The organism is Zafaria cholistanensis, assembly GCF_008580665.1.
In the GTDB taxonomy this organism is placed as follows: Bacteria; Actinomycetota; Actinomycetes; order Actinomycetales; family Micrococcaceae; genus Zafaria; species Zafaria cholistanensis.
In genome coordinates this window covers 111,740-227,082 of sequence record NZ_BKDJ01000001.1, presented here as the reverse complement: position 1 = coordinate 227,082, position 115,343 = coordinate 111,740, and the positions used below count along the sequence as shown (strand labels likewise).

Here is a 115,343-nt window from a genome sequence, read left to right as displayed (position 1 = left end):
CCAGGAACTCCTGGCCGCCCACCTTCACCTCGGTTCCCCCGTACTTGGAGTAGAGCACAATGTCACCCTCGGCCACGTCGACCGGGACGCGGTTGCCGTTGTCGTCGACACGGCCCGGGCCCACGGCGACAACCTTCGCCTCCTGCGGCTTTTCCTTGGCGGTGTCGGGGATGACCAGGCCGGAGGCCGTGGTCTGTTCAGCCTCGAGCGGCTGGACAACGATGCGATCCTCGAGGGGCTTGATGGAGACCGGCATGCGGCACTCTCCTTTGCGTGAGTTACCTAATGGTTTACGGGGCCGTTGGGCGTACCAACCGTCGTCGCGGTGCCAGCTGGCAAGTACCTCAGGCTTTGGCACCCGGACCGGCCGAGTGCCAAGAACGACTCTAGGCAAGGGTTAGCACTCGGTCAAGGCGAGTGCCAATTTGCGTCACATCGCGGCGCGCCTGCGCTCCCGCAGGACCCCGAAGGCGCCCACGCAGATCGCCGCCAGGGAAACGACGACGGCGGCCACGAATCCGCCCAGCGGCACGCCCAGCAACTCCCGCACGGCCTCGCCCTCGGGGCCGGCGGCAAAGTAGGCGTAGCCGGCACGGACGGAGGTCCCCACCAGGACCAGGTGCAGGACGAACGAGGCGGCGAGGGCCAGGGCGGATACCGCCCCGACGGCCATCCCCCCGTACAGCAGCACCCGGAAGGCCCTGCCGGCCGCACCGACCGGCACGGGCCCGGCGGCCTCGGCCGCCGCATGCGCGTCCACGGCCTCCGGGAACCGGGCCAGGAGCCCCTCTCCCCCGCCGTCTCCCGTGCCGTCTGCTGCACTGGCTGCTGCACTGCCTGCTGCACTGCCTGTTGTACTGGCTGCTGCGCTGTCTCCCGCGCCGTCTTCCGGCACCCCGTCCTGCGGACCCATGCGCACGGTCCTGTCCTGTTCATCCACCACCCCACCACCGTACCCCCCTGCCCCGACGCATTGGCCCGCGGTGCCCTTGGGGACCCCCCGGCCCATAGCGTCCAGGCAGCTCCCGCACCCGGCCGCCTACACTGGAGCGCATGGTTTCACCCTCCACCGGCCCCGCCGACCAGCTTGCCCCCGTCCTGACTCCCGAGGGCTGGGCGCTGCTCAACACCGTGGACCCGGCCGCCGCCCGCACCGAACAGGGCGCCTTCGACCTCAACCTGGCCCTGCGCAAGGCCGGACACACCCCGGAAGTGGCCACCGCCGTCGTGCACCAGGCCCGCCTGCGTGCCAGGGGCGAGGCCAAGTTCGGCCCGTTCGCCGCGAGCATGGTCTTCACCCAGGCCGGACTGGAGCAGGCGACCCGGCTGAACGTGGCCGCCCTGCACGCACAGCGTTTCTCCAACGCGGGCCTCACCCGCGTCGCGGACCTGGGCTGCGGGATCGGGGCCGACGCGATGGCCATGGCGACCCTGGACCTGGACGTGACCGCCGTCGAACTGGACGAGGCCACCGCCGCGGCCGCGACCCTGAACCTCATGCCGTGGCCGAACGCGCGCGTGGTGAACGCGGACGCCACCGGCTTTGACCTGGCCGGCTTCGACGGGGTCTGGCTGGACCCGGCACGGCGCACCACCTCCACGTCCGGCACCTCGCGCATCTTTGACCCGGAGGCGTTCAGTCCCCCGCTGTCCTTCGTGGAGAAGCTGGCCGACGCCGGGTTGCCGGTGGGCGTGAAGCTGGGCCCGGGCATCCCGCACGCCTCGGTTCCGGCCGGCTGCGAGGCCCAGTGGGTGTCGGTGGACGGGGCGGTCACCGAGGTGGCCCTGTGGTTCGGCCCGCTGGCCCGGCCGGGCGTGCGGCGCGCGGCGCTGGTGATCGGGGCGCACGGCGGCGCGGAACTGACCAGCGGCGAGGAGTACGACGCCGGCGCCCCCGCCCGCGCCGAGCTGGGCGGGATCGGGGGGTACCTGTATGAGCCGGACGGCGCGGTCATCCGTGCCGGGCTGGTCGCCGAGGCGGTGGAACTGGCCGACGGGTACCTGTTGGACCCGCACATCGCCTATTTCTGCGCCCCCGGGCTGGTGCGCACGCCCTTTGCCCGCGCCTACCGGGTGCTGGAGGTGATGCCGTACCACGTGAAGAAGCTGCGCGCGTGGGTCAAGCAGCGCGGCATCGGGGTCCTGGAGATCAAGAAGCGCGGGGTGGACGTGACCCCGGACGAGCTGCGCAAGGTCCTGCTGGCCGGGGCGGGCAAGTCCGCGAAGGCGAAGGCCACGCTGGTGCTCACCCGCATCGGGGAGCACCGGGTCGCGGTGGAGGTGGAACCGGTCGCCTAGCACCGGGGGCGGGACGGCCCTCAGGCACCGGGTGTGCCTGCCCGGCGGCTATTCGCCCGTCGCCTCCGACGCGCTGGCGTTGCGCCGCCACCGCTCCCTGGCCTCCTCGGTCAGGGAGTCCCATGGAGGTGCCTCCGGCATCCAAAGGCCCGGAAGCAGTTTGGCCCGCTCCTCGTAGAGTTCCCGGCCCGGGTCCGGCCCGTCGATCGTCACTGTTGCACCTGTTGCCTGCACCTTGGCCCTAAATCCGTGATGTCCCGCCTCGCCGCGGTCGGTTCGGAGCCAGTTTAGGACAGGCTGGCCGGCTGCAGGCCGGAAATGCCCCGGCGGACAGCAAACTCTGGGCCCGCGGACAGCCTGTTCACAGCCCCGCCGGCGGGCTCGGCGGAGGCGTGGCCGGGTTGGTGGCGGCGGTCGCCGGGGCGGCAAAGACGTCCGGCTCCACCCCCATGATGATCCGGTCTCCGGGCACGGCAGTGCGCAGCAGGGTGGTGACAGTGTCCAGGTCGGTGGAGATGCAGCCCACCGTCACCGAGTTGCCGGTGTGCAGGAAGATGGCGTAGGAGGCGCCCTGCACCGTGGGCATGTCCGGTTCGCGGTTCCAGTTGATGACGGCCGCCTGCTCGTAGTGGCCCTGGCGCATGTAGTGCCACAGGTTCTCGTCCGCCCGGCCCCCGCGGCCCTCGAAGTACTGGTTGTAGGTGGGCCCGTGTTCCCCGCCCCACCGGGACCGCCGGTTGATGGTGTGGTATTCCAGGGCCGTGCCGGGGTCGGCCCGGCCCAGGGCCTCCGTGAAGGTGAATGATCCCACCGGGGAGTAGCCGGTGTCCTCCCACATCTGCCCCGGCGGGGCGAACCCGGAGACGCCGGCAAACCCGGTGGCCTGCCATTCCTGGATGTACCCCCGGGCAGTCCTGGCGCACCCGGTGATCAGCACCCGGGATTCGCCATAGGCGGCCGCCGTGGCAAAGGTGACCCGGCGCGCGCCGTGGGCGGGGTAGGCCACCTGGCCGGCGTTCAGCCGGGCGCAGGGGCCGGCTTCCGGCAGGGCAGCCTGGACCGTGCCCTTTTCCGCCGGGACGCCGTTCCCCCCTCCCGGCCGAAGCACGTCCACCAACAGCAGCATGGCCAACAGCGCCAGCACCGCCACCCCGGCGCTGGCGCTCCACCACCGCGGGCGGGACCGGTGTCCCATCAGCCCGGGCCCGTCCGGGCTGCGGTCCTCCGGCCGCGGGTGGCGGCCGGACCGATCCAGGCTCCCGTGCGCTTGGCGGCAAGGGAGACCAGTCCCTCCAGGGGCCCGGGCCTGCCTTCGGTGACATTGCGCCAAATCAAGGCGAACAGCAACGCGCCGGCCACGTGCACGGCCAGGGCCGCCCAGGGGTGGCGCAGCAGCAGGCCCGTGGACAGGAGCACCAGGTGGCCGGTGTAGAGCGTGAGCGTCATTCCCCCCATCACGGCCAGCGGTGCCAGCACCGCGCCCCCGGCGCGGGACAGCAGCAGCAGTCCCCCCAACGCCGCCAGGGCCGTTCCGGTGGTGGCGATGATTTCCGGCGGGGTGGTCGAGTAGGGGGCCAGCACGGCCAGCCACCAGTGGGTGGTGGTGGGCAGGCCGAAGTCCGGGCCGTAGACCAGCAGTTCCTCCAGTTCTGCCGCTTTCAGCCCCGGCGTCGCGGCCAGGATCCGTTCCCGCCCGCCCAGCGGACCCATCATCAGCAGCGAGGCCAGCCAGCCGGCCGCCGCCAGCAGCACGCCGCCGGCCACCAGCCGCACCTGGATGGCCCTGGACCTCAGGTCCAGGCGCCCCACGGCCAGCCCGGCGCAGATGTAGGCCATCCACGGGACGGCGGGATAGCTGCCGGTGAACAGCAGGACGGCGGCCACGGTCCCGGGGCGGGCGACCAGGTCCGTCAGTGTCGGGTCGTAGCCGTCCAGGTCGGGGAGCCAGTCGCGCACCTCCTGCATCAGGAGCGGCCCCAGGACCGCAAAGCCCAGGGCGGCGAGGGCCAGCGTACGCGGGCCCAGGCCCAGGAGCGGCACCGCCAGCAGGAACATGGCCCCGTAGTATCCCAGGATGATTGCTGCCGGCGGGTCCAGGTAGGCCACCCCCAGCCCGATGGCGCCGACGGCAAGCGCCCTCACGGCCAGCGCGGCCCGGGCCCCGGCCAGGGCCTGCCCGGAGAGCAGCCCGGCGCCACCGGAGGTGAAGGTGAGCGACACCCCGGCCAGCAGGGCGAACAGCGCGGCCGCACGGCCCGCGAGCAGCGTCCACACCGGGCTGGTCCCGGACTCCTCCGTCCAGGCCGGCACGAGGTGGATGGCCATCATGCCCAGCAGCGCCACGCCCCGCGCCACATCCACCCCCTTCAGGCGTTTCCCCGCGGGCTTGGTCATCGGAGGTTCCACTCCGTCTCCCCTGGGCAGGGACTGACCGGGTGAGGGTGCTCCCTGGCCCATCTCAGGCCCTGTCCGCTGCGGGGGCTTCGCGTACCCAGTTCCGGATCGGGTTGCCTGTCCAGCTGCCCCCGGGCGGTACGGCCTCGGCGCGCATGACCAGCGAGCAGGCACCGACCGTGGCCCGCTCCCCCAGCGTGCTGCCCGGCAGGACGATGCTGTTGGGGCCGAGGGTGGAGCCGGCCTCCAGCACCACCCGGTCCATGCGCATGATGCGGTCGTGGAAGAGGTGGGTCTGCAGCACCGTGCCCCGGTTGATGCTGGCCCCGTCCCCCAGCCGGATCAGGTCGAATTCGGGCAGCCACCACGTTTCGCACCACACGCCGCGGCCCACCCTGGTTCCCATCAGCCGCAGCCAGAAGTTCAGCAGCGGGGTGCCCAGGCTCATCCGGACCAGCCCGGCCACCGCGAGCGATTCGGAGAACACGTCGGCCAGCTCATTGCGCCAAATGAAGGAGCTCCAGAGGGGATGTTCGGAGGGCTTGAACCTGCCCATCAGCGCCCATTTGGCCGCCAGCGCCGCCAGGCAGCCGGCAATGCCGCTGGCCAGCAGGACCGGCCCGGACCAGGCCACCATGGCCGGCAGGCCGGCCTCGGCCTGGATGGTGAAGAGCACCAGGACGGTGGCCAGCGCCAGCCACGCGGTGATGACGGCCGGCAGGATCCGGCAGATTTCGACGGCAGCCCGCGCCACCAGCAGGCGCCGGGGCGGGTCGTAGGTCCGTGACGTGTCGGCGTCGTCCACCGGCCGGGGCAGTTCCACGGCGGGACGGCCGAACCAGGACGAGTCCGGCGGCATGTGGCGGGGCGCGGAGGAGAGGACGGCGATCAGGGAGTTCTCCGGGACCTCGCGGTCCGGCCCCACGATGGCCGAGTTTCCGACGAAGGACCGGCTTCCCACCCTCGCGTGCCCCAGGTGCAGCCAGTCCTCGCGGGCCCGCGGGGCGGAAACCATTGAATGGTCGGCCAGGAAGGAGCGGTCCTCCACCGTGGTCAGGTGCGGCAGCGTCTCCACCGTGGAAATCTCCACGTTGCGGCCCACCGTGGCCCCCAGGAGGCGCATCCAGGCCGGGGTGGCCAGGCTGGCGTAGAGCGGGTAGGTGGAGATCAGGGACTTGGCGAGCAGGGCGTTGGTCAGCCACGCCGCCCAGGCCGCGGTTCCGTGCAGCGGATGGAAACCGGGCGCCAGCAGTGGCCGGAGGGCGCGCACCAGAGCCACCGTCAGGCACAGGTAGGTGCCCAGGGTCGCCACGACGAACACCGGGCTCCACAGCGCCAGGGTCCACAGCGCCGTCTCCAGGCGGCTGATGCCGGCAATGACGTGCACCATCAGCAGGCCACCCGGAAGCACGCTCAGCAGGGGCAGCAGGGCCAGCAGCATCAGGGACAGCGGGTAGAGGAGGTCGACCCTGACCTGGCGCCGCTGCCTGAGGGGTTTCTGCGGCCAGCCCCCGCCGGCGGTTCCCACGCGCACCATCGCCGACCCCTCCCACAGTTCGCCCGCCGGGACGGTGCCGTCCACGCAGGTTCCCGGCGCCACCTCGGCGCCGGCCTCGACGCGGCCGCCGCCCATCAGGGTGGAGCGGGTGCCCACGCGGGCCCCGGCTCCGATCCACACCGGCCCGATGCGCAACTGGTCGCCGTCGAGCCAGTGCCCGGCCAGGTCCACCTCGTACTCGATGGCCGCCCCGTCGCCGATGGAGGCCAGCCCGGTGACCGGCGGCATGGTATCCAGGTGGACGTCCCGGCCCACCGAGCAGCCCAGGGCCCTGGCGTACCAGGGGGCCAGCGGGGTGCCCATGACCGGTTCCAGCTTGCAGAAGGTGACGATCCGTTCCACCGCCCACAGGCGCAGGTGCACCCACCCGCCCCGGGGATAGGTGCCCGGGCGGACTCCGGCGAGCAGGATGCGGGCGGATCCGACGGCGAACAGGAACCGGAACGGCAGGCTGTACAGCACCACCCATGCCGCCAGCGTCGGCAGCAGCGGGGGGTTGGGCATCCACGGGGCGTCGGTCACCCGGAAAAGCACCGCGCACACCACCGCCATGCCCGCCACGTAGCGCAGTCCAGCCACCCCGTAGAGGCCCAGCACCACCGGGATCTGCACCAGGCCCGTCCACCACGGGGTGGGACGGATGGTCCGCCCGGACCCGGTGGCGGCACCGAGCCGGCCCAGCATCCCGGCCATGCCTCCCAGGGTGGGGTGGGCGTAGATGTCCGCGATGGAGACATCCGGATAGCGGGTCCGCAATGCGGACACCAGTTGGGCGGCGGCCGTGCTGGCGCCGCCGACGGTGAAGAAGTCGGTGTCCTCGGTCAGCGGGACCGGTCCCAACAGGTCCGTCCAGTGCCCGGCCAGCCAGGCGGCCTCCCCGCTGAGGTGCCCGCCGCCCTCCGCGCCGCCCGGGCTCGCCGGGAGCGGCCAGGGAAGGGCCTTGCGGTCCACCTTCCCGGAGGTCTTGGTTGGAAGGCTGTCGATGATCCCCAGCGCCGGGACCAGCTGGGCCGGCAGTTGCCCGGCCAGCCGGGCGCGGGCCGCGGCCAGGTCCAGGCTCACTCCGGCCTCCGGCACCAGGTAGCCGGCAAGGACCTTGTTGCCGCTGGGGGTCGACTGCACGGCGGCGGCCGCGGTGGCCACCCCCGGCAGCGCGGAAAGGGCTTTGTCGATCTCCCCCAGCTCCACGCGCCGCCCGGCGAGCTTAACCTGTTCGTCGGCCCGGCCCACGAACACCAGGCCGTGCGGATCGGCCAGCACCAGGTCCCCGCTGCGGTAGGCGCGGTCCCACCCGAGGGAGGGCATGGGCGCGTACTTCTCCGCGTCTTTGGCCGGGTCCAGGTACCGGCCCAGCCCGACCCCGCCGATAATCAGTTCGCCCTCTTCGCCCCAAGAGACCGGCCGGCCGCCGGCATCCACCACCGCAAGGTCCCACCCCTGCAGCGGCAGGCCGATCCGGGCCGGCGGGGTCCCGTCCAGCCGCGCTCCGCACGCGATCACGGTGGCCTCGGTGGGGCCGTAGGTGTTCCATACCTCCCGGGTGGGGCCGGCCAGTCGCGCGACGAGTTCGTTCGGGCAGGCCTCTCCGCCGAAGATCAGCAGCCGGACGTCCTCCAGCGCCTCCGCCGGCCACAGGGCCGCCAGCGTCGGAACGGTGGACACCACGGTGATGCGCCGTCCGGCAAGCCACGGCCCCAGGTCCGCCCCCGAGCGCACCACCGCCCGCGGAGCCGGGACCAGGCAGGCGCCGTTACGCCATGCCAGCCACATCTCCTCGCAGGAGGCGTCGAAGGCCACCGACAGGCCCGCCAACACGCGGTCCCCCGGGCCCAGCGGGCGCTCGGTGCAGAACATCCGCGCTTCCGCATCGGCCCAGGCGGCCGCGGACCGGTGGGTGATCGCCACGCCCTTGGGCTTGCCGGTGGAGCCGGAGGTGAAGATGATCCAGGCGTCGTCGTCCAGCGAGGGCTGCGGAACCTGTCCCGTCGGCGCGACGCCGGGGATCACCTCGATCTCAAGCCCGGCCCCAATGACAGCGCAGACGCCGGCTTCCTCCCATACAGTTTGTGCCCGTTCATCGGGCTCGTCCGCGTCCACGGGGACGTAGGCTGCCCCCGAGGCCAGCACGCCGAGGATGGCGATGTAGAGGTCCGCCGAACCGGACGGCACCCGCACCCCGACCCGGTCTCCCGCGCCGACGTCGGAGCTCCACAGGCGGCGGGCCAGGCCCTCCATGCGCTCCTTCAGCTCCCGGTAGGTCACCGGGCCTGTCCCGTCGTCCAGGGCGGCCGCGGTGGGGTGGGTGTCGATGGTGTGGTTGATGATGTCCAGCAGTGTCCGTTCCGGCGGCGCCGGCAGGGTGGGGAACACCGCCGCCTCCGGACCGAACCGTGGCGCGGCGGACTGCCCCTCCCCCGCCGCGGGCCACACGGCCTGCGTTCCTGCTTCCGGTGCCACCGGCGGCGGTGCGGCGGTCAGCTGCACCGCCGTTCCCGGCGCCTCTTCCAATTTCCCCGTTCCGAAACTACGGTCGTACTTCACAGCGAAGCTCCCCCCAGATACCTCAAGCAGATTCAGCTACCTCAAGCAGATTCAGATACTTTCATCAGGTGTTTCGCTTGGCTGACCGGGGGATTCCGGCCGTGCTGCCCGCCAGGCCGCAACCGCCGGCCTACCCCCGCAGGGAGCGGCCGGCCGGCCGCGCCCGCAGGAGAACGCCCAGCGGACCATGCCCCTGGGCGGTGGATTGGATGGTGGTGTGAGTGGTGGCGGAGCGTCAGCGCTGGCCCGCGGAAGCCTTCCCCTGCTTCCCCCGCCAGCGGCCAACACCGGTGCCCGGGCAGGGCCGCAGCCCCTCGGACACCACATTTCAGATTTGTAATCCCCCGAATGCAGCTGTGTTTCCACTGTATAAACCGGAGTCCGGCGCCCACATGAGTAGCCACTACTCAGATCAGGGCTGCATTACGCGGGTCCCATCCGCACACGCCCCGGCGCTACGCAGACCGGGCCCTTAAGTGCACCCCCCCTGCCAGCCTTCCCCCTGCCAGCCTTCCCCCTGGCAACCGGAACCGCACCGGCACCTGGGAGGCACAACACGGGGAGACATAACAAAGGCCGCCGCGGCACGCTTGGGGGAAAGCGCCGCGACGGCCTTGTGTTCTTCCAAAGGGCCATGGTCCCGAACGGGGGGCATGGGCCTTTGGGTGAAGCGCGCCGGGCTTTCGGGGGAAACAGCGGACCATAAGGTCGGCATGCCCGGCATTGTGCGCCGCCGGGGGGGGAATACCGCGGCGCAGCCTCAAGTATGCCCGCCTCCCGGAAGGCAAAAACGCGATTGGTTCCGGAACATTGCGTTAATCACCCGTTCGTTCACCCGTCATCCGGGTGGCCCGGCCACCCGCTTTTCCGGCGCCTATATTCCCCCGCCCCTATTCCCCGGGGCCGTCAATGATCCCGCGCGAGGCGGCACGGAGCAGTGCCTCGGCCCGAGTGGCCGCTCCCAGTTTCCGGTAGATGCGCCTGGCGTGGGTCTTGACCGTGTTCAGTGACAAGTGCAGATCGTCCGCCACGTTCTGGAGCGTCCGGTGGGAGGCGAGCGAGCGGAGGACTTCGACTTCGCGGTCGCTGAGCTCCCCCGCCAGGGAGGCCTCGCCGATCGCCAGGATCGGTTTCAGGGCAGGCGGATGGAGCTCCGCCAGGATCCCCAGCCGCTGAAGGAGGCCGCGTTCGGACTCGCTCAGGATCAGCCACGGACCGCGGAGGCCGTTCTGCCGGCAGAGGGCATCCGCGGCGAGCGCGCTTTCGCGGCCTGTCCGGACATCGCCCTGCAGGGCGGCGGTGACCGCCCCAAGGAATCCGCCGACGGCCCGCCAGCGCGGCTGGTCCTTGTCGATGCGCGCCATTATGCGGCCCAGCTCCGTGGCAGAGGTCCTGCCCACCGCCAGGGCAAGCCGCAGGCCCAGCAGCTTGCCCACCACGGAGGAAGCCGCTCCGGTTCCCACCAGCCGCCGGGCTTCGCCAAAGTCGCCGAGGATCAGCCGCAGGTAGGCCGCCGATGCCTTGCGTTCCGCCTCATCGACGCCAATCCGGGAACTGGCGGGGATGTCTTCCGTTTCCTGTTCCAGCCGCTCCAGGCGGTCGTGGACCAGTGGCCGGCCGGCCGGGACGGACGCGGCGTAGACGGTCAGCCACAGGAATTCGGCCATGCTCCGGGGCCGCTGCAGCATGTGCGCGGTGCGGCCGGCGCCCACGGAGTCCAGCAGCAGGCGGGCGGTGGGGAGGTCGCCTGACTCGGCCAGGAACACGGCCTTCGCCATCCGGTACGCCGCCCCCCGGTCGCCCTCCAGCCAGTCGGCGGGCCACCCGCTCCGTTCCAGGTCCTCAAGTGCTGAACCGCACTGTGTCATGAAACCGGCGAGCGCCAGCGCCAGCGCTTCCAGGCATGCGGCCCGGAAGCGGGTGAGGTCGGTCTGGGCGCTGGCCCTGCGTTCCCGAAGGCTGCGGACGAGCTGGGACACCACCCCGTGCCGGTCCTCGTGGAGCAGTATTTCCGCCGCAACAAGCGCCGCGCGGTCCGCGGCCGCCTGGGCGGCCCCCTCGAAACCTCCGCTGGACTGGACCAGGGAGGCGACGCGGGTGGCGGCCTCAACGCCGGCGCGGCGGTCCCCGGCGAGCGTGGCATAGAAGGCGATCATCGAGTCGAACACGCAGCGCCGCAGGGGCTCCCGCCGCCAGGCCTTGGCGACGCCAGGGTCCTGCAGCTGCCTCTGAAGATCGGCCAGGAGGGAGGGATCCCAAGTGCCAAAGTCGCGGGCGGCCCAGTCCATGGTGAAATCCAGGTGGTCCAGCAGCAGCGTCCGCGGGCCCGGGCCGGGGACGGAACGGCGGATGGCAAACCACTGCTGCGGGGTCAGGGAATCGAGTTCGGCGCTCCGGTCCAGGAGCAGCGCGTCAATGTCCCGTCCCCGCAGGGCGGCCAAGGCCGCCTTGAGGGCCGGGACGAACTCCGCGTGGTCAAAGGCCCACAGGGCCATCCGTTTCTGCGCGGCCATGGTGTCCAGCCCCAACCGGTGCTCTGCCATGGTCCCCGCCCGGCGCCACGGCTCCACCACCCGGGTGCGCAGAAGTCCGCCGGCGTTCCCGTAGTCCAGCAGGCCCAGCGCCTCGATCCGCTCCCTGACCTGTTCGACGGCGGCGGGGCCGGCCGCTTCCTCCGGCAGGCCGGGGACGCCGTCGGCCAGCAGTGCCAGCAGTTCCGGGCCGGTGCCGGCCGCGGTGTCGATGGCCCGCAGCGCCACGGCGGCGAGCCCCTGGAGCGGCTCGGGGAACTCGAAGACCCAATGGCGTTGATACACCATGCGCGCCAGCGCCTCCCCCGGGCAGGTGCGCATGGCGGTGTCCAAATCGCCGGGGTTGCCCGGGTCGAAGGCGCCGAAATACATCCGCACCAGGCCGGGCATTCCCTGCGCGGCCTCGCGGAGCCGTTCGGAGAGCATCGGCGCGTCCGGATAGCCGTGCCGCATGCCCAGCAGATTCACCTCGGCTGCCGTGAAGGCGAGCTCGTCCGGCCCGATGACCCGCGTGGAGAAGGGCAGGGTCGGGGCCGCCAGTTCCAAGGAGGTTGGGTACCTCGCCGTCATGACGATCCGCAGGTCCGGGCACCGGGCTAGCAGTTCGGGGATCGTTGAGGCGGCCAGGGTTTCAGTGGCGGCCGGGTCCTGGACGCGCAGTCCCGCATGGTCCATCACCAGCACGCGCGGTCCCCCGCCAAGCCTTCCCAGCGCCGCCAGGACCGCGTCCGCGGTGGCGGGCGGTTCCCGTCCCGTGTCCCACCAGGCGTAGCCGGCACCATCGGATTCCTCCGCGCGGATCCGGTCCCGGACCCACTGCGCCAGGGCAAACGTCTTGCCGGCAAAGGCAGGGGCGCGCAGGATCGTCAGCCGCTGCCGGCCGTCGAGGGCCGCGGTGATCCGTTCCCGGGACACGGCGATGCCTGCCGGCTCCGGCATGTGTTCCGGCATGTGTTCCGGCATGTGCTCCAGCAGGTGCTGCCTCAGCTTGCACTCCTCCCATGCGCAGGGTGGTGGTGGACGGACGGACCCAAGGGTAGCAATGGTTGCCGAAGCCCGGGCCGCGCACGGGCCTGCGCCCGGGACGGGAACGGCGCGGCTGCGGTTGCGGCTGGCGGCTTGCGGCTGGCGGCTTGCGGCTAGGGACAGCCGGCGCCGCGGGGGTAGCGTCCGGCGCCGGCGGGCAGCTTGCCGGGGGCCTCCGCCTTTCCCGCCAGCACGTCGGCGAGCGCGGCAAAGGATTCGGGGGTGCGTCCGTAGAGGGCAATCCGGGCGGTCCGCGCCGTGGACCCGGCCAGGCCCCACGGGGCGTCCAGGGCCACCACGATGTCCCCGGTCCCGGTGGCGGTCCCGCTGCCCAGCAGCCTCACCAGTGTCTCTTTCCCGGAGGACGCGGCGGAGCCGGCAACGTCGAGCCCAGCCTTCCCGGCCGCGGTGCGCAGCCGGGCCCGGTCCTGGGGGGTGCCGCCCTCGATCCGCAGCTTTCCGGAGACCAGCGCGCCGTCACATTTCCCGGTCACCACCGTGACGGCGGAGCGGGCGGCCTCAAGCCCCACGTCCCGGCCGGCGCCCGGGGCGGCCGGAGGAACCCGGGGCCGGTCCGGCCCTTCCCCGGAGGCCTCCCCGGAAGCCGGTGCGGAGGCGGACGCGGAAGCGGCCAGCCGTTGTTGCCAGAGCATCATCGTGCCCACCTTGGCGGCGGCCTCGTCCAGCCGGGCCGCGGGCACCTCGCCGGAGCGGACGGCCTCCACGATGGCGGCGTGGGCCGGGGCGATCGCCTGCGGCATCAGCAGCAGGTCGGCCCCCGCCCTGAGCGCCTCCACGGCGGCCCTGCCCTGGGGGTAGGACGCGGTGACCGCGCCCATGTTCAGCGCATCGGTGACCGCGACGCCGCTGAACCCCAGCCCTTCCAGGGCCCGGTAGCTGGCGGCGGAGAGGGAGGCCGGCACCCCCTCCTCCAGTTCGGGGACGGAGACGTGCCCCATCATGACCATCGGCGCCCCGGCCTTCACCGCGTCGCGGAACGGCACCCAGTCCCGGGCGGACAGTTCCCGGAGGGAGGATTCCTGCACGGGCAGTCCCACGTGGGAGTCCGTGGCCACCGAGCCGTGGCCCGGAAAATGCTTGACCGCGGGCAGCACCCCGGCGTCCAGCGCGCCGGCCAGCGCGGCCACGGTGTGCCCGGCCACGGCGTCGGGATCGTCGCCGAAGGAGCGGGAGCCGATCGTGGGGTCGGAGGCCCCGGTGGTGACGTCCGCCACCGGGGAAAAGTTCATGGTGAAGCCCAGCCGGGCCAGCTCGGCATCCATCGCCGCCTGCGCCCGCCGGGTCAGGGCGGGGTCCCCGGCCGCACCCAGCGCCATCGGCGCCGGCCACTCCGTCAGCGGCTGCTTCAGCCGCTGCACCATCCCGCCCTCCTGGTCCACAGCCACGATCCCGGGCCAGTCCCGCCCGTCGGAAAGCACCTTCTGGAAGCCGGCCACCACGCGGGCCAGCTTGTCCGTGTCCGCCGCGGAGGTGCCGGTGGTGGGCACGTTGCCGCCCATGATCATCACTCCGCCCAGGTGCAGCTTCCGGGCCAGCGCCAGCTGGGCCTCCGGATCCGTCCCGGAGTAGTGGTCCACCAGGACCTGCCCGGCCTTCTCCTCCAGGTCCATCTGCGCGACGGCGGCGCGGGCGGCGGCGGCGTCGCTGGCCAGCGGCCCCCAACCGGTGGGCGGGTCCTGTGCCGGGTCGGAGGACTGCACCGTGCCGGGGGACTGCGCCGGGCCGGAGGACTGCGCGGGGCCGGAGGACTGCGCGGGGCCGGAGGACTGCGCGGGGCCGGAGGACGACGCCGGCGTGCCGGCCGCCGTCGTTCCGCTTTCGGGCGCGGGGCCGGTGCAGGCTGCCAGGGCCGTGCCCGCAGCCAGCAGCAGGACGGTCGTTGTCCGGAAAAAGCGCGCCACGATCCCAGTCTACGGGCCGATAGGATGAGTGGACCCGCCACCCCCAACCCCCTGGAGCTTGGATTGAAGATCGATTTTGCCCACTCCGGGCAGTCGTCCCTCGGCGTCGAGTGGGAGATCGCCCTGGTCGACCAGCGCACGGGGGACCTGCGCCCGGTGGCGGAGGACGTGCTGCGGGGGGTGCACGAACTCCACGGCGAACTGGACGCGGACGAGGAGCACCCGCACGTCAAGCAGGAGCTGCTGCTGAACACCATCGAGATCGTCACCGGTGTGTGCTCCACAGTGGCCGAGGCCAAGGAACAGCTGCGCTACAACCTCGCGGCCGTGCGCGATGTCACCGATCCGCTGGGGGTGGACCTGTACTGCGCCGGCTCCCACCCGTTCGCGCCGCCGAAGCTGCAGCAGGTCACGGACAAGGAGCGCTACGCCAAGCTGATTGACCGCACCCAGTGGTGGGGCCAGCAGATGGTGATCTACGGGGTGCACGTGCATGTGGGCCTGGACCGCTGCGCCAAGGCGCTGCCGGTGGTGGACGGACTGATCAACTACCAGCCGCACTTCCAGGCGCTCTCCGCCTCCAGCCCGTACTGGGGCGGCGAGGACACCGGCTACGCCAGCCAGCGCGCGCTGATGTTCCAGCAGCTGCCCACCGCCGGCATCCCCTACCACTTCGACACGTGGACGGCGTACGAGGGCTATGTGGCGGACATGCTGCACACCGGGGTCATCGACGACATCTCGGAGATCCGCTGGGACGTGCGCCCGGTGCCCCGCTTCGGAACCGTGGAGATGCGCATTCCGGACGGGATGTCCTCGCTGGCGGACGTCGGGGCGATCGCCGCGCTGACCCAGTGCCTGGTGGATGACATGTCCACCACCCTGGACAACGGCGGGAGCATCCCGGTCATGCCTCCGTGGTACCGCGTGGAGAACAAGTGGCGCGCGGCCCGGTACGGCATGGAGGCCATTATCATCCTCGACGCCGCCGGCAACGAGATGCTGGTGACCGAGCACCTCGAGCGGGAGCTGGACCGGCTGGAGCCGGTGGCCCGCCGGTTGGGCTGCGCGGAGGAACTCGCCGACGTGGAACGGATCATCAGGGGCGGGGCCGGATACCAGTGGCAGCGGGAGATTGCCGCGAAAAACGGCGGGGACCTGCGCGCCGTCGTGGCGGACAACGTGGCCCGCATGCGCTCGGTCTGAGGCGCCCCGCCCGGATGCTGTTCCCTCCCGGAAGGTCCTCCGGGGACCCTGCTGTGCCTCAGAGGGTGATGGCGGTGACCGGCTGGCCCGAGTCCGCGGCGAAGCGGAGGCCGCTGGGCCGGCCGCCGGCCATGACCACCTGAGCGGCCAGGGCCGCGACCATGGCCCCGTTGTCCGTGCACAGCCCCGGCCGGGGCACGCGCAGCGCGATTCCCGCGGAGGCGCAGCGCGCGGCCAGCAGTTCGCGCAGCCGGGAATTGGCGGCCACTCCCCCGCCCAGCAGCAGGGTGGACATTCCGTGCTCGCGGCAGGCCAGCACGGCCTTGGAGGTGACCACGTCCACGACGGCCTCCTGGAAGCTGGCCGCGATGTCCGCGACCGGGATCTCCTCGCCACGGGCCCGGTACTGCTCCACGCAGCGGGCGACGGCGGTTTTCAGCCCGGAGAAGGAGAAGTCGTAGCGGTGCCTGCCGGGGGCCTCCGCGGTGCCGGTGAACTTGGGCATGGTCAGCCCGCGCGGGAAGCGGATCGCCTTGGGGTTGCCGTCTTTGGCGATGCGGTCGATGACCGGTCCGCCCGGGTAGCCCAGCCCCAACAGGCGGGCGACCTTGTCATAGGCCTCCCCGGCCGCGTCGTCGATGGTGGCGCCCAGCAGGGTGACGTCGCTGGCCAGCGCGTCCACCTTGAGGATTTCGGTGTGGCCGCCGGAGACCAGCAGCGCTCCCAGGTTCTCCGGCAGGTCCCCGCCGTCGAGCACCCCGACGCCCACGTGCGCCACCAGGTGGTTGATCGCATAGAGGGGCTTGCCGGTGGCCAGGGCCAGGGCCTTGGCGGCGGCCACGCCGACCATCAGCGCCCCGGACAGGCCCGGGCCGGAGGTGACGGCCAGGGCGTCGACCTCCTCGAGCGTGACCCCGGCGGTGTCCAGCGCGGAGCGCAGGGTCGGCACGAACGCGTCCAGGTGCGCGCGCGAGGCGATCTCCGGGATGACCCCGCCGAAGCGCACGTGCTCCTCCATCGAAGAGGAGACCGCGTTGGCCAGCAGCTCGGTGCCGCGCACGATGCCGACGCCGGTCTCGTCGCAGGAGGATTCGATCCCAAGGACCAGGGGGGCGGTGGGCAGGGGGGCAGACATGTCCCCCAGTTTATCCCTCCCGCCACGCCGGCCTTGAGCCTGTCCCCCCGCCGCGCGGGCCCTGGGGCCCGCCGGGCCCGCGCGGCACGCCGCAGCCAATATGGCGGCCGCCACACGGAGCGCCGCCCGTCACCTGCAATAATTGCCTTCGGCCCTCGTCCGCCCGCCATTGGAAACAAGTAGAAACAGGTAAAAGTGGTGCTCGATACCCTCACCCTGCGGGTCGCCTTCGGCGCCGTGGCACTGACCCTGTTTCTGCTGTTCTACTTCGACACCTACCGCCGCACCCGCTCGGCCTACAGCTTCTGGTGGTCCGCCGCCATCGCCCTGTTCCTGGCCGGTTCCTCGGCCTACCTGCTGAACGGAACCATCCATCAGATATGGGCCAATCCGCTGGGAAACGTCCTGGCGGTGTTGGGGGCCGGAAGCGTCTGGGCCGGGGCGCGGTCGCTGCGAACCGTCGCGTCCGGAGCGACTACGGCCGGAACGTGGCACCTGACCGCCGGGGCGGCGGGCGTGGTGACCGTGGCGTCGGCCCTGGACACTCCCGCTACCAACAACTGGGCCGGGGGCGCCTGGTTCCTGGCCACGATGGCCCTGATGATCGGGCTGTCCTCGCTGGAGCTGTGGCGCCTGCCGTCGGGCTATACCCGGATCCAGCGGCCCATGGCCCTGGCGGCCGGAGCCGTGGCGGTCTACTACCTGGGCCGGTGCGTCGCCTTCATCATCGACGGACCCCGGGGGCAGGTCTTCCTCACCGTCTTCGGCTCTGCCCAGACCACGCTGCTGACCATGATGCTGCTGGTGGTGGTCTCCTTCAGCATGGCGGCCCTGAGCAACGAACAGGTGACCCGGGAACTGCGCACCCGGGCCATCCGGGACGGGCTGACGGGGCTGCTGAACCGCAGCGGCTTCATGGACCTCGCGGCGGAGGAAATGCGCCGGCTGGACGGGACCGGAACTCCCGGCGCGCTGGTGCTGGCCGACCTGGACCATTTCAAGGCCGTCAATGACCGGTACGGGCACGCCGCCGGTGACCAGTCGCTGCGCACCTTCGCCGCCGCCTGTGCCGCAACCATCCGCTCCACCGACCTGGTGGGCCGGTACGGCGGCGAGGAGTTCGTGCTGCTGCTGCCCGGTGCCGGAACCGTCCAGGCCGAGGTCGTCGCCCGGCAGATCAGCCGCAACCTCGAGGACCTGCAGGCCTCGGCGGACTTTCCCCTGCCCACCGTCAGCTACGGCATCGCGCCCCTCGACGGCGGCGACCTGAACGCGGTGATCGCGGCCGCCGACGTCGCGCTGTACCGGGCCAAGGCCCAGGGCCGCAACCGCGCCGTCCTGGCGGACCAGCCCCTGGCAGGCTAGCCCCTGGCAGGCTTGGCGCCGCCGGGCAGCGCCAGCCGGAAGATCTTGCCCCAGGTGGAGCCGACCTGCTTCAGGAGGGGTCCCTCGGTGTAGGGCAGCCCGTAGCGCCGGCAGAGGTCTTTGACTTGGGGGGCCACCTCCGCGTACCGGTTGGACGGCAGGTCCGGGAACAGGTGGTGCTCAATCTGGTGGGACAGGTTTCCGGTCATCAGGTGCATGGCCTTGGAACCGGAGATGTTCGCGGAGCCGATCATCTGGCGCACGTACCAGTCGCCCCGGGTCTCGCCTTCCACCATCTCCTCGCTGAACGTGTCCGTTCCCTCCGGGAAGTGCCCGCAGAAGATCACCGCGTGGGCCCACAGGTTGCGCACCGCGTTGGCCGTCAGCGTGCCCACCAGCGCCTGCTTGCCGGAGCCGGTGAGCATGGCCGCCGCCGGGGTGGCCGCGTAGTCCTTGGTGAACTGCTTGGCCGCCTTCAGCCCCAGCGCCTTGAGGTCGCTCTTCATGGCCTCCTTGGATTTCCGGCCCTTCTTGAAGTCCTCGAGTTCCAGGTCATAGATCGCGATTCCCCACTCGAAGAGCGGGGCCAGGATGGCGTTGTAGAGCGGGTTGCCCAGGTTCCCGGGCTTCCAGGGCTGGTCCGGGTCCATGCGCAGCAGGTTGTAGCCAATGTCGTTGTCCTTGCCCACCACGTTGGTCCAGCGGTGGTGCAGGTCGTTGTGGGTGTGCTGCCAGGCGCGCGCCGGGGTGACGAAGTCCCACTCCCAGGTGCTGGAGTGGATGTCCGGGTCGCGCATCCAGTCCCACTGGCCGTGCAAAACGTTGTGCCCGATCTCCATGTTCTCGAGGATCTTGGCCAGGGACAGCATGGCGGTGCCGGCGACCCAGGCCACCTTGTTCCGGCTGCCCAGCAGGGCCGCGCGCCCGCCGATCTCCAGCACGCGCTGGGCGCGGATCACGCGGCGGATGTACGCGGCATCGGCCGCCCCGCGCTTGGCCAGGACGGCGTCGCGGATGGCGTCGAGCTCGCGTCCGATCTCCGCGACCTGCTCATCGGAGAGGTGCGCGGCGGCCGGCGGGCGCACCAGCGGGCGTCCTTCGGTGGCCAGCATGCCCGGGCGCGTCCTGGCGGAGGAAGTGGCGGCGGGGGGCACGACGGCGGCGGGCGCGGCACCTGCCGCGGCGGCGTCGGGAGCGGCTTCCGTTGCCGGAACCCAGGACGTGGCACCGGGGGCGCCGGTGGTCGCGTGCGGGGTGCCGGTGCTGGGGTGGTTCGCGGTTGCTGTCATGCAGTGCTTCTCCTGGGGTGGCGGGGCGGCGGGTACGGTTCGCCGTTTGGGTCTGAAGTGGGGGTAACAGCCGGGGCCGGCTGGCTGGTGTTCGGCGGCCGGAAATCCGGTGGCCTGGAATCCAGCGTTTGCGGCTCCGGTGGAAGGTCCTGGAAATAGTGTGGGGATATGGGGGCGGAAACGGGAAGGGACCTGCGCGGCGTCCGGACCGCTCAGAGGCCCAGGCTGACGGGTCCGGCCGCGGCCGAGACGCAGGTCTGGATCAGCTCTCCCGGTTCCCCGTGTACCTCGCCGGAGCGCAGGTCGCGGACCTGGCCGGACCGCAGGGGAATCAGGCAGCTGTGGCAGATGCCCATGCGGCAGCCGCTGGGGACCAGGAGCCCGGCGTCCTCGCCGACCTCCATCAACGGCACGTCACCGGGGGCCTCGACCTCGCGGTCGGAGAGTTCGAAGGTGACCACGCCGCCGTCCTGCCCGGCTCCGCCGGCGAACGTGGTGTCGAAGCGCTCGATGCTCAGCCCCGCGCCGTTCGCTTCGGCCTGCCACAGCGCCTCCGCGGCGCCCACGAACCCGTCCGGTCCGCAGGCGTAGGCGGCACGCTGGCGCCAGTCGGGGCAGATGGCCTCCACCGCGGCGGGGGTGGAGAGGTCCAGCCGTCCGTCCGTGGCGGTGAAGCGCTGAATGAGGCGCAGGTTGGGGAACTGGTCGGCCAGTTCGGCCAGCTCCTCGCGGAAGAGGCTGGACTCGGGCGTGCGGGCCGAGTGGATGAGCACCACGTCCGCGTCGCGGCGGCGCGGAACCAGGGTGCGGATCATTGACATGACCGGGGTGATGCCGCTGCCGGCGGTGAGCATCAGCAGCGGGCGGGGGTGCTCGGGCAGGGTGAAATCGCCCTGTGGCGGGGCCAGGAACAGCACGTCGCCGGGCCGGGTGTCGCGGACCAGGGCCTCCGAGACGGCGCCCACGGCGGTGACGGTGATGGCCGGGTCCTCGCCGGCGGCGGCGCTGAGGGAGTAGCTGCGCCAGTGGCGCACGCCGTCCAGCTCGACGCCGATGCGGGCCCACTGGCCGGCTTCGTGGGCCTTCCAGCCGCGCCCGGGGCGGAAGTGGATGGTGGCCGAATCGGCCGTTTCGGCCTCGACCCGGGTCACTACGCCGCGCAGCTGGCGCGTCGAGTGGATGGGGTTGAGCAGTGCGAGGAAATCCTCGGGGGCTAGCGGGGTGGTGAACAGGGATGCGGCTTGTGCCAGCTTACGGAGCCGGATCATGTTTCTACGGTACGCGCAAAAAGCCCGAAATTCTTCCGGGCGGGACATACGATTGTGCTGAGAAAACTATTGCGGGACAACAAAAGGTCGTGGAGGGCCATGGAAACGGCGGGAAACGGCACACCCCAACACGGCGCAACGGAGCACGTCGCGGGGGAAAACGCCGCGGGTCAGGACGCGGTTCAGGACGCGGGCCGGCAGGAGGCGGCAGCCCGGGACACACCGTCCCGCAATAAAACGGAGCACCCGGAACCGGCCGCCTCCGGCGGAGCTCCGGCCGGAGGGGAAGCTGACGACGCGGCCCGGGCACGGGGCGAATTCCCCCTGGACCCGCCCTGGCTGCAGCTTCCCCCGGAGGTTGGGGAGCTGCTGCGGCCCATGCTGCCCGGGGTGGTCCAGGCCCTCATCGATGCCATCCCGCTCATGGTGCCGGCCTATGCCCGGCCCATCGAGGGCCGGTTTGGGCGCGGGGTGCGCAGGGGCACCACGGTGGCCCTGGAGCGCTTCCTGCAGCTTCCGGGCACCCGCCTGCCCGCGCTGAATGAGGAGAGCCGCACGCTGGTGGCCGGGCTCGGCAGCGGGGAGTTCCGGCAGGGCCGTTCCATGGACGCGCTGCTGGGGGCCTACCGCGCCGGGGCCCGGGTGACGTTCCGCGAGTTGTCCAAGGCCTCGGTGGAGCACCAGCTGGGCATGTCGGTGGTGGTGAACCTGGGCGAGTCGATCCTGGCCTACGTCGATGAGCTCTCGGCGGTGAGCGCCGCGGCCTATGCCTTCGCCCAGTCCGAACGGGCCGGGGAGACGGACCGCCGGCGCACCCAACTGCTTGAACTGCTGCTGCTGGGCCAGGGGGACGAGGCCGCGGTGCGCCAGGCCGCGGCCATGGCGGACTGGTCCCTTCCCTCCCGGCTGGCCGTGGTGACCCTGCCGGTGGAGAAAGCGGAGGGGCTGCGGCTGGCGCTGGGCCCGGGCGCCCTGGTGGTGGAGCGCGAGACCGACGTCGTGGCCCTGGTCCCGGCGGAAAAGTCCAAGCGGGCCCGCGCCGCGCTGGCCCAGGCGCTGCGCGGCCGCCGGGCCTCGGTGGGTCCGGGCGGCGGGTGGGAACGGATCCCGGATTCGCTGCGCCTGGCGGTGCTGGCCGCGTCGGTGCTGCCCCCGCGGGACGGCGAGGCCGCTCCCCCGATCTGGGCTGACGAGCACCTGGCCGAGGTGGTGCTGGGCACGGAACCCTCGGCGCTGGCCGAGCTTGCGGCGCGCAGGCTGGCGCCGATGGAGGGGCTGCGCCCGGCCCAGCGGGAGCGGCTGGCCGAGACGCTGCACTCCTGGCTGCGGCATTGGGGCCAGCGCACCCCGATCGCCGGGGAGCTGGGGGTGCACCCGCAGACTATCGGCTACCGCACGGCACAGCTGCGCGACCTGTTCGGGGAGGACCTGGAGGATCCGCAGGTGCGGTTCGAGCTGGAGCTGGTGCTCAACGCCGGGCACCGGTAGGCGCGGGAAGTGCGCCTCCCGGGCAGTGCATCCGCCCAGCAGCGCATCCGCGGCCCCGGGCGGCGGGGCCCGGCACGGCGGGCACACCAGGCCGCCGGCTGTGGGACACTACGCGCCGGGCTGGTCCCGCAGCACCTTGCGCATGATCAGGGCGTCCACCCCGTCGCGGTAGTAGCGCCGGCGGACATGGATCTGTTCGAATCCATGGCGCAGGTACAGATCCCGGGCGCGCGGGTTGTCCGCACGGACCTCCAGCAGCACGTCCTCCGCCCCGCGCCGGCGGGCCTCTTCGATCAGCCCGGCCAGCAGTGCGGAACCGATCCCCCGGCCCTCGCAGGCCGGAACGACGGCGATGGTCTGCACGTCCGCCAGCGGCAGCACGCACATCATCCCGCAGTAGCCGACGATCTCCCCGCCCGATTCGGCCACCCAATACAGGCGAGTGTCCGTCTGGGAGAGCTCGTCGTAAAACATCTGCTCCGGCCACGCGTCGACCGGAAACAGCCGGCGCTCCAGTTCCCAGACCGCCGGAATGTCGGCGGTGGTCATCTGCCGGATGGCCACGCCGGCACCGTTCACCATGCCGGCACCGTTCACGGAGTGTGCCCCTGCATGGCGGCGGGGACCTTCGCGTCGGATTCGCGCAGGTACAGCGGGGTGGTGCCCAGCAGCTGCCCGCCGCGCGCGAGCTGCCGCAGCGCCGCGGCGCCCAGCGAGGCGGCGGTGGGCTGGCGGTCGCGGAAGCGTTCGACGGCGGCGGCGCCGGACTGCGCCAGCCGGTCCGCATAGAGCCCGGCCCCGGCCCCGTACACGGGTCCGGCGGGCAGGCTTCCGGGGACCGAGACGCGCGGCCCCTCGGCCAGCGAGCCGTCCGCGCCGTAGCGGGCCCAGTAGAGTTCCCTGCGCCGGGCGTCGATGGCCACGGTGAACCCCTCCGCCGGAACCTCCCCGGCGGCCAGCACGTCCCAGGCGATCGCGTCCAGGCTCATGGCGCCGTCCACCGGCACGTTCCAGGCGAACCCGAGGGTGCGGGCGGTGGCAATGCCCACCCGCAGGCCGGTGAACGGGCCGGGTCCGACGCCGGCGACGATCCGGTCCAGGCCCGTCCCGGCCACGCCGGCTTCGGTCAGGAGCCCCTGGATCGCCGGGGCCAGGACCTCGGCGTGGGTGTTGGTTTCGGTGGAGGCGAAGGAGGCGAGGACCTCGGCGGCACCGTCCGTGCGCGTGCTGCGCAGGAGCGCCGCGGAGGCGATGGCTGAGGTGTCGATGGCCAGGATAAGCACCCTGACATCCTAGTCCGCCACGGCCGGTGCGCTCACGCCGGCTCCCGCCCCTCGCCGCATAACGTCCAGCCGGCTCCCGCCCCTCGCTTCGCTCGGCGCGGGGCCCTCGCCGCCTAAACTTGGGTTCGGCGGTCCGCGTCCATCCGGGTCCCCGCATCCACCCCTGCTGTCCCAAGGCGGTTCCCCTCCGATGCAGATCCCCCTGCTTCGGGCCCTGATCGGCCCGGTGCCCTTCCATGAGCTGTCAACGGCCCAAAAAGTCAATCTGAGCCAGCTGCCGATGACCTTCGCCGTCCCCGTGGTGGTGGCCCTGGCCTTTTCCATCAATCCGGAGGCGGCGTTGGCGGACCCGCTGTTCCTGGCCGGGGCTGCCGGGGTCCTGCTCATCTCCACCGCTACCGCCCTTGTCCCCTGGGACGACTTCCCGCCGCGCGCGTACCTGGTTGTTCCTCTGTTGGACCTGGTGGCCATCTTTTTCATCTGCCTTGGCGGGTACTCCATCTTCTTTGCGCTGCCGTTCCTTTCGGGACTGCCGATCTTCTGGCTGGCGTGGTCCGGACTGATGCCCCGCACCACCCTGGTGGTGTCCGTCCTGGCCCCGCTGTGCATGTTCTGGGGCCAGGCCCTGCGTGCAGGCGGCCCGGTGGACAGCCGCATCCTGGGCCGCCCGCTGGTGATTCCCTTCATGATGCTCATCCTGGCGCTGGTGGTCATCGCCATGGAAAACAGCACCACCAGCCAAAACAGGAAGCTCCAGGAGGCGTACGCGGCCAGCCGCCGCCAGGAAAAGCTGCTCAATGCCGTGCTCAACGCCGCCAACGTCGGGGTGGTTGTTTTCGACGCGGCGGGGAAGGTGGTCCTGACCAACGAGCTGCAGCAGCGGATCCACCTCAGCAGCCTCAAGCCCGGCTGTGGGCCGGAGCGGGAAATCAACCTGGCGCTTTACGGGGCGGACCCGCAGGGACGCCCCGCGGCCCATGAAATGCCGGAGAAACTCCGCCCCCTCAGCCGGGCCCGCGCCGGCGAGGAGTTCTCCGACGAACTGCTCTGGGCCGGCCCCCCGGAGGGGGCCCGGCAGGCGCTCAGTGCCTCGGCGCGGCGCCTGCTGGATGACCGGAACCAGGCAGCGGGCGGCGTACTGGTCTTCAAGCAGGTCACCGACCTGGTGGAGGCGCTGCACGCCAAGGACGACTTTCTCTCCAACGTCAGCCATGAGCTGCGCACCCCGCTGACCTCCATCATCGGCTACCTGGAACTGCTTGAGGATGAACCGGACCTGCCGGCCTCCGCCCGGTCCAGCCTGAAGGTGGTCAGCCGCAACGCCGAGCGCCTGGACCGGCTGGTGGATGACCTCCTGACGGCCGCTGCGGACCGCCTGGAGGTGCGGGCGCAGCCGCTGGACCTGGGCCGGGTAGTGGCCAGCTGCGTCCGTTCCGCACTGCCGCGCGCAGCAGCCGGACGCCTGGTCCTGAATCAGGACATCGCGCCAGGAGTCCAGGTCATGGGCGATCCGATCCGGCTGGGCCAGGTGATGGACAACCTCATCTCCAACGCCATCAAGTACACCCCGGAGGGAGGCCGGATCGATGTGGCCCTGCGGGTGGACCGGGACGGGGACGGCACCCCTTCCGCGGTCGCCACGGTCGCGGACACCGGCATCGGCATGGACGAACCGGAGCGCGAACGCCTGTTTGACCGGTTCTTCCGGGCGCAGGGGGTGCGCCGAGCGGCCATCGCCGGCGTCGGGCTGGGCCTGCCGATCACTGAAGAACTGGTGAAGGCCCACGGCGGGGAGGTCACGGTGGACAGCGAGCCCGGGGTGGGCAGCACGTTTACGGTGCGGCTGCCGCTGCTGCCGCCAGCCCCTACGGGAATCGCCGGGCAACCAGAGAAGGCAGGGCAGGCAGAGAAGGCCGGACACGCAGATGAGGCCGGACAGGAGGAGTAGCCCGCCCGGGCCCCGCCCGGTTGCATCCCCCAAGACTGCAACCGCGGCGCCCCCAGGGACCTGGCCGGGCAACGCAGGGGCGGCAATCCGCCCCGCGTACCGTGCCGGCGTCGGGCTGCATGCCTCATGGAAGCCCTCTACGCCGGAGTACCCATCATCTCCCTTGGACTTCAGGATCCGCTCCGGATTTGGCGCAAAAAACCCTCAGCTTTCGCGCACCCCGCCGGCGGGGGCACCCCCGGCCGGGCTGTCGAGGGAATATCCGGAGGCCGCCCTGAGCGGACAGTGGCTAGTCGACCGGCAGCTGGTGACCGGCAGAGCCTAGTGGACCGGCGCCGCCCGGTAGCCAACCCCGCGCACGGTCTCGATCCAGCGCGGTTCCCTGGTCCGGTCGCCCAGCTTTCGGCGCAGGTTGCCCACGTGCACCTCCACGGCCCGCTCGTCGGCAGGCATCACCAGCGTTCCGGAGTCGAAGCTCTCGCCCCTCAGGAACCGGGCCAGATCGGCCTTGGAGCGCACCAGGCGCCCCCCGGCGAGCAGCACATGCAGGAGCAGGAATTCGGAAGGGGTCAGCACCACCGCCGCCCCGTCCACCGAGACCGAATACTCGCAGGGGTTCAGCACCAGCCCGTTCAGCTCCAGCATCTGGGGCTGGTCCACCGGGATGGTGTCTGGAAGCGGAACCGGTCCCAGCGGGGACACCGGAACCACCGGCGGGGCCGAACCGGGTGAGGAAAAACCCGGTGCGGGAAAACTCGGTGAGGAACCCGGGCCCAGTGGAGAAACGGAGTTCAGCGGCGACACCGGCTCCAGCGGCGGAACGGGACCCAGCGGCGGAGCCGAACCCCGCTTTTTGCGCCGGCGCATCATGGCCTCGACGTGGGCGCGCAGCTCCCGGGGGCGGAATGGCTTGGTCATGTAAAGGTCGGCGCCGATTTCCAGCGCCTGCACCGCGTCGATCTCGTCGCTGCGGGCGGTGAGCACCACAATGTGGACGTCCATGTTCCGCAGCCGGACGCGGCGGACCACCTCGAAGCCGTCGATGTCCGGCAGGCCCACGTCGAGGGTCACCAGGTCGGGTGCGTGCGCCTGCACCAGTGCGACCCCTTCCCAGCCGGTCTTGGCCACGTGGACCTCGAACCCGGACTGGGCCAGGACCGCCGCCAGGAGCACGCGGATGTCAGCGTCGTCCTCCACCACCACGGCGATGCGACGTTCATCCATGATCCACCTCCGCCCGGGCGCGCGCCCTGCCTGGGGACACTTTATTAAGCGCTTCTTCCCTCCCGCTGAAACTCCGCCTTGAAGCGGTAACACTCTTGTCATCTACACCTATAGGGATTTTCCGCGCGCGGCCCCCTGGCCCGCAAGGCAAAGGGAGCCTGGTTGGGGGAAATTCCGTACCGTGTTCCGTACCGTGTGCCCCGCGCGGGGGCCCGGCCGTGGGAAGAGGCGCCTCTAGGGGACCGGCCCCGGAAAGACGCGCCACTAGGAACCGAACGGCCGCACGGCGGCCCAGCGCGGGCCGTAGGCCTCGATGCGGATGGTGCGCGGGTCCGCCTCGCCGGTTTCGTCGAAGTCGAACACCAGGTCCTCCCCGGCGTGCGCGCCGGTGGCACGCAGCAGGGTGACCTCCAGCCGCGAGTCGCTGAGCTGTTCCACTTTCCCGCGGCCCCATTCGACCACGGTCACGGAGGTGGCCAGCGTCGACTCCAGGTCAATGTCCTCCAGCTCCCCGGCGGAGTCCAGCCGGTAGGCGTCCACGTGCACCAGGTCCGGCCCGCCCACCAGGGACGGATGGATCCGCACCAGCACGAACGTCGGGGAGATGATTCCGGGCCGCACGCCCAGTCCTTCCCCGAGGCCCTGCGTGAAGGTGGTCTTGCCGGCGCCCAGTTCGCCGGAGAGCACCAGAAGGTCCCCGGCCTGCAGCCCGGCACCCAGCCGGGCCGCCAGGGTCCGGGTGGCGTCGGCGTCGTCCGTACGGACCTCGGCCGTCCACACGGCCTGCTCACTCGCCATGTTCGCCCCAGCTGCCTTCCACGTAGTGGCGCGGCACGCGTCCGGAGATGCGCGTGACCATCTCATAGTTGATGGTGCCCGCGGAGGCGGCCCACGCCTCTGCGGCGGGCCCGCCGTCGCCGAACAGCACCGCCTCGGCGCCAATCAGGTCCGCGGGGTCGGCGTCCTCGCCCATGTCCACCACAAACTGGTCCATGGCCACGCGGCCGCTGCTGCGCCGCAGCACTCCGGCGATCAGCACCGGCGCGGCCTGGGCGGTGCGCGGGATGCCGTCGGCGTACCCGAGCGGGACCAGCGCCACGGTGGTGGGGCCCGCGGTGCGGTAGGTCAGCCCGTAGGAGATGCCCTGGCCGGCGGGCACGCGCTTGGCGTTGGCCACCCTGGCCACCAGCCGCATGGCCGGGCGCAGCCCCAGGTCCGCGGAGGTCTGGTCCGCGAACGGGCTCAGCCCGTACATGCCCAGCCCCAGCCGGACCAGGTCAAAGTGCGCGTCCGGGCGGGAGAGGATGGCCGGGGTGTTGGCGGTGTGGCGGACCTCCAGGCCAAAGCCGGCCTCCTCCGCCAGGGCGACGGCGGCGCGGAACGCGGCGAGCTGTTCGTCGGTTTCGGGGCGTTCGGGTTCGTCGGCGACGGCCAGGTGGGAGAACACGCCCACCACGCGCAGCACGCCTTCCTCCTGGTAGGCGGCGGCTGCGGCCAGCAGTTCCCGCCAGCCCTCGGGGGTGCATCCGTTGCGGCCCAAGCCGGTGTCGATCTTCAGGTGCACGCGGGCCGGCTGCGCCGCGGTGCGCGCGGCGGCCGCAATGTGGTCCAAATCCCAGCCGGAGACGCCCAGGTCGATGTTGGCGGCGATCGCCTCCGCGAAGGGGGTGTCGGTGGTGTGCAGCCAGGCCAGCACCGGCGCGGTGATTCCGGCGGCGCGAAGCTCCAGCGCCTCCGTGGCGTGCGCGGTGCCCAGCCAGGTGGCACCGGCCTCCAGGGCTGCCTTGGCGACCGGGAGGGCGCCGTGCCCGTAGCCGTCGGCCTTGACCACGGCCATGATTTGCGCCGGCGCGGCGAGCTCGGCGATGCGGCGCACGTTGTGGCGGATGGCTGAGAGGTCAATCACCGCGCGCCGTTCCCAGCGTTGCTCGGTAGGGAGGACGACGGCGGCGGAATTCGGCTCGGTCTCGATACTCACCCGTCCATTGTCCCAGACCGGGCCAGCCGCTTTGGCGACGCCCCACTGCCCCGGGGGCCCGCGCCGCCTCCGTTCCGGGAGGCGGCGCGCCCGCCTGCTTTGCGCCGGGCCTGCGCCACCCCTGCGTTAGTCTTGCGCTACAGGTGTCCAAGGGCACAAGATGGACAAGATTTCACTACGGCTTGACATCCACTATAGTTTTCTGCGACGCGGACGCAGGATGTGGAAATTGGCCTTCGCGGATAATGCATGAGAGACATTGACCAATTTATTGGGGGGACCAGAAATGCAACAGGACCGCTATCTGCTGGCCGAACGGCGCAAGGCCCGGAACAAGATGCTGGGAACCGTGGGCGTGATTCTCCTGGCCCTGGGCACGGCCGCCTGCGTGGCCTACGCAATGCTGTACGTCTAGAAACGGCGCTGTACGTCTAGAAACGGCGTCTCTGGGACCGGAGGCGGGCAGCCCCGGGTGGGGGGAACACCTGGGGCTGACCCACGCCAAAGCGGAACCAGTGCAGAGCTGACTGAGACCAAAGACGGCGGGACCGGCCCCTCAAGGGGCCGGTCCCGCCGTTTTTGCGTCCGCCGCAGGTGCCTCAGCGGTGCAGGTACCTCGGCCCTGCAGGTACCTCAGCGCTTCAGGTACCTCAGCGCTGCAGATATTCGCGCAGGCGCACCAGTTGGTCCTCGGGTTCGAACCCGGTGGACCGGATCTTGGACAGGTCCAGGACGCTGTTGGCCGGCCGCGGCGCTGCCTGTTTCCCGGCGAAGTACTCGGCGGTGCTGACCCCGGTGACGGCGGCGGGGTCGTGGCCGGTGGCCGCGTAGACCTCCGCGGCAATCCGGGCCCAGCTCATTGGTTCGCCCGCGTTGGTCAGGTTGTAGGTGCCGTAGGGGGCGCCGGTGTCCAGCAGGTGCCGGATGCCCTCGGCCAGGTCCCGGGTGAAGGTCAGCCGGCCCACCTGGTCATCGACCACGGAGGGGGAAATCCCGCGCCCGGCCAGGGAGGCCATGGTGGCCACGAAGTTCGCCCCCTCCCCCACCACCCAGCTGGTGCGCAGGATGTAGTGCTTTGGCAGGACGGAGACGATCGCGTCCGCGGCGGCCTTGGTCTGCCCGTAGACACCCAGGGGCGCCACCGGTTCGGTCTCCGCGCGCCCGGCTCCAAAACCAGCACCGTCGCCTGCACCGGCATCGGGCCCGCCGTCGAACACGTAGTCGGAGGACACATGGACCAGGACCAGCCGGTGTTCCAGGCAGGCGCGGGCCAGCGCGGCCACCCCGGTCACGTTGGCGGCCCATGCGTCGCGCCGGCCCTGCCCGGTTTCGGCGGCGTCCACGGCGGTGTGCGCGGCGGCGTTGATGACCGTTCCGTAGCCGCTCCAGTCGAACGCGGCCACCGCGGCCGGATCGGCCAGGTCCAGCTCGGCGCGCGTGGCGAACACCACTGAACTGTTACCGCTACCGTTGCCGCCGCCGTCGTACGCGGCGCGCAGCGCCCGCCCCAGCTGGCCGTTGGCGCCCAGGACCAGCGTCTTACAGGGGGGCATCGGAACCACCGCGTCCAGCCGCGGGTGGGCCCGGTCCTTGTCTGACAGCTCGGCGCGTTCCAGCGGGATCGGCCAGTCGATGGCCGCGGTCTCGTCGGCCAGGTTCAGGAAGGTGTACTGGGCCTGCGCGTCGGCGGACCAGTGGTCGTTGACCAGGTAGGAGTACGCGGTTCCGTCCTCCAGGGTCTGGAAGGCGTTGCCCACGCCCCGTGGGACGAACACCGCCCTGGACGGATCCAGCTCCGCGGTGAACACGGTCCCAAAGGTGGGCCCTTCGCGCAGGTCCACCCAGGCGCCGAAGATCCGGCCGGTGGCGACGGAGACAAACTTGTCCCACGGTTCGGCATGGATTCCGCGCGTGGTGCCGGCGGAGGCGTTGAAGGACACGTTGTTCTGCACCGGGCCGAAGTCCGGCAGTCCGGCGGCGAGCATCTTTTCCCGCTGCCAGTTCTCCTTGAACCAGCCGCGGTTGTCCCCGTGCACCGGCAGGTCCACCACCAGCAGGCCCGGGATCGGGCCCGGCTCGGTGACGGCGAGCGGCCGGGCGAAGCCGATGCCGGCGGCCGCTTCCGCCGCCGGGATCACCGCCTGCTGCCCGCTCGCCGCCTGCCCGGTCACTGCCCGCTCCGTGCGTACTTGGCTTCGGTGGCGGCCTTGGCCGGGCGCCACCAGTCCTCGTTGTCACGGTACCAGCCGATGGTCGCGGCCAGCCCGGAGTCGAAGTCCCGGTACTGCGGCGCCCACCCCAGTTCGGTGCGCAGCTTGGCCGAATCGATCGCGTAGCGCAGGTCATGCCCGGGCCGGTCGGTGACATGGTCGTACGCCTGGGGATCCTCCCCCATCAGGGACAGGATGGTCTCCACCACGGACTTGTTGTCCTTCTCCCCGTCGGCCCCCACCAGGTACGTCTCCCCGATCCGGCCCCGGGTGAGGATGGTCCACACCGCGGAGGAATGGTCATTGGCGTGGATCCAGTCCCGCACGTTCAGCCCCGCCCCGTACAGGCGCGGGCGGATTCCGTCGATCACGTTGGTGATCTGGCGCGGAATGAACTTCTCCACGTGCTGGTACGGACCGTAGTTGTTGGAGCAGTTGCTGATGGTCGCCTCCAGCCCGAACGAGCGCACCCACGCCCGCACCAGGAGGTCGGATCCGGCCTTCGTCGAGGAGTACGGGCTGGAAGGGTTGTACGGGGTGGACTCGGTGAACCGCTGCGGATCATCGAGCTCCAGGTCCCCATAGACCTCATCCGTGGAAATGTGGTGGTAGCGGACGCCGTGCCGCCGCGCGGCCTCGATCAGCGTGTAGGTGCCCAGGATGTTGGTGTCCACAAACGGGCGCGGACCGGCCAGCGAGTTGTCATTGTGGGACTCCGCCGCATAGTGCACCACCGCGTCCGCGCTGGCTACCAGCGCGTCCACCACCTCGGCGTCGCACACGTCCCCCACCACCAGCGACACCCGGTCCGCCGGCAGCCCCGCCAGCGACGCGGTGTTGCCCGCGTACGTCAGCTTGTCCAGCACCACAACGTCCGAATCGGTATTCCCGATCAGGAAATGAACAAAGTTTGACCCGATGAATCCGGCTCCCCCGGTGACCAGAATTTTCCCCATAAAAAGCGATGCTAATGTCTTCCCTTTTCGAATAACAGGGGTCAGGATGGGCCGCATGCGAGGAATTGTTCTGGCTGGGGGAACCGGATCACGTCTTCACCCCATCACCCTTGGAATCAGCAAGCAGCTTGTGCCCGTCTATGACAAGCCGATGATCTACTACCCGCTGTCCACGTTGATGCTGGCCGGGATCAGGGACATCCTGATCATCACCACGCCGCAGGACCAGGACCAGTTCCAGCGGCTGCTGGGGGACGGCAGCCAGTGGGGCATCAACCTGACCTACCGGACCCAGCCCACCCCGGACGGGCTGGCGCAGGCGTTCGTGATCGGGGCGGACCACATCGGCACGGAGGGCGCCGCCCTGGTGCTGGGAGACAACATCTTCCACGGCCCCGGGCTGGGCCGGCAGCTGCGCAAGCTGACCCGCGGTGAGGGCGCCACCGTGTTCGGCTACCACGTGGCGGACCCGACCGCCTACGGCGTGGTGGAGTTCGACGCCGAGGGGCGCGCGGTCTCTCTGGAGGAGAAGCCGGCCGTCCCGAAGAGCAACTACGCGGTGCCGGGGCTGTATTTCTATGACAACGACGTGGTGGAGATCGCCCGCAACCTCAAGCCCTCCGCCCGCGGGGAGCTGGAGATCACCGATGTGAACCGCACCTACCTGGAGGCCGGCAGGCTGAACGTGCAGGTGCTGCGCCGCGGGACCGCCTGGCTGGACACCGGCACCTTCGAGACCCTGAACGACGCCGGCATCTACATCCGCACCATCGAGGCGCGGCAGGGCCAGAAGATTGGCGTGCCGGAGGAGATTGCCTGGCGGTACGGGTTCATCAATGACGCGCAGCTGTGTGCGCTGGCGGACAAGCTGGGCAAGAGCGGCTACGGCCAGTACCTGCTGGGGCTGCTCGGCTAAACCGCTTAGCTGCCCGGTTGCTCAGCTGAGCAGCTCAGCTGCTCTGTTTTCCGTCAGGCTGCCCGGAAAACCACCCTTCCGCCTCCGGAGTGCCGCTGCCCTCCGCGCGATTGCCGCCGGGATAGGATCGCCGGAAACCGGAACATGCATTGATTCAAACTGCAAAGGGTGGGGACTTCATTGGATCTATTGGGTGGCGTGAGCCTCGATAATCTGCGCACGCTGTCCTGGGTGGTGCCCACCGTCCTTCTGCTGGCGGCAGGCCTCGTATCTTGGCGCACGCTCCATTGGTCTGCGGTGGGTTCCGTTTTGCTCTTCGCAGCCCTCAACGTCGCAGCCGGGATCTACATCCTGAACCATTTGGGCGATCCGCGCTGGTCCGCAGGCGGGGAACCGCCGCTGAGCGCTCCCTCGTTTTCTGAGACGCCCATGGTGGGACAGTTCCTGGAACCCCTGGACGCCGCCCTGAACGCCGTGGTCGGTCAGGTGAACGCCTTCCTGGCCTTCCAGCAGGGACTTTCCGTCGCCATGGAGTTCCTGGCCATCTCCGGCTGGGCCCTGCTGGCGGCCTTCCCGCTGGCCCTTTTGGCAGTGATTATCAGCTACATCAACGCCCAGCGCCGCGCTGCGGACTTCAAGAAATACCGTGCCACCGTGGACCTGCTCCAGGAGGAACTCGCGGAGCTCAAGCGGCAGATCTCGGCAGGGAACTTCGTCCCCGCGGCGCTGCCCGCCGGAAACCAGGTCAGGGATGCGCGGGCAGAACCCCAGGGCGTTACTCCCCCGGGGGCTTGAACAGGACCGCGCTCCAGCGGTCCTCGAAACGCATCCGCGCCTCGGTGAGGTCCACGCCCGTGGGGGCGGAAATCTCCACCCGGGCGCTCCCGCCCTCGCCCACCAGTTGGGCCGGGTAGGTGGTTTTGCCTGCCCCGCCCGCGCCATCCGCCAGGACACTGCGCCTTCCGGAGGCCTTCGCTGCCCATGCGCCCACGCCGGCGCCGCTGGCGACCGGTTCCACCGGCTTCGCCTCGACGCTGCCGTGCAGGCGGGTCTGCCCCACCACATGGACGGCGGGAAGGCGTAGCACCAACGGTTCCCCCGGCACCGGGCTGGGGACCAGGTCCTGGCGGCGGGGCCGGGCGGAGCCGACCACCGTGCGGGCGAAGGAACCCACATCCAGCGCCAGTGCTCCACCCTGGGTCCGGTAGGGGTTCGCCGAGCGGCCGTTCACCAGTGCCGGCCGCCCCGGGTCCCAGCCGGTGCGCACCCGGTGGGTGGCTCCGTACCCCAGCCCGGTGATCCGCACGAAGATGTCCCACACCCCGGCATCGAGCCGGGTCCCGAAGGCGGCCGCCTCCGGATCCAGTTGGAACACCGCCTCGGCGCGCACGGCGAGCGCGGGGCCCAGCCGGCTTGCGTCCACCCTGCTGCGGCCCGGCAGTACCCAGTCGACGTCGGTCTCGCGGCTCCGGATAACCGGCTCCACCGAGGCCGCAGCCGGGTAGTGGGCCAGCACCTCTTCGGGTACGCCGGCGATGATGCTCTCCGGAAGCCGCCGGAAGAGCGCCCCCGCCAGCGGATCCGGATCCGCGGCGTGCCTTCCCACGGGCCCCTCCCCGGCCGCTTCAGTGCCGGCGCCGGCTTCGGTGTTGGTTCCGGTGCCGGTGCTGGTGCTGGTGCCGGTCCGGCGGGTGAACAGCAGCGGCGCGCCGGCGCCTTCGAGCAGGGTGGCGTCCACGGCCACCTGCAGGACTCCCCCGCTCCAGTGCACATCCCGCACCTCGGGAGCTACCCGGATGCCGGCGTCCAGGCGGGAAAGCTCCAGCAGCCGCTCGTACAGTCCGCGGCGTAAAAGGTAGGAGCGCAGCCGCTCGGGGGGCTGCAGGCCGGCGTCGATCCGTTCGGGGAAGTGCTCCAGCAGTTGGGTGAACCGGGCGGTGAAGCGCTCGCGGTCCGCGTCCGAGTAAGCGCAGTACCCTCCGGCGAGGCGTTCCAGGATCCGGCTGCGGTACCAGCGCAGCAGCAGCACGTCCCTGCGCGGGTCCGTATCCGGCAGGGCCAGGACCGGGCGCAGCGACTCTTCGAAGGAGCGCCAGTAGACCTCGAAGTCGTACCCGGCCTTGTGGCTGTTGCCGGCGTGGATACTCCAGCGGTAGCACGGGTAGTCCGCCAGCACCCCCACGGCCTGCGTGGCGCACCAGGCCATCGCGTTGAAGCTGTAGTCCTCCAGCCGGATGCGCCCTTCCGGGAAGCGGATCCCGTGATCGGCCAGGAACGCCCGCCGGTAGAGCTTGTGCGGGGTGATGCACTGGACGGCGGCCTCATCCAACCCGGCCAGCGGGGCTGCGTTGGCCCGCCACGCGTGCCACCCGGGCGAGGACCACCCCTGCACCACTTCTTTGGGGTGGAGCACGTCCAGTCCCGCGCCCTCGGCGAAGCGGACCATCCGTTCCAGGGCCTCCGGGAACAGGTAGTCGTCGTGGTCGCAGTAGAAGACGTAGCGGCCCCGGGCGGCGTCGGTGCCGACGTTGCGCGGCCGGCCGGGCCAGCCGGAGTTCGGGATCTGCAGCACCCGCAGGTAGGGGCGGGTGGCGGCCAGCGCCTCCAGCCGGGCGTGGGTGCCGTCGGTGGAGCCGTCATCCACGAAGACCGCCTCCCACTGCTCCACGGGCAGGGTCTGGGCATCGAGGGAGGCCACCAGGAGACCCAGCTCCGGCGGCGAGTTGTAGGTGGCGACGATGACGCTGACCAGGACCTCCGTGCCGTTCCCCATGGGCTGCTCCCTTCCCCCTCGCGTAGCCCTTCCAGCAACTGGTTCTTGCCGCAGTTAGCCCTCCAGCAGCCTGCCGTCCTCCACCACCGGGTTCCCGGCCACCCCAATGGCCCGGTAGAACTCCTCCATGGCGCGGTCGTTGTAGGCGGCCGGGTCGAACTCGGCCGGCGCCACCTTCCCGTCCAGGAAAGCCAGCAGCCCGGCGGCCAGGGCGTCGTCGTCGCGCTCCACCACCAGTCCCTGCCCGGGCGGCACCGCCGACTCGACGGACCCAAACGCGGTGGTCACCACCGGCAGGCCCAGCACCATGGCCTCGAGGATCACCATCGGCAGGCCCTCGTAGTCGCTGGAGAGGACAAAGCAGTCCGCCGCCTCCATCACCAGGTACGGGTTGGCCAGCTGCCCGGTGAAGCTCACGCACCGGTCCAGGCGCAGGTCGCTGGCCAGCTGGCGCAGGTCCTTCTCCAGCGGGCCGCTACCGATGACCAGCAGCCGGGTCTTGGGCCGGGTGGCGTGGACCTGGGCGAAGGCCCGCAACAACCGGGCCTGGTTCTTCTCCGGGGAGAGCCGGCCCACGGTGACGAAGGTCTGCACCCCGTCCTGGTGCCCCTCCGGGAAGAAGGCGTCCAGGGTGCGCTGGTGCCCCAGCTCGGCATCGATGGTGGCGTCCGTGTAGATCCTGCGCAGCGTGCGCATGATGTAGCTGAGGTCGCGGGAGCCGGAGCCGTAGAGCTCGGCGAAGGCGGCATCCGCGCCGGGCAGCGGGGTGCGTTCGGTGGAGACCATCGCCTGCAGCCGGCGGTAGGCCAGCGAGTTGCGGGCGGAGACAAAGGAGTGCGCCGGTGCGTACTCGGCCAGGTTGGTCGCGTTGACCCGGGCCAGGCCCGGGGAAACGGAGACGATCGCGTCAAAGGAGCGGTAGGTGGCGAACAGGCTCATCAGGTGGGCGCGGTGGGGCTGTTTGCCGTTAATGACCTTGCCGGCCTCGGCGAAAAGGTCATTGTGCGCCCAGATGGAGTGCTTGCGGGCCTTCCCGCGCAGCAGCACCAGGGACCAGAACGGGGAGTAGCCGGAGAAGTCCACGATGTAGTCGAACCGGCTCTGCCCGAAGCACCGGGTCCATTCGGTGTCCCAGATGGGCTGGGCACCGGCCCGGAAATCGGCGCCCGGGGCGGGTCCGTGGTCCAGCGTGCGCCGGTACCGGAACCGGTCGGCCAGGCCCAGGATGGGTCCTCCCGCGCGCGGGAAGAGCCTTACGTTGGGGTTGATCCGCAGCGCGTTGGCGGCCCGGTCCGCATGGCTGGAGTAGCTGTACCAGACGGAGACATCGAACTTCTCGTGGTCGATGTTCTCCATCAGGTTCAGGAAGGAGGTGGTGATGCCGTTGGAGACCAGCCCGCCGGCATAGACCAGCAGCTTCTGCCGCCCGTCCGAGTGATCGCGCAGCAGGTGGCGCTCCTCCAGGCCCGCGCCTTGGGCGCTGGGTCCCTGCGCGCTGGATCCCTGTGCGCTGCGCTTTTCCAGGTCCGGGCGTGCCCCGCTGGGCAACCGGGCTTCCTGCCCGAAGACCGCCTCCACCACGCGTTCGGTGGCCTTGCCGTCGTCGTCCGGGACGTAGTCCCGCACGTCCTGGCCGTACTGCCGGCGCCAGGGCTCCGGCACCTCCAGCCCGCCGTCGGACTGCCGCACGCAGCCGGCCAGGTGCGCGGCCAGGTCCGGCAGGGTTCGGGCCACGGGCCCGGGCAGCGAGTCGGGGTTGCGGTAGAGGCCGCGGCCTTCGGCGTAGTCTTCCCAGTCGGGAGTGTAGAAGAGGATGGGGCGGCCGGTGGCCAGGAAGTCGTAGAAGATGCTGGAGTAGTCGGTGACCAGCACGTCGGTGATCCCTAAGACCCGGTTGGCGGGGACCGCGTTGGGCACCAGATAGCCCTCCAGCCCCGGGGTCTGGCGGGCCGCGGCGTAGACCACCTGGTGGATTTTCAGCAGGACGCGGAAGCGGGTGGTGTCGATCCGCTCCTCCAGGGCGCGCACGGTGTGCAGGAGCCGGGCGGCGTCATTGGCCGGGTTGTAGAAGGAATCCCCCTTCCAGGTGGGGGCGTAGAGGATGATTCTGCGGCCGTCCTCCGCGATGCCGGCCGCGGCCAGGCGGGTCCACAGGTCCGCCCGGGCGGGTGCGTCCGGCCACTGGTGGTCGATGCGCGGGTAGCCGGCCTGAATGATGGTGCCCTCGAAGATGTTCCGCAGCTTGTAGCCGGCGTAGTACATCTGCTCGGTGGTGAACGGGTTTGGGGAGAGCAGGTAGTCCGCCTGGACAAAGTTGCGGATGATGTTGCGGGTGTCCGGCCCGCCGTCCGGGACGTGGTAGCCCATCGCCTTCAGCGGGGTGCCGTGCCAGGTGTTCAGGTAGACCTGGCCGGGGCGCTTGGCAAAGGTCCACGGGAAGGTGGAGTTGTTCACCAGGTACTGCGCCTCCGCCATCGCCTCCAGGTAGGCGGCGCTGCCGGTTTCGACGAAGGACACCCGGGGATCCTCCGCGAACTCGGCCACCGTCCCCGCGTGTTCCTCCAGCGAGGACAGCGCCCAGACGTGGCGCAGGTGCCGGTACTGCGGGTCCCCCAACAGGTGCCGGAAGATCGCCTCCGGGTTGCAGAGCATCCCGTTGCCGGAGAACGATTCGTACAGCACCGTCCCGGTGCGGACGGGTGCGCTGCGGGCCCGGGCGTAGCGCTCGGCCGTAGCCAGCCGGCGGGCGCGCTCCGCCTGTTTGGCCAGGACCTTGTACTGCCCGGACTCTTTCAGGTGCTCGACGCTGAACTTCCCCATGCAGAGCGTTTCCCCTTTGTCCCCCACCGGAGGCCGCGCCCCAGGCGGGGCGCGGACCGCTTCACGTTGGGGTCAGCCTAGAGGGCGGGAGATTCCACGGGAAGGGAAGGGCTAGTTCCGTCGCCTCATTTTTGGCTTGAGGGAACGTTCCGGCCGTGGCAGAGCCGGGAGAACCGGCTTGGACCACATATGCTGTGGTTGATTGGAGATTTTGCGCTCCGGATAAATCAGGAAACTGTTTCGGCGCCATGCCGGCCCACACCTAAGCGTCCCCGGAACGTAATTTTTCCGAGGAGAATGATGTACCGCCTGTCCAACACCATCAGGGCTACGCGTGGGGATCCACTGACGCCATCACGGACCTGTCTGGGCGGGAACCTGAACCGGCCCAGGTTTTGAAGGGGCAGTTTCCCCGCCCTTTGCAATCCGGAACGTAGTTGAGGTGTGAGCGCGGTCGGCGCGTTGGTGGCCGGTTAAAGGTCGAGGCCGAGGTCGTCCGATGATGGAAGTTCTCACGCTGTCCATCCGGAACACCTCGACGTGTTCTACGCTGCCTTCACATCCCCGGGCCTGACCGCGTTCGCCCGTCTCGATGAACCGGGCTGGAGGCCGTAGGGCAGCGGCTTGAACCGGAACAGACGGTCCTGGCCTGCCGGGTCTTCGAGCCGGACGGTTGGTGCCGTCGGTGCGGGTGCGAGGGGGTTTACTGCGGGACACGCTCGTGCGGCGGTTGGCGCACGAACTGTTCGGGTGGCGCCTCAGGGTCCTGCTGGCAGCGGCCCGCCGTTATCGGGCCCTTCGCCGATCCGTGAGGATCAAGGGCGGTGCGTGAGACCTCCGGCGGCGAGGAGCATGCGGAGGGGGCAGTTCTCGTAATTGCGGTAGCCGCGGGCGAGGCGGCGGTGAAGCTCGATGATTCCATTGACGGCTTCCGTGCCGCCGTTGGATGACCTGCCGGTGGTGAAGCAGGCCGCAGAACGCCTCGCGCCAGCGTCGGAGGGTCCGGCCGAGGATCGCGGTTTCTTCGGATCGGGCAGGCGTGTGAAGCCTCGAGGATTTTCCCGGCGCCGTCCTTCGGCGGTGTCCTTGGCCTTATCGGTGGTGCAGAGGTCCCGGGCGCAGCGCCACGCGACGCAGACCTCCTCGTGGGCGGGGTTCGCCTCGATCGCGGTCGCGAGCCGGTCCAGCTGCTTGTCGGCGAGGTTCTCCGCGCCGGCGCGCAGGATCACCTGGAGGGGATCGCCCGTGCTGCCGCGGTGCCCGGTGCTGGGCTGCTGACCGCGACGGCGGACCTCGTTCACGGCCTGAGTGCCGAGCTTGACGACGTGGAACGCATCCAGCACTGCGGTGGCGTCCTCGGTTTCCTGGTCGATCGCGCTTTCGTGGCTGCCGAACGGATCCCGCGCCGCTATGTCCGCGCCCTGGCGGAAGCCTCGGCTGCGGTCGGTGAGCCAGCGAAGCGTAAGCCTTCTTCGAACGCCCCGGGACAAGGTCCAGCAGCCGGGCCCTCATCCGTGGTTTGCCGTCCGGACCAGCGTGGCGGGTGAGATCGTCCATCCCGGCTGGCTCCTTCGGGCCCCGCCTGCGCGGGTTGATGTGATGACAGATGTGTTCGTCGATCCCGAGGGTGGTGCTGCCGGCGAAGCTAGCCTCGTCCGCCGTGAGGCGCGCCAGTTCAAGCTTCACGGCACGCCCCAGCGTCCTCCATGCCGTCCCGAGGCGGCGTGCCAAGCCTCAGATCCTCGCGTGCTCGCGACGCATCTGCCCGACCCCCGCACAGCCACCTGGGCGGGCACCTGCTCGGCGCACGTCCCCCATTCGCAGCCCGGCTCCGGGCAGCGCCAGCTGCGTTGCCGCCACACGACCCGGACCCGCACCTCCCATGAGGCATGTCCTTGAGCACGCGCCGACGCTGGCCACGGCTCGGGGCGACCACCCCGCATGCGGGACAACCCATCAAGACCCACGGCCTCGAGGCCGTCACCGCCCCTCCGCGCTCAACGGCATCAACCTGCACCGCGCCCAGCCCGAAAAGGAGGTCGCAAGGACACGAATCGCTGCTGGTGGACGCGGTGACGCACTCCGTAGCATTGGACAACGTCGAAGTCTCCGGAACGAACAGTTGCTTGGTCGCTACTGATCAACGAAGACCTCGGCGCCTATCCCCGGCAGATCATCCCGGCATGTTACTCCACACCGGATCGGCGAAGAGCTGATCATCGCTTCAGTCAAATCCGGCAGCCCTGCTGCCTTCCGCGAAATCGTTACGCTGGGGCGCACGTTGAAGAAGTGCGTCGTCGACGTACTGGCCTACTTCGACCGGCCCGGCACCTCCAACGGCCCGACCGAGGCCATCAACGACCGCCTCGAACACCTCCGCGGCTTGGCCCTGGGTTACCGGAACCTCGCCAACTACATCGCCCGCAGCCTGCTCAAAACCGTCGGATTCAGACCCCGGCTACACCCTCATCTGTGAAGAGCCTCCATACCTGTCCAATCCCTGAAGTCGTCCGCGTCGGCCGAACCCTCCGACGCCAGCGCGACCCATTCCTGGCCTACTTCACCACCAACCGCGCCAACAACGGCGGCACGGAAGCCGTCAATGAAATCATCGAACTCCACCGCCGCCTCGCCCGCGGCTACCGCAATTACGAGAACTGCCCCCTCCGCATGCTCCTCGCCGCCGGACGACTCACCCCCTGATCCCCACCGGATGTCCCAAGAGCCGAAAAAACCAGTTCTGTCAGAGCATCGAAGATACTAGTCTGCAGAAGCAAGTTGGATCAACTAAGGGGAGAATACTCGATCTCAGGGGACGCTCCCAGCAGTTCACGTACGGAGTACTTTTCGGACGGCGAAAATGGTCGGAATACCGAGAAAAACAAGATGGGCTACCAAATTTGCATATGGAACTCCAACAATTCCGATCTTTTCGGACCAATGAATTGCAAGGGGGACCGCCGCTCCAGCAACCATCAAATTGAGAGCAGCTTGCAACCAGATCCTGTTTGCTCCGTTGAGCAACATGGAAAACTGACTCATACCAAAGCTGTATAAGCTCCATAAAGCAAATGCAAAAAGATCCCAGCGACTTACTGCGACCAGGGAACCAGTCCAGATGTCGATGATTATTCCACCGAAGGCAATCAGGAGGACGCTAACTACGCCGTAAACTGTCATCGTTAATGCGAACATACGGCTAAAGGTCCTCCGCACCCACTGAACGTCTCGCTGGGCAAGTGCGTGAGAAGTAGACGCCCACAACTGCAGCAGAGCATTGGAGAACAGGGACATTGTGCCGACGAAAAGCTTAGAAACAAGCCCATATAGAGCAGCCCCCGAGGCTCCAACTACGTAAGCCACGACCAAGCTCTGACCTTGGGAAAAGGCAGCAGTCGCAACAGACAGCACCATGAACGGCGCGCCCCCGAGCAGAACACCTTTGAGATCCCTAACGCTGAACCCGTCGCGCCATCCATCGGCTAACGACAAGGTCCGTTTGACCTGAATTACCGTCAACATGCCATTCAACAGAACAGGAAAAATAACAAAACACGCCGTAAAGTACAATAGGCCTTGCGCCGAGAGAGAACCAATATAGCAAGAGACGAAGGTAAGAACGCTTGCTCCCAGCATTACCAGATTCGCTTGCCATCCCTTTTGGTATGCAAGTGCCAACCGGCTGCCCAAAGTCAAAGGAATCGACATGGCAGAAGACACTACAAATAGAAGGATAGAGTAACGAATGTCGGACGGGTCAACACCTTCAGCAGGCAAGAGGGCTTCGTCTGGAAACACCAAGACCATTGTCCCGAGGCTCATTAAGGCCAAGAATCCTACCAAGCTTAAGAAGCCGAAAGTATTAAGGACAAATTTCCGAAGATCCCTCCAGGAACCTGTGGAGTAGTGACGCGCCGCGACGGTGATAGCGGCGTTACCGATCCCAAAATCCAGAAAGCCCAGGGCCCCTGTCAAACCGACCAATGTAGCGACAATTCCATACTCAACTGGGCCAATGACCCGGACTGCTATACCAACCGATATGAAGCCCAGCAACGTTGTTGCAACCTTGGCACCCATGCCCGAGATTAATGCTGACCGCATAGCGCGTGAGCGCACCGCGTTCTGTCCTTCTTCCAGAGTAAAGGGTTCCGCGTCGGAGGAGGGCTGTTGAGGATTAATCATTGCGAAAGAAGAGAAACGGTAGAGCGCGAGGGCAGTCTCCAATACGACCCGAGATGCGCATCGAAGCTTACCGGGTCCCACCTTGCCAGACCAGCGGTCGGGTAGGGGGTAATCTCTCCAAAGTATATTTTCCGGCCCGAAGCATACAGGTCGACTCTCACGAAATCATAACCCGACCCGATGTTCTTAGCCGCCTCTAGCATTTCTCCCAAATTTTCCGGCGTGGGTTGTACCTCGCCAAGCCGCTTACCACCTTGCCTTACATCCAGCGGCTCCCAGTTTGGAGTGTAAAAACGACGAGCAACTTCTTCCACTCGAGGCGTATCCACCTGAATTAACTGTACTTCTCCATCAAAGACAAAGAATCGCAGATCCGCCGGAGAATTGCCATCCGCCGTTGGGATCCGTCGCTCGATAAGAAACCCTGGTCGCGCTTGTCCGTAGGCCCACTCGCCGAAAAGCTCAAAGGGATTGCGATAAGGCCACGCCTTAACTTCTGCCAAATCTATCCCCGAAGCGGCAAGTGTTCCTGCTCCAAAGGCTGCGTGACCAGTACCACCAATGGGCTTCAAAACCCATTCACAACCCCAGTCAACGTCAGCAATACTCTCTAGTTCTGTCCCATGCCAAAGTGTCTCGGGAACCGCAATGTCCGGGTACTTTGACTCCGCGAGGTCCTTCATTGCAAGCTTATCGCCACCTACGGCAATTTGATAACGGCGGTCATGGATTATTCGCCACTGAATCTTCTCTGAGAAGGTCTGGGGCGAGCCAATCAAGAGACGCTTGTGGCTGCGAATAAATAAGAGGTGTCGGCGCGCAGCGATAGGGAGAAAGCGCAACGCGTTATTGTTGGCTTCGCGAAAAAAAGATCTTATGGATACATTCATTGCTTTTCTTTCCATTGTGCCTAACAATCCCCCTCTAATCCCATTCTCACGATACATTAATCATTTAGTTCTTTGCTCTTAATGTAAGAGCTGCCGAATAGGTAATTGTTACCCGATCCTCACCAGGGTAGGCGATGCCGATCCGCACGCGGTCCGTGGATCGACTCCCTCCTCCTATGAGCGCCGAAGAACTGTCGGCGAAACCAGCACTCAATGCAGCACTTAATCAAGCAAGCCAAACTCTCGAAGGATTAAGGTCACACTAGATGTGTAATTGAGCTTTTCAACATAGCCTAGTCGTCCCTTATGCGAGATTTGCATATAATCAGGGGCGCCCAATCGCGCCAAACCTTCTGCGTACTGCCGGCTTTCGTACTGCAATGAATCACTTGGCTGTATAACAAAACCAAATCCTTGCTGCTGCACGTGTTCGCTGGCGCCACACGAGCTCGATGTCAGGACGGGGAGGCCTGATGCTGCGGCTTCCACTACGACTGCACCATAATTATCCGCCCTGGTGGGGAGGACCAATGCGCGGCAGGTCGCTAGGAGTTCAACGAGAATACTTCGATCCCTCGTATTTTCTGGTGCCAGTTTGCCATGAAACCTGAGTAACGGATGAGTTTGCTGTGAAGGCGGACAATCACCTACTACATGAAGGATCACGGGTTTGCGGTCCTCACGGTCCTGGCGGCCCAACTCGGCAATGGCACGAAGGGCTATGTCGCCGCCCTTACGAATCCAGTCAACACCCATAAACAAGAAGTCATTGCTCGGAGGTAGTGATTGTGTGCGAAGAGTCCAAGCGTCCTCCAAGAGCTTAATGGGCAAGTTAGGGCCAAACGGCGCCACCATGACTTTTGCATTTGGAGCCATTTCCAAAGCATCAATCGCTCCGGTCTGAGTTGGCAAGAAGTTAGCGCTAGCCGTTTCAAGCAGTCGCTTTTCGAGCAGCCTAAGCCGATCTTTAGACTTAGCGGATAACGAATTAAGCATCGGATATGCATCCGTCTTTAGCATTGTTTGGAGCGTAGCGTCGGGCCACGTTACCAAGGGCACATCGAGAGCTTGATATGCGGCCAACGTGGTAGTGGAGAGAACAATGTCAACTTTATGCTTTTTCGCCGATAGTTCAACTCTTTCAGCATAATCTTTCAACATTGCAGGACTTCTATCCGCTAAAAACGAGGGAAGTCCCAGGGACCGCATCACGCGTGACGTTGCATTTAGCCACTGCGGGGCCGAAGGGAGAGAGAATGGCACCACGTCAGCGACCGAACGCGCTGCCTCAAGAACAGCGCGTGGGCGTCCCGACTGAAAGCCGGTATTGAAGTCACCAATTCCGACTAAGAGAATGCGGGGCTGCCTCTTCACTTTGTTCCAGCTCTTCCAACACGCCAACGCCGGTAGGCTGCCGTCTCTCTCAGCGAGGTGGTCGCTACAGTCAACGCGTGTTTGGCTGTTTCGACCTCTGATATTCCCCTAAGAAGGGGACTGTAGATGGAGGCCTGCCGAGCTGCCCGGGCTTCCTTCACGAATCGCCAGGGTGTCGAAGTTGTCTTTGTCCCCTCATGGATTCTCAGGGCACCGAGGATCTCGGGTACCGTGCTGGAACAAGTATCCGAATGGCCCCAAGTTCGGAGATATAGCTCGTAATCCATGCAAAAGTGGTATGCCCTCGAAAAACCGCCGAGAGCCAGCAAGTGCGACCTCTTTATAAAGAATGCCCCGCTGTAAACCATGCAACCTCGCATGGCAAGCCGGTCGAATGTTGGCTCGGGAGGCGGAAATGTTCGCCGAACATGACTATTCCCATCAATGGTGGTGTACGCTCCTACGATGACGTTCGCCCGTGGATGAGTAGTTGCGGCCTGACGGACACTTTCCAGGGCTCCTTCATAGTAAATATCGTCCGCATTCAGCCAGCCGATCCAATCCCCCTTGGCTCTGGCCAAAGCCCGATTTAGGGCATCCGCCTGTCCCTCATCAGACTCGACGAAGAACCGCACAGCACCCGACCGACCTTGGGCAGCAGTATGCCAGCGCTGGTCGGATCCTCCATCTTGAACGATCAGTTCGTCGCCGGCGATAAATTGAGGCAGCACGGATGCAAATGCCTTGCCTGCCAGTTTCGCATTCGGTTCAAAGGCCGGCATCAGAATGGAAAAAGTATTTCTATTTGAGTCGGACTTTTGGTCAAGGCAATAATATTCGTTAGTCGACAAAACCGCGTTCCCTTGTAAAGTATTGGCCAGATAGATCGTTGCTGCTTGCGGACCCCCGCGGCCCTATGACGAGAGTGTTCCCTGAGAGGGCACTATCTTTGGCGAGCACCGTACCCATGCCCACCACAACGTTCGAGGCCACTGATACGCCTGGGGTGAGCGCGCAATTCGAACCTACAATGCAGTAGTCGCCGACGACGATCTGCTGAACGCGTTGCTGCGAGCTTCGCCAGTCGATGCCGTGAGTAACGAAAGTTGACCTCACGCCGGCAATGGTCGTATACGAACCAATAATGACGCCGCCTGACACGTCCAGGTAGTGGCGGGAGGTCACCGCAGACTCAGCACCAAGATGCAACTTACCGCCTTGCTGTCCAGCGATACTGGGTGCCGATGAGACCCAGTTCCACTGGCCAATAACACTACCGGACTCCATGTGAAGCAAATTCAGGTCTCTAAAGACGTTGAGCGGCCCAATTCGAGAACCGCCTTCGATAGAAACATTTTTGATCCTAACGAAGACCGACGGTCCAATTTGGACGTTATCTCCAATGATCCATCCGGCTCTTCTAAGAAGATAATTCTTAATTTTGCCCGCAGGCAGGGCGCCCACCACGATGACAAATAGGCTCTTAAATTGCAATTATGCTCCTTTGGCTTTGGATTGCCCATTTGATGCTATCCATAGCGCCCACGTCAGAGTGGCTGCAGTAAGAAATCGCGTTGTGGCGCCAAATGGGCTGAACGTTGCAGTCCAGATCATCAAAAGTCCCGTAAACGTAGGTAAGACCCAAATAGGCAGGTTCCACGTATTTACTAAGGTGATAGAGCGAAGTCCTAGAGCAATTAACACCACCCACGCCAGCAAGCCCAGGATGCCTGCCTCCAACCAGCTCGACATGATCGACGAGTGGGCCGGCACGGTGCTTGTAGCCAGACGCGACAATGCCGCCTGATCCAGGCCTAAGTTCAATAGCTGAGTACTGCCCGCCTCAATGATTTCCGGAGCATAGATAGGTTCGGTCCCATACCCAAGAATAGGGTGTTCAAGGGCCGCTCGCAGACTGTAAAAGATTTCGTTTCGTCCGCCCAAGAGCATCAAAAGCGGTGACGAGCCTCCGCCCTGCAGTTCCAACCGGATCTCTGCCTGCTCATCGAGATATCCGCCGCCGACGAGAGTGGCGTACAGTTTCGCCAAGGCATAACCAAACGTCCCAGCGAGCGCCACCGCAACTACCCACAGGCACGCTGCGCGAGAAATCACACCGGCCATCGGCCGCAAGCAGAAGCGCGCCACTCCGAATGCCATGACTGCGCCCATTAGGAGTGCTAGAGACCGGAAATCCTGCATCAGGTTAGCGGACGCCGCGGCCAGCAGCACTATGGTCTTAACTATTACACTCCTTGTCGCAGAAGCGATAAGGACAAGAAGAATCGTCACGGGTAAACCAAACGCGACTTTCCAAGCTACGTCTGAGGTAGGGGGCATTCTTTGCAGAGGGATAGCCACTAAGTAGCCGAGGGCAATGCCAAAGTATAACCTCACAAAGTCAGTCGATGAGCGGCATATATGGCTCAGGACTATGACCGTGATCCACAGAAGGAGGGGGACCGTGCAAGCCTTAAGGAGGTTACCAAGCGGGCTTTCATTCCAGACACCGGACATCACAAGGCCGAGGGTCCAAAGCAAGCAAGCCCAACCCACAATTTTGCTCTTATCGAGGCGTACGCTTCCCGGGAACGTCATGAGAAACATGAATTGAAGGCAAATGGCGATCTCAGTTAAGTAAAGCTGTCCGCCTACCGGAATATAGAAGCCCGAGAATAATCCGTACCACATTGGCAACGACCGAAGGAGAGGCGCACGCCTAGATCCGGACGGCGGCTTGTGGATCTGGACTTTGACTGGTGGGCTTAACTTGCTTGCGCTCGATTTGAATCCACGCGCTGTCCGTTCAGCTCGCATTAGTCCGGCCGCCACGAAACACTTCCAGGTAGCGCTTTGCAGACTCCTCCCAAGTGAGATGGTCACGGGCAAACTGACCTGCGCGCATACCCATCGCAACAACTTCATCTTCTGAGTCAGAGAGCTCTTTCAGTGCGTTGGCACTGGCCTGCAAGTCGGGAGCTTCCAAAAGAATGCCTCCCTTGCATTGTTCGACAAACTCTGCCGCAGCCACGCCCCGTGTGGCTAGGACTGCACAGTCGGCGATCATCGCTTCAACGAGGGCAATGCCAAAGTTTTCTCGGTCTGTCAGCAGAACAAACACCCCTGATGCACGCAATACCGATGCTACGCCTTGTTCATCTACCGGACCCATTACGGTCACGGATCGGTCGATGCCGAGTTCTTCTGCTAGTTCTTGCAGTTCTAATGCAGTGTGGGCACCGTCTGGACCAACGAACAAAAGATGTCCCGATGTGCCTACCCCTGATTCCTGCCATGCCTGGAGGAGGAGACGCGGGTTCTTTTTCCGCGCAAGCCTTCCCAGGAATACGAATCGGCGTGAACGGGGAACAGCAAGATAGGAAGCCGGCAGCGCAGTTTGACTCTCGCGAGATAGGTCAGCACCCAGGGGTACGACTCTCACCTTCGAGCGAAACCTCTGCGGCAACGCGTCCAGACGCTCAGCCGCAGAAGTCACAAAAATGCCTTCGGACATCCGAAAGAGCCAACCAGCGATGATCCAATCGAAGGCTCTCTTTAAATTCGCATTTTTTCGCCTGTCATACGCGTCAAGTGTACCGTGAGGCTGCAGAAAGAAGGGTTTACGAAAAATACTACTCCAGAAGCAGGCCATGAGAACGGACGGGAGGTAAAGGCCATCTGCGATTACCACGTCGGCAGATCGAACTGCTTTTTGCAGCCGGAAAAACATGTCGATGGAGAGTTTGTACGGGGCCCCAGGCACTTGCGATGAGGCCAGTGCATATGTCCCATTCACGTAATCTGGCTTCTTCATTCTGTCCACGCCATGATCTGCCGTAGTCATTACGAGAGCTTGGTGTCCTAAACGATGAAACGCTCGGTTAAGGGATCGAACGGAAGTGGCCGGACCTCCGTCGGCCGCGGCAATGGTTGCGGCGACTTGGAGAATTCGTAGACTGCCATCGCTTGTGGTTTCAGACCCCCACCAGGCGGGCGATTTCACGACGCTTGACTCCGATCTGCCAGTAATAAAAAGCCAGTGCAAGGCCGTAATCAAATCCGGCCCGGCCATCACGGAAGCCCTGCCTAATGAGGTAGGAGTATGCAAAAAACAAAAGCGGCTTTGCCGGAGCATTTACTGCTAGACGGCCCAACGGCGAACGGCTTTCTAGCGAAGCCTTATCCTTGGCAGCGATCATGTGGGCTTCCCAGTCGCTGTATCGATTGTGACGAGCAAAGTAGTCATAAAGACCGTCCTCGTCTTGGTGACCTAAGACAGCGCTGAGCTTCCGAACACTGCCAGCTTTAACCTGCGGCTGATAGTGGCCTTCTACCTCCCACATGTTTTGAACGTGCAAGTCATCTGGTCGAGGCCAGTATGCGGCCGATCGGCGCATTCCAATTCGCTTGGATACCCTGTGGCCAAATTTTAGTTCTACTCCGCACCAGTAGTATCGGAGCGGAACTTCAAATGCAGAGGCCGTCCGGTCTTCTACCGTGCTGCGAATTTCGTCTACGAGTTCGGGCGTAAGATATTCGTCCGCGTCGAGATAGACCACCCAGTCATGGGTGCAATGCGCAAGCGCCCATTCCTTCTTCTTAGGATAACCTTTATCCCATTCGAACTGGATTACCGTTGCCCCCGATTTCTCAGCCAAGAGCACGGTTTCGTCTGTACTCGCAGAGTCAATGACTAGTATCTCGGCGAAAGCCGCACCCGAAGAAACAGCGCGGGCTACGTGCCTAGATTCATTTTTTGTGAGAATTACAACCGTGGCTGGGATTTTGACTACAGGTTCTCGATCATCAACTTTCATTACTACTAAACCTCTCACCAAAGTCCGTTACTTGGCCTGATTGCCCTACAATGCGGTTTTCAGGGATTGTAGTGTTCGGCCCGATCACACTTCCTGGCCTGACAACGCTACTTATTCCCACCGTGGTGCCCCCCAGAATCATGGATCGCGAGGTGATCCAGGCGCCGTCTTTGATCTTCACGGGGCGTGTTAGCAACGCCATGTCTCTTCGCAAAGCGTGGCTCCCTGTTGTAATTAAGGTCTCCTGGGAGACAACTACGTCGTGGCCGAGTGTGACCTGGTCCTGGTTATGGATCCAAACGCCCTCGCCAATCCAAGCCCTGTCGCCTATCTCGAGCTTCCAGGGGAACTTCACCCGTGTTCGGGGCCGGAAAATCACTCCCTCACCAATCTTGGCCCCAAACAAGCGCAGCACGCGCACGCGGAGGGCGGAGCTGATCTGGAGTGGATTCGTAACAAAAAGCAACTCGGCAAGGCCCCAGAGGTACACAGTCAGAGCAGGGCGTCCCCAAGCAGCGCGTTCGCCGGGGGCTTTGGAGAGATCGATGACAGGAATGTCACTTAGATCACAGTCGGGAATTCCATTCATTGCGCCCCCACACATGCCAAGTTTCCGGATTTTTATGTTCGCTCGCCTATTCTGGCATATGTGACTACCCGAGACTTCGCGGCATTGATTGTCAGCCTCAACTATGCCCCGGAGCCGACGGGCAATGCGCCGTACTCCACCAAGCTGGCTGAAGGCCTGAATCGCAGGGGGCGGGCGGTCCAGGTACTTGCGGGGTATCCGCATTACCCCGAGTGGACTATTCCTGCAGGATATCGCGGTATGACCATGGATCAGCAGATCAACGGAATCTCGGTAAGGCGGCTCAGGCACGCGGTACCCGCGGAGCCTGGAATCTTTTCGCGTATACATATGGAACTCTCCTACGGACTGCGCTCCGTCCTCACTAACTGGCGCAAGACCGATGTTGTCCTAACTGTTTCACCTGCTCTGTTCGCCTCCGGACTGGCAGTCCTGAAGGCGCGTATAACCGGAACGCCCATAGGAGTTTGGGTCCAAGACATCTATAGCCGCGGACTGGAGGAGACCAAAGGGTCCTCGTCGCTGGCCGCCAAGGTCATGAAGCGTGTCGAAGGACAAACTCTTCGGTCGGCTACTGGCGTCGCTGTCATCCACGAACGCTTCCGGGCTTACGTTGTCAATGAATTGGGGGTCCCCGGGGACCGCGTCCGGGTCATCCGGAACTGGACGCACATTTCGGTCCCGGACAACGTGGACCGCGCAGCGGCACGCTCTCAATTTGGCTGGGCACTCCAGGACACGATCGCCCTGCACGCCGGCAACATGGGCGTCAAACAGAATTTGGAAAACGTTATTGATGCCGCCCGCCTCGCTGAGTTGCAAGGATCTTCGGTGAGGTTCGTGCTTCTCGGCCATGGCAATCAGCGTCCTGCTCTGGAGAAATACGCGGCGGGCGTGAAAAACATTACATTCATGGACCCGCTCCCGGACGAGTTGTTCACTCAGGCCCTTCAAGCCGCCGATGTACTCATTGTGAATGAGATGCCTGGGGTCAAAGAGATGTCTGTTCCCAGCAAGCTCACGTCATACTTCGCGACGGGGCGTCCGGTGGTGGCCGCGACAGAACCAGACAGCGCAACCGCCGATGAAATCCGAGCCTCCGGGGCGGGGATTCAAGTCAACTCTGGCCGGCCGCAGTCACTGCTGAATGCTGTTGAAGAACTAGTGGCCAACCCGGAATTAGCAGCCTCATGCGGGGCGGCTGGTGTGCCATACGTGCGGTCCGTTTTGGACGAGGGACGGGCCGTCGACGCATACCAAGCCTGGTTGTCAAACTTGATTACAAGCGCCAACTAGGGATTAATTGACCGCGGGATGACCGCGACAGCTGTCTGTAAAATTATTCACACAGGGGGAAACTTGGCCAAGAAAGCTCTTATTACGGGAATCACGGGCCAAGATGGCTCCTACCTTGCGGAGCTACTGCTCAGCAAGGGCTACGAGGTACATGGTCTGATCCGGCGAGCCTCGACGTTCAACACGGCCCGCATCGACCACATGTACGTCGACCCGCACCAGGAGGGCGCGAAGCTGTTCCTGCACTACGGCGACCTTGCTGACGGTGCCCGTCTTGTGACGCTGCTGGCCCAGATTAACCCTGATGAGGTCTACAACCTTGCCGCTCAGTCCCACGTGCGGGTGTCCTTCGACGAGCCCGAGCACACCGGCAACACCACGGGCATGGGCAGCATTCGGCTTCTTGAGGCCATGCGCATGGCCAATGTGAATGCCCGCTTCTACCAGGCGTCCTCCTCAGAGATGTTCGGTGCCACCCCGCCGCCGCAGGATGAGGAAACCCCGTTTTACCCGCGCTCCCCTTACGGTGCTGCCAAGGTCTACAGCTACTGGGTGACCAAGAACTACCGCGAGGCCTACGGGATGTTCGCCGTCAACGGCATCCTGTTTAACCACGAGTCCCCCCGTCGTGGCGAGACCTTTGTGACCCGCAAGATCACCCGCGCCGTCGCCGCCATCAAGGCCGGCAAGCAGCAGGAGCTCTACATGGGCAACCTGGACGCCGTGCGCGACTGGGGCTACGCCGCCGAGTACGTCGAAGGCATGTGGCGCATGCTCCAGGTCGACGAGCCCGAGGACTTCGTGCTCGCCACCAACGCCGGCTACACCGTCAAGGACTTCCTGCAGTACTCCTTCGAGCACGTCGGGCTGAACTGGGAAGACTACGTCCGCTTCGACGAGCGCTACCTGCGCCCCACCGAGGTCGATGCGCTGATCGGCGACTACTCCAAGGCGAAGGACAAGCTCGGCTGGGAGCCGACCGTCAAGACCCCGGAACTGGCCCGCATCATGGTCGATGCTGACATCGAAGCCCTCAAGAACGCCGGCACCCACTGGATCGACACCGTGAACCTCAAGAGCTGGAACAGCAGCCTCCTGGTCGCAGGGGCCTAAGCTGTGGAGAACGTCGAGTTCACCGCGCGCCCGCTGGAGCGCGACGCCAAGATCTACGTCGCAGGCCACCGCGGACTGGTCGGCTCCGCCATCTGGCGCAAGCTGGAGGCCGAAGGCTTCACCAACATCGTCGGCCGCACCTCCGCCGAGCTGGACCTGAAGGACCGCGTCGCGGTCTTCGAATTCTTCGCCCGGGAGAAGCCGCGCTACGTGGTGCTGGCCGCGGCGAAGGTCGGCGGCATCCTGGCCAACAACACCTACCCGGTGGACTTCCTCAGCGAAAACCTGCAGATCCAGCTCAACACCATGGATGCCGCACTTGAGCACGGGGTGGAGCGCCTGCTGTTCCTCGGTTCCTCCTGCATCTACCCGAAACTGGCCCCGCAGCCGCTGAAGGAGGAATACCTGCTCACCGGGCACCTGGAACCCACCAACGACGCCTACGCAATCGCCAAAATCGCCGGCATCCTCCAGGTCCAGGCCGTCCGCCGGCAGTACGGCAAGGCGTGGATCTCCGCGATGCCGACCAACCTGTACGGCCCGGGCGACAACTTCTCCCCCACCGGCTCCCACGTGCTGCCGGCGCTCATCCGCCGCTATGACGAGGCCGTCCAGGACGGCGTCGACACTGTGGTGAACTGGGGCACGGGCTCCCCGCTGCGCGAGTTCCTCCACGTGAATGACATGGCCTCCGCGTGCCTGTTCCTGCTGGAGAATTACGACGGCCCGGAGCAGGTCAACGTGGGCGTCGGCACCGACGTAAGCATCAGGGAAGTCGCCGAGATCGTGGCCGCTGCCGTCGGCTACACCGGAGCCATCGAATGGGATGCCTCCAAGCCGGACGGCACCCCCCGGAAGCTGATGGATGTCAGCAGGCTCACTGAAGCCGGCTGGAAGGCCCAGATCGGTTTGCGCGAAGGCATCGAAGAAACGGTTGCCTGGTTCCGGGCTCACCGGGATTCCTTCAGGGCGTAATATGCGGGTGGCGCGCGGCGTCCGCGTGCCACCCGCATCCGCCTCACCGGATAACCTAGCGGTACGGACGGAAAAGTCTCGTTTCGGCCGGCACAGCTCGCACGACAATCCACAGGGGGAAGCAACGTGTCATTGCGCATTTCCGTTATCGGGACCGGTTATCTCGGCGCCACCCACGCGGCCTGCATGGCCGAGTTGGGCTTCGAGGTCCTGGGGCTGGACGTTGACCAGGCCAAGATCGATTGCCTTTCCCGCGGCGAACTCCCGTTCCACGAACCGGGCCTGCCGGAACTGCTGCTCAAGCACATCGCTTCGGGCCGGCTGCGCTTCACCACCTCCTACGAGGAGGTGGGTGCCTGGGCGGACGTGCACTTTATCGGCGTCGGCACCCCGCAAAAGGCCGGGGACAACGCCGCGGACCTCACCTACGTCGATGCCGCAACACTCTCGCTGGCCCGGCACATCACCAAGGACTCGCTGATCGTTGGCAAATCCACCGTGCCGGTGGGGACGGCGCGCCGGCTTCAGCAGCTAGTCATCAAGAACAAGAACGACGGGGTGGACGTTGGATTCGCGTGGAACCCCGAGTTCCTGCGCGAGGGCTTTGCGGTCAAGGACACACTGACTCCGGACCGTTTAGTGGTCGGTGTGGACAATCCGGATGCCGAGGCCGTCCTGCGCGAGGTCTACGCCACCGCACTGGCGGCCAATACCCCATTCATCAGCACCGATTTCGAAACCGCAGAGCTGGTCAAGGTGGCGGCCAACGCCTTCCTGGCCACCAAGATCTCCTTTATCAACGCTTTCTCCGAGGTCACCGAAACGGTGGGCGGGGACATCCGCACCTTGGCGGACGCAATCGGGCATGACACCCGCATTGGGCGCCGCTTCCTGAATGCCGGTGTCGGTTTCGGCGGAGGTTGCCTGCCTAAGGACATCCGCGCCCTCCAGGCACGGGTCAGCGAACTCGGATTGGAGCGCACCATGCGGTTCCTCTCCGAGGTGGATGAAATCAATCTGCGCCGCCGCGACCGCGTGGTCTTCCTGGCCGAGGACATGCTCGGCGAACTGGCGGGGAAGAAGATCGCTGTGCTCGGCGTCGCCTTCAAGCCGGACAGCGACGACGTCCGCGACTCCCCCGCCCTGGATGTGGCCGCCCGGCTCTTCAGCGCTGGTGCCGACGTGAACGTCTTCGACCCCGAGGCCAACACCAACGCCGCCAAGCGTTTCCCGCGGTTAAACTACGTCAATTCCACCGTGGACGCCGCCCGGGACGCCGACTTGGTCATCCTGCTGACCGAATGGGCCGAGTTCAAAGCCCTCGCGCCGACGGACCTGGACGACCTGGTCCGGGGCAAGCGCTTCATCGACGGACGCAACGTGTTGGACATGGGTGTCTGGCAGGATGCCGGGTGGGACATCACCGCACTCGGGCACAGGCACGTCGGCCAAAAATAAACGGCCACCGGCTGTCGGCAGGCGCATCGCCGTCTGCCAACGGCCGACCCTGACGGGCCGTTGGAAAACGGTCCCAGCATTTTCTTCGGGGGGAAGAGAAACACCTTGCAGACCTTGGAACCAGCCACTCGCACCGAGCATTCGGCGCCATGGCCCTGGCAGCACCGGCTTCCACGCGCGCTGCGCCTCAGCGACGGTGGGGTCATTGCCGTATCCATGGCGCTGGCGCAGGTCCTGCGGTTTGGCACCGATTCATCCGTCACGCTTAAGGGATCGGCTGGCCTAAACTACTGGTTAGTAACGGCCCTCATTATTTTTGCCTGGTGGATCATGCTCGAAGCTTGGGGCACCCGCGACCTCAAGGTGCTGGGGACCGGCCCGGAGGAATACAAGAGAGTCGCCGTGGCATCCCTCTACCTCTTCGGCGTCATCGCAATCTTCTCCTACGCACTGGATATCCCCACCGCACGCGGATACGTTGGCGCCGCACTGCCGGCGGGCGTGCTGATGTTGATGTGTACACGGTGGCTGATCCGCCGCTGGCTGGTGGGCCAGCGGGCCAACGGACAGATGAGCCGGCGGCTGCTGCTGATCGGAGGCCCTTCCGCAGTGGCGCACCTGCACAAAAACCTTTCAAGCAACCCCGCCGCCGGATACCTCCCTGTCGCCGCCATCCTTCCCGGTTTCCTGCCGCAGTCGCCCACCGGAGAGGAGTTGCCCATCCCTGTGGCTGGCGTGAGCGCCGACCTTGAGCACATCTTGAGTTCCATTGAGGAGCATCAGGCGGATGCGATAGCCATCTCCTCCGGCTCTGCCCTCAAGCCGCGGACCATCCGCAGCCTCGGCTGGGAATTGCAGGAACGCGGCATCAGCATGATCATGGCTCCCGCCCTTACCGATATTGCCGGTCCCCGCATCCACACCCAACCCATCGCCGGACTGCCACTAATCCACGTGTCCACCCCCAAGCTTGAAGGCATGCGGGCCGTGTTCAAGCGGGCCTTCGACATCCTTGGTGCGTCGATTGTCCTGCTGTTGCTCTCCCCCGTCCTGCTGGCCACCGCCACTATGGTCAAGCGGGACAGCCCCGGACCCGCTTTCTTCCACCAGTTCCGGGTGGGCAAAAACGGGGAAACCTTCCGAATGCACAAGTTCCGCTCGATGGTGGTGGACGCGGAGACGCGACTGGATGCCCTGCAGGCCGACAACGAAGGCAACGGCGTTCTGTTCAAGATGAAAGAGGATCCCCGCATTACCAGGTTCGGGGCCTTTATTCGCCGTTACAGCATCGACGAGTTGCCGCAGCTGTGGAACGTGCTGATGGGTGAAATGAGCATGGTGGGACCCCGTCCTCCCCTGCCAGCCGAGGTGGACACCTATGAGAAGTACGTCCACCGGCGCTTGATGGTCAAGCCCGGCATCACCGGCCTATGGCAGGTCAGTGGCCGCTCTGACCTCTCGTGGGAGGACAGCGTCCGGCTGGACCTGTACTACGTAGAAAACTGGTCCCTCATGCAGGATCTGGTCATCCTTGCCCGTACCGTGAAGGCCGTCCTTGCCAAAGACGGGGCTTACTAGGAACCGTTCCTGCAGATTGCTTCAGGGCTTTCGGAGTGCTATAACCCCTCGAAGGATGACTGCGTAGCCCCATAGCTTCATCAGGAACCTTTCCGGGGAACCTGCCCAGCTTGGGCCGGGTACATCGTGTTTGAGCTTTCGGTTGGGTCAGGGAGGCCTTCAACCGCGGATGGCCGACATGTCTCCCGTGATGACGTGATAGTCCTATCTCCGCGGTTCGTCGCGAAGCCCATACCAACTGTCAGCTATCCCCAGCAATTGATGAGGTCGTATCCTCCATCGCCCCGGACGATCTGATCTTCGCGGACAACTTCACGGCGTTGCGGGACGGCTCTATTGCCACCCGCGTGGCACCGACCGAATAGTCATGGATCGGCACCGGCATCACCCCGCCCAAGATTGTCTTCGGCGGGCTGGTGTCAGATGGCACCGGTTACGCATGGGTGGACACCGGGCAGAAGATCCGTAACGTGGAGTTCGAGATGCGCCGCACCGGTACGGAACTGAATGTGGTCCTGGCGCTGGCGACAACCAACAACGTGATCGACAACCTGGTCCACTTCACCGTGAACAACCGGCAGATTATCGTGGACTTCCTCACCGGCGGCTCATGGTCCACCGACAAACAGCCCGGCTACGTCCTGAACTACACCAACCGGCTCCTCAATGGGCGCACCTACCGCGTGCGCCTGTCCGTAGAAGGCGAGACGGCGACCGTCACCGGCCCCCATAAGGAGCAGTTCAGCTTCGCGGACAACCGCATCAAGAACAACGCGGCATCCTCCCTGTTCCTGGAACCGATGGGTGCTGCCTCAGGCAGACACCCCGCCGTGCTGCGCGTCACCGCTGGCAAAGCACCCAAAAGCACGTACTACCCTTGGACGCCGGGCACGTCCTCCTAAATGATCAGGGCCCCGCCACCGGTAATCGCTGGACTGCATGGGAGGTGTCCGACGGACGAATCCAATCGGGGCTGGCCGGCATTATATTCGGACCGGCCTACATAAGCGCCGTCCTCACCAAGGACCACACCATCGGGGACACCGTACTGGAGACGAACACCCCCATCCCAACCGGCACAACGACGGTCTACATTGGCCCCGACGCGCCTGGCGGGAAACCGTCACAGCGTCCGGCAATCCCGGCGGCACGGGCCCCTTTACCCACACCGTGACCGCGCTAACCAACGCCCAGCCCATAGGACCACGCATCTACGTAGCCAACATGCGGCGCGTCACAGTCGAGTACAACCCCACCTCCGAGTTCATGAAATTCCCCGGGCAGACCTATGTGGACGGCACCCTCTACATCGGTTCCAGCCTTGACACCCAGTTGACGTGCATCGCGGCCGGCGTGCTCGGGGTGGCGTCCAACCAAGCCATTCGCACCGGGCGCGGGAGTGTCCGATAAACGGTGGAAACGGCGTGGCTTGACCGAAAGGAACGGCTATGACGGAAACCACGGAGATGATCGATCCTGTGACAGGGGAATCATCGATGAGAAGGAACTCGCGGAGCAGGTGCTTGCGCAGGCGCGCGAGCAGGGCGTAAGTCTGCTGGGCCCGGGCGGGCTGCTGGCCGGCCTGACGAAGACCGAGCTTGAGGCGGAGCTGACGGAGCATCTCGGCCACGAGAGGCACGGGTCCGCGGAGGGTGCGAACGTGCGCAACGGGACCCGGACCAAGACAGTCCTGACCGAGATCGGGCCGGTGGAAGTCGAGGTGCCCCGTGACCGCGGGGGCACGTTCGAGCCGGTGATCGTCAATAAGCGTCAGCGGCGCCTGGACGGGATCGACGAGGTCGTCCTGTCCCTACGGCGCGCAGCCTGAGCACCGGAGAGATTGCCGCGCACTTCGAGGAGGTCTACGGCGCCTCCGTTTCCAAGGACACGATCAGCCGGATCACCGAGAAGGTTTCCGAGGAGATGGCGGAGTGGTCCAACCGGCCCCTCGACCGGGTCTATCTGGTCATCTTCATCGATGCCATCCATACCAAGGTCCGGGACGGGCAGGTGCGCAACAAGCTGTTCTATATCCTCCTCGGAGTCACGGTGAACGGGGAACGGAACATCCTGAAGGATCTGGGCCGGGGATGGCGGCGAGGGCGCCAAGTACTGGCTCGGGGTTCTGACCGAGGTCAAGAACCGCGGTGTGGAGGACGTGTGCATCGCCGTCTGCGACGGGCTCAAGGGTCTTCCGGAGGCGATCACCACCCTGTGGGAGCGGGCGACGGTGCAGACCTGCGTCATCGCGCCTGTCGCAACACGTTCAAGTACGCTCCCCGCCAGCACTGGGACGAGCTCTCCCGCGACCTCAGGCCCGTCTACACCGCGGCGACCGAGGCCGCAGCTAGGAAGCGCCTCGCTGAACTTGAGGCCAAATGGGGTCCCAAATACCCGGCAATCCCCAAGCTCTGGCACGGCGCCTGGGCTTCAGTTCGTCCCGTTCCTAAACTGGGACGCCGAGATCCGTAGGGTCATCTGCAGCACCAACGCCATCGAGTCCCTCAACGCCCGCTACCGGCGCGCCGTCAGGGCCTGGGGTCACTTTCCCAACGACGCCGCGGCGCTGAAGTGCCTCTACCTTGTGACCCGTTCCCTTGACCCTACAGGGCGCGGCAGGACACGGTGGGCCACGAGGTGGAAGCCCGCGCTGAACCCGTTCGCCATCGCGTTCGAGGGACGAATCAACTAACCATGCGCCAGGCCAAACCCACCGTTAATCTGACACTCCCCGCGGCTCGTCTAAGCCCGCTCGTAGAGTCACAGTTTTTCCTATTTGACTGAACTGCTAGCAGGAGAAACTGTCAGGTGGGCCGAAGCGGTCTTGAGCCTCAGTGTGGGACGCTCGATCAGGAACCAACTTGCGGCGGCCAAGGGGAAAGTCGCAAGGATCGAGCTGAGCATGAACACTCCCAGCCCTGCTGAAGTAAGACCAACTGTTGCCAGCAGTTGCTGCATCGGGAAGGCGTAGATATAGAACCCATAGGACAAATCATTCTTCAATCGGAGTTGCGGCCCTTTGACCATCACCCCCAAAGCGATGCACAGGTAAGCGAGGGGAATCGCGGCGATAAGCCGATACTCCGGGAGCAGGGACGACGTCCCGACGATTAGTGCGGCAATTGCGATCCATGCCCAAGACACGATGATCCGGTCTCTAAACATGTAAAGGATCATCCCTGCCGTGAACATCAGCCCGAACCGAAACACGTTGTGTAGCGCCTGGCTTTCGACGGCGAGAAACACGTCCGCGATGCTACCCATCCAAAGCAACCCGAAGGCTGCTACGACGGTACGCTTCCGCCGCAACAACCCCACGAGCCCCATGGCGAGAAGTACCAAGTAGCAAAGGAACTCCCAGAACAACGTCCACAGAGAGCCGTTCCAGATTCCGCTAAAGGGCACAGACTCAAGCGTTCCGGGCATATGGTTTTGAGCGATCCACAAGGCGACGTTGGAGGTGAAATACCGAAAAGCGCCCCCCCAAATATCTTGCAACGTTCCCCCAGCCAAGATCGTGCTCACTGGGGCTAGGACGAAAGCCGTGACTGCAAGACAAACCCAGAACGCAGGGAAGATCCGGAGGCACCGCGCATACAGGTACGACCACACGTACGGCCGGCAGACCCAGCTACGGATCAGCAGAAATCCAGAGATGGCAAAAAACCCGTCAACTGTCGCCTGCGAGAGCAACTGTACGACAGGGGCCAGCGGGCGAGTGAAGCCACCTATCAGGTAGGAATGCCAGACGATGACCGTTACCGACAGAACCAGACGAACCAGATTCAACGAATTGGCTCTAGGGTCAAACGTTTCAGAAAGGCGCACAAATCCCCCCAGAGGAATACGGTTTGGGGATCAGCTTGAAACCCGAACTATCCTAGCGCACGCGCTAACTACTCCTTATCGCCGGAGAAGGCGTGGTCGAGGATTGAACCCCTGTTGCCCGCTTCCGGGCGGGGCGGGCAGTGGCGGAACCACCGGCAGGTGATCAACGCGATCCTGTTCAAGCTGCGCACCGGGGCCCCTTGGAGGGACCTGCCCGAGAGGTACGGGCCGTGGAAGACCGCCCACGAACGGCTGCGCAAGTGAACCCTGGACGGCACCTGGCAGAAGATCCTGGACGAGGCGGTCGTCAAGGACGACGCCGTTGGGGAGGTCGAATGGATCCTGAGCATCGATTCGACCATTGCCCGGGCCCACCAGCACGCGGCCGGGCCAGGAAAAAGGGGGGTGCAAGCCCTTGAAGCGAGGCCATCGCAGTGGACGGAGAAGGGATTGGCCGTTCCCGGGGCGGACTGAGCAGCAACATCCACTTGGCCGTGGACGGGCGCGGCATGCCCATGAGCGTGGTCCTGACCCCGGCCAGAACGGGGACAACCCGCAACTGATCCTGCTGCTGGACGGGATCCGCGTTCGTCGGGCCGGCCGGGAAGGGCCCCGGTCGAGACCGGAAGCCGTCCTGGCCGACAAGGCGTATTCGCATCCCTCGACCCGGGCCGCGCTGCGGTCCCCGTGGATCCGGTTCACCAGTCCCGAGCACTCCGACCAGAAGGCCAGCCGCGCGGCCTTGGGCAGCAAGGGCAGCCGCCTGCCGGATTTTTGACCCGGCCGAATACCGCGGTCGCAACGTGGTCGAGCGCTGCTTCAACCGGCTCAAGCAGTTCCGCGACCTGGCCACCCGCTACGCCAAGCGGGCCGTCTAGGGACTGCCCCTACTACCGCTCCGAACTCATCATCGCCGCCATCGTCCTGTGGCTCCGATGATTCACAGGACAGGCCCCGTCCGACGCCTATGGCAAGTAGATGGTCTACTCCAAAAAGGGGCTCTTAGGACATCCGGTGGAGATCAGGGGGCGAGTCCTCCGGCGGCGCGGAGCATGCGGAGGCGGTAGTTGTAGTTGCGGTAGCCTCGTGCGAGGCGGCGGTGGAGCTCGATGATTCCATTCACCGCTTCCGTGCCGCCGTTGTTGGCGCGGTTGGTGGTGAAGTAGCAGGAATGCGTCGCGCCAGCGTGGGAGGGTTCGGCCGACGCGGGCGACCTCGGGAACCGGGCAGGAATGGAAGGCCTCGAGGATCTTCTCGGCCCTCCGTCTGCCTTCGGTGGCGTCCTTTGGCCTTATAGGCGGCGCGCAGCGCCAAGCCACGTATACCTCCTCATAGGCTTCGTTGGCCTCAATCGCGGTGGCGAGCCGGTCCAACTGCTTTTCGGTGAGGTTCTCCGCGCCGGCGCGCAGGATCCTCTGGATGCCCTGCAGGGGGTCTCCCTTGCACCCGCGGTGCCCGGTGGTGTCCTGCTGAACGCGCCGGCGCACCTCATCGACCACAGCCATGCCGAGCTTGATCACGTGGAAGGCATCCAGGACGGCTGTCGTGTCCCCGGCTCCTGGTCGATCGCGCTCTTGTAGCCGCCGAACGGATCCAGCGCCGCGACATCCACGCCCTGGCGGAAGGCCCGGCCGCGTTCGGTCAGCCAGTTGCGCGTAGGCCTTCCTCAAGCGCCCCGGCATCAGGTCCAGCAGCCGGGCGCGGACCCTACCCTTGGCATCGCGGGTGAGGTCGACCATCCCGGCCGGTTCCTTCGGGCCGCGCCTGCGCGGGTCGACGTGGTGCCAGATGTGTTCGTCGACCCCGAGGGAGGTGACGCCGGCGAAGCGGGCCCGATCCGCCGCGAGGCGCTCCAGCACGGGGCGGATCGTGCGCCAGAGCGTTTTCCACGCCGTGCCGAGCCGGCGGGCCAGACCCAGAATGGTGGCGTGCTCGCGGCGCAGCTGCCCGATCGCCCACGTGATCGCACGGGTCGGGATCGAGCCCCGTGCAGCCGCCAAGGAAGGGAACTGCTCGGCGAACGTCCCCCGTTCGCAGCCTGGGTTCGGGCAACGCCACATCCGTTGCCGCTACGCCAACCGGACCCGGACCTGCCCGTGGGGCACGTTATTCAACACCCGCAGGCGCCGGCCCCGGCTCGGGGCCACGACCCCGCACGTAGGAGAACCCATCAAGATCCACGGCGTGGAGACGGTGACGGTCATCAGCTCCCCGCAGCGTTCGACAGCCTCGATATGGACGCACTCCAGGCCGAGCAAGACATCGCAGCGGGAACAGGAATCACTAGTGGTGGGCGCGGGGACGCACCCCGTAGTGTTGGACATTTTCGGGGTCCTCGTGGCGGATCAGCATGCTTGGTCGCTACCGGCCCTCGGGGACCCTGACGGCTGTCCGGCGTTCCCCACGCCATGGCCCCCACTCCCCACCGGATGTCCCAAGAGCCCAAAAAGGTGTTCGGCCCCGGGTCCATGTTCGCGGACGGGGCGGGTGGCGCGAAGGCTATGCTGACCATTTTAGCCTCGGGCACCGCGTCCTTCACGGTTAAAAGCGTGGCCCACCTGTACGCGGACGGGGTGAGGATCCCGCGCACGGACACCGTGAACGGGTGCACCACCCTTACCTACAACGAGGACGGCAACCTGACCCGGATCACCGTGCAGGTCGGAGCCACATGCACTACCGGTATGCAGGTGAACATCATCGGGCAGGTCTACGACATGACCAAGCGCACCCTCCCCATCTTGGTCTAATCGTCGAAAAGGAAAATAGCATGCAGGTAAAAGACATCCCAAACACAGGAACCCAGTCTACCTGCTGGCATGTGATGTGGCTTTTGACTCGTAACTATGACGAAGTCGTATCAGACGGTGACCGCCGCAGGCTGTCTCGACCGGTTCCTCACCCACGAGCGGACTGGTTGCTCAATCCATCGGCTTGAGAGTGCCGCAACGGCAACAGAAAGCGCCGTTGCGGCCATGCTCATTAGCGCTCGCTCTAGCGGCCCCTCAATTTCCTTCACGCCGAGTAGAACAAAGATCGGTACATGGTAGAGGTATATGCCGTAGACTCGCTCGCCCACCCACCGCATCCATCTGAAGCTGAGCACCTGTGTCCATGCACTCTGTCGGAAGCAGATGTGAGCGAGAATGGAAAGGGTAGCAACAGTCGTAATGGACGTGGCGATAGACATTGTCCAGCCATCCAACTTTGCCCAGAAGATGGCGAACACGAGAGCGGAAAATGCAACCAAAATGACAGCCCGGCTGCTCGCTAGGGTTTCGATCCAACGCGGAACGACTCCCCGCCGAAGTACCATGGCCAAGGCTACGCCTGCCAGCATCGAGTCCAGGTTCAGGACTGGGTTCTCATAGGTAAATCGGTACAACTCAGGGACCGTCATGGTCACGCCCAGACGCAACCCCGCAAGCAAAACCGCCAGGACGGCGATTCCAATAGCCCACCTCCTCATCCGTAAGAGATTCATCTTCCGCAGGAGCCAAGGAGCGACAAGATAAAACTGTTCTTCCTGGGCAAGTGTCCAGGTGTGGTTCATCAATGGGAGCCATACCCCAGTAGTAGATGCCACCAAGTTTGCCGTGTAGGTCCCTGCGATAATGGCGACGAGGAACATGCCAATTGGATCTTTACCAGTTGTGAGACCAATGACAACAGCCATAATAATCATGGCTAGCAATGCCGGGTACAGGCGCGCCATACGTCGAATGTAGAAAGACTTGAGCCTGATCGTTTCAGTTCGGTCCAACTCTTCTAGAAGCAACGAAGCAATGAGGAAGCCCGAGAGAGCGAAGAAGAGGGTGACACCAATGAATCCACCCGACGCGTAGTCAAGGTGAACAAGGAGCACAGGCACAATAGCGACTGTTCTTAATCCGTCTAGTGCCGGAATGTGCACTCCACGGCCCGGTAGGCGCCAACCGGTTACTGCTTCCATAATTCCCCCACTCGACAAGACAAATCGTCGATCATCCTATTCGGTCACGCGATCTCCTTGGAGCCGGAATTTATGACTCGACTGGTGCTATTAAACACTGACTCCCCGGCCGCCGCCGCATGCAACGCCTCGGGCACAGCCTCGGCCAGACCCGAGGCGCCGAAGGGGCCAGGCCCGGCCAGCCTACCCGCAGTTCCGTGCACCAGCACGGCGGTCGCCGCTAGGCGTGCCAGTTCATACGGTGACGGCTGGACCGGTTGCACGGCCAGCAGGGCGCCGAGGATCCCGGTCAGCACATCTCCGCTGCCGGCCGTGGCCAACTCCGGGCCGCCGGCGCTGATCACGACCGCGTAGCCGTCCGGGGACACACACACCGTGGTAGGGCCCTTGAGGAGGACCACCGAGGAGTAGCCGACCGCCGCCCAGCGCGCCCAGCGCAGCGGGTCCCGCTCGATAGCGGTCCGGTCCACGCGAAGCCCGGCCCGGTTGAGCAGGTCCTCCAGTTCTCCGGCGTGCGGAGTCAGGACCAGCCGTCCATGGCCCTGCTCGGGCTGGAAGGTCCGCAGGGCGCTGGCGTCGACCACGCAGGGCAGCCCGGTGCCGATGGCCACCGCAGCATTCTTCGCCTGCAGCGGATCCTCGCCGATACCGGGTCCTACGGCCCACGCTTGGACGTGCGCGGTCGCATCCGGAGCGGGGATGGCTTCCGGCACGCGCTGAGCCAGCAGGGGGCCGATTTCCGGTACGGAGACAGTGCGCAACATCCCAAGCCCGGTGTTTACGGCCGCGGTGGCCGTGAGCAGTGCCGCCCCCGGGTACTGGGCTGAACCGGCCACCAGCCCCAGGACACCCCGGCTGTACTTGTGCACCGACTGCGCGGGCCGCGGCAGTGTGCGGGCGGCGTCCCCGGGTTCCAGCACGTGCAGTTCGGGCTTGCCCAAGTGCGGGCCAAGGCCGATGTCCACCACCTCCACCCGGCCGGCCAGCAGCCTTCCCTCCCCCACAGCCAGGCCCACCTTGAGCGCGCCAAAGGTGACGGTTAGGTTCGCGGGCAGGACGCCGCCGTGCGCCTGGCCGGTGTCCGCGTCGACGCCGGAGGGCAGGTCGCAGGCCACCACCAGGGTTTCCGGCGAGATCTTCGGCAACTCCACCGCGCCCCGTGCCCCGGTCCCCAGCACCGCATCGATGAGCACGTCGGCACCGGCAATGACCTGATTTGCTTCACGCCAGCGGTTGCTCCTGCTGCGCTGACGGGTATCCGCCGAATTTACAGTGCGAACCAGTTTTCCGCCGGCCTTCCGCAAGGCAGCTAGGCCTTCGGCATGAGCCTTCTCACCGGTCAGGATGGCAGTGCAGGCTACCCCGCGCCTAGCCATGAGGGCCAGCGCCAAGAGGGCATCCCCGCCATTGTTCCCGGTTCCCACCAGTGCGGCTGCAGAACTTCCGTAGACTCGCCCGCGCCGGGCACGCAGCAGGTCCATGGTGTGTTGCGCTAAGCCAAAGGCGGCCTGACGCATGAGGGACGGGCCCTCACCAGCTTCCAGGAGGGGCTGTTCTGCGGCGCGTATCTGTGTACCTGTATAGGCGGGGATCATGTAGTCAGGATATCGATTAGGAAGGACCGCGCTCTGACCGGACGGGTGATCCAAGGCGCTTCTTCAGTGTGGCCTTGCTCGCCCATCGCCTGTCACCCCACACGCCGAGGAAAAGCGGTCCGAACCACCCAGGCCCCCGCCCAGTACTAGCCTCATTCAACTTCGTTCACCGCCTCAGCCGTAGTCCTTTCGACTGCGGCTCGCCATTTGGTGGGACGTCGGCGCCATCCATCAGTTCGTCCACCATCGTTGGAAGATGGATACCTTAGTCAAAGGAGGGTGGGGATCATCGTACCAAGAGATCTCGACGCCCGTGACTCGGCCGCCCTCGTGCCACAACAGGACATCCGCCGGGTCCGCTTGGCCTTTCAGGTCCGCTGCGAAACCCAACGGGCAGTTGGTTCCCTCGGGCAGCAGGGGAACGTCCGGCGCAACTACAAGGGCGAAGCACTCCTCGCAGTGCTCCTCCTGCACTGTATGGCATGCGGCGAACTGCGCTTGCAATATGCCTGCGAGGGCTCCCCCGTGCCGGACTATCTGTTGAAAGATCGTCCGTTGGGGATCGGAAGGCCACTGCACGGACCCATCCTTGAACTGGGGCAGGGAGCCCATACGCTCCTACTTCTCCGCAACCACCATCGCAGTGGCCAGGTCCCCGTCGTGGCTCATGGAGAGGTGCCAGTAGCGGATGCCCTTGGCATCGGCCACCTCGGCCACTGACCCTTCAATGAGGACATGCGGATCCCCTGCGGCGTCGGTGACCACCTGGCAGTCCTGCCAGTTCATGCCGGCGGGGGCCCCCAGGGCTTTCGCCACGGCTTCCTTGGCCGCGAAGCGGGCGGCCAGGGAGCGGACGTGGAGTTCCCGTTCGGCGGGGACGAAGAGCCGCTCCAATAGGGCCGGCGTGCGCGCGAGCTGCTCCTTGAAGCGGGAAACCTGCACCACGTCTACACCAATGCCAACAATCATGCTTGCGATTCTAACGGGACCTACTCCAACAGGCGTTGAAACGCCAAACCACCGAAAATTTGACCAAATGGCGCAAAATTTCCCTAAGATTCCATACATGACAAATTTTGGGGTTACTAAGGCAGTCATTCCGGCCGCAGGCTTGGGGACGCGGTTCCTGCCGGCCACAAAGGCCATGCCTAAGGAAATGCTGCCCGTAGTCGATGAACCCGCGATCCAGTACGTGGTCGCCGAGGCCGCCAAGGCCGGCCTGAACGACGTGCTGATGATCACGGGCCGTTCCAAGCGCGCGCTGGAGGACCACTTTGACCGCCGCCCGACCCTTGAAGCCATGCTGGAGGCCAAGGGAGACATCGAGAAGCTGGAGGCCGTCCGCTACGCCGCCTCCCTGGGCGATATCCACTACATCCGCCAGGGCGACCCGCTGGGCCTGGGCCACGCGGTGCTCTGCGCCAAGCGGCACGTGGGCGAGGAGCCTTTCGCGGTGCTGCTCGGCGATGACCTGATCGGCCCGCAGGATGACCTGCTCTCCGAAATGATCCGCGTCCAGCAGGAAACCGGCGGCTCCGTGATTGCACTCATGGAGGTGGACCCGGCAGACATCTCCGCCTATGGCTGCGCGGACGTCTCCATGGTGGAGGGCGAAGAGTACGTGCGCGTCAACGGCCTGGTGGAGAAGCCGGCCGCCGAGGATGCCCCCTCCAACCTGGCCGTGATTGGCCGCTACGTCCTGCACCACGAGGTGTTCGAGGTCCTGGAGCGCACTCCCCCGGGCCGCGGAGGCGAGATCCAGCTGACCGACGCGTTGCAGACGCTGACCAACCAGGAGGGCTCCGGCGGCGTGCACGCGGTGGTCTTCCGCGGCAAGCGCTATGACACCGGGGACAAGCTCTCCTACATCAAGGCCGTGATCGAACTGGCTTCCGGGCGCCAGGACCTGGGCCCCAAGCTGATCCCGTGGCTGAAGGACTTCGTGAAGACCCTTAGCTAGCACTTCCCGCCGGGTTCCTCCCGGCACGCGGACGGCGCCGCTCCCCCACGTGGGGAGCGGCGCCGTCGTCGTCGTTTGGGGTTTCAATCGGAGGAAACCCGGCGTGAAGGCGGGTGGCCGAACGGGCCGGGACGTGGCAATCTTCCCGTAAGAGGATCAGTCACCTGCAGGCCCTCCCGGGCCCCAACCAAGGAGAACGTCATGACGTCCGAGGATCCTTCACCGTACGCTGCCCCGGGTGCGGGCGGTGCGCGTCCTGAGCCCGTCCAGACACCTGGCCAAATTCCCGGCCAAGCTCCCGTTCCGGGCCCTAGTACCGGGTCCGTGTCCGTCCCGGCGGATCGCCCCGGCGGCTCCTTAAGCGGGCCGACAGCCGAGCAGCCCGCACCGGCACCTACAGCGGAGCGGGACCATGCGAGCCGCACCGCCATGGCGTGGGGGGCCACCGTCCTGGGGTTGGTGCTGCTGGTGCTGCTGATCGTCTTCATCGCCCAGAACCAAGTGACGGTGCCGCTGCGGTACTTCGGCCTGGACGGCACCGTCAACCTGGGGCTGGCCCTGCTGGTTGCCGCCGTGGCCGGAGGGTTTGTGGTGGCGGCAGTGGGCGGCGCCCGCATCCTGCAACTGCGCGCACAGGCCCGCGGGGCCGGCAGGAAAACCCGCCGGCCCCGCTGAGTGATTGGCCGCGCGTTGGCCGGCCCGCGCTGATTAGTCAGGCCCCGCTACGAGCGGGCGCAGCAGGCCGGTTCAGCCCCGCAGCGGGACGCCCTTGGCATCGGCGCGGAACATCTGGGCGCCAGCGAGGATCATGATGCCCTCGATGAAGCCCCACAGGCTCACCAGCAGGCTGGACAGCCCAAAGGTGAAGAAGCCCAGGACCACCGACAGCAACAGCTGGAGGAGGCCGATCTTGGTGTGGCCCAGGTAGAACCGGTGGATTCCCAGGCCGCCGAGGAAGATGCCCAGCAGGCCGGCGACCAGCCGGGACTTCGGTTCCACCGGCATCGGGTAGCCCGGATACGGCTGGACGTAGGGCCCGGGCCCTGCCTGCTGGTACGGGGCCTGCTGGTAGGGCGCCTGCTGGTACCGGGCCTGCTGGTACGGGACTTGGGGGTCCTGGTGGGGCAGGGACGGCTGGGAGGGGTAGTCCCCATTCTCCTGTGACATGGAGTTCCTTCGGGTGCGGGTGATGGTGGCTGCTGCCTCTCCGTACGCTACCGCCGCGTGGCCCGAATGAACGCATTTGCGGGAGTTGCCCGTGCGCGCGCCCCGGCCTACGCCAAACGGCGGCACCCGGGAGGGTGCCGCCGTCGGACAGTGCGGAACGTTTCTTACGGAAGGTGGCCGGGGCCGCCTACTCGACCGTGACGGACTTGGCCAGGTTACGCGGCTGGTCCACGTCATAGCCCTTGGCCGTGGCCAGCTCGCAGGCGAAGATCTGCAGCGGCACGGTGGCCAGCAGCGGCATCAGCAGGGTGGGGGTCTCCGGGACGTAGAAGACAAACTCGGCGTAGTCGCACACGGCCTCGTCCCCCGCCTCGGCGATCACCAGGGTCTTGGCGCCGCGGGCGCGCACCTCCTGGATGTTGGAGACCACCTTGGAGTGCAGCGAGTGGCGCCCGCGCGGGGAGGGAACCACCACGAAGACCGGCTGGCCGTCGTCGATTAGGGCGATCGGCCCGTGCTTGAGCTCGCCGGCGGCGAAGCCCTCCGCGTGGATGTAGGCGATCTCCTTGAGCTTGAGCGCACCCTCCATGGCCACGGGGTAGCCCACGTGCCGGCCCAGGAACAGCACGGACTCGGCGTCCTTCATGGAGCGGGCCAGTTCCTTGATGTGGTCCGCGCGGTCCAGCACGTCCTGGATCTTCGCCGGGATCTTGCCCAAGTCCGCCAGGATGTCCTTAATCTGGCCGCTGAACAGGTTCCCGCGCAGCTGCGCCAGGTACAGGCCCAGCAGGTAGGTGGCGGTGATCTGGGCCAGGAACGCCTTGGTGGAGGCCACCGCGATCTCCGGGCCGGCGTGGGTGTAGAGCACGGCGTCGGATTCGCGCGGGATGGTGGATCCGTTGGTGTTGCAGATGGACAGCGTCTTGGCGCCCTGTTCCTTGGCGTAACGCACGGCCATGAGGGTGTCCATGGTCTCCCCGGACTGGGAGATGGAGACCACCAGGGTGCCCGCGTCCACAATCGGGTCGCGGTAGCGGAACTCGTGGCTCAGCTCCACCTCCACCGGGATGCGGCACCAGTGCTCAATTGCGTACTTGGCCACCTGGCCCGCATAAGCCGAGGTGCCGCAGGCGAGCACGATGATCTTGCTCACCTGCGCCAGTTCCTCCGGGTTGATGCGCAGCTCATCCAGGGTCAGCCGGCCGGCGGCGTCAGCGCGGCCCAGCAGGGTGTCCGCGACCGCGGAGGGCTGGTCATTGATCTCCTTCTCCATGAAGGACGGGTAGCCGCCCTTCTCCGCCGCGGCGGCGTCCCAGTCCACGGTGAATTCGCGGCCCTGGACCGGCGTGCCGCGGAAGTCGGTGATCACGTGGGTCTCGGGGGTGATGGTGACGATCTGGTCCTGCCCCAGCTCCACCGCCCGGCGGGTGAAGTCGATGAAGCCGGACACGTCCGAGCCCAGGAAGTTCTCCCCTTCGCCCAGTCCCAGGACCAGGGGCGAGTTGCGGCGGGCGGCCACGACGACGCCGGGAAGGTCCGCGTGCACGGCCAGCAGCGTGAAGGCGCCCTCCAGGCGCTGGCAGGCGTGCCGCATCGCCTGGGTGAGCAGGTCGGCGCCCTCGGCCGCGTCACCGCCGGCCGTGCCGGCGTCGTGCAGCCCGCGGTAGATGTCCCCCAGCAGCGCGGCGGCGACCTCGGTGTCCGTCTCCGAACGGAACACCACGCCCTTGGCGAGCAGTTCCTTGCGGAGCTCGGCGAAGTTCTCGATGATGCCGTTGTGGATCAGGGCCAGCCGGTCACCGTCCGCCAGGTGCGGATGCGCGTTCCCGTCGGTGGGCCCGCCGTGGGTGGCCCAGCGGGTGTGTCCGATGCCGGTCAGCGCCGCCGGCAGCGGGTCCATCTCCAGCGCAGTGACCAGGTTGGCGAGCTTGCCCGCCTTCTTGCGCGTTTCCACTCCCGCGGGGGAAACGACGGCGACGCCGGCGGAGTCATAGCCGCGGTACTCAAGGCGGCGCAGGCCCTCGAGAACCACGTCGAGGGCACCGTGGGTGCCCGAGGTCTTGGTCGGGAGGCCAACGTAGCCAACAATTCCACACATGCGCACAAGGTTACCGTGGAGCGTTCCGGTTTCCGGTTCCCCGATTGGGATTCGCCGCGCGCGGTTGGCAGAATGCCGTAAGTGAATGGACAGCGCAAGTGAATGGACAGCGGGTTACCGAGACTGGGGCCACGCCTTACGTTGAGCTGGACCGCCAGACGTGGGCGCGGCTCTCCAACCAGATCCAGCAACCCCTGGACCAGGACGATCTGCAGCGGCTTTCCGGCCTGGGCGAACAGCTGGACCTTGAGGAAATCCGCGAGGTGTACCTGCCGCTGTCCCGCCTGCTGAACCTCTACGTGCAGGGGGCCGCGCAGCTGCACCAGGCCACCAACACTTTCCTGGGCGAACGGACCCGCCGGACGCCTTTTGTGATTGGCGTGGCCGGATCCGTGGCGGTGGGCAAGTCCACCACCGCCCGCGTGCTCCAGGAAATGCTGCGCCGCTGGCCGGACACCCCCAACGTGGAACTGGTCACCACCGACGGGTTCCTGTACCCGAACGAGGTCCTGGAACGGCGCGGCCTGATGCAGCGCAAGGGCTTCCCCGAGTCCTACGACCGCCGCGCCCTGCTGCGCTTCGTCGCCGAGGTGAAATCCGGCGCCGAAGAAGTGCGCGCGCCCTGGTACTCCCACCTGACCTATGACATTGTCCCCGGCCGGGAAGTGGTGGTCCGCCGCCCGGACGTGCTGATCGTGGAGGGCCTGAACGTGCTGGCCCCCGCCCGGGTGCGCTCGGACGGGACCACGGGGCTGGCGCTGAGCGACTACTTTGACTTCTCCGTCTATGTGGACGCCCGGACCCCGGACATCGAGGAGTGGTACATCAGCCGCTTCATGCGCCTGCGCTCGGGCGCGTTCGCCGACCCGGCCTCCTACTTCCACCGCTACGCGATGCTCTCCGACGTGGAGGCCCGGGAGACGGCGCGCAGCATCTGGAAGGGCATCAACGAGCCCAACCTGCGCGAAAACGTGCTGCCCACCCGCGGGCGCGCGCAGCTGGTGCTGACCAAGGACGCGGACCACACCATCCGCCGCATGCTGCTGCGCAAGATCTGAGACCGGCGGCCCGAAAAGGCCGGCACCCCGCACTGGGTAGAGTGGACGGCATGCTTCAGGGTTTCAAGGATTTTGTCATGAAGGGCAACGTCGTTGACCTTGCCGTGGCCGTGGTGATCGGCACCGCGTTCAGCGGCGTGGTCAATGCGCTGGTGAAGAACGTCCTCATGCCGCTGGTGTCCGCCATAGTGGGCTCGCCGAACTTCGACCAATTCGCGGCCATCACCATCAACGGCAACACCGTGCAGTTCGGGGTCTTCCTCACGGCGCTGGTGAACTTCCTGCTGATCTCCGCCGCCGTCTACTTCGTGATCGTCATGCCGATGAACAAGATGATCGAGTTCCGGGACAAGAAACTGCACCTGGGTAAGAAGCCGGAACCGGAAGCGGAGCCGGAGCCGATCCCCGCGGACATCCAGCTGCTGACCGAGATCCGCGACGCGCTCAAGAACCGCGCCTAGTCCCCGGGAGACCCCTGCTGGGCCCCTCTTCCCAGGACTCCTTCCCGGGAGGCCTCCTCCAGGGCCCGCTCTCCCGGGGCCGATCACCCGGATCCGTAGTGCAGGAGCTGCTGGAATAGCCGGGCCATTCCAGCAGGTCCTGCACTACGGTTGGCCGGCCGGATCGCGCGGGCATGTTCAGCGGGCGCGTTCAGCGGGCCGGAAGGTGGAGTGCCGGAAGCTGGAGGCCGGGGAGTTGGAGGGCAGGGTGCCGGGACGGGGGCGGGGCGGCCGGGCTCAAGCCTTCTTGCGGCGTTCGGCCGCGGCCACGAGTGCACGCGGCGCGGTCAGGTCCGGAGCGGCCGGGCTCAAGCCTTCTTGCGGCGTTCGGCCGCAGCCACGAGTGCGCGCAGCGCGGTCAGGTCCGGAGCGGCCGGGGACGCCGCCTCCGAGTTGGCGGCAGCCACGGCGTCGAGCACCTCCTGGCGCTGGATCCGCACGCCCGGAGGGGCCTCGATGCCGAGCTTCACCACGTCGCCGCGGACCTCGACAACCTTCACGACGATGTCCGGCCCGAGCGCGATCTGTTCGCCGGCCTTGCGGGTGAGAACAAGCATCGTCCGAGTCTACCGCCGTCCGGACTGCCCTACGTCGCGTCCGGGAACAGGTCCCCGTCGCCGGCCAGCAGGATCGGCAGGCCCAGCTCCGCGGGGGTGTGCGGGGTGGCCGTGCCCTTCTCCCCCACCACCACGATCCCGGCCACTGGCCCGGCTCCGTGCAGGCCCTCCACCCAGGCCCGGGTGTCCTCCGGCTTGCGCCCGGCATCCACCACGGCCCAGACGGCGTCCGCCGGCACCCGGCCCACCATGCTCCGCGCCAGCGCGTCCCAGCGGCTTCCCAGCCCCAGTGCCACCACCAGTGGGCCCGGCGCCCCCGGGGTGGCCGCTTCCCCGCTCCAGCGCGGCAGGTTCTCCATGTGCAGCACCCCACAGGTGAAGACCCCTTCCAGCACCGTGGTCCGTGACAGCATCCGGGCTCCGCGCAGGGCGTCCTCCCGGAGGCCGGCCAGCAGCAGGATCTGCCCGGATCCGGGCAGGTTCGGCCGGCCCACTTCCCGATCCAACCCGTGCAGCAGGCGGTCGAACTCCGGGGCCACGGTGGACACCGGCGGGGCGGCCAGCCCCGGGAGCGGTCCGGCGGCCATCCCCGGGCCCATTCCCGCTGGCCCCGCTCCCGGCGCGCCCGTTCCAGCCGCGCCGTCCCCGGCGTCGGCGGCGTCCAGCAGGGCCGCCAGGACCCCCCGCCGGACCGAACCCGGCAGGTGCTCCGGGACCTGGACCGGGAACGCCGGGCCGGGCGGATTCGGTGCGCCGGGCAGGTTCGGCAAGCCGCGTGGATGTGCCAGGGCGGGCGGATGTTCCCGGCCCTCCGGATGCTCAGCACCGGGCACCGCGACCACTTCGAAGTAGCGGCTGGCGAAGAACCCGCCCAGGCCGCCGCGGGTCACCTGCTCGGCGGAGATGATCCGCAGGTCCGGCCCCAGCGCCGCGGCCGCCGCCTTGCGGGCCTGCTCCAGCGTCTTGCCCCTAAACCGTGATGGCGTCCGCAAGGTTCACCACCCCCACGGTGTCGATGCGGGCGGCCGTGGCGGTCGCCTCCTGGTAATTCAGCACCGGAAGGTCCGCGTGCGGGAGCACCAGCCGGCGCACCGCCGGGCGCAGCGCCGGCGCGCACACCAGCACGGGGCGCCGGTCCGCGGCCGCGGCGCGGTCCAGGGCCGCCTTCAGCGACTGGGTCAGCGCGTCCAGCCGCTGGGGCTCCAGCAGGATCTGGGTGCCGGCGTCGGAGGGGCGCATCCCCTCCAGCATCAGCTGCTCGGCACGCGGCTCGAACGTGATCACCGTCAGCACGCCCTCCCGCACGTAGGGAGCCACCACGGCCGGGCCAAGCCCGGTGCGGGCGGCCTCCACCAGGGGCTCGGGGTCGGTGGAGGTGCGCGCGCGCAGGGTGAGCGCCTCGTAGATGCGGGCCAGGTCGTTGATGGGGACCTGCTCGGCCAGCAGGCCCTGGAGCACCCGCTGCACCTCCGCCAGGCTCAGCAGGCCGGGGACCAGTTCCTCCACCGCGGAAGGGCTCTCCTCCTTCAGCGCCTCGTTGAGCGCACGCACGTCCTCGCGCGAGAGCAGGCGCGCGGCGTTGCGGGAGACCACGTCGGAGAGGTGGGTCATCAGCACTGAGACGCGGTCGATCACCGTGCAGCCGGCCAGTTCGGCGCTGTAGCGCAGCTCGGTGGGCACCCACTTGCCGTCCAGGCCGAACACCGGGTCCACGGTGGCGGTTCCCGGCAGGGTGGCCAGGTTCCCGCCCAGGGCCAGCAGCATGCCCGCCGGCAGCGTGCCGGAGGCGGCCTCCACCCCGGCCACCCGGATGGAGTAGGTGCCCGGGGCCAGCTCCACGCTGTCGCGGGTGCGCACCGGGGGGATCACCATGCCGGTCTCCAGTGCCATCTTCCGGCGCAGCGACTTCACCCGCCCCAGCAGGTCATCGCCGGCGCCGGTGACCAGGCCCACCAGGTCGGTGGCCAGCAGCACCTCCAGCGCCGGCACCCGCATCTGCTCCATGAGCTCGCGGGCCGGGTCCGGGGCCGGGCCGGCGGCGGCCTCCGCCGCGGCAGTTTCGGCGCCGCGGGCCTCGGCGGCGTCGCGCCGGGTGACCGACCGTGCCAGCACCACCAGCAACACGGCGGCGCCGAGGAAGACCAGGACCGGCATGCCCGGAATCAGACCCATCACCACCGCGGCGCCGGCCGCGATGTAGAGGGCCCGGCTGGACTGGGTCAGCTGCCGGGAGGCGGAGGAGGCCATGTCCTCCTCCGCGGCGGAGCGGGTGACGATCATGCCGGTGGCCACCGCCATGAGCAGGGCCGGGATCTGGGTGACCAGCCCGTCGCCGATGGTGAGCAGGGCGTAGGTGTTCAGCGCCTCGCCGATCCCCAGCCCGTTTTGGATCATGCCGATCGCCACGCCGCCGACCAGGTTCACGATGGTGATGACCAGGCCCGCGATCGCGTCGCCCTTGACGAACTTGGAGGCGCCGTCCATGGCCCCGTAGAAGTCCGCCTCCGCGGAGACCTCGGCGCGGCGCTCGCGGGCCTGCACGTCGGTGATCAGCCCGGCGTTCAGGTCCGCGTCGATGGCCATCTGCTTGCCGGGCATGGCGTCGAGGGTGAAGCGCGCGCCGACCTCCGCCACGCGCTCGGCGCCCTTGGTGACCACCACGAACTGGATGACCACCAGGATCAGGAACACCACGATCCCGATGATCAGCGACCCGCCCACGGCGACCTGCCCGAACGCCTCGATCACCTGCCCGGCGTGCGCCTCCCCCAGCACCAGGCGGGTGGAGGCGACGTTCAGGCCCAGCCGGAACATCGTGGCCACCAGCAGCACCGAGGGGAACACGGAGAAGTCCAGCGGCTTCTGGGTGAAGATGCTGGTCAGCAGGATCAGCAGGGCCAGCAGGATGTTGGTGACGATCAGGACATCCAGCAGCGGCGCCGGGACCGGGACCACCAGGAGCAGGATGATCCCCACGATCCCCAGCGGGACCGCCAGTTGGGAGAGCTTGCCCTTCACGATGTTCCTCCTGGGCGGGTAGTGGTTGGGGCGGTACTGATCGGGGCGGGGCCGGAGCGGGTGCCGGTTCGGCCGGGGCGGGGGGCGGGGCCGGGCGGCACGGTGTGGACTCCGCCAGCGTTGCCGCGGCGGCGCAGGCGCATGACGAAGGCCAGCACCGCGGCGACCTCCCCGTAGCGGTCCACCGGGATCTCCTCCCCCAGCCGGCACTCCTTGTGCAGGGCCCGGGCCAGCGGGACGTCCCGGACCATGGGCACCCGGTGCCGCTCGGCCTCCTCGCGGATGCGGGTGGCCACGTGTCCCTGCCCCTTGGCGCACACGCGCGGGGCCGCCTTCCCGGCGTCGTACTTCAGCGCCACGGCCACGTGCGTTGGATTGACCAGCACGACGTCGGCGTCCGCCACCGCGGCGATCATGCGGTTGCGGCTGAGCGCGCGCTGGCGGGCGCGGCGCTGGGAGCGGATGAGCGGGTCGCCGTCGGAGTTCTTCTGCTCGTCCTGGACCTCCTTGCGGGACATGCGGGTCTGCTTGGTGTTGCGCTTGCGCACCACCAGGACATCGACCACGGCCAGCCCGACGCCGGCGGCCACCGCCACCTGCAGCATGGTGGCCACCGATTCCCCCGCGTGCGCCAGCACCGCGGTGACCGGCATGCTGCCGGAGGACATCAGCACCGGCACCGCGGCCTGGACCACCAGGTAGAGCACCAGGCCCACCACCACGGTCTTCAGCAGCGCCTGCAGGCCCTTCCACAGCGCCTGCGGCCCGAACGTCCCCTTCAGGCCGGTGACCGGGTTGAAGTGCTCGAACTTGGGCGTGAACTTGCGGAAGGTGATCCGGCCCTGCAGCACCGCCCCGGCCAGCACCCCGGCCACGGCGGCGGCAAGCATCGGGGCCAGCGTGGGCAGGACCGAGCCCAGCCCGTCCCCGAGCACCGCGAGCGCCCGGCCCGGCTCGGGGGCGGAGGCCACCGTGAGCGCGGTGAAGAACTGCGTGGCGGCGGCATCGGTGGCCGCGGGGATGACCACCGGCAGGGTGGAGAGGGCGGCGCCGACGGCCAGCCAGGCGGTGAGGTCCTGGGAGCGCTGCAGCTTGCCCTTCTCCCGGACCTCCTTCATGCGCTTGTCCGTGGCCTGTTCGGTGCGTTCCTGGGCGTCGGACACCTACAGCACCTCCCCGAGGGCGTGCAGGGCCCGGTCCACCAGCCCGGAGACCACCTGGGGCAGGGCGATGAAGATGAATCCGGCGAAGGCCAGCGTCAGCAGGATTTTCAGCGGGAAGCCCAGCGCGAACGCGTTCAGCGCCGGGGCCACCCGGCTGACCAGGCCCAGTCCGACGTCGGCCAGGAACAGGACCACGATCAGCGGCCCGGCCACCTGCACGGCGGCGAGGAACATCTGGGTCAGGGACTCGATCAGCGTCCCGCTGGAGGCGCCCAGGTCCCAGCCGGTGCCGGGCGGGATGGCGGTAAAGGTGCGCAGCAGCCCGGAGATGACCAGCTGGTAGCCGTCGCTGGCGAACAGCAGCACAATCCCGGCCAGCTGGAACAGCCGGGTGAACTGGGCGCCGTTGACCTGGGATCCGGGGTCGTAGGCCATGGCCAGGGAGAATCCGGCGAAGAGGTCCACCAGCGCCCCGGCGGACTGCAGGGCGGAGAAAAGCACCAGCACCAGGAAGCCGAAGAGCGCCCCCGTGGCGGCCTCCAGCACCAGGGCGCCCAGGTAGGCGGTGTTGGAGAGGCTCTGGTATCCCTCGGTGACCCGCGGGGAGACGGCCAGCGCCAGCCCCACCCCCAGCATGGCCTTGACGTTGTTGGGGATCGACTGGTGGGAGAAGGGCGGGGCGATGGCCAAAAAGGCGGTCATCCGCACCGCGGACAGGCCCACGGCCTCGATCCAGGCCGCGTCGAGGGGGATGAACATCGCGCTATCCCAGCAGCCCGGGGATGCGCTCGAACATCCGGTGCGTGAAGGAGACCATCTCCTGGATCATCCAGTGCCCGCAGACGGCCAGCGCAACGGCCACCGCGATGGCCTTGGGCACGAAGGAGAGCGTGACTTCCTGGATCTGGGTGATCGACTGGACCAGGGAGACGGCGAAGCCGACCACCAGGGAGGTGATCAGCACGGGGGCGGCGATCTTGGCGGCGACCAGCAGCCCCTGCACCCCGATGTCGATGACGGCGTTCGGGTCCACGCTCAGCCTCCCCGGTAGCTGCTGACCAGGGCGGTGACCACCAGGCCCCAGCCGTCCACGAGGATGAAGAGCAGGATCTTGAACGGCAGCGAGACCATCACGGGCGGGAGCATCATCATGCCCATGGCCATCAGCGCGGAGGAGACCACCAGGTCGATCACCAGGAAGGGCACGAACACCACGAAGCCGATGATGAAGGCCGCGCGCAGCTCGGAGACCATGAACGCGGGCACCAGCGTGGTCAGTCCCACCTCCGCCGCGGTGGCGGGGTTCTCCAGCCCGGCCGCCCGCAGCATCAGGGCGATGTCCTCTTCGCGGGTGTAGGCCAGCAGCCAGGTGCGCAGCGGCCCGGCGGCCTCCTGCGCGGCCGCCGCGAACGTGGTCCGCCCGTCCAGGTAGGGCACGACGGCGTCCGCGTTGATCTCCCCGATCACCGGCCACATGATGAAGAAGGTCAGGAACAGGGACAGCCCGGCGATGACCTGGTTGGGCGGGATGGTGTTCAGGCCCAGCGCGTTGCGCACCAGGGCCAGGACCACGAAGATCTTGGTGAAGCTGGTCATCATCAGCAGCAGCGCCGGGGCAACGGCCAGCAGCGCGATCCCGACCAGGGTGGTGATCGCCGCCGACGGGGTGCCGTCGGGGCCGTTGATCTCGATTCCGAAGCCGCCGTTACCGTTGCCGCCGTTGCCGTCGCCGGCGTCGTCCAGGGGGGCCAGGGGCACCTGCGGCGTCCACGGCCCGGCCAGCAGCGGGGAGTCCATCAGCAGCGCGGGGTTTACCAGCAGCGAAGGGTCCGCCAAAAGAATCAGGCTCACAGCGCCCTTCGCCCCCGCCTCTGCTGCTGCGGCGCGGGCGGCCACCGGAAGGAGGCCGGCAAGGACGCAGGAAAGGAAGCTGCGGCACGGCCATCCCCCGCCGGTTGGGCTCCATAGGGCAGGTCCTCGTGCGGCAGCGCCTCCGGATGGACTGGCAAGTCCGGATCAACCTGGAACACCGGTGCCGGCGGCAGGTCGCCGTCGAGCACGCTGACTCCGTGCTCGGTCACCCCCAGCAGGTAGCGGCGCCCGTGCGCCTGCAGCACCACGGCGTGGGACTTGGGGCCGAGCGGGGTGCGGGAGAGCACCGAGACCTCGGCGCGCGGGTGGGCGCCGAGGCGGCCGGCGAACCGGCGCTGCAGGTACCACAGCAGCCCGAGCACCGCCGCCAGCGAGACCGCCACGCGCAGGACCAGGAAGAGCGAGTCCACCTAGGCGTGGTCCTCCGCCGAGTCGAGGATGCGGGTGATGCGGATGGCGTAGTCCTGGTCCACCACGACGACCTCGCCCTGGGCGATCTTGCGGCCGTTGAGCAGCACGTCGGCCGGGGCGCCGGCGGAGCGGTCCAGCTCCACGATCTTGCCCGGCTCCAGGTTCAGCACGTCGCGCACGCTCATGCGGGTGCGGCCGATCTCGACCGTCAGCTGCATCTCCACCGAGGAGATGCGGTTAAGGCCCGCGGCGACGTCGACCGGGAAGCCCGTCGCCGCGGGGGTGTGGGGGGCGGCCGCGGCCGCCGGGGCGGCCTGGGCCACCGAGATGCCGAACCACGCGACGATGTTCCCGAACGCGTCGCGCAGCGCATAGGTGGAGGTGTCGGCGGACGCCATGAACAGGGCCGGGTCGGCCAGGTAGGACTCGCCCAGGACGCCGGTGCCGAACCCGGCGACGGCGGCCTCCAGCGTGCCGTGCAGGACATCGCGCGGGGCGACCGTGCCCGCGGGGACGCCGGCCGCGGCGGCCAGCGCGGCGTCGTCGAGCACGCCCAGCACCACATCCGCCGAGGCGGTGCCGATGAACCCGGCACCGACCCAGGTCGCGGCGGTGCCCGGGGGCATCCGCTCCGGCGCGGCGGAGAGCGGGGTCTGCGCGGGGTAGGCCGCGGCGGCCGCCTCGGCGGCACGGGCCAGCGGATCCTGGGGGGAACGGGGGGCGGTCATGGGTTGTTCTCCTCGAGGGCGGTGACATGGGCGGCCAGGCGGGAACCGCTGGTGCCGACGGCGGCGCGGCCGATGGTGCGGCCGCTGACGGTCAGGTCGAAGGGTCGGTGGCGGGTGTGGTTGAGCCGCAGGACGTCGCCGACGCCCAGGGCCAGGATGTCCGCCGGGCGCACGGCCAGCGGCTCCAGGGACAGCGCCACGTCCAGCGGCACGGCAGCCAGCTGGGACTCCACGAGTTCGCGGGCGCCCTCCGTGCCGGCCACCGGGTTGGCCGCGCCCAGGCGGGCGAGCAGCAGGTCCGCCGGAATGGCCACGGTGGCGCTGCCGGAGAGCTGGCCGACGCGCAGGGTGAAGCCCGCAACCACCATCAGGTCGGTGATGGCCGCGGCCTGCGCGAACTGCGCGTTGTGCTGGATGCCCTCCACCACCATCGGCCCGGTGATCAGCGAGCCCAGGGAATAGCGCAGGTCCTCCAGGGTCTCCGTGGTGAGCCTGCCGACCAGGGTCGCTTCCAGCGGGGTGAGCTTGCGCTCGGGAACGGAGGCACAGCGGCCCCCAAGCATCCGGGCGATCCAGTCCAGGGCGGAGGCGACCGGGAACTGCACCACGATCCGGGCACTGTGGCCCGGGACCGAACACAGCACCATGACGGTCATGGACGGCATCTGGGCGACGTATTCGTCATAGGTCTGCATCAGCACGTAGTCGCTGGTGGCCACGGCCTTGGCGCGCACCTTCGCGGTCAGCTGGGTGGACCACTGGCGGGCGAAGGTTTCAAAGCCGAGCTCCAGGACGCGGCTGTGTTCGCGGGCCAGCGTGCTGGGCCGGTTGAAGTCGTAGGTTTCCACGGTCATTTGTGTTCGGCCGCCTGCGCGTCGTGGGTGTCGCCGGTCCCGCCGGAGGCACCGGCGGTGTCCTGCGCGTCCCCGGTCTTTTCGGTGTCCCCGGTCTTTTCGGTGTCCCCGGCTTTTTCGCTGTTTCCGGTGCCTTCGCTGTTTCCGGCCAGGACCACGATGTCCACCCGGCGGTTCAGGCCCAGGGACTTGCTGTCCGTGCCGTCGGTGAGGGGCTGCGCGTCGCCGAAGCCGGTGGCGCTGATCTCCGGCGCGGGAACGCCGTTGCGCTCCACCAGGTGGCGCAGCACCGTCACCGCGCGGGCCGCGGAGAGGTCCCAGTTGGTCTCATAGGGAGCGGAGGTGCTGCGGTAGTCGGCGTGCCCCTCGATGGAGAGCTCCCGGCCGGCCGCGGCCAGCTCCGGCCCCACCGCGCCAAGCACCTTGCGGGCCCTGGCGGTGAGCTGGTCGCTGTTGGTCTCGAAGTAGGTCTCCGAGCCGACCAGGCGCACGGTCAGTCCGTCGGGGTCCATCCGCAGGTCCACGGCCTGGCCCATCCCCTGCTGCTCCAGGGCCTGCTCCAGGTGCTGGCGCAGCGCCTGCAGGTCGGTGGGCTCGTCCTTGGCTTCCTCTGCCTCCACTACCGCCGCGGGGGCGGTCTGGGGCCCCTCCTCCGCCGTGCCGAAGCCCTCCGCCAGGGAGTGCTTGAGCGCCTCATACTTGCTCTGGTCGACCGAGGAAATCGCGAACAGCACAATGAACAGGCACATCAGCACGGTGACCATGTCCATGTAGGAGGCCATCCAGCGGTCCTTCCCCGAACCGTGCCCGCCTCCTCCGTGCCCGCCTCCCTGCCCGGCCCCGCCGCGCCGGGCGCTCCCGCCCCGGCGGCTCATGCGGCCTCCACGGGCAGGCGGTGCCGGGGAACCATGGCCCGCAGGCGGTCCTCCAGCAGGGCCGGCTGGCTGCCCTCGAGGATCGCGAGGGAGCCTTCCATGACCAGCACCATCTCCTCGGTCTCCAGGGCGCAGATGCGTTCCATGCGGGACCCGATCGGCAGCCAGATGAAGTTGGAGGTGAGCAGGCCCCACAGGGTGGCGACGAAGGCGGCGGCAATCATGTGCCCCAGGTTGCTCGGGTCGGAGAGGTTCTCCAGCACGTGGGTCAGGGAGACGACCGTGCCGATGATGCCGATGGTGGGGGCGTAGCCGCCCATGCTGTTGAAGAACCCGGCCCCGGCCGCGTCGGCGCGCTCGCGGGTGCCGATCTCCTCCTCCAGGAGGATGCGCAGTTCATCCCCGGGCATGCCGTCGACAATCCCCTGCAGGGCGGTGCGCTCGAACCGGTCGGTGGTCCCGGCCAGTGTCGCGTCGAGGGCGAGCAGGCCCTCGGCGCGGGCGGTGCGGGCCAGTCCGACCAGGCGCTCGATCGTCTCCGCCGGCGAAGGCACCTTGCCGGTGAAGGTGCGCGGCAGCAGCCTGATTCCGTGCAGGGCGTCGCGCCAGGTGGTGCTGGCCAGCCCCACGGCGATGGTCGCCCCGACCACCAGCACGATCGGCGCCGGCAGCAGCAGCGAGCTCAGGTGGGCGCCCTCCATGAAGACCATGGCCACGACGGAACCAAAGGCAAGCAGGAGCCCGATGATCAGCAGGGGGTCCATGCCTTAGCGTCCAATCTTTTCAGCGTCCGAAGCTGTGGGGTCCGGCTCTCCGGGCGCCCGTTCTCCACTGTGGGGTTCCGGCAGCGAGCAGTCCTTGGGGGAGGAATCCTCCGGGAGGGAACCCTCCGGGGAATGCGCGGCGAGCCGCAGGACCCGGGCCTTGGCCTGGTCCACCAGTGCGATCACCTCGGCCATGCTTTCGCGCACCACCAGGCGCTTGCCGTCGACCAGCACCAGGGTGGTGTCCGGGTTCTCGTGGATGCGCTCGACGAGTTCGGCGTTGACGGCGGCGGGCCGGCCGTTCAACGTGGTCACAACGATCACCAGTGGCTTCCTTCCGCCGACAGTGCACGGCCTGGTGCCGCCACGACCTGCTATCGGCAGCCGGGCGCGTCCCGTTAGCCCCACTCCCCCACCGGGGCTTCCGGCACGGAAACGGCACGACGCCGGCACCTGCGTGCCGGCGTCGTGCCGTGTGCGTGGTTGCGCCCTGCGCGGGCGCGGCGGGCTCGGTTTAGGCCTCGACGATGATGACCGTGACCACCGGCTTGCGCCGCAGCGCGCGGTCGGACCAGCGCACCAGCGCCTCGGAGATGGCGCGTTCGGCGTGCGGTCCGGTCTTTTCCCGCTTGAGGCCGGCCAGGGTCTTCTCCACCACGCCGGTGGCCTTTTCCAGCTCGGCCCGGGTGGGGGTGAAGCCCACGGGGAAGAACTCGGGGTCCTCCTCCAGTGCCCCGGTCTCCGGGTTCACGATCGCCAGGACGGTGACGGCGCCGTCCTCGGCCAGACGGATGCGGTCCTGCAGGGACTCTTCCGTGGCGGCACCGGCCACCAGGTTCTCCACGTAGACGTAGTTCGCCTGGACGTAGCCGGAAACGCGGGCCACGCCGTCCTTGAGGTCGATCGTGGTGCCGTCCTCGACGATCAGGGTCTGCTTGGGGTCAACCCCGGTGCGGACCGCCAGTTCCGCGTTGGCCTTGAGGTGGCGGTATTCGCCGTGCACCGGCACCACGTTGCGGGGGCGGACCAGGTTGTAGCAGTACACCAGCTCGCCGGCGGAGGCGTGGCCGGAGACGTGGACCTTGGCGTTGCCCTTGTGCACCACGTTGGCGCCGAGCTTGGTGAGGTCGTTGATGAGCCGGTAGATCGAGGTCTCGTTGCCCGGGACCAGCGAGCTGGCCAGCAGCACGGTGTCCCCGTCGCGCAGGTCGATCTGGTGGTCGCCGCTGGCCATGCGCGCCAGCGCCGCCATCGGCTCGCCCTGGGAGCCGGTGCAGATGAACACGGCCTTGGACGGCGGCAGCTTTTCCAGCTCCTTGAAGTCCACCAGCATGCCGCGCGGGATCTTCAGGTACCCCAGCTCGCGGGCGGTGCCCATGTTGCGGACCATCGAGCGTCCCACGAACGCGATCTTGCGCCCGTATTTGTGGGCGGCGTCGATGATCTGCTGGATGCGGTGCACGTGGCTGGCGAAGCTGGAGACCACGATCTTCTGCGGGGAGGTCCGCATGACGGTGTCGATCGCCGGGTACAGCTCCTCCTCGGAGGCCATGAATCCGGGGACCTCGGCGTTGGTGGAGTCGGGCAGGAACAGGTCCACGCCCTCCTCGCCCAGGCGGGCGAAGCCGGCCAGGTCGGTGATCCGGCGGTCCAGCGGGAACTGGTCCATCTTGAAGTCGCCGGTCTGCAGCACCAGGCCCGCGGGGGTGCGGATGGCCACGGCCAGGCTGTCCGGGATGGAGTGGTTCACGGCCAGGAACTCGAGGTCGAACGGCCCCAGCTTCCTGCGGTCACCCTCACGCACGTGCACCATCTTGGCGGTGATGCGGTGTTCCTGGAGCTTGGTCTTCACGAAGGCCAGGGTGAGCTTCGCGGAGATCACGGGGATGTCCGCGCGTTCCTTGAGCAGGTACGGCACGCCGCCGATGTGGTCTTCGTGGCCGTGCGTGAGGACCAGGCCCACGACGTCGTCGAGGCGGTCGCGGATGGCGGAGAAGTCCGGAAGGATCAGGTCCACGCCCGGGTGGTGCTCCTCCGGGAAGAGCACGCCGCAGTCCACGATCAGGAGCTTGCCGGCGTACTCGAAGACAGTCATGTTGCGGCCGATTTCGCCGAGGCCGCCCAGCGGGACAATGCGCAGGGCCCCCTTCGGCAGCGCGGGCGGGGCGGGGCGGCGGTGGGTGGTCAATGGCATCCAATCTCTAGCGGGTACTGCGGCGGTGGGCAATCATGGGCGGAAAACGCCCGGAACCGGATTGCCGGCGGTGAAATCTTCGGGGCCGAATGGCCCGGTTGGGGCTCGGCGGCCTGCCCCGCGGCAACGACGGCGGGACGGCATATGCATGCTTGACTTTACCACCGCCCCGGCGTATCCCCAGGGCCTGCGTTCGGACCGGCGTGCGGACCGGCGTCGGGCTCCCCGCCGGAGCGCCCGCCTTCCAGCGCCCGCAGGTACCTGCCGGTGACGGCCCGCTGGATCCAACGGGCCAGCAGCCCGGCCGCCCTGACCCACCAGAAGGCGGGGACGGAGAAGGCGGTGATGGTGAATTCCACGGTGCCGTCGTCGTGCCAGTCCAGGCAAAAGCGTTCCTCGCCCCGCTCCGGGTGGCCGTGCAGCGTGCCGTAGGCGAATCCCTGGCGGCGGGGTTCGTCGATGACGTAGACCACCCGGCACCCGGCCGCGATGGCGAACCGCCCGGGGCCCAGGCGCAGTTCCACGGACAGACCCGGGGCGGCACGGGGCGTGGAGGCGGGCACCCGGATCCCGGCCCCGCGGTGCATTTCCCACGTCAGCAGCCGTTCGGCCGCCGTGCGGAACAGCTCACCGCCGCGGCCCAGGACGCGGCGCTGCACCACTGTCTGGTACCCGTCCGGGAGCGGTCCCCGCGTGGCGCCGACTTCCGAGTAGGAGAAGCCCTGCTGGTCCAGCGGCTGGTGCGGCATGGCTGAATGCTAGCGCTTGAGGTTGGTCAGTTCCTGGAGGACGTCGTCGCTGGTGGTGATGATGCGGGCGTTCGCCTGGAAACCGCGCTGGGCCACGATGAGGTTGGTGAACTCCTGGGACAGGTCCACGTTGGACATCTCCAGGTAGCCGGAGGCCAGCGTGGACGCGCCGTTGGCTCCGGGCTCCACAAGGGTCGCCGCGCCGGAGTTGCCGGTGGCCCGGTAGAGCGAGTCCCCGGCCTTCTCCAGCCCGCCCGGGTTGGCGAAGTCCGCCAGCGCGATGCGCCCGACCGCCAGGCGGGCGCCGTTGCTGTAGGCGGCGGTGACGGTGCCGTCCGGGCCAATCGAGAAGGACTCCATCATCCCGGCCGCACGCCCGTCCTGGCTGGTCAGGCCGGCGGTGTCCAGGCCGGAGTATCCGGTGACCGCGGACAGGTCCACCGTCGCCCCGCCCACGGTGAGTGCGGCCGACTGGGTCTGCACGCCGTTGGAGAAAGCCAGGCTGGTGGTGGCGGTGTTTCCGGCGCCGTCATTGGCCGCAACATCCCACCCGTAGGCGGTGCGGGTGAATTCGAGCGAAAAGTTGCGGGCGGCGCCGGTTTCGTCGTACACGGTGATCTCGGTGCTGCGCACGGTGCCGGGGGCGGCCTGGTCGGGCAGGTTCCCGGAGGCTCCCAGGGCGGCGGTCGCCACGGCCGGGCTGGCCGTGGTGCTCACGACGTTCAGGGCGCCCAGCGTGGCGGCGGTGTCCACTACGCCGTTGGTGGCGGGCCACCCCTGCAGCAGCGCCCCGCTGGGGGTCTTCAGTCGGCCCTGGTCGTCCACCTCGAACCCGCCGGCGCGGGTGTAGTACTGCTGGCCGCCCTGGGACACCACGAAGTACCCCTCCCCGGCGATCATCACGTCGGTGGCCTTGCCGGTGGGCTGCAGGGATCCCTGGGCGGTGTTCGTCGCGATGGCTGCGACCTGGACGCCCAGGCCCACCTGGGCCGGATTGGTGCCGCCGGCCTGGGCGTCGCCCGCGGCGCCGTCGGCCGCCATCTGGGACAGCGTGTCCTGGAAGACCACCGAGGAGGACTTGAAGCCGGTGGTGTTGACGTTGGCGATGTTGTTGCCGGTGACGTCAAGCATGGTCTGGTGCGAACGCAGGCCGCTGATGCCGGAGTACAGGGAACGAAGCATGGCGTTGACCTTTCGGGGCCGGGAAGGGAAGTCGGTTACGCGGTGGTTGCACCGGGGCCCGGGACGCTGGCCCCGGTGATTCCGGACAGTGGGACGTCGGTGCCGTCCACGGACAGGGTAGGTCCTGCCCCGCCGAAGGAGACGGAGTCCACGGTTCCGGAACGGCTCGTGCCGGAGGCATCCGTCCAGGTGACGGCCGCGCCGATCAGCTGCGCGGCCTGGGTGCTCTGCTGCGCGGTGAGCAGCCCCCCGACGCCGTCCGTCAGCTGGGTGAGGCTTTCCATCATGGCCAGCTGGGTGGTTTGGGCGACCATGTCGGTGGTATCCATCGGCGAGCTGGGGTCCTGGTTCCGCAGCTGGGTGACCAGAAGCTGCATGAAGACCTCGCTGTCCATGGCCTGCTTGGCCTCGCGGACGGAGCCGGACCCGGCCAGCGCCGCCCCGGAGGCGGAGGCGATGGCTTCGATCGACATGGTTTCTCCTTGGCGTGTGGGCGTGCTTGTGCTGGTCTATCGGTTCTCCGGGGCCGCGCGTAAGCAGGACCTCCCCTAAAAGGGGGTTTGGCACCTCACGCCAACACGTCCAGGCTCCCGGTCCCGGCATCACCGGGGAGCACGACGCCGGTTGTTCCGTCCGCGGCAGGGCCACCGGCGCCGCGGCCTCCCGGGGTTCCGGGCAGGGCGGATCCGGGGCCGTCCCCGTCTTGCCGTGGGTTGTTTTGGCCGGGGTTGTTTTGGCCGGGGCTGTTCTGATCCGGGTTGTTCTGCCCGAAGCTGTTCTGCCCGAAGCTGTTCTGTCCGGCGCTGTTTTGGCCCCAACCGTTTTGGCCCGCGCCGTGCTGGCCCCAACCGTTCTGGCCCGCGCCGCCGCCGGTGTCGCCGCCGGGCAGGGCCCCGTGGCCGGTTCCCTGCGCGAGGGCGCCGGGCCGACCCGGGTCCGAAGGCAGGTGGATGCTCACCTGGGCTTGGGCCCCCAAGACTTGGGCGAGGTCGCGGCGCAGGTCGGCCAGGCCCAGGCGCAGCGCTTCGCGTCCGGCCTGGGTGGCGGGGGCAAGTTCCACCTTGATGCTCCCGTCCGCGCCGATGGTGGCGCGGACGGTGACGGGCCCGTACGTGTCCGGGCTGACCCGGACGGTGACGGAATGCTCCCCCGCTCCGGCCGTGGCCAGCAGGGCGACCGGTCCACCCAACTGGCGGTTCAGGGGCACATGGCCGGCCATCGCGGGGCGGGCCGCGGGTGCGCCGGCCTCCGCCACGGGCCCCGGGGAGGACACCTCGCCCGCGGCAGGCACCGGAACGCCGGCCCCTGTGGAGGAAGATACTGCTCCCTGGGCAGGATGATGGGCCGGAATCACCAGGCCGCCCTGGAGGACGTCCTGCCGCCCGCTGTGCAGGCCAGCACCGTCCGGCCCCACACCATCCAGACCCGCACCCTCCGCACCAGAACCGCCCGAGCCAGAACCGCCCGAGCCACTGTCACCGCCCTGTGCGGGTTTGCCCTGTACAGATTGGCCCTGCGTGGATTCATCCGGTCCGGAGCCGCCTGGCGGGGATTGGCCCAGCGCAGATCCACCCGGTCCGGATTTGCCCAGCCCGGATTTGCCCAGCCCAAATTCAACCAGCGCAGATTCAACCAGTGCAGATCCACCCTCCCCGGATTCATCCATGGACTGGCCGGCGAGCGCGCCGGGAATGCCGTCGACTGCGGACCCCGTGCCTGACGCCCCTGAAGCGGCCATGCCGGGCACAACCGAAGGAATCGTCCCGGACAGTGAGGTACCGGGCAAGGACGTTTGGGGCAAGGACGCTTCGGGCAAGGACGTTCCAAACAAGAACTTTTCAGCCGCGGCTCGTCCATTCGAGGTCACGGCGGAACCCGGCATGCCTGGCAGCGCGGCAGACGCCTCTCGGAGGCGTCCTTGCCCCTGCTCCGGAACCGGCCCGGTGTCCTGAAGGCCCACGCCGGCCGCGGCACGGAAAGCCGGGTCTGCCGGGGCAAGGCCGGCAGTTGCTGGGCCGGGCAACCGGGCGTCCCAGTCCTGGTCGGGGCCGGCGGAGTTTACGGCCGGGCCGGCGGATCCCAGGCTGGAGCCGGCAACCCCCTGGTCTCCCGAGGCCAGGTCTCCCCGGGCCAGGTCTCCCCGGGCCAGGTCTCCCCGGGCCAGGCTACCCCCGGCTTTTGGTGCCCCTTCGGCCTGGAGGGGGACGGGGAAACCCGTTGTCCCTAGGGAGACAACTGCGGCCCGGGCCCTACTGTCCACCGATCCACCCGCTCCCTCACCCGAGCGCAGTGTTTCACCGGCACGGCGTGCCTCGTCAAGGTTGCGTGCGTCCTCAAGGCGGCGTGCATCCTCCAGGCTGCGCTCGAAGCCGGGGTCCGGGTCCCGTCCCGCCCGAATACGTCCGGTTCCCTGACGCGTGGCATCCGGGCGCGTGGCATCCGGGCGCGCGGACGCCTGGCGCACCGCGCTTTGGAGTGCGGCCAGGTCCCCCGCGGCGATCATCCGGCGGCCGGCACAACGCGCCGGATCGTATCGATGTCATCGGCACTGGTCAGCGACCTGATGGAGACGGACTCTCCGGGCTGTGGCGCATGCAGGATCCTGTTGTCGCCCAGATAGATGGCAATGTGGGAGCCGTTGCGCATCCCCAGCAGGTCCCCGGGCCGGGCCTCGGCGAGGGAAGCGACCAGGGCGCCTTCCTTCGCCTGGTCGCGCGCCACCCGCGGCATGTCCACGCCAAGTTCCCCCAACACCAGCTGCACCAGGCCGGAGCAGTCCAGGCCTTTGTCGGGATCGGTTCCGCCCCACACGTAGGGCACTCCGAGGTACTTCTTGGCCGTGGCAACAATGGCTCCTCCGGCCGCGGTGTCACCCGTGGAGGAAGGCGCCTGGGAGGTGGCGCTGGCGGAGTCCAGGGCCTGGGCGAAGAGCGAGGAGCGGGAAGCTTCCGAGCCCAGCAGCGTGGACAGCGACTCCAGGGAGGTGCCGGAGGTGTCCATGCCCAGGCGGGAGGCCAGCGATTCCAGCGATGACGTGCCGGATACCGCAGTCCGCGCCGCGGCGTCCCCGGCAATGGAGGCCCCGGTGGTCTGCGCCATGGCGAACCGCGACTGGATGCTGGAGATGCGCTCCAGCGCCGCCTCGTAACTCATCGGGCCCTTTCCGTGGGGTTCAGCACCTACTGTCGGCAGGACCGGGCGGAAGTTAAGCACGCGCGGGAAAGCAGCCCGCCGAACACGCCGGTCTGGGGGCTGCCTCCCTGCCTGTGCATCTACAGTTGCGCGATGATTCGGGCGCGCACGGCCTTCAGTTCGTCAGCGGAGATCAAGCCCTCCTCGCGCAGGGCCTGCAGGCCGCGCAGCCGCTCCGCCGGCGATCGGGCCCCATCTGTGTCCGGTCCGACCGTCTCATCAGGCATATGCCGTGCCAGGCTTTGCGTGATGAGGAACTCCTGGCGGATAACCTCCTGCAGGGAATCCCACGTGGGCGGGGGGTCGCCCGGGATGATTTTTACCCTGCCCCAGTTGACGGGGATTCGCTTGCGGTCGATGTCCTGGACCATCCCCAGACACCGCTGGACGTCCCAACGGTAATCGTCGCCCATCAGCACCTCGAGCGTGACGACGCTGAAAGCCGTGGTCAGCCGATAGCCGCGCTCAAGCAGGGTTGGCCCGTCCATGTGTCCATCCAGCGGCGGGTCTCCCTCGTAGCGAACGACGGCCTGTACGGTGCCGTGGAAGACGCCGTCGCCGGCGGTGTTGGTCAGGTCCATGATGGGCCCCTCGATGGTGTAAGCCAGCGTCCCTCCGCCCCCGGGGTACTTGGCGGCCACACTGACGACGGGCGGGCGGTACATCGAGGCTGCCGGCTCCAGCGTCACCCCGACGGTGCCGGAAGGCCCGTCGAGCGGCCTGCCGTCCAGGAGCCAGCGCACCTGCTCGACGGGGGTCCCGCTAAGGTTCGTAACAATGAACCTGGTGGTGGTGGTTTGGCGGAATGTCATTGCCTGGTAGGTTTTCGGGGCGAACCAGCACACCTTGGCATCGACTGGGGTCATCTCAACCAGTTGCCGTTGAACTGAGTGGACCGAGGAGATGAAGCTGTGCCTGTGGACGCGGTCTCCGGAGGCGAACCCCGTGACCTCGTAGTCCGCGCCCGCGTCCATGAAACGCAGGCTGATCGGTTGCAGGGACTGCAGTTGGCCGGTGGTGAAGAGGGCTGCCTGAACCCCCAGCGAGTCGTCGTCATCGAAGCTCTCATCCACATCCGCCTCAGTCTCCATGGCGGCCTCGATCGGTGCCAGCAGGGAGGACTTCAGCCGGACGGCGAGCTCCCTGGCCACGTTTGCCGCCCCCACGGGGTCCGCAAGCCGTCGCATGCGGGCCGTGAGACCAAGGCCGCCCGCCGGTTGGGGCAGCAGGTTTCCTTGGGCGTCCGTGGTGAGCGCCGCGTCGAATCCCGGATCGCCGTGGAGGAGAAGGTTCAACAGGTCCGTGAGGGCCGTCCCCACCAGGCGTTCGAACTCCTTCCGGCCCTCTTCTGACGTCCTGGGAGCGTACTCGTCCTGGTCCCACAGCAGGCACACGATGCCCCCGAACCCGTCGAACCATCCGGTTCCGTCGAGGAACGCGGGCCGCAGGCGGAAGGTGCGGGTACCAAGCGCTGCGGGGATCGGCACCGGATGCGGGCCCGCGCCAATGCTGCCGGAGCCCCGAATGTTGGGGAAGTGGGGTCCTCCAGCGAAGGTGTGGACCTCCACGGTGGGGATCAGCGGATTGGCGCCGGAACGGAGCGTGTCCGCGTCGACTTTGAAGCCAACGACCCACAGGTACGGCTCGTCCCCTCCGGAATCCTGGGTTTTCTTGACCAGGATCCTGCTCAGCACGAAGGTGGCGTCGAGTTCGGGTGTTCTCATGGCGGCTGCCCTCTCTAGCGTCCGCAGGGTCAGGGCGGAGCCAAGCGGCCTGACCCCTGTTGCCCCCTCCAGCATGGACTCATCCGCGGGTGGAAGGAACAGAAAAGGCCGGGGCAGAGTGCGGCGGCATCCCGTGGAATCTGCCGGCGCCGTTTCCGCCTCTCTGTGGCCTCAAAGCGTCCGGCTGCCCCGCCCGTCAACTCCCCCGGGTCCGGGACCAGGACGCGGCACCGGCCTCATCCAGGGCGGCCTGCTCAAGGCGTCCCGCGGCCGCCGCAGCCTCCGCGGCCCGGCGCTCCACGGCCTTCGCTGCCGTGGCTGCCGCCTGGCGGGCCTCCCTCAGTCCGTCCTCGGCGGCCGCGGCCGCGCTGGCGTGCTCAGCGGCCATGCCCCGCAGTTCGGCCAGCAGCCCGTACCCGCCCAACCGGGCTTGGAACGCGGCGGTGGCTGCGGTGGCCGCGGCCTGCGCCGCCGACTCCGCCTGAGCCGCCGCCTCCATCTGCGCGTCGACCTCTTCCACCCGACGTCCCGCCGCTCCGGCCCGGCGGGAGGCCTCCCCCGCCTTGGCGGCAGCGAGGTCCTCCTCCAGCCGGCGCAGCCGCAGCAGCGAGGCGAGCCGGTTGGTCCCGCCTGTGCTCATGACTCGCACCGCTTCATGGCCCGATCCATCCTCATGCCAGCCCCTGTTCCTGATCTTCCTGCCCGGACACCGTTCAGGCCCCCGCTGCCAGCTTGGCGGCCAGTTCCTGGATCCCCTGCCCGGACACCGCGGCCGGGACCGGATGGTCCATGTCCTGGCGCAGGAACGCGTCCAGGTCCGCCTGGTGGCGCAGTGCGGCGTCGACCAGGGGGTTGGCGCCGGCCTTGTACGCGCCGACGTCGATCAGGTCCCGGGCCTGCGCGCGGGCGGCCATGACGCGGCGCACCGCGGTGGCGGCGGCGCGCACGGGCGGGGACGCGATGCGCGATTCCAGCCGGGACACCGAACCCAGCACGTCGATCGCCGGGTAGTGCCCGGAGACGGCGAGCGCGCGGTCCAGCACGATATGCCCGTCCACGATCGAGCGCACGGTGTCCGCCACCGGCTCATTGTGGTCATCGCCCTCCACCAGGACCGTATACAGCGCGGTGATGGAGCCGACCGGCGCCGGGCCGGTGCGCTCCAGCAGCCCGGCGAGCAGCGGGAAGACCGAGGGCGGGTAGCCGCGGGTCGCCGGAGGCTCGCCCGAGGTGAGGCCGATCTCCCGCTGGGCCATCGCCACCCGGGTGAGCGAGTCCATCATCAGCACGACGTCGGCGCCCCCGTCGCGGAAATGCTCGGCGATGCGGGTGGCCGTGCGGGCCGCCCGCAGGCGCATCAGGGCGGGCTGGTCGCTGGTGGCGACAACCACCACCGAACGCGCCAGCCCCTCGGGGCCGAGGTCGTCCTCAAGGAATTCTCGGACCTCGCGCCCGCGCTCGCCCACCAGGGCGATCACGCTCAGGGCGGCTTCGGAGCCGCGGGCCACCATGGAAAGCAGGGAGGACTTGCCGACGCCGGATCCGGCGAACAGGCCCATGCGCTGGCCGCGGCCCAGCGGGGTGAACGCGTCAATGGCGCGCACTCCCGTGGACAGCTGCTCCCGGATGCGGCTGCGTTCCAGCGCCTCCGGCGGGGCCTGGTGGCTGTCTACCGGGACGGTTCCGGCCAAGGGCCCCTTGCCGTCGATGGGCCGGCCCAGCCCGTCCAGGACCCGGCCCAGCAGGCCGGGCCCAATCCGGACCAGGCCGCTGTCCGGGGCCGCCACGGCGTCGTCGCCGACCTGGAGCCGGGCGGCGGGTTCCAGGGCCATGCAGCGCAGCGAGCCCGGGCCGGCGGAAACCACCTCGGCCAGGCCTCCGCCGCAGCGCACCACTCCGCCCACGGGCAGTGCGAGCCCGGTGACCTCAGAGCCCAGTCCGCTGACGGCCACCACCCGGCCGGTGCGCCGCGGAGCCCCGGCCGCGGCCATGCCGGCCAGCAGCCCCTGCAGCTCCGGCGGCCGGCCCGGCTCCAACTTCCGGCCCGGCTCCAACATTCCGCCCGGTCCCGATATCACGCCCGGTCCCGATATCACGCCCGGTTCCGCCAGGCTGCCGGGGGCGGCTGCGGGCCTCACCAGTCCTCGCCTTGCAGCGCGGCGCGGGCGCGCGCCACGGCGGCGCCAAGCCGCGCGTCGATCCACCCGCCGTCGTACTCCGCCACGGCGTCCCCGCGCGCCAGGGCCGGGTCCGCCACCAGCACGACGCCGGCCGGCCCCTGCCCGGGCACGCCGGCCAGGCCGGAGAGGGCGGCCAGGTCCTCCGGATGCAGCCGGACCGTGTGGACGGGCGGGTCGGTGGGCACTGCGAGCGCCCGGTCCAGGGCGGACCGCGCCCGGTCCCCCAGCACGCCGGAGCCAAGCAGGTCCGCGGCCAAATCCAGGGCGGCACCGGCCAGCAGGCCGGTCAGCTGCTCCAGGTGGTCCACCATGCGGGCGTTCAGCCCGGCCGCAGCGGCCTCGAGGGCCTGGACCGCGGCGGCCGCCCGGGCCTGTTCGGCCTCGCGGCGGCGTTCCGCCTGGGCCTCCAGTTCGGCGCGGGCAGCAGCCAGTCCGGCCGCCGCGCGGGCGGCGCCGGCGGCGTAACCGGCGGCATGGCCGCGGACCCGGGCGCGTTCGGATGCGGTGTCGATCCGCTCCGTGCCCAGGACAGGAAGTTCCAGCGACCGGTAGGCCGGCTCAGACATAGCTGTCCTCCTCCATGCGGCGGACGTTCACCTCGCCCTGCGCCTCGAGGGCGCGGACGGCCCGGACAATCTCCGCCCGGGCGTCCTCCACCTGCGAGGAGCGGACCCGGCGCTGGATCGAGGTCTCCTCCGCCAGGGCCGCCAGGGTGCGTTCGCTGATATTGGACTCGATGGCCTCGACGACGGCCGTGGGGGCACCGCGCAGGGCCAGCGCCAGCAGGGCGGGGTCGGCCCCGCGCAGGACTTTCTGCAGGTCCAGGTTCTCCAGCTTGGCCAGATCGGCGAAGGTGAACAGCCGCGAGCGGACCTCCTCGGCCAAGGCGGGGTCGGTCTCGGCCAGGGACGCCAGCAGGCCGCGTTCGGTAGCGGCGTCGGAGCGGTTGAGGATGTCCACCAGCGGCTGGATCCCGCCCAGGCTCTCCCCCGCGTTGCGGGTGGTGACCACGGCGCCGACGCGGCTCTTGAGGGATTCCGCGACCAAAGCCACGGCTTCGGGGACGGCCGGGCCCATCTCCGCGATCGCCTGGGCCACCTGGACGCGGGAGGCTTCGGGCAGACCGGCCAGCACCGCCGACGCGTGGTCCGGCTGCAGGTGGGCCATGACCAGGGCCGCGGTCTGCGGCAGTTCGCCGTCGAGCAGGCTGGAAATCTGCCCGGCGTCGACGTCCTCGAGGAATTCGAAGGAACGGCCGGCCATGCTCGCGGACAGGCGGTCCATCACCCCGGAGGCGCGGTCGCGGCCGTAGGTGGCCTCCAGCAGGCCGGCCGCCACGTCCTTGCCGCCGCGGGCCGGGCGCTGGCCGGAAAGGGTCAGCTCGTGGAACTCGGCAAGGGCGGCGTCGGCTACCGCCGCCTCGACCCGGCGCAGCCGCGCGATCTCGGTGGCCAGGTCCTGGGCCTCGGTTTCGCTGAGTTCGCGCATGACCGCGGCGGCGGCCTCCTGGTCGAGCTGCATCAGCACGACGGCGGCCTTTTGCAGCCCGGACAGTTCGCTGCGGGGGTTCGCTTTCACGTCGTGGCTTTCATGTCATGGCTTTCAGGGGTCACGGCTTTCACGGATCACGGCTTTCAGGGGTCGGCTTTCAGGCCGGAACGTTTTCCGCGGCCGCCGGAGCAGTCGCGGGGGCGGCCGAGGGATCCTGGGCGGGTGTTCCCGCCGGAGCGGGGGCTGCCGGTTTGGCCGCGGCGGGGGCGGTGCCCGAGTCCCCGTCGATGAGGGCCCGCAGGAACTCCGCGGTGCGTGCCGGGTCGGTCGCCGCCAGGTGGCCGACCGCGGCCCGCTGGCGGTCGGCCTGGGTGGAGGCTCCTGCGGCGAGCTCCGGACGGGCTGTGGGGAGGGCTTCGATCGCCGGGGCCTGTGCCACCGCCGGGAGCACCGCCGGGATGGAGGTGGTGGCCGGGGGTGCGGTGACTGCCGCGGTCGGCGCCGACCCGAGCCGGGCCAGCGTGCGCATCTCCTCGAGCTCGAACTCCTCGGGGCTCTCCAGCGGTTCCCGGCGGTCGCGGCGGCGGGCCCGGGCGATGAAGAAGGCGGCCATGGCCAGGCCCAGCACGACGGCGGCGGCGATGATGCCCCCGCGAATGAGTTCCTCCTGGCGGGCCGCCTCCTCGGCAGCCTGCGCCGCGGCCAGGGCGGCGGCGGCCTGCTCGGCGGCCTGCGTGTTGAAGGGAACCACTTCGACGGCGAGGCTGTCCCCGCGCTGGTTATCGACGCCGGCGGCCGAGGAGACCAGGTTGCTCAGTGCGTCCACGTCCACGCCCCCGGCGGCGGCCGCGTCGATCGCCACGGAGATGCTCTGCCGGCGCACCTGGCCGGCCGGGATGGAACTGGTTTCGACCACCTTGTCCACGGCATTGGTCCTGCTGGCCGATTCGTTGAGGTACTCGCCGGTGCCGTTCGCCCCCTCCGGGACAGCGATGTTGTCGGGGCCAAGGACCCCGCCCCCGCTCCCACCCCCGGTGCCGGTGTAGCTTTCGCTGTCCGAAGTCTCGGTCAGTGCCGTCTTCCTGCCGCCGTAGGTTTCGGAGATCCGCTCGGTGGTGTCGGTGCTCATGTCCGCGGCGACCGCCACGGTCGCGTTGCCGACGCCGACCACACGGTCCAGCACGCCCTGCACGGCGGCGGAGACACGCTGTTCGTAGTCGGTGGCCTGCTCGTCGGCGCTTCCCACGGCGCCGGAGCCCACGGCGGAGAGCACCTTGCCGGAGGAGTCCACCACGGCCACGTTGGCGGGGGTCAGTCCCTCGATGGCGGCGCTGGTCAGGTGCACCACGGCCTGGACCTGCTCCTTGGTCAGGCCCCGTCCCGGCTGGGTCTCCACGAACACCGAGGCGGTGGGCTCGGCGGCGTTCTCCGTGAACACGGTTTCCTCGGGGATGGCGAGCTGGACGGATGCGCCCTTCACCCCGTCCAGGGAGGCCACGGTGCTGGCCAGCTCACCCTCCAGCGCGCGCTTGTAGGTGACGTCCTGCTGGAATTCGGAGGAGGTGACCCCCACCGAGTCCAGCAGCGAGTAGCCGTCAGCCTCCGCGGCCGGCAGCCCGGAGGAGGCGGCCTTGAGCCGCTGGTCGTACACGTTCTCCTGGGGCACCAGGATGGTGCCCCCGCCGTCGGTGAGCTGGTAGGGGACGTTGTCCGCCTGGAGCTGTTCGACGACCAGGCTTGCGTCCGCGGCCTGCAGCCCGCTGAACAGCGGGGTGTAGGAGGGGCGGGCCAGCCAGAACCCCAGGGCGGTGGCCCCCAGGACCAGCACCCCCAGGCCGATCAGCGCGATTGTGCGCTGGGCGATGGTGAACTCGCGGAGGGCCGAAACCATCCGGCCCACGACGGGCGGCACGGCGGTTGCCATCAGGCCTGCATCCTCATGATCTCGTTGAAGGCATCAATGCCCTTGTTGCGGACGGTGGCGATCAGTTCCAGCGACACCGCGGCGCGCGCGGAGGCGATGGTCGCCTTGTGGATGTCGTCCAGGTTCCCGGTCACGGCCTGCAGCGCCAGGGCCTTGGAGGTGCCCTGCAGGCCCTGGGCCTCGTCCACCGCGGAGGCAAGGGTCCCGGCGAAGGAGGTGCCGCCGTCGTTTGCAGCCGGCGCGGTGGCCCGCGGGGCCTGGATGGCCGCTTGGGCGTCCTCCCACAGGGAGGCGACCATGCCGGATCCGCCCAGGCCCCCGGCTCCGGTGATGCCGCTGATGTCCAGGGCCATATCAGTTGCGTCCGATCTGGAGTCCGGCTTCGTAGGTGGCCTTGGCCCGGTCCACCACGGCGGCGCTGGCCTGGTAGCCGCGCTGGGCCATGATGAGCGCGCCCATCTGTTCGCCCAGGTCGATCTCCGGGTAGCGGACATAGCCCTCCGCGTCGGCCAGCGGGTGGTTCGGCTCGTGGACCACCCGTCCCCCGGCGTCGCCCCAGGCCGCCCCGGCCACGTACACGCCCTCGCCGTTGGCGTCCGCCCGCACGGCGATGTAGCGGGCGCGGAAGGCCTCGCCGTTGGTCGGGGTGGCGGTGTTGGCGTTGGCGATATTGTCGGCGACGGCGTCCAGCCACTTGCGGTGGACGCCCAGGCCGGTGCCGGCGATGCCGATTGCGTCAAAGGTCATCAGTGGGTCCTCAGGGCGGTCCGGACGGAGGAGAAGCTCCCGCTCACGGCGTTGGCCGCGAACTGGTACCTCAGCACCGTGTCGATGTTGGAAAGGGTCTCGGTGTCCAGGTTGACGTTGTTGCCGTTCTGCCGGGCCGGTTCCCGGGAGATTTCGGTGGCCGTCTCGATCCGGCCGTCGCCGCGTTCGATCGAGGCCTGGAGGGCATCCTCGAACAGGATCCGGCGGGCGCTGTAGTTCTCCGTGTTGACGTTGGCGATGTTGTTGGCGATGGCGCGCTGGCGCTCCGAGAGCCCGTCCAGGGCACTGGTGAGCGCACTGATGGAGAGCGATTCAAACATCCGTTCAGCCTTCCTGGTCCAGGTAGATGCCCGGGGCCGGGTCCTTGGTGGCAAGCGCCGCGCGGGCGGCGGCCAGTGCCCCGGCCACGCCCGTGCGGGTACGGGCCAGCCGTTCAGTGGCGTCCCGGTGGCGTGCCTGCACGGCCAGCAGGCGCCCGGCCAGTTCGGAAGGGACCGGGCCCAGCCCGGACGGCGGGGTCCAGCCGGCGCCCGGCAGGGCCGCGGAATCGGGGATCCCGGTGCCGCCGTCGTAGGCCCGCAGCCAGCCTTCGGCGGAGTCCACCTGTTCCTCCAGCTCCGCCAGCACCGCTGCCCACGCCGCGGTGTGCGGGGCGGCGGCCGGCTCAACCGACACCAAGGGTGCCTCCGGCCTCACGCGGGCTGTGGTCCCAGGCGGCGAAAGGCGACGCCGGGGCGGCCGGGCGTGCCGCGAACGGGTTTGCGGCCGCCTGGGAACCCGGGAGGGCTTGGCCCGCGGGAAGGGCTTGGCCCGCGGGAAGGGATTGCGCCGCCTGGCGCCAGGAGTCGCAGATCGGGCCCATGAGGGAGGCCGCTTCGCGGGTCAGCCCGACGTTGCGGTAGATGTTGGCGTTCACCAGCGCGGTGTGCGCATACCGGTACAGCGCCAGCAGGTCCTCGGCCCCGTCCCACACGGTGACGTCCAGGGAGGCGGACAGCTCCATCAGGATGTCCTGTGCGTGGAGCAGCTGGGCGGACGCGGCCGGCCAGTCCTGCTGGACCTGCGCCTGTTCGGCGCGGCCCAGATCCAGCATAAGCCGGTCGCAGAGCATGACCAGCAGCTGGGCGGGGGTGGCGGACAGGATGGCTTCGCGCCCGTAGCGGGCCATGGCGTAGGCGGTCTGGTTCATGCTCGTGCTCACTTCTTCGAGGCGTTCAGGGCCGTGGTCTGGGCTGTCATCCAGTCGCCTTGGGATTGCATCCTGCCCAGGGTGACTTCCAGTTGGGCGTAGATGCGCTCCAACTGGCTGCGGCGGGTGGCGAGCCGGGAGTCCCACTTCTCCACCTGGACTTCCCACCCGTCGATGAGTTTTTCCTGCCCGGTGATCTTGCCGGTCAGGATGCCGTCGTATTTGTCGCTGACCGTTTCCGCGGCGGACTGCACCCGGGTGGACATCTCCGCCAGGGCCCGGCCCGCGAAGTCCGGGTCCCTGGCCAGCGCGGCGGCAAACTTGTCCGCGTCAAACTCCAGCGTGCCGTGGCGGGTGACCGAGATGCCGATCTCCGACAGCGAGCGGCCCTCCACCGGACGGGAGGCCTCCGTATAGATGAGGTCCTTGGCGGCACGGACGGTGCTGTCCCCGCTCAGGATGCCGGCGCGGGTGGAATCACCGCTGCCGGTCACGGCCGTCTTGGCGTTGATGGTGCTGAATATGCCGTTCAGGGACCCGACCAGGTCCTTAGCCAGGTTGGTGCGGGACTTGGTGTCCGGTTCCACCACGATTTCGGCGACCGTGTCCTTAGCCGCGCCGGCAGCCAGCGTGATGTCCACGCCGTCCAGGACGCCGGTGAAGGTGTTGGTGGCCGACTTCAGCTGGGTTTGCGCGGCAGTGCCGGCGTAAAGCAGCACCGAGGCGTCTTGGCCCTGGGTCACGACCGCGCCGCCCGGCTCGGCGAACACGTCCGTCCCGCCGCTGGTCACGGTGAAAACGTGGGCGGCGCCGGTTTCGGCGGCGGTGAACTGGAGGCGGTACAGCGTTTCGTCGGTGTCCGGGTCGGTGCCGGCGGCGACCTTGGACGCGGTGACTCCCGTGTTGGAGGAGTTGACGGCCTTGACGACGTCGTCCAAAGAGGTGGAGGCGGCGGTAACCGTGGTGGGAGTGCCGGTGCCGACCTTGATGGTCAGCTCCGTGCCGGACCAGGCGGTGGCCGGCGCGGTGACCGCCAGGTGGCGGGTGGCGGTGGCCTCAACCGTGAGGCTGATGGAGCCCGCGCGCGCGGTCGGCCCGGCCGTGGCAGCGACCTTGTCCAAGCTGCTGGTGGCGGTGAAAAGGGCCAGGGATTTGGGGGACGCGGTCTTTTGGGCCAGCGTGGCCAGGCTGGCGATCGAGGAGTTCAGCGACTGCAGCGCCGAGACCTTGGATTCGCCGGCGCTGATCTTTTGCTTGAGCAGGGTCTGCGGGATGGCGTGGACGTTGACCAGGGCGTCGACCATCTCGCTGGTCTGCAGCCCGCTGACCAGCCCGTCAATGGCGAAGGCCATGTCCCTCCTCGTGTGTGTCGATCGGCGTGGCGGTATGGAATTGGCGGCGCGGTCCCGGCGGCACCGGGATGCCGTCGGGACCGAAAACGCAGGCGGCAGTTCGGGGACGCCGCAAGGACGCCCCCGAACTGCCGCCTGCCGCGTCGGTTTGGGGAAACCTCGGCGGTGTACCCGGTGCACCGGATGGGGTCCGGTGCTCCAGGTGGTGGTCCGGCGCCGGCCCCTTGGGGGGTGGCAGGCGTCAGGACCCGTCTACTCCAGGATTAGCCCAGCAGCTGCAGGACGCCCTGAGTGGACTGGTTGGCCTGGGCCAGCATTGCGGTGCCGGCCTGGGACATGATGTTGGCGGCGGAGTACTTGACCATTTCGGCGGCCATATCCGTGTCGCGGATGCGGGACTCGGCGGCGGAGAGGTTCTCCTGCGAGACGCTCAGCGTGGTGAGGGCCGACTCCATGCGGTTCTGGGTTGCACCCAAGTCCGCGCGGGCGGAGGAAATGCCGGAGATCTGGGTGTCGATTGACTTGATCGCGTTAGCGGCCCCCCCGGCGCTGAAGAAATCAAGGCCACCCGCGGCGAGGGCGCTAGTGCCAACGTTGGCATTCGCGGCACCGTGGGTGTTGGCGGTGCTGCCGCCGAACACGGTGCCACCCGTCCTGCTAGTGACCACCAGGTTGTCATTGGCGTCCACCGTGGCGGACAGGGCGCCGCGGAATGTGGTGTCCGCGTTCAGGGCATCGGCAACGTCCTGGACCGTGGCGAAGTCACCGGCAGCGCCCAGGCTCGCAGTCGTGATGGTGCTGGTACTGCCGTCAGCGGCGGTGATGGAGAAATTCATTGCACCGGCGACCAACGTCGCATCGGCTACCCCGATCTGCGCACCTTTCGTGCCGACGTTCAGCGCGTCCGCGACTCCGGAGAGGTTGGCCGATTTGAGGTTGACGCCGATGCGACTGGAGGTTTCGCCGTCGGCGCCGATCTGGAAGCTGAGGTTGGCGGAGCCGTCCAGCAGCTTGGTGCCGTTGAAGTTGGTGGAGTTGCCGATGCGGTCCAACTCGGAGACCAGCGCGGTGGCCTCCTTGGCGATGGCGGCACGGGACTCGGGGTTGTTCGAATCGCTGCCGGCCTGGACGGCCAGGTCGCGCAGGCGCTGCAGGATGGAGTGGGACTCCGTCAGGCCGCCTTCGGCGGTCTGGATGACGGAGATGCCGTCCTGCGCGTTGCGCTGGGCCACCTGCAGGCCGCCGACCTGCGAGCGCAGGCCCTCGGCGGTGACAAGGCCCGCGGCGTCATCCGCGGCACGGTTGATGCGCAGGCCGCTGGAGAGCTTCTCCATGGACTTGCTCAGGGTGTTCTGGGTGTTGCTGAGGTTGCGGTAGGCGCTGTTCGCGGCCATGTTGGTGTTGACGGTCATGCCCATGGTTGTTCTCCTCCGTGAGATTCAGGCAGTTAATGGTCCCCGTCCATGGGTTCCATCTGCGGCTATCGGCCGCCCCGTCAGGAGCGTTAGCCCCTGACCGGGAATTTCTTCGGGAATCTTCCGGGGCCTGCCGGGCCCCGTAACCGCGCCTGTCCCGGTTGCCGGCTAGGCGTAGGTCCGGGCGGCGGGGCGGGGCTGGCCGTCGCGCAGCCCGCCCTCGAGTCCGGCGGCGACGGGGCGGGCCGCTGCCTGCTCAAAATCCGCCATGTAGCGCTGGTACCGGTCGGCGGCAACGCGGGAGTGCCGGGTCCCCGGGACAGTTGGGAGGCCGGTGACGCGGGGCTCCACCGCGTCGCGCAGCAGCCGCAGGGCCTCGGAGCGCTGCTGCGACACGGCCGAGTGCGTGCAGCCAAGCTCGGCGGCCAGGTCCTTGACCGTTTTGTCCCCGAAGTAAAGGTCCCGGACAATACGGCGCATGCGCTCCGGCAGCGCCTCGACCGCGTGGCGCAGCGTCTCGGCGCGCTCCCGGGCAAAGAGGGCGTCCTCGGGGCCCTCGCTTTGGTCCGCGATCATCTGCGCGGTCAGCTCGTCCAGCGGGCTCACCCGGCGGGAGGCATCCTGCAGGGTGGCCTCGACCTCGCTGCGGGAGACACCCAGGGCGGCGGCCAGCTCATCGGTGGAGGGTTCGCGGCAGAGCGCCTGGGCCAGGGAGTCCCGGACCTGGCGGGTTTCGCGGATCCTGCGACGGGTGCCGCGGGTGGCCCAGTCCACCGAACGCATCTCGTCCGCGAAGGCCCCGTTGATCCTGATCCGCACGAACGCGCCGAAAGGCACCCCGCGCTGCGGGTCGTACGAGCCTGCCGCGGCCACCAGGGCCAGGGCACCCACGGCCGCCATCTCCTCGCGGTCGGCATTGGTCACGCGCATACAGAGGTCGGACACCAGGTATCCGACCAGCGGTAAATGGTCCAGCACCAACTGGTCCCGTGTAGCACGATCCACTTTTGAACGTCCCCCCTGTGAGGCTGCAAGTGCGGGGCTCCAAGCCCTCATGCCGCCGCAACGCGCCTACCGACATCTGTGGCGACCCGTAAATCGTCAACAGAGTTTGCAAACATGCTCAACAAGCCAGAAGCGTAACACCCCGCCGCTAACGAACCCCCGCTATTTGCCGATCGTGTAATGGTGGCGCCGACAAGCACGGATCTTCCGGGGCCAGTCATGCATCGAGCAAGGGAGCAATATGGGGGCCCACGAACTGTCTGCGGCGTTGTGGCGGCAGCGCGAACTCCTGGAGATCCTCCGCTACAAGCTCGAAGTCGAGCAGATGCTGCTCACGGCCGGAAAAAACCGCTGGATCACTTTCGCCACCCGCGAGGTCGAGCGGGTTTCGGAGCGGCTCCGGGACGAGGTCATGGCCTGCGACGTGCTGATGACCGCGCTGGGCGACGAATGGGCCCTCACCGACCGTCCCACCCTGCGCCAGCTGGCCGCCGCCGCCCCGGTGGGGCCCTGGACCGAAATCCTCTCCGGCCATCTGGAGGCCATTACCGCCCAGACCGAAGCCATCCGCACGCTCCGCGACGCCAATGAGCAGTTCCTGCGCAGCCTCATCCGCTCGGTGCAGGAATCCGCGGCCGCCAGCGATTCCACCGCCGCCGGATACGACGCCACCGGCCTCCAGCCCATGGGCGGCACCGTCCCCACCCTCGACCGCACCCTCTAGGATGGCGAACCACCCATGAGCACCTTCGGCACCCTCGGCACCGGTTTGGCCGCACTGGGCGCGGCCCGTGCCGGCATCGACACCGCCGCGAACAACCTCGCCAACATCGATACCGCCGGCTATACGCGCCAGCGCGTCGCCACGGCCGCCGCCCCGGCAGCCGGGATATCCGCGGCCACCCCGGCCTCCGGCGGCCCCGCCGTCACCGGCATCAGCCGCCTGGCCGATGCCCAGGCGGATGCGCTGGTGCGCACCAGCGGTGCCGACGCCGCCTTCACCGGCGTGCGCGCGGAGGCCTACACGGAGATCGAGGCGATCCTCGGCGAGCCGGGCGAGTTGGGCCTGCAGGCCGGGCTTGCGGACTTTTGGGCCGCCTGGCAGGACCTCTCCAACGATCCCGGCGACGCGGGCCGGGCCTCGCTGGTACTCAGCGCCGCCGGACCGCTGGCCTCCACGATCCGCTCCGGCTACGCCTCGGTGTCCGCCGCGCGCGACGCAGCCGCCGCGCGGACCTCCAGCGCCGTCGAACAGGCCAATTCGGTGGCCTCCCGCGTCGCCGACCTGAATATCTCCATCCAGGCCGCCACCGCCTCGGGAACCAACGCGGCCGGGCTCATGGACCAGCGCGACGCCGCGCTGGAACAGCTCTCCGCCCTCACGGGCGCGAAGGTCCGCCTCGCCGCTGACGGCACCGCCACCGCCAGCATCGGAGGGATCCCCCTCGTCGAGGCCGGCACGGTCCGCCCGCTGGCGGTTTCCGTCCTGGCGGACCGCACGCCCCAGGTCGAATGGGCCCACCGGCCAGGAACCGCCGCCGAACTCGGTTCCGGCGAGCTCGCCGGGCTGCGCTCCGTGCTTGATCCGGCCTCCGGGGCCTTCGCGCAGACCCTTGGCGCCTACGACGCCGTCGCTTCCGCCCTGGCCACGCAGACCAACGCCATCCATGCCTCCGGCAGCACGACGGTGGGGACCTCCGGCCTGGACTTTTTCGCCATCGGGCCCGGTTCGCCCGGTGCCACCCTGGCGGTGGTGCCCACGGGCCCCCAAGGCGTCGCGACCGGCGCCCCCGGAGCCGGGGCGTACGACGCCTCCGTGGCCGATGCGATCTCCCTGCTGGGCGGTTCCACGAGCGGGCCGGACGCGCTGTGGCGGTCGGCCGTGGTGGCCACCGGCTCCCTGGCCGCCACCGCCGCCACCGCCGCGGACACCGCCGCCGCCATCCAGGACCGCGCCAAGGCCTCCCAACTGGGCGGCTCCGCGGTCAGCGTCGATGAGGAAAACGTGGCGCTGCTTGCCTACCAGCGGTCCTACCAGGCCGCCGCGCGCGTGATCACGGCCGTCGACGAGGTCCTCGACGTGCTCATCAACCGCACCGGAACCGTCGGAAGGTAGCCATGTTCCAGCGTGTCACCCACCAAAGCTCCATCGCCGGTGCACAGCAGCGCCTGCAGACCTCCCAGGCCCGCTACACCTCCGCCCTGGAACAGGCCACCTCGCAGCGGCGGGTCGCCAAGCCCTCGGACGACCCGGCGGCGACCGGCACGGCCATGGCCGCGCGCTCCGGCCAACGGGCCGCCGAGCAGTACGGGCGCAACATCAACGACGCGCAGCTCTGGCTCGGCACCCTCGACTCCTCGCTCAGCAGCGCCACCGACCTGCTGCTGCGGGTCCGCGACCTGACCCTGCAGGCGGCCAACACCGGCGTCCACAGCCAGGAGTCGCGGGACGCGATCGCCCAAGAGATCGGTTCGCTCCGGCAGGACCTGCTCGGGGTCGCCAACACCACCCTGCTGGGACGCAACGTGTTCGCCGGCACCTCGGCAGCCGCGCAGGCCTTCGCCGGGGAACCTCCCGTGGCCGCCCCCGCGCCCGGCGCGGTGCTGCGCCGGGTGGGCGAAGGGCAGAGCGTGCGCGTCGATGCCGACGGCGCCGCCCTGTTCGGCTCCGGGGCCGGCTCGCTGTTCACCCTGCTCGACGGCCTCGCCGCGGAGATCCGCAGCGGCGCTCCGGTGGGTGGGCGCCTGGCCGAGCTCGACGCCCGGCGCCAGACCCTTTTGCTGGGCCAGGCCGACGTCGGGGCCCGCTATGCCGCAGTCGGGCGGGCCGCCGACGCGCTGGGCGAATCCACCGCGCTGCTGGAATCCACGCGCTCCGCCGCCGAGGACATCGAACTCGCCGAGGCGGCGCTGAACCTCTCCTCCCGGCAGCTCTCCTACCAGGCGGCCCTGTCCGCCACGTCGAAAGTGCTCAACACCAGCCTGATGGACTACCTCTCATGACCCTGCGCATCGATTTCAGCGAACCCCTGGCCGGCCTGGGCCGGCACACCGCCTACGACCTCGACGAGGTGGATGGGGCCCCGGGCCTGCATACCCTGCGCGCGGCGGCGGACCCCGGGCTGCGCCTGTTCGCCCTGTCCGCGGATCTGGTTCCCGGCTACGCCCCCCAGCTCTCCGGCCCCCAGCTTTCCGCCGTCTCCGCCCCGGACACGGAAGGGCTGCAGCTGCTGGTGGTCGTGAACCCGTCGCAGGGCGGGCCCACGGTGAACCTCCTGGCGCCGCTGGTCCTGAACCCCCGCACGGGGCAGGGCAGCCAGCCGGTGCTGGCCAGCGGCGACTGGCCGCTGCGCCACCGGCTGGGCGCGCTGGCAGGCTAGCTGCCCGGGCTGACTGACCGGCCTAACTGGCCGGGCTAGTTGACGGCGTTCGCTTCCAGGGCGAGCTCGGCCTGCACGACGGCGGCAAGGCGTTCAGCGACGCCGGTGGCGGTGGCCTGGTCGGCCGCCTCCACCATGACCCGCACCACCGGTTCGGTGCCGGAGGGGCGCAGCAGCACGCGCCCGCTCTCCCCCAGTTCGGCCTCGGCCTCGCGCACGGCCTGGGCCACGGCGTCGTTCTGTGCCACGGCGGCCTTGTCCACTCCGCGCACGTTGATGAGGATCTGTGGCAGCACGGTCATCGCCGCGGCCAGGTCGCGCAGGGAACGTCCCGTGCCGGCCACGCGGGCGGCGACCTGCAGGCCGGTGAGCACGCCGTCTCCGGTGGTGGCGAAGTCGGCGAAGATGACGTGTCCGGACTGTTCCCCGCCGAGGCTGAAGTCGCCCTCGCGCATGCCCTCCAGGACGTAGCGGTCCCCGACGCCGGTTTCCTTGATGGTGATGCCGGCCTCGCGCATGGCCAGCTTCAGGCCCAGGTTGCTCATCACGGTGGCTACCAGGGTGTCGTCCTTGAGCCGCCCCTGCTCCTTGAGGGCGGTGGCCATGATCGCCATGATCTGGTCCCCGTCCACCACGGCGCCGGTGTGGTCCACCGCCAGGCAGCGGTCGGCGTCGCCGTCGTGCGCGATCCCCAGGTCGGCGCCGTGCGCCAGCACGGCCTCCTGCAGGTTGCCCAAATGGGTGGAGCCGTAGCCGTCGTTGATGTTGAGGCCGTCCGGGTCGGCGCCGATTACCACGATCTGCGCGCCCGCGGTGGCGAAGACCTGCGGGGAACAGCCGCTGGCCGCGCCGTGGGCGCAGTCGAGGACCACCTTGAGCCCGTCCAGGCGGTTCGGCAGGCTCTGCAGCAAATGGACGAGGTAGCGGTCTTCGGCGTCGGCGAAACGGCGGACGCGGCCCACCTCCCCGCCCAGCGGGCGCGGCGGCTCGAACGCCATCTGTGCCACGATGGCGTCCTCGAGCGCGTCGTCGAGCTTGTGCCCGCCGCGGGCCAGGAACTTGATCCCGTTGTCCGGGGCCGGGTTGTGGGAGGCGGAAATCATCACGCCGAAGTCCGCGCCGAGGTCGGCCACCAGGAACGCGGCCGCCGGCGTCGGCAGCGTGCCGGCGTCGTACACGTCCACGCCCGCCGAGGCGAGGCCCGCCTCGATGGCGGCGGAAATGAAGTCCCCGCTGATGCGCGGATCCCTGGCCACCACGGCCACGGGCCGCCGGCCCTCGGAAACCCGGTGGCCCAGCACGACGGCGGCCGCTTGGGCAAGCCGCAGCGTCAGCTCGGGCGTGAGCAGTTCGTTCGCTTTTCCACGGACGCCATCCGTGCCAAATAGTCGTGCCATCACCATCCATCATAGGAGCCCACCGGGACCAAACGTGCAGGCCCGGTGCGTCCACCTCCTGAAAACCGTCGACGGGGACCACGTGGAGGCCTTCCGGAGCCGGCCCGTCCGAACCTGTCACGGGGCGGGGGCGGTGAGAACGAACCCCCCTGCGGCGTGGGGCTTTGGGCGCAGGCCGGCGTGCCTCGCGGCAGAACCGGGGACAGGCACCGCCGTCCCCGGGTGCCCGCCGGAGCGGCGGGGTCGCCTGTCGGAGGTCACAGATTTTGGGGCCAAACCTGGTGGTTTCAGGAAGCAGGCCCCCTGGCGCCCGGCTCCGGCGCCGGCTGCGGCACCGGTTGCGGCGGGCCGCTTCAGCCCGGCTGCGCCTGCGGCGTTTCCTTCTGGCGGGAAGCTGCCTCCGGGAAGCCGCCGCCCGCCCGCCCGGTGTCACGGGTGGATTCGCGGTTCTCCCCGTGGCCGGGCCGGCCCGGGGCCAGCACCGGGAAGTCGGTTCCGCCCCGCTCCCCCTCCTCGAACACCCGGGAGGCGGGGCCAACGATCAGCGGATCCGGCGGGTGGACCACCCGCCGGTTCTTGTCCGGGTAGTCCAGGAGGTTCAGCACGTGGCGCATGGCCTCCAGCCGGGCGCGCTTTTTGTCGTTGGACTTCACCACTGTCCAGGGCGCGTCGGCCGTGTCGGTGTAGAAAAACATCGCCTCCTTGGCCTGGGTGTATTCGTCCCACTTGTCCAGCGAGGCCAGGTCCGTGGGGGACAGCTTCCACTGCCGCACGGGATCCGTCTCGCGGTTGGCGAAGCGGGCCAGCTGCTCGCGCCGGCCCACCGAGAACCAGAACTTGACCAGCGTCATCCCGGAATTGACCAGCATCCGCTCCAGCTCCGGCGCCTCTCGCATGAACTCCAGCAGCTGCCGCGCGTCGCAGTAGCCCATCACGCGTTCCACGCCGGCGCGGTTGTACCAGGAACGGTCGAACATCACGATCTCCCCGCCGCTGGGCAGGTGCTGGATGTAGCGCTGGAAGTACCACTGGGTGCGCTCGATGTCGGTGGGCTTCTCCAGCGCCACGATCCGGGCACCGCGCGGGTTCAGGTGCTCCATGAACCGCTTGATTGCCCCGCCCTTGCCGGCGGCGTCGCGGCCCTCGAAGATGATGAGGACCTTCTGGCCGGTTTCCTTCACCCACAGTTGCGCCTTGAGCAGTTCGATCTGCAGCGCCCGCTTCTGCCGCTCGTACGCGCGGTTGGTCAGCTTGGTCTCGTAGGGGTAGTCGTGGCGCCAGGCGTCGGGGTCCGCGACCGGGATGGCGCGGTGCGCCCGCTGCTCGAGCTCCTGGAGCTCATCCACCTCGCCGACATAGTCCACGGACACGGAACGGCGTTCCCCCGCGGGCGGCTCCAGGTGCTCGGGGGCCTCCACTGTGGCCTTGTCCAGCACCCCGTCGGTTTCGTCGGGCATCTCGGGTCCCCTCTCCTCGAACCTGGGGCCTCCTCGAACTGTACGCCCAGGACGGGGGGTCCAACCAGTGGCCTGCCGGCCGTCCGGGTGCGCTGCTCAGGCAGGTGGGGCGGGCAGGTCCCGGGCGTGGTCGCGGGCGAAGTCGTAGTACTCGCGCAGCGCCAGTTGCGCCGCCGCCTCCTCGTCGACCACGACGGTTGCCTCCGGGTGCAGCTGCAGGGCGGTGGCAGGGCAGTAGGCTCCCAGCGGCCCCTCGGCCAGGGTGGCCACGGCCTGCGCCTTGGCGGCACCGGTGGCCACCAGCACCAGGCGCCGGGCGCGCAGGATGGTGCCGATGCCCTGGGTCAGGCAGTGGACGGGCACCGCCTCCGGATCACCGCCGAAGAAGCGCGCGTTGTCGCGGCGGGTGCCCGGTGCCAGGGTTTTCACGCGCGTGGCGCTTCCCAGCGAGGAACCGGGCTCGTTGAAGCCGATATGGCCGTTGGCCCCGACCCCGAGCAGTTGGATGTCCACTCCCCCGGCGGCGGTGATGGCCTGCTCGTAGGCGGCACAGGCGGCCTCAAGGTCCCTGGCGGAACCGTCCGGAACGTGGACTCGCCCGGGGTCCAGTCCGAGGCGCCGGGTGACCTCCCGGTCGACGACCGCGTGGTAGCTCTGGGGATGTTCCGGCCCCAAGCCCACGTACTCGTCCAGGGCGAACGCGGTGGTGCGGGAGACGTCCAGGCCCCGGGCAACCAGGGCGGCCAGCTCGCGGTAGGTGGCCAGCGGGCTGGAGCCCGTGGCGACGCCAACCACCGGTCGGGGCCGGGCGGCGATGGTCCGGGCAATGATTCCGGCGGCGTGGCGGCCGGCCGCGTCGGCGTCGGGCAGGACGATGATCTCCATGCGGACAGCATAGGGAAAGCCGGCCCACCGGGATTCCCCGGGAACCTGTTCCGGAAGCGCGGGTTTGGGCCGGGAACGCCCGAAGGCCCCGCAACTTTCGCTGCGGGGCCTTCGGTAAGGCGGTTTGGGCGCATGGACAACCAGGCGCGGCAAACCGCCGCGATCCCGGAGGGAATCGCGCCAGCGAATCCCTCCGGGCAAGCGGTTTTAGCGCTTGGAGTACTGCGGAGCCTTACGGGCCTTCTTGAGACCGGCCTTCTTGCGCTCGATGACGCGGGCGTCGCGAGTCAGGAAGCCGGCCTTCTTCAGCGCCGGGCGGTTGTTCTCGCGGTCGATTTCGTTCAGGGAACGGGCAACGCCCAGGCGCAGCGCGCCGGCCTGGCCGGAGGGGCCACCACCCTGGATGCGGGCGATGACGTCGTACGCGCCGTCGAGCTCAAGGAGCTTGAACGGCTCGTTGACTTCCTGCTGGTGCAGCTTGTTCGGGAAGTAGTCCTCCAGCGTGCGGCCGTTGACGGTCCAGTTGCCGGAACCCGGAACAACGCGGACGCGGGCGACGGCTTCCTTGCGGCGGCCGACGGCGGAACCGGCGACGGTCAGGGCCGGGCGCTCCTTGACGACGGTCTCGCCGGCCGGTGCGGACTCGGAGGTGTAGGCGGCCGGAGCCGCACCCTCGAATTCATTCAGCTCTTCAGTGTTCTGAGCCACGATAATCTCCTAAAAGTCTTTTTTCTCGGGGCCCAGCGCTACTGCGCGACCTGGGTGATCTCGAAGGTCTTCGGCTGCTGCGCAGCGTGCGGGTGCTCGGCACCGCGGTAGACCTTGAGCTTGGCCAGCTGCTTGGCAGCGATGGAGTTCTTGGGAAGCATGCCCTTGACGGCCTTCTCGACAGCCAGGACCGGGTTCTTCTCAAGGAGTTCCGCGTAGTTCACGGACTTGAGGCCGCCCGGGTAACCGGAGTGGCGGTAGGCGCGCTTCTGCAGGAGCTTGGCGCCGGTGAGGGCCACCTTCTCGGCGTTGATGATGATGACGAAATCGCCCTGGTCCATGTGGGGGGCGAAAGTCGGCTTGTGCTTGCCGCGCAGCAGGGTTGCGGTCTGGCTGGCGAGGCGGCCCAGAACGACGTCGGTGGCGTCAATGATCAGCCACTGACGGTCGGCGTCCTCAGGCTTCGGAGAGTACGTACGCACGGTAATTGCCTTCGTTTATTGGTTACTGGTCAAGCGCTTCCGCCGGGGGCAGCGGTGAGATCCACTCCCGGAAGGGCGCCGTGTTATCGATGCGCTGTACCAGTTCGTCAGGTGAGGGCTGATCTAACCGGCCGCCCAGAGGTGCCTGCAATCCCCACAGACCAGAGGTCCTGCAACTGGACCCGCACGCGGAGAAGGTTGTGTCAGGCAAAGGACATGCACAACAACCACCCACTTTAGCGGATTAAGGCACCGGGCTCCAAAAGCACCCGCAACCGCCCCCACCCCCACTCGGACCGGCCACCGATTCCGCGGAGGCCGACCGCCGGGCTACCCCATCGGGGGCCTTCCGGAGCTTCGCCGCCCCCTTCGCCTACTCCTTTAGCTGGGGCAGCCTGCGTACCCGGACCACCCGGCCCCTCCAGCTCAAGGCACCCAAACAGGTGGCGGACACCCCCGCCAGGGGACTTTCCCCGCCGCGATGGGGGAACTTTTGGGAGTTTGGCAAGAATAATTTGCGTCCATTGGTGCCATTTCTCCTTCGGATTCCATCAGGCCGCGATCGCTGGAATAACGGGGCTTGCGGGCAATGCAAACGCATATGTTGAAAAGTCAACTACGAAACCGGTTGAACGAATACCTTTGAGCCACCGAATCCGTCGACATCGGTACGCCCCACCCCCAGGCATGGCCACCCGGGCAGCGGCCTCACATGTCCGAACCGGAGGGATGCGGGGCGTCCACCGCGCCGCCTGACGCCTACCACGCGCGGGGAGCGCGGCCAAATCGGGCTGCCCTATTACCGGCGCCTTCGAGGATGGTTAGCAGCGCTACGGAATCCGCTTTACAAAATTTCACTGTAAAATGAAGGCATTCGTTGAAGCTTGAATTGGCGCGGTTTTTTTCACAAAACCCGCCTCCCACCTGCGGATCCCTGAGGCCAGGCCGGCAGAAAAATTCATTGGAACGGGACTAGGCAAGTCGAATTTCCCTGCTTAGAGTTTCCCCCAGATGTCAGTGGTCGGGGGGCCACGAAGGGGCAGCCGGAAACGGCAAGGCATCTACTGGGGGCAAGACAAGCTAGATAATTGAATCCAGGGCACCCTCAAACCTCTCCTCAGCACCAAGGCTGGCTGTGGCACCGGGCCACAGCCATTTGAGAAAGATTTGGGGTATTTCCATGAACATCATCGCCGCACACATCATGACCACCATGCACGTCCTCGGCGCCAAGCTAAAGCGCGAGGAGAAGGGCGCCACCGCCGTCGAGTACGGCATCATGGTCGCGCTGATCGCCGCCGTGATCATCACCGTCGTGGGCCTCATCGGCGGCAACCTGAGGGACGCCTTCACCACCGTCAACAGCCAGCTTCCGTAAGGTCGCGGTCCAAGGTAGTGGGGGCGGCGCCGTTCGTGCCGCCCCCACTACCCACCACTCCACATGTCGACGGGTAGCTGGGGGGCTCTCATGCGGCACGGCAAACTCGGCGGATACGCGCGTTTCTTGGGGGAACGCGGTGCCTCCGCCGTGGAAATGGCACTACTTCTGCCGATCCTGGTCACGCTGGTTTTCGGCATCATCGAATTCGGGTATGCCTTCAACCAGCAAATCTCGCTGAGCCAGGCCGCACGTGAAGGCGCCCGCTACTACGCGATCCACTCAGGGAGCAGCACCTACTCCGCCACCCAACTCACGCAGACGGCACAGGCGGCCGCGCCGATGGCCACCGGGCTCTCCGCGACCGCGTCCGCCACCTGCACTCCGGGCGCGCTGGTGACGGTCACGACGCAGCGCAGTTACGCGTCACTGACCGGCTGGTTCGACTTCCTGGGACCGGCCATCACGCTTAGCGGCAAGGCGGCCATGCGATGCGGCGGCTAGTCACGCGCCGGCCCCGGGCCGGCCACGCACGGGGCCGTTCCACCGGGCACCACCCGGAACGGGGCGCGACGGCGGTCATCGTCGCCGTCATGATGACGATGCTCCTGGGCTTCGCCGCCATTTCCGTCGATGTGGGGCGGATCTACTGGGAAAAGGCACAGCTGCAGAATGGGGCGGACACCGCGGCGCTCTCCATCGCCAACGCGTGCGCCAAGAGCCCCACCGATCCCGGTTGCACCGATTACCAGAACAAGGCCCAGGTCCTGGCCAACGCCAGCGCCAACGACGGCCTCACCCAAGTCCCGCCCGTGACACTGGACCTGGCGGCCGGCAGGGTCACCACCGTCACCCGGGCCGCCGAAAGCAGTGGACCGGCGTTTGGCAGGCTCTCCGTCTTCTTTGCCCAGGTCCTGGACCCGGCCTACGCGGACGGAGTCCCGGTCAGCGCCACTGCCAGCGCCTCTTGGGGGGCGCCGAAGCGGGTGATCTCGAAGTTCCCGCTGGCCTTCTCCCGCTGCGAGATGGATGCCTCGCCCACCACCGACGGGACCCTGCAGTTCATCATGAGCCACGGTGTGAAGGACCCGGTCCGGGAGGATAAATGCCACGACACGGGTTCCGGCCTGGAAATTCCGGGCGGCTTCGGATGGCTGCCGCCCAACCCGACCGGCTCCTGCAACGTCGACACCACCGCCGGCACCTGGATCGTCGCCAAGGGAGGCAATGCCTGGGAAACCAACTGCAGCGCCCGGATGGCGGAGTGGAAGGCCACCCTCGAATCGGGCGGACGGGTGGTGGCCCTGCTGCCGGTCTTCGACGCCACGGACAAGAAGAACTACAGGATCTGGGCTCACGCCGCCTTCGAGATCCGCGGGTGGTACTTCACCGCCGGGGGAGGCCCCAGCTATATGACCACCGATGCTGCAGAGACCTTCCGGTACAGTCGCCGCGAGCAGAGCGACATGGGCTTCGTCGGACGCTTCGTCCGGTACGTCTTTACGGATGACGAGGCCTTTGCGGCCACCACAGGCAGTGCCCCGTCCACGACCGGGGCCAACATCGTCACCTTAAGCAGGTGACCCGTTGCGGGGGCGCATCTTGGGGGCGTGCCCCCGCAACCACATTCGTTGTGGCGCACCAGGCCGGCAAGGCCTGGTGTGCCACAACAAGGCAATGAATCACGGCTCAACTCTGGGGGAAACAGATGAAAACACGGCTGCTTGGGGGCACAGCAGCGCTGGTCTTGGCCATCGTCGGCGCCGTCCTGCTTTTCAACTACGTCAGCGCCGCTGACGCGCGCGCCCAGAAGGACCTGGAGCCGGTCACGGTCCTGGTCGCATCCAGGGACATCCCGGCCGGTACCCCGGTGGAGGAGCTGGCCTCCTCGCTGGAGACCCGGTCGATCCCCGGGGCCGCCATCGCACCGGGGGCGCTCAGCTCCCTGGCGGATATCACGGACAAGGTCGTGGCCTCGGAGATCCTCGCGGGCGAGCAGCTTCTAGACGCCAAGCTGGTCGCTGAATCCGCCCTGCTCACCCCCGGAGCGGTCCAGGTGCCGGCCGGCCTGCAGGAGGTGACCATCCTCCTGGAACCTGAGCGCGTGGCCGGCGGCAACCTCAAGGCCGGGGACAAGGTGGGCGTCTTCACCAACTTCAGCGTCAAGGAAAAGGGCTCCGAGGACGCGGAGGAGGTCAAACTCTCCAAGCACCTCTACGACGGGGTCCTGGTCACCGCGATCCAGATCGCCCCCAGCGAGCAGACTGCCACCCCGGAAGGCACCACCGCCCTGCCCTCGGGTTCGGCCTACGTCACCCTGGGCGTCGATTCGGTCCAGGCCACCAAGATCGTCCACACGCAGATCTACGGCGAACTGTGGCTGTCCAAGCAGAACGACGACACCAACCCGGGCAACCGCTCGGTCATCGACGTGAACGAGGTACTGAAGTGAGCCGTTTCCTTCTCCTGACCGACGCCCCGGACTTC

At 68.0% G+C, this 115,343-nt stretch carries 102 protein-coding genes and 6 pseudogenes (2 of these 108 running past the window's edge); 34 read left to right on the top strand and 74 right to left on the bottom strand.

Going from position 1 to position 115,343, the window contains the following annotated elements:
* Both groES and NCCP_RS01130 read right to left on the bottom strand, forming a co-directional pair.
* On the bottom strand, positions 1-256 hold the 5' portion of the coding sequence (gene groES, locus NCCP_RS01135; protein ID WP_149955253.1) for a co-chaperone GroES. It extends 41 nt beyond the left edge of the window; the window shows 256 of its 297 coding nt (coding positions 1-256); it begins with the start codon at positions 254-256; its stop codon lies beyond the left edge, outside the window.
* Positions 257-430: 174 nt separating this feature from the next.
* Positions 431-943: a hypothetical protein gene (locus tag NCCP_RS01130; protein ID WP_149955252.1), complete on the bottom strand. Its 513-nt coding sequence runs from the start codon at positions 941-943 to the stop codon at positions 431-433.
* Positions 944-1,053: 110 nt separating this feature from the next.
* Here NCCP_RS01130 and NCCP_RS01125 point away from each other — a divergent pair, with 110 nt between their 5' ends.
* A complete protein-coding gene (locus tag NCCP_RS01125; protein ID WP_149955251.1) occupies positions 1,054-2,298 on the top strand; it encodes a THUMP-like domain-containing protein in 1,245 nt (414 codons plus the stop codon).
* Positions 2,299-2,346: 48 nt separating this feature from the next.
* Here the strand turns inward: NCCP_RS01125 and NCCP_RS14885 are convergent, their stop codons facing one another.
* From NCCP_RS14885 to NCCP_RS01100, 6 genes are all read right to left on the bottom strand, one after another.
* A complete protein-coding gene (locus NCCP_RS14885) occupies positions 2,347-2,511 on the bottom strand; it encodes a hypothetical protein (RefSeq protein WP_172627246.1) in 165 nt (54 codons plus the stop codon).
* Positions 2,512-2,659: 148 nt separating this feature from the next.
* Positions 2,660-3,493 (bottom strand): hypothetical protein, encoded by an 834-nt coding sequence (locus NCCP_RS01120; protein ID WP_149955250.1) that lies wholly within the window; start codon positions 3,491-3,493, stop codon positions 2,660-2,662.
* Complete coding sequence (locus NCCP_RS01115) at positions 3,493-4,692, bottom strand: heparan-alpha-glucosaminide N-acetyltransferase domain-containing protein (protein WP_172627245.1); 1,200 nt, start codon at positions 4,690-4,692, stop codon at positions 3,493-3,495. The genes NCCP_RS01120 and NCCP_RS01115 overlap by 1 nt, the downstream gene beginning before the upstream one ends.
* A 64-nt stretch (positions 4,693-4,756) precedes the next feature.
* Positions 4,757-8,620, bottom strand: coding sequence for a Pls/PosA family non-ribosomal peptide synthetase (locus NCCP_RS01110; RefSeq protein WP_225873602.1), 3,864 nt, complete (start codon positions 8,618-8,620; stop codon positions 4,757-4,759).
* Positions 8,621-9,681: 1,061 nt separating this feature from the next.
* Positions 9,682-12,285: a helix-turn-helix transcriptional regulator gene (locus NCCP_RS01105; RefSeq protein ID WP_149955247.1), complete on the bottom strand. Its 2,604-nt coding sequence runs from the start codon at positions 12,283-12,285 to the stop codon at positions 9,682-9,684.
* 176 nt (positions 12,286-12,461) lie between these two features.
* The gene (locus NCCP_RS01100; protein ID WP_308655491.1) at positions 12,462-14,270 is read right to left on the bottom strand and encodes a glycoside hydrolase family 3 protein; all 1,809 of its coding nucleotides are present in this window, start codon (positions 14,268-14,270) and stop codon (positions 12,462-12,464) included.
* Between the two features lie 63 nt (positions 14,271-14,333).
* On the opposite strand from NCCP_RS01100, the gene NCCP_RS01095 reads away from it, so the two are divergent.
* Positions 14,334-15,476: a glutamate--cysteine ligase gene (locus tag NCCP_RS01095; protein ID WP_149955246.1), complete on the top strand. Its 1,143-nt coding sequence runs from the start codon at positions 14,334-14,336 to the stop codon at positions 15,474-15,476.
* Between the two features lie 58 nt (positions 15,477-15,534).
* Here NCCP_RS01095 and tsaD read toward each other — a convergent pair whose 3' ends face one another.
* Positions 15,535-16,611 carry a tRNA (adenosine(37)-N6)-threonylcarbamoyltransferase complex transferase subunit TsaD gene (gene tsaD / locus NCCP_RS01090; RefSeq protein WP_149955245.1) on the bottom strand — a complete coding sequence of 359 codons (1,077 nt, stop codon included), beginning with the start codon at positions 16,609-16,611 and terminating at the stop codon, positions 15,535-15,537.
* A gap of 195 nt (positions 16,612-16,806) precedes the next feature.
* Here tsaD and NCCP_RS01085 point away from each other — a divergent pair, with 195 nt between their 5' ends.
* Positions 16,807-17,976, top strand: a complete 1,170-nt coding sequence (locus tag NCCP_RS01085) for a GGDEF domain-containing protein (protein ID WP_149955244.1) — start codon at positions 16,807-16,809, stop codon at positions 17,974-17,976.
* Here the strand turns inward: NCCP_RS01085 and NCCP_RS01080 are convergent.
* Together NCCP_RS01080 and NCCP_RS01075 are read right to left on the bottom strand one after the other, a co-directional pair.
* Positions 17,973-19,088, bottom strand: a complete 1,116-nt coding sequence (locus NCCP_RS01080) for a fatty acid desaturase family protein (RefSeq protein ID WP_225873631.1) — start codon at positions 19,086-19,088, stop codon at positions 17,973-17,975. The two genes, NCCP_RS01085 and NCCP_RS01080, sit on opposite strands and share 4 nt — an antisense overlap.
* A 389-nt stretch (positions 19,089-19,477) precedes the next feature.
* Positions 19,478-20,533 carry a ferredoxin reductase gene (locus tag NCCP_RS01075; RefSeq protein WP_149955242.1) on the bottom strand — a complete coding sequence of 352 codons (1,056 nt, stop codon included), beginning with the start codon at positions 20,531-20,533 and terminating at the stop codon, positions 19,478-19,480.
* Positions 20,534-20,632: 99 nt separating this feature from the next.
* On the opposite strand from NCCP_RS01075, the gene NCCP_RS01070 reads away from it, so the two are divergent.
* A complete protein-coding gene (locus tag NCCP_RS01070; protein ID WP_225873601.1) occupies positions 20,633-22,021 on the top strand; it encodes a PucR-like N-terminal domain-containing protein in 1,389 nt (462 codons plus the stop codon).
* A gap of 108 nt (positions 22,022-22,129) precedes the next feature.
* Here NCCP_RS01070 and rimI read toward each other — a convergent pair whose 3' ends face one another.
* Both rimI and tsaB read right to left on the bottom strand, forming a co-directional pair.
* On the bottom strand, positions 22,130-22,603 hold the full coding sequence (gene rimI / locus NCCP_RS01065) for a ribosomal protein S18-alanine N-acetyltransferase (RefSeq protein ID WP_149955241.1): 474 nt from the start codon (positions 22,601-22,603) through the stop codon (positions 22,130-22,132).
* An 11-nt stretch (positions 22,604-22,614) separates the two neighbouring features.
* The gene (tsaB, locus tag NCCP_RS01060) at positions 22,615-23,304 is read right to left on the bottom strand and encodes a tRNA (adenosine(37)-N6)-threonylcarbamoyltransferase complex dimerization subunit type 1 TsaB (RefSeq protein ID WP_149955240.1); all 690 of its coding nucleotides are present in this window, start codon (positions 23,302-23,304) and stop codon (positions 22,615-22,617) included.
* Between the two features lie 190 nt (positions 23,305-23,494).
* On the opposite strand from tsaB, the gene NCCP_RS01055 reads away from it, so the two are divergent.
* Positions 23,495-25,252, top strand: a complete 1,758-nt coding sequence (locus NCCP_RS01055; RefSeq protein ID WP_149955239.1) for a sensor histidine kinase — start codon at positions 23,495-23,497, stop codon at positions 25,250-25,252.
* Between the two features lie 321 nt (positions 25,253-25,573).
* On the opposite strand, the gene NCCP_RS01050 is transcribed toward NCCP_RS01055, so the two are convergent.
* From NCCP_RS01050 to alr, 3 genes are all read right to left on the bottom strand, one after another.
* Entirely contained in the window at positions 25,574-26,476 is a 903-nt protein-coding gene (locus NCCP_RS01050; RefSeq protein WP_149955238.1) for a response regulator transcription factor, read from the bottom strand.
* 264 nt (positions 26,477-26,740) lie between these two features.
* Positions 26,741-27,274 carry a tRNA (adenosine(37)-N6)-threonylcarbamoyltransferase complex ATPase subunit type 1 TsaE gene (tsaE, locus tag NCCP_RS01045; RefSeq protein ID WP_149955237.1) on the bottom strand — a complete coding sequence of 178 codons (534 nt, stop codon included), beginning with the start codon at positions 27,272-27,274 and terminating at the stop codon, positions 26,741-26,743.
* Complete coding sequence (gene alr / locus NCCP_RS01040) at positions 27,264-28,454, bottom strand: alanine racemase (RefSeq protein WP_149955236.1); 1,191 nt, start codon at positions 28,452-28,454, stop codon at positions 27,264-27,266. Before alr ends, tsaE begins: the two co-directional genes overlap by 11 nt.
* 286 nt (positions 28,455-28,740) lie before the next feature.
* On the opposite strand from alr, the gene NCCP_RS15395 reads away from it, so the two are divergent.
* The gene (locus tag NCCP_RS15395; protein ID WP_263970108.1) at positions 28,741-28,869 is read left to right on the top strand and encodes a hypothetical protein; all 129 of its coding nucleotides are present in this window, start codon (positions 28,741-28,743) and stop codon (positions 28,867-28,869) included.
* A 235-nt stretch (positions 28,870-29,104) separates the two neighbouring features.
* On the opposite strand, the gene NCCP_RS01035 is transcribed toward NCCP_RS15395, so the two are convergent.
* Together NCCP_RS01035 and rfbB are read right to left on the bottom strand one after the other, a co-directional pair.
* The gene (locus tag NCCP_RS01035) at positions 29,105-30,592 is read right to left on the bottom strand and encodes a sugar nucleotide-binding protein (RefSeq protein ID WP_414727690.1); all 1,488 of its coding nucleotides are present in this window, start codon (positions 30,590-30,592) and stop codon (positions 29,105-29,107) included.
* Positions 30,593-30,621: 29 nt separating this feature from the next.
* Positions 30,622-31,620 (bottom strand): dTDP-glucose 4,6-dehydratase, encoded by a 999-nt coding sequence (rfbB, locus tag NCCP_RS01030; protein ID WP_149955235.1) that lies wholly within the window; start codon positions 31,618-31,620, stop codon positions 30,622-30,624.
* 55 nt (positions 31,621-31,675) lie between these two features.
* Here rfbB and rfbA point away from each other — a divergent pair, with 55 nt between their 5' ends.
* A complete protein-coding gene (gene rfbA / locus NCCP_RS01025) occupies positions 31,676-32,536 on the top strand; it encodes a glucose-1-phosphate thymidylyltransferase RfbA (RefSeq protein ID WP_149955234.1) in 861 nt (286 codons plus the stop codon).
* A 198-nt stretch (positions 32,537-32,734) separates the two neighbouring features.
* Positions 32,735-33,331, top strand: coding sequence for a hypothetical protein (locus NCCP_RS01020; RefSeq protein ID WP_149955233.1), 597 nt, complete (start codon positions 32,735-32,737; stop codon positions 33,329-33,331).
* On the opposite strand, the gene NCCP_RS01015 is transcribed toward NCCP_RS01020, so the two are convergent.
* Both NCCP_RS01015 and NCCP_RS01010 read right to left on the bottom strand, forming a co-directional pair.
* The gene (locus NCCP_RS01015) at positions 33,312-35,309 is read right to left on the bottom strand and encodes a glycosyltransferase family A protein (RefSeq protein WP_149955232.1); all 1,998 of its coding nucleotides are present in this window, start codon (positions 35,307-35,309) and stop codon (positions 33,312-33,314) included. The genes NCCP_RS01020 and NCCP_RS01015 overlap by 20 nt on opposite strands.
* A 54-nt stretch (positions 35,310-35,363) precedes the next feature.
* The gene (locus NCCP_RS01010) at positions 35,364-38,129 is read right to left on the bottom strand and encodes a glycosyltransferase (protein ID WP_149955231.1); all 2,766 of its coding nucleotides are present in this window, start codon (positions 38,127-38,129) and stop codon (positions 35,364-35,366) included.
* A gap of 540 nt (positions 38,130-38,669) precedes the next feature.
* Here NCCP_RS01010 and NCCP_RS01005 point away from each other — a divergent pair.
* Positions 38,670-38,922, top strand: a pseudogene (locus tag NCCP_RS01005) (ISL3 family transposase); the annotation flags it as partial.
* Between the two features lie 22 nt (positions 38,923-38,944).
* Here NCCP_RS01005 and NCCP_RS01000 read toward each other — a convergent pair.
* Positions 38,945-39,619, bottom strand: coding sequence for a transposase (locus NCCP_RS01000; RefSeq protein ID WP_149955230.1), 675 nt, complete (start codon positions 39,617-39,619; stop codon positions 38,945-38,947).
* Positions 39,620-40,365: 746 nt separating this feature from the next.
* Between NCCP_RS01000 and NCCP_RS00995 the strand changes: the two are divergent.
* Positions 40,366-40,605 (top strand): annotated as a pseudogene (locus tag NCCP_RS00995) (transposase); the annotation flags it as partial.
* 2 nt (positions 40,606-40,607) lie between these two features.
* Positions 40,608-40,832 (top strand): annotated as a pseudogene (locus NCCP_RS00990) (transposase); the annotation flags it as partial.
* Between the two features lie 126 nt (positions 40,833-40,958).
* On the opposite strand, the gene NCCP_RS00985 reads toward NCCP_RS00990, so the two are convergent.
* The 8 genes from NCCP_RS00985 to NCCP_RS00950 all read right to left on the bottom strand — a co-directional run bounded on the left by NCCP_RS00985 (position 40,959) and on the right by NCCP_RS00950 (position 49,395).
* Positions 40,959-42,314 (bottom strand): lipopolysaccharide biosynthesis protein, encoded by a 1,356-nt coding sequence (locus NCCP_RS00985; RefSeq protein WP_149955229.1) that lies wholly within the window; start codon positions 42,312-42,314, stop codon positions 40,959-40,961.
* Positions 42,311-43,219 (bottom strand): ATP-grasp fold amidoligase family protein, encoded by a 909-nt coding sequence (locus NCCP_RS00980; protein WP_172627244.1) that lies wholly within the window; start codon positions 43,217-43,219, stop codon positions 42,311-42,313. The genes NCCP_RS00985 and NCCP_RS00980 overlap by 4 nt, the downstream gene beginning before the upstream one ends.
* 207 nt (positions 43,220-43,426) lie before the next feature.
* Positions 43,427-44,365, bottom strand: coding sequence for a glycosyltransferase family 4 protein (locus NCCP_RS00975; RefSeq protein WP_172627243.1), 939 nt, complete (start codon positions 44,363-44,365; stop codon positions 43,427-43,429).
* A 209-nt stretch (positions 44,366-44,574) separates the two neighbouring features.
* Entirely contained in the window at positions 44,575-45,429 is an 855-nt protein-coding gene (locus NCCP_RS00970; protein WP_149955226.1) for a glycosyltransferase, read from the bottom strand.
* Positions 45,419-46,072, bottom strand: a complete 654-nt coding sequence (locus NCCP_RS00965; RefSeq protein WP_149955225.1) for an acyltransferase — start codon at positions 46,070-46,072, stop codon at positions 45,419-45,421. Before NCCP_RS00965 ends, NCCP_RS00970 begins: the two co-directional genes overlap by 11 nt.
* Positions 46,073-46,870, bottom strand: a complete 798-nt coding sequence (locus NCCP_RS00960) for a hypothetical protein (RefSeq protein WP_149955224.1) — start codon at positions 46,868-46,870, stop codon at positions 46,073-46,075. It abuts the gene before it with no gap.
* 514 nt (positions 46,871-47,384) lie between these two features.
* Entirely contained in the window at positions 47,385-48,650 is a 1,266-nt protein-coding gene (locus NCCP_RS00955) for a glycosyltransferase (protein ID WP_225873600.1), read from the bottom strand.
* A complete protein-coding gene (locus NCCP_RS00950; protein WP_149955222.1) occupies positions 48,553-49,395 on the bottom strand; it encodes a glycosyltransferase family 2 protein in 843 nt (280 codons plus the stop codon). The genes NCCP_RS00955 and NCCP_RS00950 overlap by 98 nt, the downstream gene beginning before the upstream one ends.
* A 649-nt stretch (positions 49,396-50,044) precedes the next feature.
* On the opposite strand from NCCP_RS00950, the gene NCCP_RS00940 reads away from it, so the two are divergent.
* The 8 genes and pseudogenes from NCCP_RS00940 to NCCP_RS00905 all read left to right on the top strand — a co-directional run bounded on the left by NCCP_RS00940 (position 50,045) and on the right by NCCP_RS00905 (position 59,096).
* The gene (locus NCCP_RS00940) at positions 50,045-51,280 is read left to right on the top strand and encodes a glycosyltransferase family 4 protein (protein WP_149955220.1); all 1,236 of its coding nucleotides are present in this window, start codon (positions 50,045-50,047) and stop codon (positions 51,278-51,280) included.
* Positions 51,281-51,343: 63 nt separating this feature from the next.
* Positions 51,344-52,393 (top strand): GDP-mannose 4,6-dehydratase, encoded by a 1,050-nt coding sequence (gene gmd, locus NCCP_RS00935; protein ID WP_216364639.1) that lies wholly within the window; start codon positions 51,344-51,346, stop codon positions 52,391-52,393.
* 3 nt (positions 52,394-52,396) lie between these two features.
* Positions 52,397-53,368: a GDP-L-fucose synthase family protein gene (locus NCCP_RS00930; protein WP_149955218.1), complete on the top strand. Its 972-nt coding sequence runs from the start codon at positions 52,397-52,399 to the stop codon at positions 53,366-53,368.
* Positions 53,369-53,500: 132 nt separating this feature from the next.
* The gene (locus NCCP_RS00925; protein WP_216364643.1) at positions 53,501-54,826 is read left to right on the top strand and encodes a UDP-glucose dehydrogenase family protein; all 1,326 of its coding nucleotides are present in this window, start codon (positions 53,501-53,503) and stop codon (positions 54,824-54,826) included.
* 105 nt (positions 54,827-54,931) lie between these two features.
* Complete coding sequence (locus tag NCCP_RS00920; protein WP_308655489.1) at positions 54,932-56,404, top strand: sugar transferase; 1,473 nt, start codon at positions 54,932-54,934, stop codon at positions 56,402-56,404.
* Between the two features lie 416 nt (positions 56,405-56,820).
* A complete protein-coding gene (locus NCCP_RS00915; RefSeq protein ID WP_149955216.1) occupies positions 56,821-57,306 on the top strand; it encodes a hypothetical protein in 486 nt (161 codons plus the stop codon).
* Positions 57,307-57,574: 268 nt separating this feature from the next.
* Entirely contained in the window at positions 57,575-57,814 is a 240-nt protein-coding gene (locus NCCP_RS00910; protein WP_149955215.1) for a hypothetical protein, read from the top strand.
* A 56-nt stretch (positions 57,815-57,870) separates the two neighbouring features.
* Positions 57,871-59,096, top strand: a pseudogene (locus tag NCCP_RS00905) (IS256 family transposase).
* A gap of 80 nt (positions 59,097-59,176) precedes the next feature.
* On the opposite strand, the gene NCCP_RS00900 reads toward NCCP_RS00905, so the two are convergent.
* Positions 59,177-60,193 (bottom strand): acyltransferase family protein, encoded by a 1,017-nt coding sequence (locus NCCP_RS00900; protein ID WP_172627241.1) that lies wholly within the window; start codon positions 60,191-60,193, stop codon positions 59,177-59,179.
* Between the two features lie 141 nt (positions 60,194-60,334).
* On the opposite strand from NCCP_RS00900, the pseudogene NCCP_RS00895 reads away from it, so the two are divergent.
* Positions 60,335-61,110 (top strand): annotated as a pseudogene (locus NCCP_RS00895) (IS5 family transposase).
* 143 nt (positions 61,111-61,253) lie between these two features.
* Here the strand turns inward: NCCP_RS00895 and NCCP_RS15620 are convergent.
* Positions 61,254-62,556: pseudogene (locus tag NCCP_RS15620) on the bottom strand (ISL3 family transposase).
* Positions 62,557-62,733: 177 nt separating this feature from the next.
* On the opposite strand from NCCP_RS15620, the gene NCCP_RS00885 reads away from it, so the two are divergent.
* A complete protein-coding gene (locus NCCP_RS00885) occupies positions 62,734-62,982 on the top strand; it encodes a hypothetical protein (protein ID WP_149955213.1) in 249 nt (82 codons plus the stop codon).
* Between the two features lie 110 nt (positions 62,983-63,092).
* On the opposite strand, the gene NCCP_RS00880 is transcribed toward NCCP_RS00885, so the two are convergent.
* The 3 genes from NCCP_RS00880 to NCCP_RS00870 form a co-directional block, all read right to left on the bottom strand.
* Positions 63,093-64,184, bottom strand: coding sequence for an acyltransferase family protein (locus NCCP_RS00880; RefSeq protein ID WP_149955212.1), 1,092 nt, complete (start codon positions 64,182-64,184; stop codon positions 63,093-63,095).
* 44 nt (positions 64,185-64,228) lie between these two features.
* The gene (locus tag NCCP_RS00875) at positions 64,229-65,701 is read right to left on the bottom strand and encodes an NAD(P)H-hydrate dehydratase (RefSeq protein WP_225873598.1); all 1,473 of its coding nucleotides are present in this window, start codon (positions 65,699-65,701) and stop codon (positions 64,229-64,231) included.
* Positions 65,702-66,397: 696 nt separating this feature from the next.
* Positions 66,398-66,748, bottom strand: a complete 351-nt coding sequence (locus NCCP_RS00870) for a holo-ACP synthase (protein ID WP_149955210.1) — start codon at positions 66,746-66,748, stop codon at positions 66,398-66,400.
* Between the two features lie 97 nt (positions 66,749-66,845).
* On the opposite strand from NCCP_RS00870, the gene galU reads away from it, so the two are divergent.
* Complete coding sequence (gene galU, locus NCCP_RS00865) at positions 66,846-67,739, top strand: UTP--glucose-1-phosphate uridylyltransferase GalU (protein WP_149955209.1); 894 nt, start codon at positions 66,846-66,848, stop codon at positions 67,737-67,739.
* Between the two features lie 429 nt (positions 67,740-68,168).
* Positions 68,169-68,414 (top strand): lipopolysaccharide assembly protein LapA domain-containing protein, encoded by a 246-nt coding sequence (locus NCCP_RS15155; protein ID WP_225873597.1) that lies wholly within the window; start codon positions 68,169-68,171, stop codon positions 68,412-68,414.
* A 72-nt stretch (positions 68,415-68,486) separates the two neighbouring features.
* Here NCCP_RS15155 and NCCP_RS00855 read toward each other — a convergent pair whose 3' ends face one another.
* Both NCCP_RS00855 and glmS read right to left on the bottom strand, forming a co-directional pair.
* Positions 68,487-68,906 (bottom strand): NINE protein, encoded by a 420-nt coding sequence (locus NCCP_RS00855; RefSeq protein ID WP_149955207.1) that lies wholly within the window; start codon positions 68,904-68,906, stop codon positions 68,487-68,489.
* A 187-nt stretch (positions 68,907-69,093) separates the two neighbouring features.
* The gene (gene glmS / locus NCCP_RS00850; protein ID WP_149955206.1) at positions 69,094-71,004 is read right to left on the bottom strand and encodes a glutamine--fructose-6-phosphate transaminase (isomerizing); all 1,911 of its coding nucleotides are present in this window, start codon (positions 71,002-71,004) and stop codon (positions 69,094-69,096) included.
* Positions 71,005-71,102: 98 nt separating this feature from the next.
* Here glmS and coaA point away from each other — a divergent pair, with 98 nt between their 5' ends.
* The gene (coaA, locus tag NCCP_RS00845) at positions 71,103-72,062 is read left to right on the top strand and encodes a type I pantothenate kinase (protein WP_149955205.1); all 960 of its coding nucleotides are present in this window, start codon (positions 71,103-71,105) and stop codon (positions 72,060-72,062) included.
* A 50-nt stretch (positions 72,063-72,112) separates the two neighbouring features.
* Positions 72,113-72,523, top strand: a complete 411-nt coding sequence (gene mscL, locus NCCP_RS00840) for a large conductance mechanosensitive channel protein MscL (protein WP_149955204.1) — start codon at positions 72,113-72,115, stop codon at positions 72,521-72,523.
* A 347-nt stretch (positions 72,524-72,870) separates the two neighbouring features.
* Here the strand turns inward: mscL and NCCP_RS00835 are convergent, their stop codons facing one another.
* The 33 genes from NCCP_RS00835 to NCCP_RS00670 form a co-directional block, all read right to left on the bottom strand.
* On the bottom strand, positions 72,871-73,119 hold the full coding sequence (locus NCCP_RS00835; RefSeq protein WP_149955203.1) for a carbon storage regulator: 249 nt from the start codon (positions 73,117-73,119) through the stop codon (positions 72,871-72,873).
* 29 nt (positions 73,120-73,148) lie between these two features.
* Entirely contained in the window at positions 73,149-74,111 is a 963-nt protein-coding gene (locus NCCP_RS00830) for a hypothetical protein (RefSeq protein ID WP_149955202.1), read from the bottom strand.
* Positions 74,089-76,137: a flagellar biosynthesis protein FlhA gene (locus tag NCCP_RS00825; protein ID WP_149955201.1), complete on the bottom strand. Its 2,049-nt coding sequence runs from the start codon at positions 76,135-76,137 to the stop codon at positions 74,089-74,091. Before NCCP_RS00825 ends, NCCP_RS00830 begins: the two co-directional genes overlap by 23 nt.
* Complete coding sequence (locus NCCP_RS00820; RefSeq protein WP_149955200.1) at positions 76,134-77,300, bottom strand: EscU/YscU/HrcU family type III secretion system export apparatus switch protein; 1,167 nt, start codon at positions 77,298-77,300, stop codon at positions 76,134-76,136. The genes NCCP_RS00825 and NCCP_RS00820 overlap by 4 nt, the downstream gene beginning before the upstream one ends.
* Positions 77,301-78,059 (bottom strand): flagellar biosynthetic protein FliR, encoded by a 759-nt coding sequence (locus NCCP_RS00815; protein WP_149955199.1) that lies wholly within the window; start codon positions 78,057-78,059, stop codon positions 77,301-77,303.
* Between the two features lie 4 nt (positions 78,060-78,063).
* Entirely contained in the window at positions 78,064-78,333 is a 270-nt protein-coding gene (gene fliQ, locus NCCP_RS00810) for a flagellar biosynthesis protein FliQ (RefSeq protein ID WP_149955198.1), read from the bottom strand.
* A gap of 2 nt (positions 78,334-78,335) precedes the next feature.
* Positions 78,336-79,097 (bottom strand): flagellar type III secretion system pore protein FliP, encoded by a 762-nt coding sequence (gene fliP, locus NCCP_RS00805; protein ID WP_149955517.1) that lies wholly within the window; start codon positions 79,095-79,097, stop codon positions 78,336-78,338.
* 50 nt (positions 79,098-79,147) lie between these two features.
* Entirely contained in the window at positions 79,148-79,582 is a 435-nt protein-coding gene (locus NCCP_RS00800) for a FliO/MopB family protein (RefSeq protein WP_149955197.1), read from the bottom strand.
* Entirely contained in the window at positions 79,583-80,311 is a 729-nt protein-coding gene (gene fliN / locus NCCP_RS00795) for a flagellar motor switch protein FliN (RefSeq protein ID WP_149955196.1), read from the bottom strand.
* Positions 80,308-81,165, bottom strand: coding sequence for a flagellar motor switch protein FliM (locus NCCP_RS00790; RefSeq protein ID WP_149955195.1), 858 nt, complete (start codon positions 81,163-81,165; stop codon positions 80,308-80,310). Before NCCP_RS00790 ends, fliN begins: the two co-directional genes overlap by 4 nt.
* Positions 81,162-82,040, bottom strand: coding sequence for an OmpA/MotB family protein (locus tag NCCP_RS00785; protein ID WP_149955194.1), 879 nt, complete (start codon positions 82,038-82,040; stop codon positions 81,162-81,164). The genes NCCP_RS00790 and NCCP_RS00785 overlap by 4 nt, the downstream gene beginning before the upstream one ends.
* The gene (locus tag NCCP_RS00780; RefSeq protein ID WP_149955193.1) at positions 82,037-82,804 is read right to left on the bottom strand and encodes a motility protein A; all 768 of its coding nucleotides are present in this window, start codon (positions 82,802-82,804) and stop codon (positions 82,037-82,039) included. Before NCCP_RS00780 ends, NCCP_RS00785 begins: the two co-directional genes overlap by 4 nt.
* 3 nt (positions 82,805-82,807) lie before the next feature.
* Entirely contained in the window at positions 82,808-83,128 is a 321-nt protein-coding gene (locus NCCP_RS00775; RefSeq protein WP_149955192.1) for a flagellar FlbD family protein, read from the bottom strand.
* A 190-nt stretch (positions 83,129-83,318) separates the two neighbouring features.
* Positions 83,319-84,998 carry a ribonuclease J gene (locus NCCP_RS00770; RefSeq protein WP_149955191.1) on the bottom strand — a complete coding sequence of 560 codons (1,680 nt, stop codon included), beginning with the start codon at positions 84,996-84,998 and terminating at the stop codon, positions 83,319-83,321.
* Between the two features lie 158 nt (positions 84,999-85,156).
* Positions 85,157-85,747 carry a DUF1990 family protein gene (locus NCCP_RS00765; protein WP_149955190.1) on the bottom strand — a complete coding sequence of 197 codons (591 nt, stop codon included), beginning with the start codon at positions 85,745-85,747 and terminating at the stop codon, positions 85,157-85,159.
* 9 nt (positions 85,748-85,756) lie between these two features.
* Complete coding sequence (locus tag NCCP_RS00760; protein ID WP_149955189.1) at positions 85,757-86,929, bottom strand: flagellar hook protein FlgE; 1,173 nt, start codon at positions 86,927-86,929, stop codon at positions 85,757-85,759.
* Positions 86,930-86,964: 35 nt separating this feature from the next.
* Positions 86,965-87,402 (bottom strand): flagellar hook assembly protein FlgD, encoded by a 438-nt coding sequence (locus NCCP_RS00755; RefSeq protein ID WP_149955188.1) that lies wholly within the window; start codon positions 87,400-87,402, stop codon positions 86,965-86,967.
* A 95-nt stretch (positions 87,403-87,497) separates the two neighbouring features.
* Positions 87,498-88,220: a flagellar hook-length control protein FliK gene (locus tag NCCP_RS14880; RefSeq protein ID WP_172627239.1), complete on the bottom strand. Its 723-nt coding sequence runs from the start codon at positions 88,218-88,220 to the stop codon at positions 87,498-87,500.
* A 1,208-nt stretch (positions 88,221-89,428) separates the two neighbouring features.
* The gene (locus tag NCCP_RS00740; RefSeq protein WP_149955186.1) at positions 89,429-90,082 is read right to left on the bottom strand and encodes a C40 family peptidase; all 654 of its coding nucleotides are present in this window, start codon (positions 90,080-90,082) and stop codon (positions 89,429-89,431) included.
* Positions 90,083-90,201: 119 nt separating this feature from the next.
* A complete protein-coding gene (locus NCCP_RS00735; protein WP_149955185.1) occupies positions 90,202-91,845 on the bottom strand; it encodes a hypothetical protein in 1,644 nt (547 codons plus the stop codon).
* 196 nt (positions 91,846-92,041) lie between these two features.
* Positions 92,042-92,485: a hypothetical protein gene (locus tag NCCP_RS15490; RefSeq protein WP_149955184.1), complete on the bottom strand. Its 444-nt coding sequence runs from the start codon at positions 92,483-92,485 to the stop codon at positions 92,042-92,044.
* Between the two features lie 73 nt (positions 92,486-92,558).
* Positions 92,559-93,902, bottom strand: coding sequence for a FliI/YscN family ATPase (locus tag NCCP_RS00725; protein ID WP_414727685.1), 1,344 nt, complete (start codon positions 93,900-93,902; stop codon positions 92,559-92,561).
* A 77-nt stretch (positions 93,903-93,979) separates the two neighbouring features.
* The gene (locus tag NCCP_RS00720; RefSeq protein WP_149955183.1) at positions 93,980-94,591 is read right to left on the bottom strand and encodes a FliH/SctL family protein; all 612 of its coding nucleotides are present in this window, start codon (positions 94,589-94,591) and stop codon (positions 93,980-93,982) included.
* On the bottom strand, positions 94,584-95,603 hold the full coding sequence (fliG, locus tag NCCP_RS00715; protein ID WP_149955182.1) for a flagellar motor switch protein FliG: 1,020 nt from the start codon (positions 95,601-95,603) through the stop codon (positions 94,584-94,586). Before fliG ends, NCCP_RS00720 begins: the two co-directional genes overlap by 8 nt.
* Before the next feature lie 70 nt (positions 95,604-95,673).
* On the bottom strand, positions 95,674-97,440 hold the full coding sequence (gene fliF, locus NCCP_RS00710) for a flagellar basal-body MS-ring/collar protein FliF (protein ID WP_149955181.1): 1,767 nt from the start codon (positions 97,438-97,440) through the stop codon (positions 95,674-95,676).
* Positions 97,440-97,739 carry a flagellar hook-basal body complex protein FliE gene (gene fliE / locus NCCP_RS00705; protein WP_149955515.1) on the bottom strand — a complete coding sequence of 100 codons (300 nt, stop codon included), beginning with the start codon at positions 97,737-97,739 and terminating at the stop codon, positions 97,440-97,442. The genes fliF and fliE overlap by 1 nt, the downstream gene beginning before the upstream one ends.
* Before the next feature lie 55 nt (positions 97,740-97,794).
* Positions 97,795-98,187, bottom strand: coding sequence for a flagellar basal body rod protein FlgC (locus tag NCCP_RS00700; protein ID WP_149955180.1), 393 nt, complete (start codon positions 98,185-98,187; stop codon positions 97,795-97,797).
* Entirely contained in the window at positions 98,187-98,528 is a 342-nt protein-coding gene (locus tag NCCP_RS00695; protein WP_149955179.1) for a flagellar basal body rod protein FlgB, read from the bottom strand. Before NCCP_RS00695 ends, NCCP_RS00700 begins: the two co-directional genes overlap by 1 nt.
* Before the next feature lie 4 nt (positions 98,529-98,532).
* On the bottom strand, positions 98,533-98,883 hold the full coding sequence (locus NCCP_RS00690) for a hypothetical protein (RefSeq protein ID WP_149955178.1): 351 nt from the start codon (positions 98,881-98,883) through the stop codon (positions 98,533-98,535).
* Entirely contained in the window at positions 98,873-99,397 is a 525-nt protein-coding gene (gene fliS, locus NCCP_RS00685) for a flagellar export chaperone FliS (protein ID WP_149955177.1), read from the bottom strand. Before fliS ends, NCCP_RS00690 begins: the two co-directional genes overlap by 11 nt.
* An 8-nt stretch (positions 99,398-99,405) precedes the next feature.
* Positions 99,406-100,749, bottom strand: a complete 1,344-nt coding sequence (gene fliD / locus NCCP_RS15390) for a flagellar filament capping protein FliD (RefSeq protein WP_149955176.1) — start codon at positions 100,747-100,749, stop codon at positions 99,406-99,408.
* 263 nt (positions 100,750-101,012) lie between these two features.
* Positions 101,013-102,167, bottom strand: a complete 1,155-nt coding sequence (locus NCCP_RS00675; RefSeq protein ID WP_149955175.1) for a flagellin N-terminal helical domain-containing protein — start codon at positions 102,165-102,167, stop codon at positions 101,013-101,015.
* A gap of 165 nt (positions 102,168-102,332) precedes the next feature.
* Positions 102,333-103,169, bottom strand: coding sequence for a sigma-70 family RNA polymerase sigma factor (locus NCCP_RS00670; protein ID WP_172627237.1), 837 nt, complete (start codon positions 103,167-103,169; stop codon positions 102,333-102,335).
* Between the two features lie 241 nt (positions 103,170-103,410).
* Here NCCP_RS00670 and flgN point away from each other — a divergent pair, with 241 nt between their 5' ends.
* Genes flgN through NCCP_RS00650 form a run of 4 tightly spaced genes read left to right on the top strand, consistent with a single transcriptional unit; the run spans position 103,411 to position 106,549 of the window.
* Positions 103,411-103,893, top strand: coding sequence for a flagellar export chaperone FlgN (gene flgN, locus NCCP_RS00665; RefSeq protein ID WP_149955173.1), 483 nt, complete (start codon positions 103,411-103,413; stop codon positions 103,891-103,893).
* Between the two features lie 15 nt (positions 103,894-103,908).
* Complete coding sequence (gene flgK, locus NCCP_RS00660) at positions 103,909-105,285, top strand: flagellar hook-associated protein FlgK (protein ID WP_149955172.1); 1,377 nt, start codon at positions 103,909-103,911, stop codon at positions 105,283-105,285.
* Between the two features lie 2 nt (positions 105,286-105,287).
* On the top strand, positions 105,288-106,172 hold the full coding sequence (gene flgL / locus NCCP_RS00655) for a flagellar hook-associated protein FlgL (RefSeq protein ID WP_149955171.1): 885 nt from the start codon (positions 105,288-105,290) through the stop codon (positions 106,170-106,172).
* Positions 106,169-106,549, top strand: a complete 381-nt coding sequence (locus NCCP_RS00650) for a flagellar assembly protein FliW (RefSeq protein ID WP_149955170.1) — start codon at positions 106,169-106,171, stop codon at positions 106,547-106,549. The genes flgL and NCCP_RS00650 overlap by 4 nt, the downstream gene beginning before the upstream one ends.
* A gap of 35 nt (positions 106,550-106,584) precedes the next feature.
* Here the strand turns inward: NCCP_RS00650 and glmM are convergent, their stop codons facing one another.
* The 5 genes from glmM to rplM all read right to left on the bottom strand — a co-directional run bounded on the left by glmM (position 106,585) and on the right by rplM (position 111,478).
* On the bottom strand, positions 106,585-107,946 hold the full coding sequence (gene glmM, locus NCCP_RS00645) for a phosphoglucosamine mutase (protein WP_149955169.1): 1,362 nt from the start codon (positions 107,944-107,946) through the stop codon (positions 106,585-106,587).
* A gap of 353 nt (positions 107,947-108,299) precedes the next feature.
* A complete protein-coding gene (ppk2, locus tag NCCP_RS00640; protein ID WP_149955168.1) occupies positions 108,300-109,403 on the bottom strand; it encodes a polyphosphate kinase 2 in 1,104 nt (367 codons plus the stop codon).
* A 96-nt stretch (positions 109,404-109,499) separates the two neighbouring features.
* Positions 109,500-110,288 (bottom strand): glucosamine-6-phosphate deaminase, encoded by a 789-nt coding sequence (gene nagB, locus NCCP_RS00635; protein ID WP_149955167.1) that lies wholly within the window; start codon positions 110,286-110,288, stop codon positions 109,500-109,502.
* A 207-nt stretch (positions 110,289-110,495) separates the two neighbouring features.
* Positions 110,496-110,996 carry a 30S ribosomal protein S9 gene (gene rpsI, locus NCCP_RS00630; RefSeq protein ID WP_225873595.1) on the bottom strand — a complete coding sequence of 167 codons (501 nt, stop codon included), beginning with the start codon at positions 110,994-110,996 and terminating at the stop codon, positions 110,496-110,498.
* 38 nt (positions 110,997-111,034) lie between these two features.
* Positions 111,035-111,478, bottom strand: a complete 444-nt coding sequence (rplM, locus tag NCCP_RS00625) for a 50S ribosomal protein L13 (RefSeq protein ID WP_149955166.1) — start codon at positions 111,476-111,478, stop codon at positions 111,035-111,037.
* 1,180 nt (positions 111,479-112,658) lie between these two features.
* On the opposite strand from rplM, the gene NCCP_RS00620 reads away from it, so the two are divergent.
* From NCCP_RS00620 to NCCP_RS00600, 5 genes are all read left to right on the top strand, one after another.
* Positions 112,659-112,856 carry a Flp family type IVb pilin gene (locus tag NCCP_RS00620; protein ID WP_308655488.1) on the top strand — a complete coding sequence of 66 codons (198 nt, stop codon included), beginning with the start codon at positions 112,659-112,661 and terminating at the stop codon, positions 112,854-112,856.
* Positions 112,857-112,946: 90 nt separating this feature from the next.
* Complete coding sequence (locus NCCP_RS00615) at positions 112,947-113,360, top strand: TadE/TadG family type IV pilus assembly protein (RefSeq protein ID WP_149955165.1); 414 nt, start codon at positions 112,947-112,949, stop codon at positions 113,358-113,360.
* Complete coding sequence (locus tag NCCP_RS00610; protein ID WP_149955164.1) at positions 113,348-114,439, top strand: pilus assembly protein TadG-related protein; 1,092 nt, start codon at positions 113,348-113,350, stop codon at positions 114,437-114,439. The genes NCCP_RS00615 and NCCP_RS00610 overlap by 13 nt, the downstream gene beginning before the upstream one ends.
* A 125-nt stretch (positions 114,440-114,564) precedes the next feature.
* Complete coding sequence (gene cpaB, locus NCCP_RS00605; RefSeq protein ID WP_149955163.1) at positions 114,565-115,308, top strand: Flp pilus assembly protein CpaB; 744 nt, start codon at positions 114,565-114,567, stop codon at positions 115,306-115,308.
* Positions 115,305-115,343, top strand: partial view of a CpaE/TadZ family protein gene (locus NCCP_RS00600; RefSeq protein ID WP_149955162.1) — the beginning only. 1,155 nt of this gene lie beyond the right edge of the window; 39 of the gene's 1,194 nt are visible here — the first part of the coding sequence; it begins with the start codon at positions 115,305-115,307; the stop codon falls past the right edge of the window. The genes cpaB and NCCP_RS00600 overlap by 4 nt, the downstream gene beginning before the upstream one ends.

Bases quoted from the DNA above. Each gene is read 5' to 3' on its own strand.
- NCCP_RS01125 (WP_149955251.1), top strand. From the start codon at position 1,054: ATGGTTTCACCCTCCACCGGCCCCGCCGACCAGCTTGCCCCCGTCCTG.
- NCCP_RS01120 (WP_149955250.1), bottom strand. From the start codon at position 3,493: ATGGGACACCGGTCCCGCCCGCGGTGGTGGAGCGCCAGCGCCGGGGTG.
- NCCP_RS01115 (WP_172627245.1), bottom strand. From the start codon at position 4,692: ATGACCAAGCCCGCGGGGAAACGCCTGAAGGGGGTGGATGTGGCGCGG.
- NCCP_RS01105 (WP_149955247.1), bottom strand. From the start codon at position 12,285: ATGCCGGAACACATGCCGGAACACATGCCGGAGCCGGCAGGCATCGCC.
- tsaD (WP_149955245.1), bottom strand. From the start codon at position 16,611: ATGTCTGCCCCCCTGCCCACCGCCCCCCTGGTCCTTGGGATCGAATCC.
- NCCP_RS01080 (WP_225873631.1), bottom strand. From the start codon at position 19,088: ATGCTGGCCACCGAAGGACGCCCGCTGGTGCGCCCGCCGGCCGCCGCG.
- NCCP_RS01075 (WP_149955242.1), bottom strand. From the start codon at position 20,533: ATGATCCGGCTCCGTAAGCTGGCACAAGCCGCATCCCTGTTCACCACC.
- NCCP_RS01070 (WP_225873601.1), top strand. From the start codon at position 20,633: ATGGAAACGGCGGGAAACGGCACACCCCAACACGGCGCAACGGAGCAC.
- rimI (WP_149955241.1), bottom strand. From the start codon at position 22,603: ATGGTGAACGGTGCCGGCGTGGCCATCCGGCAGATGACCACCGCCGAC.
- NCCP_RS01055 (WP_149955239.1), top strand. From the start codon at position 23,495: ATGCAGATCCCCCTGCTTCGGGCCCTGATCGGCCCGGTGCCCTTCCAT.
- NCCP_RS01050 (WP_149955238.1), bottom strand. From the start codon at position 26,476: ATGGATGAACGTCGCATCGCCGTGGTGGTGGAGGACGACGCTGACATC.
- tsaE (WP_149955237.1), bottom strand. From the start codon at position 27,274: ATGGCGAGTGAGCAGGCCGTGTGGACGGCCGAGGTCCGTACGGACGAC.
- NCCP_RS15395 (WP_263970108.1), top strand. From the start codon at position 28,741: ATGCAACAGGACCGCTATCTGCTGGCCGAACGGCGCAAGGCCCGGAAC.
- rfbB (WP_149955235.1), bottom strand. From the start codon at position 31,620: ATGGGGAAAATTCTGGTCACCGGGGGAGCCGGATTCATCGGGTCAAAC.
- rfbA (WP_149955234.1), top strand. From the start codon at position 31,676: ATGCGAGGAATTGTTCTGGCTGGGGGAACCGGATCACGTCTTCACCCC.
- NCCP_RS01015 (WP_149955232.1), bottom strand. From the start codon at position 35,309: ATGGGGAACGGCACGGAGGTCCTGGTCAGCGTCATCGTCGCCACCTAC.
- NCCP_RS01010 (WP_149955231.1), bottom strand. From the start codon at position 38,129: ATGGGGAAGTTCAGCGTCGAGCACCTGAAAGAGTCCGGGCAGTACAAG.
- NCCP_RS00985 (WP_149955229.1), bottom strand. From the start codon at position 42,314: ATGATTAATCCTCAACAGCCCTCCTCCGACGCGGAACCCTTTACTCTG.
- NCCP_RS00980 (WP_172627244.1), bottom strand. From the start codon at position 43,219: ATGGAAAGAAAAGCAATGAATGTATCCATAAGATCTTTTTTTCGCGAA.
- NCCP_RS00975 (WP_172627243.1), bottom strand. From the start codon at position 44,365: ATGTTGAAAGATTATGCTGAAAGAGTTGAACTATCGGCGAAAAAGCAT.
- NCCP_RS00955 (WP_225873600.1), bottom strand. From the start codon at position 48,650: ATGGCCGGGCCGGATTTGATTACGGCCTTGCACTGGCTTTTTATTACT.
- NCCP_RS00950 (WP_149955222.1), bottom strand. From the start codon at position 49,395: ATGAAAGTTGATGATCGAGAACCTGTAGTCAAAATCCCAGCCACGGTT.
- NCCP_RS00885 (WP_149955213.1), top strand. From the start codon at position 62,734: ATGCTGACCATTTTAGCCTCGGGCACCGCGTCCTTCACGGTTAAAAGC.
- NCCP_RS00880 (WP_149955212.1), bottom strand. From the start codon at position 64,184: ATGGAAGCAGTAACCGGTTGGCGCCTACCGGGCCGTGGAGTGCACATT.
- NCCP_RS00875 (WP_225873598.1), bottom strand. From the start codon at position 65,701: ATGCGTCAGGCCGCCTTTGGCTTAGCGCAACACACCATGGACCTGCTG.
- NCCP_RS00870 (WP_149955210.1), bottom strand. From the start codon at position 66,748: ATGATTGTTGGCATTGGTGTAGACGTGGTGCAGGTTTCCCGCTTCAAG.
- galU (WP_149955209.1), top strand. From the start codon at position 66,846: ATGACAAATTTTGGGGTTACTAAGGCAGTCATTCCGGCCGCAGGCTTG.
- NCCP_RS15155 (WP_225873597.1), top strand. From the start codon at position 68,169: ATGGCGTGGGGGGCCACCGTCCTGGGGTTGGTGCTGCTGGTGCTGCTG.
- NCCP_RS00855 (WP_149955207.1), bottom strand. From the start codon at position 68,906: ATGTCACAGGAGAATGGGGACTACCCCTCCCAGCCGTCCCTGCCCCAC.
- glmS (WP_149955206.1), bottom strand. From the start codon at position 71,004: ATGTGTGGAATTGTTGGCTACGTTGGCCTCCCGACCAAGACCTCGGGC.
- mscL (WP_149955204.1), top strand. From the start codon at position 72,113: ATGCTTCAGGGTTTCAAGGATTTTGTCATGAAGGGCAACGTCGTTGAC.
- NCCP_RS00835 (WP_149955203.1), bottom strand. From the start codon at position 73,119: ATGCTTGTTCTCACCCGCAAGGCCGGCGAACAGATCGCGCTCGGGCCG.
- NCCP_RS00815 (WP_149955199.1), bottom strand. From the start codon at position 78,059: ATGTTCATCCCCCTCGACGCGGCCTGGATCGAGGCCGTGGGCCTGTCC.
- fliP (WP_149955517.1), bottom strand. From the start codon at position 79,097: ATGGACTCCCCGCTGCTGGCCGGGCCGTGGACGCCGCAGGTGCCCCTG.
- fliN (WP_149955196.1), bottom strand. From the start codon at position 80,311: ATGACCGCCCCCCGTTCCCCCCAGGATCCGCTGGCCCGTGCCGCCGAG.
- NCCP_RS00790 (WP_149955195.1), bottom strand. From the start codon at position 81,165: ATGACCGTGGAAACCTACGACTTCAACCGGCCCAGCACGCTGGCCCGC.
- NCCP_RS00785 (WP_149955194.1), bottom strand. From the start codon at position 82,040: ATGAGCCGCCGGGGCGGGAGCGCCCGGCGCGGCGGGGCCGGGCAGGGA.
- NCCP_RS00780 (WP_149955193.1), bottom strand. From the start codon at position 82,804: ATGGACCCCCTGCTGATCATCGGGCTCCTGCTTGCCTTTGGTTCCGTC.
- NCCP_RS00770 (WP_149955191.1), bottom strand. From the start codon at position 84,998: ATGCCATTGACCACCCACCGCCGCCCCGCCCCGCCCGCGCTGCCGAAG.
- NCCP_RS00765 (WP_149955190.1), bottom strand. From the start codon at position 85,747: ATGCCGCACCAGCCGCTGGACCAGCAGGGCTTCTCCTACTCGGAAGTC.
- NCCP_RS00760 (WP_149955189.1), bottom strand. From the start codon at position 86,929: ATGCTTCGTTCCCTGTACTCCGGCATCAGCGGCCTGCGTTCGCACCAG.
- NCCP_RS00755 (WP_149955188.1), bottom strand. From the start codon at position 87,402: ATGTCGATCGAAGCCATCGCCTCCGCCTCCGGGGCGGCGCTGGCCGGG.
- NCCP_RS00740 (WP_149955186.1), bottom strand. From the start codon at position 90,082: ATGAGTTACGAGGCGGCGCTGGAGCGCATCTCCAGCATCCAGTCGCGG.
- NCCP_RS00735 (WP_149955185.1), bottom strand. From the start codon at position 91,845: ATGAGAACACCCGAACTCGACGCCACCTTCGTGCTGAGCAGGATCCTG.
- NCCP_RS15490 (WP_149955184.1), bottom strand. From the start codon at position 92,485: ATGAGCACAGGCGGGACCAACCGGCTCGCCTCGCTGCTGCGGCTGCGC.
- NCCP_RS00725 (WP_414727685.1), bottom strand. From the start codon at position 93,902: ATGTTGGAGCCGGGCCGGAAGTTGGAGCCGGGCCGGCCGCCGGAGCTG.
- NCCP_RS00720 (WP_149955183.1), bottom strand. From the start codon at position 94,591: ATGTCTGAGCCGGCCTACCGGTCGCTGGAACTTCCTGTCCTGGGCACG.
- fliF (WP_149955181.1), bottom strand. From the start codon at position 97,440: ATGGCAACCGCCGTGCCGCCCGTCGTGGGCCGGATGGTTTCGGCCCTC.
- fliE (WP_149955515.1), bottom strand. From the start codon at position 97,739: ATGGTCGCCTCCCTGTGGGAGGACGCCCAAGCGGCCATCCAGGCCCCG.
- NCCP_RS00700 (WP_149955180.1), bottom strand. From the start codon at position 98,187: ATGACCTTTGACGCAATCGGCATCGCCGGCACCGGCCTGGGCGTCCAC.
- NCCP_RS00695 (WP_149955179.1), bottom strand. From the start codon at position 98,528: ATGTTTGAATCGCTCTCCATCAGTGCGCTCACCAGTGCCCTGGACGGG.
- fliS (WP_149955177.1), bottom strand. From the start codon at position 99,397: ATGAACCAGACCGCCTACGCCATGGCCCGCTACGGGCGCGAAGCCATC.
- fliD (WP_149955176.1), bottom strand. From the start codon at position 100,749: ATGGCCTTCGCCATTGACGGGCTGGTCAGCGGGCTGCAGACCAGCGAG.
- NCCP_RS00675 (WP_149955175.1), bottom strand. From the start codon at position 102,167: ATGGGCATGACCGTCAACACCAACATGGCCGCGAACAGCGCCTACCGC.
- flgN (WP_149955173.1), top strand. From the start codon at position 103,411: ATGGGGGCCCACGAACTGTCTGCGGCGTTGTGGCGGCAGCGCGAACTC.
- flgK (WP_149955172.1), top strand. From the start codon at position 103,909: ATGAGCACCTTCGGCACCCTCGGCACCGGTTTGGCCGCACTGGGCGCG.
- flgL (WP_149955171.1), top strand. From the start codon at position 105,288: ATGTTCCAGCGTGTCACCCACCAAAGCTCCATCGCCGGTGCACAGCAG.
- NCCP_RS00650 (WP_149955170.1), top strand. From the start codon at position 106,169: ATGACCCTGCGCATCGATTTCAGCGAACCCCTGGCCGGCCTGGGCCGG.
- glmM (WP_149955169.1), bottom strand. From the start codon at position 107,946: ATGGCACGACTATTTGGCACGGATGGCGTCCGTGGAAAAGCGAACGAA.
- ppk2 (WP_149955168.1), bottom strand. From the start codon at position 109,403: ATGCCCGACGAAACCGACGGGGTGCTGGACAAGGCCACAGTGGAGGCC.
- nagB (WP_149955167.1), bottom strand. From the start codon at position 110,288: ATGGAGATCATCGTCCTGCCCGACGCCGACGCGGCCGGCCGCCACGCC.
- NCCP_RS00620 (WP_308655488.1), top strand. From the start codon at position 112,659: ATGAACATCATCGCCGCACACATCATGACCACCATGCACGTCCTCGGC.
- NCCP_RS00615 (WP_149955165.1), top strand. From the start codon at position 112,947: ATGCGGCACGGCAAACTCGGCGGATACGCGCGTTTCTTGGGGGAACGC.
- NCCP_RS00610 (WP_149955164.1), top strand. From the start codon at position 113,348: ATGCGGCGGCTAGTCACGCGCCGGCCCCGGGCCGGCCACGCACGGGGC.
- cpaB (WP_149955163.1), top strand. From the start codon at position 114,565: ATGAAAACACGGCTGCTTGGGGGCACAGCAGCGCTGGTCTTGGCCATC.